Here is a 114,750-nt window from a genome sequence, read left to right as displayed (position 1 = left end):
CAGATGGCGCGCGAGCCGCACCCGGTGCCGCGCTGGATTGTCGTGGGCGCGGGCACGGGCGGCACCAGCGCCACCATTGGCCGCTATGTGCGCTACCAGCGGCACGCCACGCAGGTGTGCGTGGCCGACCCGGCGGGCTCGGTGTTCAGCGCCTACCACCGCACGGGCGATGCCAGCCTGACGGCCCCGGGCTCGCGCATCGAGGGCATTGGCCGCCCACGGGTGGAGCCCAGCTTTGTCCGCACGCTGGTAGACCGCATGGTGGATGTGGCGGATGTGGATTCGGTCGCGGCCATGCGGGTGCTGTCGCAACTGCTGGGGCGGCGCGTGGGGCCATCGACCGGCACCAACTTTGTGGCCATGCTCACGCTGGCGCATGAGATGCGCGAGCGGGGCGAGAGCGGCTCCATCTTGTCGCTGCTGTGCGATGCGGGCGAGCGCTATTTGCCCACGTACTACAACTGCGACTGGGTGTCGGGCACGATGGGTGACTGCACCGAGGCGCAGGCGCGCATTGCGGCGTTGCTGGATTGATCGGCACAACGGCGGACGAACCTGATGCCAATGCGTGCACCGCCACCCATGCCAGCACCTGCAATGGTGCGGGCCCTTTCGCGCCGCAGGTGGCTGGCGTGGGCGCTGGGTGCGATGGGTGCGGGAGCTAGCCCCATCGCCCAGGCACTGCCTGCACGCGCGCTGCAGTTTCCGCGTGACCACGGCAGCCACCCCGAGCTGCGCACCGAGTGGTGGTACATCACCGGGTACGCCACGGCCGGGGGGCGTCCGTTTGGGTTTCAGGTGACGTTTTTCCGATCGCGCATGGATGCCACGCAGGCCATGCAGTCGGCCTTTGCTGCCAAGCAGCTGGTGTTTGCGCACGCTGCCGTGACCGATGTGCAGGGCCGCCGCTTGTTGCACGACCAGCGCATGGCGCGGGCCGGGTTTGGCGTGGCAGAGGCCAGCGAGGCCGATACCGCCGTGCGGCTGCGGGACTGGAGCCTGCAGCGGCAGGACACGGCGCGGGGGAAGCCCGACACAGCCACCAGCCGCTACACCACCCAGGTGGTGGGCGAGCACTTTGGCCTGCAGCTGCAGTTTGACGCCACCCAGCCCTTGCTGCTGCAGGGCCAACAAGGGCTGTCGCGCAAAGGGCCGCAGGCGGCGCAGGCCAGCTACTACTACAGCCAGCCCCAACTGGCGGTAAGCGGCCGCCTGGTTCTGGACGGGCGCACCCTGCCCATCGACACCCAGCAGCCAGCCCGTGCCTGGATGGACCATGAGTGGAGCGAGGCCCTGCTGGCCAACGATGCCGTGGGCTGGGACTGGATGGGCATGAACCTGCTGGACGGCAGCGCGCTCACGGCCTTCAGGCTGCGGCGGGCCGATGGCACGGCGCTGTGGGCGGGCGGGTCGTTCAGGGCCGTGGGCCAGGCCCCCGCGTGTTCACCGCCACCGAGGTGGCCTGGCGCCCGCTGCGCTGGTGGACCAGCCCCGAGAGCGGCGCCCGCTACGCCGTGCAGTGGGAGGTGCAAACCCCCGTGGGCACATACACCGTCACAGCCGTGCTGGACGCGCAGGAGCTGGACAGCAGTGCATCGACCGGGGCGGTGTATTGGGAGGGTTTGTCAGACCTGGTCCATGCCGATGGCAACGTGGCGGGGCGTGGGTATCTGGAGATGACGGGGTACACCCGGGCCATGCGGCTTTGAGCGCAGGGCTGGGGTGCGGTGGAGCGCTATGGCCCCCGCCCCAACGAGCCACTGACCAATTTCAATGAAAAAGAGCCTGCGGCGTGTGGCCGTAGGCTCTTTGGGATGGCATTTAGCCGAATGAATCAGGCTGCGACTCAGTCCCTGGACAGCGCCAAGGCCTGACCCCGCTGGGGCGATGCACTGCCACCCCAAGCGGCCGCGCCACCGTGGTCAAGCTTGAAGCCTGCCACAGCATCGGCCAGCGCCACCGCTTGGTGCTGCAGTGACTGGGCGGCGGCCGTGGCCTCTTCGACCAAAGCAGCGTTTTGCTGGGTGGACTGGTCCATCAGCGTGACGGCGCTGCCGATTTCGGCAATGCCGGTGCTTTGCTCCTGGCTGGCCAGGCTGATGTCGGCCACGATGGTGGTGACCTTGCGCACGCTTTCCACCACCTTGTCCATGGTGGCGCCGGCCTCTTGCACCAGCTTGCTGCCCGCATCCACTTGCGAGGCCGATTCGCTGATCAGCTCCTTGATCTCTTTGGCGGCCGTGGCGCTGCGCTGGGCCAGCGTGCGCACTTCAGAGGCCACCACCGCGAAGCCGCGCCCTTGCTCACCAGCGCGTGCGGCCTCGACGGCGGCGTTCAGGGCCAGGATGTTGGTCTGGAAGGCAATGCCATCAATGACGCCAATGATGTCCACGATCTTGCGGGCCGAGGCATCGATGCCGCCCATGGTCTGCACCACCTGCCCCACCACGGTGCTGGCGTGCGATGCGACCTGCGATGCGCCGGTAGCTAGGTCGTTGGCTTGGCGAGCATTGGCAGCGTTTTGCTGCACGGTGGCGGTCAGCTGCTCCATGGCGGCGGCGGTTTCTTCGAGGGAGCCCGCCTGTTGTTCGGTGCGCGCTGACAGGTCGTGGTTGCCGCTGGCGATCTCGGTGGAAGCCAGTCGCACGGACTCAGACGATTCGCGGATGCTCACCAGCACCTTGGCGATCTTGTCCACAAACTGGTTGAACGAGGCGGCGATGGTGGCCAGCTCGTCATTGCCCTCGGTAGCCAAGCGGCGGGTCAGATCACCCTCGCCCGAGGCAATGTCGCGCAAGGCATCGCTCACCAGCCCCAGGCGGCGCAGTTGGCGGCTGACCGCCACCGTTAGCAAGGCCACGGCCACCAGCACACTCAGCACGGTGATGACGGCGGCAATCTGCAGCATGACGGTGACGCCATGCGTGGCCTCTGCGCGGTCAATCGCAATCGCCAGCGTCCAGGGCGTGCCCTCGACCTTGGCGGCATACAGCATCTGGTCGGCGCCATCGATCAGCACATCGGCGCGGGCACTGTCAGCGGCCAGCTTGGCCAGCAATGCGGCGTCCACGCCTTTGGCAATGTCGGATGCGGGCTTGAGCGAGAGGTCGGCCTTGGGGTGCGCCAGCAGCTTGCCTTCGCCGTCAATCAGGAACGCAAAGCTTTTGGAGATAGGACGGATGGCGGCGACCTTCTTGGTCACAGTGTCCAGGTGCATGTCGGTACCGACCACGGCGGTGGGCTGCCCGGTGGGCCCCACGGGCTCGACAAAGCTGATGGTGAGCTTGCCCGTGCTCGCATCCACGTAAGCCGGGGTCAAGGCCGACCCCCCGGTTTGCACAGCCTGCTTGTACCAAGGGCGGGCCGTTCCGTCGTAGCCATCGGGCATGGGGTGGGCAAAGATGTTGCGCTTGTCGGCGTAGACAAAATACGTGTCGTCAAACGCCCCAGCCTGCTTGGCGGCCAACAAAAATGGCACCGGCTCTGCCTGGCCCACGGCCAGTTTCAATGAGCTGGTGATGCGCTGCTTCTCTCGCACCCACTCCGCCAGTTCGTTGGCATGGGATCGGGTGAGCTGGCCCACACGGTCGTCAATGCCGTTCAAGGTGTCTTTGCGAACCACCACAAAAGTGGCCAGCGCCAGCGTAAGGAGTGAGAACACCGTGATCGCAACGCAAATGGCAATCAGCCGTGCACGCAGTGTTTGAAACATGTGGGGCGCCTTGAATGTAAGTATTTGAAAATTATCTGCCAGCCGTTTCACAGGTGGCGCAAATTTTCGGTAACGGCCCACATGGTGGCTAGTTCGCAACAAAGTATGCACTAGCTACGGGAAAGTACTGGCCCGTAAAAACAGGCGAGTTCCTGCAGATTGCAGGGCCAGCAAGCGCGGTTTTGCCTATGCAATGCACTGCATAGCCCTCTTTTGCTTTGGGGTATTGGAGATGGAACGGCGATGGAGAAAAGTGGGCCGCCTGAGGGCGCCGTACATGAAGCCGCCAGCATCGTTACCCACCAAGGCTGGCCACCACAGCATCGGTTTATCCGGCATGGATCGATGCAACTCGCCACTGCAAATTGACCAGCGCCTTGGTCCGTGCGAGCCATGGCTGCTGCGCCCGACCCGAAAGAGGCGACTACTGCAAGGGCTCTTTCAAGACAGGTGGAAGGGGAAGCACGGCAATGCCTTCGTCCAGCAATTGCACGGTTTCCTGCAGCGTGGCTTGCCCGCGAATGGCACGCTCATCGGCATCACCCGCATGGATTTTGCGAGCCTCTTCAGCGAAGCGAGAGCCCACATCTTCAGACTCTGCCACCATGCGCCGGGCTTGCTGCAGCCAGGTGGCGAGTTGTTGCGGGGGGTGTGCTGGGGATTCAGGCGGGGGCGCTGATTGGCTGAGGGCCGAAGGCCCGGGCGGCGTTGCGCCCAGGTTCAAACGCGGGGCACTCAGGCGCTTGTGTACTTGGCCATCACCACACAGAGGGCACTGCACCAACCCCCTCTGGAGCTGAGACTGAAAGTCTTCTTCCGATGCAAACCAGCCTTCAAAGACATGTTCGCTACGGCACTGCAGATCAAGCACCTTCATGGCGGCAAGCTTGCGCGAGGGTCAGGCAATCAACCGCGACGGCGCACAAGGTAGCGGTAGATGAACCCAGGGAATGCCAACGTGACGAACAACGTACCCGTGATGGCGTAGAACTCCCAACCCTGCGGCGCATTCTGGCCCGCACGGCGCTCCAGCAGCATGGCGCAGCCACCCACGATGAAATACAGCGCCACCAGCTCCAGCAGTCGAACGAACAGGGCTTTGTGAGGCTTTGCCACGGGCCCCACCAGCGCCAGCCGCTGGCTCAGAAACGGCAGGTTGGCCGCAACCAACGCCGCGAAAATCACCAACCAGATGGCGCCTGTTTGAGACACGGGTCAAAAATTCCGGATCAAGTCGCGAGCGCACGCACGATGGCGTTGGCGCACAGCGTCATCAGCCCGCCGGGCAACAGACCCAACACCAGCACCAAGGCGCCATTGATCGTCAGCACCACACGGACATCTACTGGAGCGGACACATGGGTCGCGGTGAGAGGCGCGTCAAAGTACATCACCTTGACCACGCGCAGGTAATAGAAGGCACCAATCAACGACATCATCACGGCAAACACGGCCAAGGCGATGTACAGATTTTGGCCCGATGCCAGCAGAGATTGCAGCACAGAGAGCTTGGCGTAGAAGCCCACCATGGGAGGGATACCCGCCATGGAGAACAGGCACACGGCCATCACGCCGGCATACAAGGGGCTGCGTTGGTTCAATCCAGCCAGATCGGAAATCTCTTCGCTTTCAAAGCCTTCGCGGGCCAAGAGCAGGATGACACCGAAGGTGGCCAGGGTGGTCAGCACATAGGTGATGACGTAGAACATCGAGGCGCTGTAAGCGTTCTCAGCCACTGCCGAGTTCACCTGGCCATTGATCACGCCCGACAACAGACCCAGCAGCACAAAGCCCATTTGTGAAATGGTGGAGTAAGCCAGCATGCGCTTGAGGTTGGTTTGCGCAATCGCCGCGAGGTTACCGACCAGCAAGGAGCCAATCGCCAACACAGCGAGCATTTGCTGCCAATCGATCGCCAGGGGCAGCAGACCATCCACCAACAGACGCATGGTGATGGCGAAAGCAGCCAACTTGGGCGCGCCACCAATCATGAGAGTGACGGCGGTAGGAGCACCTTGGTAAACGTCAGGGATCCACATGTGGAAAGGCACAACACCCAGCTTGAAAGCAAGGCCAGCCACCACGAACACCAGACCGAAGACCAGCACCTGGTGCTTGATTTGACCCGAAAGCACCGCCTTGAACACTTGGCCGATGTCCAAAGAACCGGTAGCACCGTAAAGCATGGACAGGCCGTACAGCAAGAAACCACTGGCCATCGCACCCAAAACGAAGTACTTCATGGCTGCTTCTGTGGCCGTCGCGTTGTCGCGACGCAAAGCCACCAGGGCGTAGCTGGACAGGGTCAACAACTCCAAGCCCAGATAGATCACCAGGAAGTTGTTGCCGGAGATCATGATGAACATGCCCAGCAAGGCAAACATGGAGAGCGTGAACATCTCACCACCACGCAGCATGTCGCGGTCCGCGGCGTAAGGGCGGCCATACACCAGCGTCACCATGACTGCAATGGTGGCAAAGCACTTGAGCCAATTGCCCATGGCATCGCTGACCACCATGTTGCCAAAGCCGTAGAAGGTGTTGCCACTGCTGGCGTAAACACCTTCCAGGGCAGCCACCACGGCCAAAGTGAGCATGGTCAGCACGTAGGTCGCAGTGCGCCGTGGGCTGTTGACCCCCAGATCGACCAGCGCAATCACGCAGGCCATCACAAGAAGCACGATCTCTGGGTAGACCGCAAGCCAGCTGATGTTGTCAATCATCTCAAATCTCTCAGTTCTGTCGGTCAGTTCAGCTTTTGCAAGGCCACGTGCTTGAGCAGTTCAGCCACCGAAGCGTCCATCACATCCGTGAACGGACGGGGGTACAGGCCCATCGCCAGCACGGCAATGGCCAAAAGCGCCAGCACCAAGAACTCACGGCTACCGATGTCCGTCAACTCCTTCACATGGCTGTTGCCCACAGGGCCCAGGTAGACGCGCTTGAACATCCACAGTGTGTAGGCAGCACCAAAGATCAACGCCGTGGCAGCGGCCAGACCCACCCAGAAGTTGGCCTTCACGGCGCCCAGAATGACCATCCATTCGCCCACGAAACCAGCAGTTCCGGGCAGGCCGCAATTGGCCATCGCAAACAGCAGTGCAAATGCGGTGAAGTTGGGCATGGTGTTGACCACACCGCCGTAGGCAGCGATCTCACGGGAATGCACGCGGTCGTACAACACGCCGATCGACAGGAACATCGCGCCCGACACAAACCCGTGGGCAATCATCTGTACCAAACCGCCGGACACGCCCAGGTCATTGAAGATGAAGAAGCCCAGTGTGACAAACCCCATGTGGGCAACGGACGAGTAAGCCACCAGCTTCTTCATGTCCTTTTGCACCATGGCCACCAGACCCACGTAGATCACGGCCACCAGAGACAAACCGATCATCAGCCAAGCCCACTCGCGCGAGGCATCAGGGGCGATAGGCAGAGAAAAACGCAAGAAACCGTAGGCCCCCAGTTTGAGCATGATGGCAGCCAGCACAGCAGAGCCGCCCGTTGGCGCTTCCACGTGAACATCAGGCAGCCAAGTGTGCACAGGCCACATGGGCACCTTCACGGCAAATGCAGCGAAGAAGGCAAAGAAAAGCAAGGTCTGTGCGGTGCTGCCCAGAGGCAGCTTGTGCCACGAAGCGATGTCAAAGCTGCCACCCGACTGGTTGTACAGGTAGATCAGCGCAATCAACATGAGCAAAGAGCCCATCAGCGTGTAAAGGAAAAACTTGAACGCTGCGTAGATCTTGTTGGGGCCGCCCCAGATACCGATGATCAGGTACATGGGGATCAGCGTGGCCTCGAAGAACACGTAGAACAGCATGCCATCGAGTGCCGTGAACACGCCAATCATCAGGCCCGACAAAATCAGGAAGGCGCCCATGTACTGGTTCACGCGCTCTGTGATCGACTCCCACGACGCCAGAACCACGATCACTGTGATGAAGGCCGTCAGTGGAACAAACCAGAAAGAGATGCCGTCCACACCCAGGTGGTAGTGGATATTGAAACGCTCAATCCAGGCAGCCTTCTCGACGAACTGCATGGCTGCAGTGCCCGTCTCAAATCCGCCATACAGGGGCAGCGTGACCAAAAAGCCAACCACGGCACCCACCAGTGCAATCCAGCGCACCGCGCGGGCATGCTCATCTCGCCCCAGGGCGAGCAACACGACCCCAAAGACAACAGGGGTCCAGATTGCGAGACTCAACAACGAACTCATTTTGTTTTTTTCCTTACTTGATGAGCTGCATGAAGAAGTCGCCCCAGACAAACCAGGTCATCAGCGCGAAGACACCCAAAATCATCACCAAGGCGTAATGGAAGATGAAACCGGATTGCATCCAGCGGATCACGCCGGACACAGCACCGACGAGTTTCCAGGAGCCGTTGACCAGACCGCCGTCGATGATGGCTTGGTCGCCCACCTTCCAGAGCCCTGTGCCCAACGCACGGGCGCCACGGGCCAGGATGTTTTCGTTGATCCAGTCCAGGTAGTACTTGTTTTCCAGCAAACGGTACAGCGGCTGAACACGTGCCTTGATGCCTGCAGGAAGCGCTGGGTTGACCATGTACATGTAGTAAGACAAGGCGACGCCCGCAAATGCCAGCCAGAAAGGCGCCGTTTGCAGACCATGCACAGCCATGGCTACAGGCCCGTGGAATATCTCACCCAGTTTGGCCATCGCAGGATGCTTTGCAGCGTCCACAAAAATCACGTTCTTGAAGAAGTCGCCAAACAGCATCGGCTGAATGAACAGGAAACCGACAATCACCGAAGGAATGGCCAACAGCACCAGAGGCACAGTCACCACCCAAGGCGATTCGTGAGGTTCATGGTGGTCGTCGTGACCATGCCCATGGTGATCGCCGTGGTGCGCGTCGGGGTTCTGGTCAAAACGTTCCTTGCCATGGAAAACCAGGAAGTACATACGGAACGAATAGAACGCCGTCACAAACACACCGGCCAGCACAGCAAAGTGTGCGAAGTGCGCTGCAGGCAGATGGCTGAAGTGCACCGCCTCAATGATGCTGTCCTTGGAATAGAAGCCCGCGAACAGAGGGGTACCGATCAACGCCAACGAACCCAGCAACGAAGTAATCCAGGTGATCGGCATGTACTTGCGCACGCCACCCATCCAGCGGATGTCCTGGTTGTGGTGCATGCCCATGATGACCGAGCCAGCGCCAAGGAACAGCAGCGCCTTGAAGAACGCATGGGTCATCAGGTGGAACACGGCCACCGAATAGGCCGAGGCGCCCAGAGCTACCGTCATGTAGCCCAGCTGCGACAGCGTGGAGTACGCCACCACGCGCTTGATATCGTTCTGGATGATGCCCAGGAAGCCCATGAACAGGGCGGTGATGGAGCCGATGATCAGAATGAAGTTGAGTGCCGTGTCCGACAGCTCGAACAGGGGCGACATGCGCGACACCATGAAGATGCCTGCGGTCACCATGGTCGCTGCGTGGATCAGCGCAGAGATGGGGGTCGGGCCTTCCATCGAATCAGGCAGCCACACGTGCAGTGGGAATTGTGCGGACTTGCCCATCGCGCCGATGAAAAGGCAAATGCAGATCACGGTGATCAGCATCCAGTCGGTACCGGGAAATGCCAGGCCACCGAGTTCGCCCGATTTGGCAAAAATCTCGCCGTAATTCAGCGTGCCGGTGTAGGCCGCGATCAGGCCGATACCCAAAATAAAGCCGAAGTCACCCACGCGGTTGACCAGGAAAGCCTTCATGTTGGCGAAGATCGCCGTGGGCTTGTTGAACCAGAAACCGATCAGCAGATAAGAGACCAGGCCCACCGCTTCCCAGCCGAAGAACAGCTGCAGCAGGTTGTTGCTCATGACCAGCATGAGCATCGAGAAGGTGAAAAGCGAAATGTAGGAGAAGAAGCGGTTGTAGCCTTCGTCTTCTTCCATATAGCCGATGGTGTAGATGTGCACCATCAGCGAAACAAACGTCACGACCACCATCATCATGGCCGTGAGGCTGTCAATGAGGAAGCCTACCTCCATCTTCAAGCCGCCGACCACCATCCAGGTGTAGAGGGTTTCATTGAAGCGGGCACCATCCAGAGCAACGCTCTTGAGCGTCATGGCGGACAGAACAAAAGCCACCAGCACACCCAGAATCGTCAAGGTGTGGCTAAGGCGACGGCCAATCCAGTTACCACCAAAGGTGGTGCCGAAAACGCCTGCCAGCAAAGCACCCGCCAGCGGGGCCAGCGGGACGGCCAGGAGCGTTGAAGCAGAGAGGGTTTGACTCATTATTGAGAACCTTGGGAATACGGGTAACTCATCAACCCTTGAGGGTGTTGAGGTCTTCTGCGTTGATGCTGGACTTGTTGCGGAACAGCAGCACCAGAATGGCCAGCCCAATGGCGGATTCAGCAGCTGCCACTGTCAGGATAAAAAACACGAACACTTGCCCGTGCATGTCATCCAGATAGTGGGAAAACGCTACGAAATTCATGTTGACCGCCAACAGCATCAGCTCAATGGCCATCAGCAAAACGATCAAATTCTTGCGGTTCAAAAAGATACCAATGACGGCCAGCGCGAAAAGCATCGCCCCGAGCGATAGAAAGTGCCCCAATGTCAACGTCATACTTTTTTCTCCTGAGCCTGGGCTTCTTCCAGCGAAGGTTCTGCAGGCTTCTGTGTGGCGGCAACCTTCACCACCTCAAGTCGGTCACGGGCACGAACACGCACCTGAACGGAGGGATTGATCGCCTTGCTGTCCTTGCGCTGACGCAGCGTCAAGGCAATGGCGGCAATCATGGCCACCAGCAAAATCACGGCCGCAATTTCTACGGGGTACAAGTACTCGGTGTAGAGCAACTTGCCCAGTGTCTTGGTATTGGAATACTGAACCACCTGGCCTGCGGCATCCAGCAATGGAGCAGCCACCTTGGGCTCATCCAGCCCCCGGAACCCACCCATCAACACCGCAGCCATTTCCAGTGCGATCAACGCACCGACCGTGGCGGCCAAAGGAAAGTGTTTCCAAAAGCCTTTTCGCACGGTGTCGATGTGGATGTCCAACATCATCACGACGAACAAGAACAGCACCATCACAGCGCCGAGATAGACCAGCACCAAGGCAATGGCCAAAAACTCCGCCTTGAGCAGCAACCAAACTGCCGCAGCTTGGGAGAAAGCCAGGATGAGATAGAGCACCGCGTGCACAGGGTTGCGCGCGGTAATCACCCGGAAGGCGGCAAAAAGCAGCACAACCGAGAAGAGGTAGAAGAAACCAGTCTTGGCGTCCATGGATCGGGTCTTTATAGAAAGTCAGGCAAACAGGCTGAGTTCAACACCGATCAACGGTATTTGGCATCTGCTGCCTTGGCAGCAGCGATTTCGCCTTCGTACCGGTCGCCCACAGCCAGGAGCATGTCCTTCGTGAAATACAGGTCACCACGCTTCTCACCGTGGTATTCAAAGATATGGGTTTCCACAATCGAATCGACCGGGCAGCTCTCTTCGCAAAAACCGCAGAAGATGCACTTGGTCAAATCGATGTCGTAACGGGTGGTGCGACGCGAGCCGTCGTCACGCACATCGGATTCGATGGTGATCGCCATCGCGGGGCACACGGCCTCGCAAAGCTTGCAGGCAATGCAACGCTCCTCGCCGTTGTCATAACGGCGCAGGGCATGCAAGCCCCGAAAGCGAGGAGACAGCGGAGTTTTCTCTTCTGGGAACTGCACAGTCACCTTGCGGCGAAAGGCATAGCGCCCAGTCAGGGCCATGCCCTTGAGCAACTCCACGAGCATGAAGCTCTTGAAAAAATCTTTGAACGAAAAAGGCGCAGCAGCAGCAACAGCAGTCATTCGTGTCCCCGCTTATTTCCAGATATTCCAAGGCGAGAGCAACCACCCGCCGACGATCACCAGACACACCAAAGTGACTGGGATAAAAATCTTCCAGCCCAAACGCATGATCTGGTCATAACGGAAGCGCGGGAACGTTGCACGAATCCAGATGAACATGGACACCACCAAGAATGTCTTGGCTGCCAACCAGATCCAACCGGGAACGAAGGACAAGATATCCAGAGGCGGCAACCAGCCCCCCAGGAACATCAGTACAGCAAGGATCGATACCAACCACATGCTGGCGTACTCGGCCAGAAAGAAGATCGCGAAGCCCATGCCCGAATACTCGACCATGTGACCGGCCACGATTTCAGCTTCGCCTTCCACCACGTCAAAAGGGTGACGGTTGGTTTCAGCAACGCCAGAGATCAGGTACACCAAGAAAATTGGCAACAGGGACAACCAGTTCCATGACAGGAAGGTCAGGCCTTTGTCTGCAGCCATGCCCTTGGCTTGCGACATGACGATCTCGGTAAGGTTCATGCTGCCGGACACCATGATGACCACGAGGAAACAGAACCCCATCGCGATTTCATAACTCACCATTTGGGCCGAAGCACGCAGAGCACCCAGGAAGGCGTACTTGGAGTTCGATGCCCAGCCTGCAATGATCACGCCATACACCTCAATGGAGGTGATGGCCATCACCAACAGCAAGCCTGCATTGACATTGGCCAGGGCAACATCGGGGCCAAAGGGGATCGCGACCCACGCAGCCAGAGCAGGCATGATCGCCATGATCGGCCCGAGCACAAACAGCCCCTTGCTTGCAGCGGTGGGCTGGATGATTTCTTTGGTGAGCAACTTCAAGGCATCTGCAATAGGCTGCAGCAACCCCAAAGGGCCCACGCGATTGGGGCCGTGGCGCACCTGCATGAAGCCCAGCAGCTTACGCTCCCACAAAGTCAGGTACGCCACAGCGCCCATCAATGGGGCCAAGATGCAAACGATCTTGAGCAGAATCCAGAGTACCGGCCAGACCATGCCAGTCCACCAGCCAAAGGAAAGCAGGTTCAGGCCCGCGTTGTAGATCGCGTCGATCATGCGGCCACTCCTTCACGAGCCATGCGTGCGTCGGCAGTGAGCTGCAGCGACGTGGAACGGCGCACCAAGCCGTCCAGTTGATAAATGGAAGCAACCACTGGCTCGCCAACAACAGCCGCGGCAGCGGACACCGTTTTCACAGCGTTCGACAGTTGTGCTGCAGGCAGTTGCGTGACCGAACCCGCTGGTGCGTTCGTAGCGCGGGCCACCACGTCCTGGGAGGTTTCGAAATCGAAACCGGGCAAGCCCAGCAGGTTGGCCAGAACACGCAGAACCTTCCATGCAGGACGGGTGTCTCCCAATGGGCGCACCACCGCGTGGAAACTTTGCAAGCGACCTTCGGCATTGACGAAGCTGCCAGACGTTTCTGTGAACGGGGCAATTGGCAACAGAACGTCACTGAACTCCATATTGGCCTTGAAGGGGCTCAACGTGACCACCATCTCAGCACCAGCCAGAGCGGTTGCAGCTTGTGCACCCGCAGCGGAGTCATAGACCGGCTCGGTGTTGAGCAACACTGCAGCCTTCAAACCACCGGAGAGCATTTGGGCTGCATTCAGACCACCATTGACAGGGTGAGCACCCGCAAACTGTGCGCCCACAGTGTTGGCCGCCTCAGTCAGATAACCCACCGTTGCGCCAGTGTTGTCGGCAATCCAGTTGGCGAGTGCCAACAACTGCGTGGCTTGCGCATGGTGTGCAGCGCCGTTGCCCAGCAGCACCGCCTTGCGTTCACCGCCCAGCAGGGAACGGGCGATGGCTTGCGCGGCGTCGCTGGCTGCAGCCGCGCCTTGAGGGGCAGCAACGCCCTTCTCTTGGGCTACTGCAAAAGCGATACCACCCAGCGTGGTCACCCACTCAGAAGCATTTTGTGCAACGAATGGCTGCACAGGCATGGCCCAATCCTGGACCGCAGAGCCGACGGCGCTGACTTGGCAACCATGGCGTGCAGCCTGGCGAATACGCTGGGCAAACAGTGGGTGGTCCTTGCGCAGGTTCGAGCCAACCACCAACACACGTTGCAGTGTAGACAACGAAGCAATAGAAGTACCCAGCCAACGAATGCCTTCGGGTGCAGCAAATTCAGCGTTGCGCAGACGGTAATCGATGTTGTCACTGCCCAAACCACGCACCAGAGCACCAGCCAGATACAACTCTTCCAGCGTGCTATGCGGGCTGACCAAGGCACCAATGCTCTCGGCACCGTGATCGTTCTTGATGTTCTTGAGACCGTTGGCAACGTACTCGAGCGCAGTTTGCCAGTCGACTTCTTTCCACACCCCACCCTGCTTGAGCATGGGCTGGGTCAAGCGATCTTCGCCATTCAGCGCTTCATAGGAGAAACGGTCACGGTCGGCAATCCAACACTCGTTAACGGCTTCGTTCTCCAGGGGCACAACACGCATGACCTTGTGGTTCTTGACCTGGACAATCAGGTTGGAACCAGTCGAGTCGTGCGGGCTCACCGAACGGCGACGGGACAGCTCCCATGTACGGGCGCTGTAACGGAAAGGCTTGCTGGTCAAGGCGCCGACAGGGCAGATGTCGATCATGTTGCCCGACAGCTCGGAGTCCACCGTATCACCCGTGACCGTGGTGATCTCGGAATGCTCACCGCGGTGGATCATGCCCAGCTCCATCACGCCGGCCACTTCTTGACCAAAGCGCACGCAGCGGGTGCAATGGATACAACGGCTCATTTCCTGCATGGAAATCAGCGGGCCAACGTCCTTGACCGGTACCACGCGCTTTTCTTCTTCATAGCGCGAGGAAGAGCCGCCGTAACCCACAGCCAAATCCTGCAACTGACATTCACCGCCTTGGTCACAGATAGGGCAATCCAGAGGGTGATTGATCAGCAAAAACTCCATGACCGACTGCTGTGCCTTGATGGCCTTGTCGCTCTTGGTGCGCACGATCATGCCTTGTGTCACCGGTGTGGCACAGGCGGGCATGGGCTTGGGCGCTTTTTCCACATCCACCAGGCACATGCGGCAGTTGGCGGCGATGGAAAGCTTCTTGTGGTAGCAGAAATGGGGAATGTAGGTACCCGCCTTCTCGGCAGCATGCATCACCATGCAGCCTTCGGCGACTTCTACTTTCTGACCGTCCAGTTCAATTTCAACCATATGTTCTCTCGCGATCAGACGGACGTCGCAGCCTGTGGGGCGTTGTTCCGGATCAGTGCCTCAAACTCGGGACGGAAGTGTTTGATCATGGCGCGCACGGGCATGGCGGCAGCATCGCCCAAAGCGCAAATCGTGCGGCCCTGGATGTTGTCAGCCACAGAATTGAGCAGGTTCAGATCACCTTCGCGCCCCTGACCGTGCTGAATGCGATCAATGACACGCCACATCCAGCCCGTGCCTTCGCGGCATGGAGTGCATTGGCCGCAAGACTCGTGCGAATAGAAATAGGACAAACGCAACAGGCTTTCAACCATGTTTCGGGAGTCGTCCATCACAATCACAGCGCCAGAGCCTAGCATGGAGCCCGCCTTGGCGATGGAGTCATAGTCCATCGTGCATTCCATAATGATGGATGCAGGCAGAACCGGGGATGACGACCCCCCTGGAATCACAGCCTTGAGCTGACGCCCCTTGCGCACGCCCCCCGCCAACTCCAACAGCTTGGAGAACGGAGTACCCAAAGGAATCTCATAGTTCCCGGGTTTTTCCACGTCGCCGGAGACCGAGAAGATCTTGGTACCACCATTGTTGGGCTTGCCGCATTCGAGATAGGCAGCACCGCCGTTGCGGATGATCCACGGCACGGCCGCGAAGGTCTCGGTGTTGTTGATGGTGGTGGGCTTGCCGTACAGACCAAAGCTGGCCGGAAACGGCGGCTTGAAGCGCGGCTGGCCTTTTTTGCCTTCCAGCGATTCGAGCAACGCGGTCTCTTCGCCGCAGATGTAGGCGCCAAAGCCGTGCGCCGCATGCAACTGAAAGCTGAAGTTACTGCCCAGGATCTTGTCGCCCAGGTAGCCCGCTGCGCGCGCTTCTTCGAGCGCTTCTTCGAAGCGGTCGTAGGTCTGGAAGATTTCGCCGTGGATGTAGTTGTAGCCCACGGAGATGCCCATCGCGTAGGCAGCGATGATCATGCCTTCGATGACGATGTGCGGGTTGAACTGCAGGATGTCGCGATCCTTGCAGGTACCCGGCTCGCCTTCGTCGGAGTTGCACACCAGGTACTTCTGGCCGGGGAATGAGCGGGGCATAAAGCTCCACTTGAGCCCAGTCGGAAAGCCCGCACCACCGCGACCACGCAAACCGGATTCCTTGACCGTTGCAATCACTTGGTCCTGACTCAAGCCCTCAGAGCCATCCTTGCCCAGAATACGGCGGAGTGCCTGGTAGCCACCACGCGCCTCGTAGTCCTTGATGCTCCAGTTCTTACCATCCAAGTCCGCATAAATCTGCGGATTGATATGGCGATCATGGAAGCACGTCTGGACACCCGTGGATTGAAACTGGGAAAGAATTTGTGCAGCTGTCGTCATCACTTGCCCTCCGCAGCACGAAGGCCATCGACCAGCTGGTCGAGCTTGTCGTTGTCCATGAAGCTGCACATCGTCCGGTCATTGACAAGCATGACTGGTGAGTCAGCGCACGCACCCAGGCATTCACATTGCTGCAGAGTGAACAACCCATCAGCAGTTGTCTCCCCCATGGAAACACCCAGCTTTTTTTCCAGATGGTGCAAGGCCTTCTGACCGTCACGCAACTGGCAAGGAAGGTTGGTACAAACATTCAGCTTGTACTTGCCCACGGGCTGCTGGTTGTACATGTTGTAGAAGGTGGTGACTTCATGCACTGCGATCTGAGCCATGCCCAGATACTCTGCGATCACAGCTTCACTGTCAGGACTGACAAAGCCCTGCTCTTGCTGCACGATGGACAAACAAGCCATCACGGCAGACTGCTTTTGGTCTGCAGGGTACTTAGCCACTTCACGCGCAAACCGCGCCAGCGTCGCTTCGGTAATCATCGGTCAATCTCTCCGAACACGATATCCATGGTGCCAATAATGGCCACGGCGTCAGCAATCATGTGTCCGCGCGCCATCTCATCCAAGGTCGCCAAGTGCGCAAACCCAGGAGCGCGAATTTTCAAGCGATAAGGCTTGTTGGCACCGTCACTTACCAAGTAAATGCCAAATTCCCCCTTGGGGTGCTCCACCGCTGCATAAGCTTCACCTTCAGGAACGTGAAATCCTTCAGTGAACAGCTTGAAATGGTGGATCAGCTCCTCCATGTTCGACTTCATGGACTCACGCGCAGGCGCAGCAACCTTGTGATTGTCAGTAATCACTGGACCTGGATTGGCTTTGAGCCAGTCCACGCACTGCTTGATGATGCGGTTGGATTCACGCATCTCCTGCATACGAACCAAATAACGGTCGTAGCAATCACCCGTCTTACCCAGCGGAATATCGAAATCCACCCGGTCATAGGCATCGTAGGGTTGGCTCTTGCGCAAATCCCAAGCGATGCCAGAGCCGCGCAACATCGGGCCAGTCATGCCCAGATTCAAGGCACGCTCTGGGGTCACGACACCAATCCCCACAGTCCGCTGCTTCCAGATCCGGTTGTCGGTCAAAAGTGTTTCGTACTCATCCACACAAGCCGGGAAGCGCTGCGTGAAATCGTCGATGAAATCCAACAAAGAACCCTTACGGTTCTGATTCATTGCCTCCAGCGCCTTGGCGTTCTTGATCTTGCTGACCTTGTACTGGGGCATGCTGTCAGGCAGATCACGGTAAACACCGCCGGGGCGGAAGTACGCTGCATGCATACGGGCGCCGGAGACAGCCTCGTACATGTCAAACAGGTCTTCCCGCTCACGGAAAGCATAGATCAGGATGGTGGAACTACCGCAGTCGTTGCCGTGCGACCCAAGCCACATCAAGTGGTTCAGCAGGCGCGTGATTTCCGAGAACATGACCCGGATGTACTGCGCACGCAAAGGCACTTCAAGACCCAACAGCTTCTCAATGGCCAGGCAGTAAGCGTGCTCGTTGCACATCATCGACACATAGTCGAGCCGGTCCATGTAAGGCAAGGACTGGATGTAGGTTTTGTGCTCGGCCAGCTTTTCGGTGGCACGGTGCAGCAGACCAATGTGCGGATCCGCACGTTGCACCACTTCGCCATCCAACTCCAGCACCAGACGCAACACACCGTGCGCGGCCGGATGTTGCGGGCCAAAGTTCAGAGAGTAATTTTTGATTTCTGCCATGATGGATCACATGAGCGCAAAGCGACTCAGTGCAAACCTCCGTACTTGTCTTCGCGAACGATGCGAGGCGTGATTTCACGGGGCTCAATAGACACAGGCTCATACACCACACGACGCTGCTCAGCGTCGTAGCGCATTTCCACATGGCCAGACAGAGGGAAGTCTTTACGGAACGGATGGCCGATAAAACCGTAGTCCGTCAGAATACGCCGCAAATCGTTGTGACCGTCAAACACGATGCCAAACAAATCGAAGGCTTCGCGCTCATACCAGTTGGCCGAATTCCAGAGGTCTGCCACAGAGGCGACCACGGGAAAGTCGTCATCCTGGCAAAACACCTTCACGCGCACGCGCTGGTTCAGGCTGACAGACAACAGATGGGAAACGACGCAATAACGCGCACCTTCATTGACCACACCTGCATACTCAGAATAGTCCACACCGCACAAGTCCACCAATTGCTCAAAGCGACAGGCTTGGGCATCACGGAGCGTGCGCATGGCATCCAGATAGTCTGCCGCGGCAACGACGACAGTCACTTCACCCAAAGCTACAGTGATCTCGCGAACCTTGGCTCCCAAGGCTGCAGCGATATTGTCTTTGAGTTTCTCGGGCCGAATGGCAACAGCAGTCATCATCAACCCTTCAGACGCGAGCAATGGTATTGGTGCGGCGGATTTTTTGTTGCAGCTGGATGATGCCGTAAATCAACGCTTCAGCCGTTGGGGGGCAACCAGGCACATACACATCCACAGGAACGATGCGGTCACAACCGCGCACCACAGAGTAGCTGTAGTGGTAGTAACCACCGCCATTGGCGCAAGACCCCATCGACAGCACCCAACGTGGCTCCGACATCTGGTCATACACCTTGCGCAAGGCTGGAGCCATCTTGTTGCACAGCGTACCGGCCACGATCATCAAATCGGATTGACGCGGACTGGCGCGAAACACCTCCGCGCCAAAACGACCAATGTCATAGCGAGCAGCCGCCGCATGCATCATCTCTACCGCGCAGCACGCCAGACCGAAGGTCATGGGCCACAAAGAACCGGTTTTAGCCCAATTCACCACCGAGTCATAGCTGGTGGTGATGAAGCCTTCCTTCATCACGCCTTCAATCATCGCATTCGTCCTCTTATTGAAGCTCGATCATTCCCAATCCAACGCGCCCTTTTTCCACTCGTAGGCAAAACCCACGACCAGAATGGCCAAGAAGATCGACACCGCCACGAAGCCTGTCATCCCCACCTCATGCAGCGTCACCGCCCAAGGAAAGAGAAACGCAATTTCAAGATCGAACAGGATGAACAAAATGGCCACGAGGTAGTAGCGCACATCGAACTTCATGCGCGCATCTTCAAAGGCCTCAAAGCCGCATTCATAAGGGGAGTTTTTGGCTGCATCTGGACGATTGGGGCCCAGCACATAACCAAGAATCAAGGGGACAACGCCGACGGCGATGCCAACCAAGATGAACAAAAGGACGGGGAGGTACTGATCGAGGTTCATCTTGAGGATGCTCACCGCTGTAGCCCGATCCGTCAAAATTTTACAAATTTTGCGGACAGGCTTTTGTTTTGGTGCCGTCGGCGAGACTCGAACTCGCACAGCTTTCGCCACTACCCCCTCAAGATAGCGTGTCTACCAATTTCACCACGACGGCTGTTGTTGCATGTCTGGATGGCATGAGGAACCATGAAGGTTTTGGCTTTCCAGACAATCCAGAATTCTACTCCGGAAAAACCCTGCACAAAGAACAGGGCGTCAAATTAGTGCGGATTATTTTGTTGGGATCTGGGCCGCACCAGATGCGGGCACGACAGGGGCCGCAGGCACAGCATCCACACCACCCGAAGCTGGCACACCAGAAGGCGCAACCGCAGCAGGCGTCTCCAGCACGCTACCAGAACTGGCTGGGCGGGCATTGCCAAAATAAGCCAACGCCAACGTGGAGACAAAGAACACAGCCGCCAAGACCGCCGTGCTGCGCGACAAAAAGTTGGCACTGCCGCTGGCACCGAAAAGACTACCGGAAGAGCCACTGCCAAATGCGGCCCCCATGTCAGCACCCTTGCCGTGCTGAACCAGGATCAACCCAATCATTCCCAATGCCGCCAGCATCTGCACGGCCAAAATCACATTCACCAAAACACTCATTTTCACTCCTAATTGAATAGCTTATTGCGCACAGCTCATTGGGCCGCAGCGACGATCTTTAAAAAATCTTCCGGCTTGAGCGAGGCTCCACCCACCAACCCACCATCAATGTCTGGCTGTGCCAACAACTCCGCGGCATTGACGGCATTCATGCTGCCACCATAAAGAAGACGAACCCGGTCCGCATGCGCACTGGCAGCCGCCAATTGCGCACGCAGCACAGCATGCACTTGCTGCGCCTGCTCAGGAGACGCCGTACGTCCCGTGCCAATCGCCCACACAGGCTCGTAGGCAACCACGATTTCACTGATGCAATGGCCATTGACATGGATGACGGCGGCCAACTGGCGCTTGACGACAGCCTCCGTCTGACCCGATTCGCGCTCTTGCAGAGTCTCCCCCACGCAAACAATCGGGGTAATGCCCACAGCCAGGGCTTGACGGGCTTTTTCAGCCACCACGGCGTCTGATTCGCCATGGTATTGCCGGCGCTCGGAATGCCCCACCAGCGCATAGCACACATCGAACTCCTTGAGCATGCCTGCAGCCGACTCACCGGTGTACGCACCCGATGCATGCGCAGACACATCCTGTGAGGCCAAGGCAATTGGAGAGCCCGCAGTCAAAGCCTGCACCTGCGCCAGATAAGGAGCAGGCACGGCCACCGCGATATCACAAGACGGCGCCGAAGCCAGCCCCGCCAGAAGCCCCCGAACGAGCCCCTCGTTGGCAGCCAAGCCGCCATTCATCTTCCAGTTGCCTGCAATGAGTTTCTTTTTCATGATTACCAGGTCAAAACAATCTTGCCCGTGTGCTGATTGGACTCCATGAGCGCATGGGCATCGGCCGCCTCACTTGCATCAAACGTGCGATAGATCACCGGACGCACCCGCCCCGATGCAATCAGAGGCCACACATGCTGGCGCAGGGCTTGGGCGATGGCTGCCTTGAATTCCACCGATCGGGGCCGCAACGTAGAACCCGTGACAGTCAGCCTGCGGCGCAGCACCAACCCTGCGTTGAAGGCACTTTTGGTGCCGCCTTGCACCGCAATGACGACCAACCGGCCATCCTCCGCCAGACACTCCACCTCGCGGGCCACGTAATCGCCGGCAACCATGTCCAACACCACATCAACGCCGCGCTGCCCAGTGATGCGACGCACTTCTTCCACAAAATCCTGGGTGCGGTAGTTAATCGCATAGGAAGCGCCCAGCGCCACGCAAGCGGCACATTTCTCATCACTGCCTGCTGTGGCAATCACCTGGGCACCCCAGGCCTTGGCCAATTGGATGGCCGTGACGCCAATGCCACTTGTGCCGCCTTGCACCAGAAGCCACTCACCCGGTTGCAAACGCCCCCGGTCAAACACATTGCTCCACACCGTGAAGAAGGTCTCAGGCAACGACGCCGCCTCGATGTCCGTAAGCCCCTCAGGCACCGGCAGGCACTGCCCCACAGGCGCTACGCACCACTGGGCATAACCACCACCCGCCACCAAAGCACAGACCCGATCACCAAGCTGCAAGCCCGCCAAAGCCAAAGCCTGCGCATCGCCAGACTCGATGACACCCGCGACTTCCAACCCCGGAAGATCAGAAGCACCGGGCGGCGGAGCGTAATGCCCCGCGCGCTGCAAGACATCAGGACGATTGATGCCGCTGGCACTCACCCGAATCAGCACCTCACCCGCACCAGGCGCCGGCACAGGGCGATCCCCCAGACGAAGCACACCAGGCGCTCCGAACGAGGATATCTCTACAGCACGCATGAGGCGCTCAGTCATAAGTCGGTACGTTTAGGCAATTTAAGCCTCTAACGCCTATCAAATAAGCGGTAGAAGCTATAAATTTAATAGCAAACTACTTCAATTTACGGACCCGAAGGTCCGATGAATCACTGCTGTTGCTGTTCTTGCTGTTGTTGCTGCTCGGAGGGCTGGCGACCACCATCACGACCGTGGTCACGGCGTGGCTCACGGTCACCGCGCTCGGCGGGCGCAGGGCGGTCACTGCCACCGGCAGGGCGGTCTGCCAACACCTTCATCGACAGCTTGATGCGACCCTTCTCATCAGTCTCCATGACCTTGACCTTGACGATCTGGCCTTCGGTCAGGTAGTCACCCACGCGCTCAACGCGCTCGTGGGCGATTTGGCTGATGTGCAACAGACCGTCCTTGCCAGGCAGCAGATTGATCAACGCACCGAAGTCCAGAATCTTGGTCACTGGGCCTTCGTAGATCTTGCCGATTTCAACTTCAGCCGTGATCTGCTCAATGCGCTTCTTGGCCTCATCCGCCTTGGCAGCATCCGTGGCGGCAATGGTGATGGTGCCGTCTTCGTCGATGTTGATCTGGCAGCCGGTTTCTTCGGTCAGCGCACGGATCACCGAACCACCCTTGCCGATCACGTCGCGGATCTTCTCGGGGTTGATCTTCATCGTGTAGAGCTTGGGCGCAAAGTTCGACACTTCGGTCTTGGCTTCGCCCATGGCCTCTTGCATCTTACCCAGGATGTGAATGCGCGCTTCCTTGGCCTGGGCCAGGGCGACTTGCATGATTTCCTTGGTGATGCCTTGGATCTTGATGTCCATCTGCAGCGCAGTGATACCGGCTGTGGTACCTGCCACCTTGAAGTCCATATCGCCCAAGTGATCTTCATCGCCCAGGATGTCGGTCAGCACGGCAAAGCGGTTGGCATCCTTGATCAAGCCCATGGCGATACCCGCCACGTGCGCCTTCATGGGCACGCCAGCATCCATCAGCGACAGGCAGCCACCGCAGACCGAAGCCATCGACGAAGAGCCATTGGACTCGGTGATTTCCGACACCACACGCATGGTGTAGGGAAACTCTTCCTTGGTCGGCAGCACAGCCACCAGAGCACGCTTTGCCAGACGGCCGTGGCCGATTTCGCGGCGCTTGGTCGAGCCCATGCGACCCACTTCGCCAGTGGCGAAGGGAGGCATGTTGTAGTGCATCATGAAGCGATCTTCGTACTCGCCAGCCAGTGCATCGATGCGCTGTGCATCGCGCTCGGTACCCAGCGTGGTCACAACCAGCGCCTGGGTTTCGCCACGCGTGAACAGCGACGAGCCGTGGGCGCGGGGCAGCACGCTGCCGCGGATTTCGATGGGGCGCACGGTGCGCGTATCACGGCCATCAATACGGGGTTCGCCCGCCAGAATCTGGCTGCGCACGATACCGGCTTCAATATCGAACAGCATGCCTTCGACCTTGACCGCGTCGAATTCAACGCCATCGGCCTTCAGCGCAGCCATCACGGCGGCATAGGCTTCACGGCAGGCTTGGGTACGGGCTTGCTTGTTGCGGATCTGGTAGGCGGCGCGCAGCTTATCGTCGGCCAGAGCCACCACCTTGGCGATCAGGGCCTCGTCCTTGGCAGGCGCTTCCCACTGCCACACGGGCTTGCCCGCATCACGCACCAGTTCGTGGATGGCGTTGATGGCCACATTGCCTTGCTCGTGACCGAACACCACAGCACCCAGCATGATTTCTTCAGACAGTTGCTGGGCTTCGGATTCGACCATCAGCACTGCGGCTTCGGTGCCCGCCACCACCAGATCCATCTGCGAGTTCTTGCGCGCAGTCTGGCCGGGGTTGAGCACGTATTCGCCATTGATATAGCCCACGCGCGCGGCACCGATAGGGCCGTTGAACGGGATGCCAGAGATGGCCAGGGCCGCGCTGGTAGCAATCAGGGCTGCGATGTCAGCATCCACTTCAGGGTTCAGCGACACCGTGTGGATCACCACATGCACTTCGTTGAAGAAACCTTCAGGGAACAGCGGACGAATCGGACGGTCGATCAGGCGGCTGGTCAGGGTTTCGTGCTCGCTGGGCTTGGCTTCGCGCTTGAAGAAGCTGCCTGGGATCTTGCCGGCCGCGTACGTCTTCTCGATGTAGTCCACCGTCAGGGGGAAGAAGTCCTGGCCAGGCTTAGCCCCCTTGGAAGCCACCACGGTGGCCAGCACCACGGTGTCGTCAATGTTCACCAGCACCGCACCGGAGGCTTGGCGGGCGATCTCGCCCGTTTCCATGATGACGGTCTTGTCACCCCATTGGAAGGTTTTGGTGATTTTGTTGAAAATGCTCATGTTCAGCTCCTATTTTGATAGCTGGTAGCGCTCTACCAGATTGTCTTGGAGGGCAATTCAGAACACGATGCCATTCCAGGGAACCTGCACACCAACCCATGGCAGCAACTTCATTGGAATGACACAGCTTCGCTCCGTTTTGCGACTCCGAAGTAAAAAACGCCTGAGCTAGCGGACTAACCCAGGCGTTTTCGCATGCAATGAAAATTACTTGCGCAGACCCAACTTGGCGATCAGCGCGGTGTAACGGTCAGCGTCCTTGGCCTTCAGATAGTCCAGCAGCTTGCGACGACGGCTCACCATGCGCAGCAGGCCACGGCGACCATGGTGGTCCTTGGCGTGTGTCTTGAAGTGAGGAGTCAGTTCGTTGATGCGGGCGGTCAGCAGGGCCACTTGCACTTCTGGGCTACCAGTGTCATTGGCAGCACGGGCGTTCGCCTTGACGACTTCGGCCTTGATGGAGGATGCGATCATGTTTTTTCCTTGAATGTGACCCGCCGCAAGCGGAAGATCATGGTTTTTACTTGCGCCAGCAGCTGGAACGGCCACGGGCGTGCGTCTTGCACCATGCAAAACCCCACAATTATAGCCCGGCTCCGAATTTGGCTTGCCAAGCACCCAGCGATCCAGAACACTGCGCCCAATCAGCTGCAACAGCTCAGCCTCGAAAGCACCCAGCCATGCAACATCCCTTTTCCCCCGCACGCACAGCAACTCACTCCAGGCCCTGGAACAAACGCCTGCGGCTCGCAATAACCACTGGCGCCATTGGCATGTGCATCCTTGTCGCCCCTTCTTACGCGCTGGCCAAAGGCTCCGCTGGCGACAAAACTAAAGCAAATAACACGACGACCAACAAGAAAAACACAGGCAAAGTCACCCACCAACGCAGCCCATCGGAAGAGTCGCGCGCCGAGCGAGATCGTCGCCTTTACCGAGAATGCAAAGGAATGTCCAACGCCGGGGCCTGCTTGGGGTACACACGCAGGTAGTCGCCGCTCATCCCCACGCTAGCGCCACTGGTCACACAGGCTGTCACAGCCCAACCACGAACTCCTTAGGATCGCCCTCATGCATGCACTGCCCCCATCTCTGGGAATTCCACACCCTAAAAACCACCGCGGCTTTACAGCCATTGAATTGATGGTTGTTGTGGCCATTGTTGCGATTTTGGCAACATTGGCAGCCCCCAGCTTTACTCCATTGATTGAACGTTGGCGCGTGCGCAGTGCCACCGAAGGCCTCACATCGACCCTCTACTACGCCCGTTCGGAGGCTATCAAGCGCGGCGGCGGCATCGCCATTGACGCCACCGGCGGGTGGAGCCTCGGCTGGAAAGTCACGTCCACCCAAAACGGAGTCTCAACAGACCTGCAAGTGAGCCCAGCCCCCAACAAAGTCAGCATGACCCAAAGCAACAACAAAGACATGCTGTATGTGGACCGCTGGGGAATGCTTTCGGAGACCAGTGGCGGCGCTCCAATGGCTGTCGACATCGCGATCTTCCCTGATGGGAAAAGCGCGACAGACAGCAGCGCCATCAGGCTGTGCGCCAAAGGCGGACGCGTCGCACAGATGCAACATGGCGCTGCCTGCCCTTGAGTCGCCAGACCCCACAAAGCCATGCACACCCACCGCCCACTGCAACCAAAATTTCGGCACGTTGTGACTGGCTTCACTGCCATTGAGTTGATGGTGGTGGTGTCCATAGTCGCAATTCTCATCTCCTTGGCAGCCCCCAGCTTCACCCCCCTGATAGAAGGATGGCGTGTGCGAGAACCTGCAGAGCAGCTACAAACAAGTCTGCAGTACGCACGTTCTGAAGCCATCAAACGCAGCGGGCAAGTGGTGATACAAAAAATACCCAACAACACCAATGGTTGCACCACTGCCAGCGGGACTCGTGACTGGGACTGCGGCTGGATTGTCTGCCATGACATCAATAACAACGGCACATGCAATGCAGCCGAGCCCGTACTGCAGCGTGTTGAATTCACGGGCAAAGTGCACGTCAACCGTACTGGTGGCGGCGCCAGCATCCAATTCAATCGCTGGGGCCTTGTTGATGGCGCTTGGCTAGGGTTCACCTTGGTCCCCCTGAACAAAAGCTCCGCACATGCGGGCTCACGTGGCGTCTGCATGAGCTCTGGCGGCCGCATCCGTGTCATCCCTCAAGAAGCTATTCCATGCACCGGCTGATACCCATGACTACCCCATTGCACCATTTTCCAAACCAGCATCAGCGCGGCATCACGCTGATTGAATCCCTCGTTGCGATCGTCATTGCAGCCCTGGGTATTTTGGGTATCTTGGGAGTGCAGATGCGCACGCTGACCGATACCCAAACTACGGTGCGCCGTGCACAGGCTATTCGTCTCATCGAAGACCTCAGTGAACGCATCAAGGCCCATCCCAATGCACTACTGACCTTGAGTAGCTACCAAAGTGCATGGACAGACCCCTCCACTGCTGTGCCTGCCCCTGCAGTTGACTGCGCTACAACAGCGTGCTCCAGCGATCTGCTCACCACATACGACGTAGCCGTTTGGAGGCGAACCGTTCAGCAAATGCTTCCAGTCGGAGATGCCACTATTTTCTTGGCCCCTGGAGATAATGCAACCAACCGCCGGCAATTGGGTGTCATGGTTCGATGGAGAGAGAACGAAATCGACATTAGCGACGCAACCGATAAAACGACCCACAGAGACAATATTGATGCGTCGAAGACCCGCGATACGGATGGCACATTCAAAAACGGCGGAGGCACAGGGGTTGGCGCAACGTCTTGCACTGCAAATTACACCTGTCACCTGCAATACATCCCCGTCTCTGCACGCTGCGCACCCTACGACGCCGGTGGAGGTTTTATGCAGATCTACTGCGCCGGAGAATAAATATGAAAACCCACTTCTCACGTTTTTCCGGTAAACGCAAACCATTTCGCAGCCAATATCAACTGGGTGTCACGCTGATTGAGTTGATGGTCGGCCTCTCCATCGGCCTGCTCGTCATCGCTGTTGCAATGGGAGCCCTCATGGTCTCGCGTGGCGTCTCCGGAACCGTCAGCGACGCCAGCAATATTCAGCAACAGTCTGCTTACCTGATGCGCGTCATTGGCTTGCAATTGCGCCAAGCCGGCTCGCTGTACCTCAACCCCAACCCCAGCGGAGGGTCAACGGGTTTCCCCGCAATGGTTCCCGTGGCATTCGAAACCGCGGCGCCTGCAATTAGCGGAGGAAGTAACTACGACCCCATAATGCACAATTTGGGTGCCCCTAGCGGCGGGCTCAGTACAGGCTTCCGTCGCTACAAGGAATCTGTGTACACCGCAGCCACAGACCAAACCATCGGGCGCAACTGCTTGGGTGGACCGACTGACGCCAATGCAGACCAACGGGTAGAGAGCGTTTTTCAGCTCAGTGGTAGCGAATTGCAATGCCAAGGCAATGGAGGTATCGCGCAACCCATTGCACAGAATGTGGCTAATTTTCAGGTTCGTTATCTGGTTCAGAACAATACAAACCCCACCAATCTGACTGTCCAATACGTGGCAGGAGCTGACGTAACTGACTGGCTCACAGTACAAGCCGTGGAGGTTTGCCTTGTGTTGTACGGCACGGAAGCCATCAACATGCCCACAGGCGGCACAAGCACCTACCGTGACTGCGATGGAACAGCCATTGACATGACCACGCTCGCAGGAGCTCGCAACCAACGCATGCACGTGACCTACCGCAATGTCTTTCAGGTGCGTAGTCAAGGCCTCACAAAAGCACAGTTGCTTCCGCTCTAACCACCTTGAAGAACTGATCATGCACCGTGCAATTCACAACCCCTCCCACCGCAAGCACCAGCGTGGCGTGGCGCTGTTCGTCGTCATCATATTCGTCATGCTGTCCATGCTTTTGGCATTGTGGGCATCGCGGACTTCGCTTTTCAATGAATTGGTGGTTGGCAACGATGCCGACTACCAACGCACCTTTGAAGCAGTTCAATCCCTGCTTCAGGATGCGGAACTGGACATTCGCAACCAGAAAGCTGACGGCACTGAGTGTGTAGGCCTGGGCGATATTTGTCGCACAAGCACTGCAGAAAAAATTCCACTGGACATTACAGAGCGCGACCTCTTGCTTGCAGAACTAAGTCAAAAACCCACAGGATGCGGAAGTGGCCTTTGTACCAAACGCGCAGGCAAATTGGATTTTTGGAACGATACAGCCGCCCTTAATGCAATGGTACCCACAGGAGCGCGGTACGGGCAGTTCACTGGCGCAGGCAAGGGCAGTATCAGCACCCCCATCAATCCTCTCTTGCAGTGGGACATTGCAACCCCCGCCAACCAAGGTGGCTGGTATTGGATTGAAGTATTACGTTACGACGAAAGCACCCAGAATTCAGGCCTCATTGTGGGATCGGGAGCCCAAAATCTACTGCGCATGAATTTGGGTGGCAACACCAGTCCTAATTTGATTTATCGCATTACAGCCCTCGCTTATGGCCGAAAGCCAGGCACACAAGTGGTTTTGCAGCAAACCTATGCACCACAAAAGACAATGGATTAATTTCTCAAATAATTAAGAGAGCAATCCGCACGCATTCAAAGCGCATTAGCAGCTAATTTAATCAAAACACTGTTTTTCTGAGGAGTACGCTATGTACCGCCACACGCCCCCTCGCTTTCGCAAAAATCTGCTCGCACTCGCTGCCAGCGCAGCATTACTTCCCAGCGGCGTTTGGGCCGTAGATTTGGTGCAGGCCCCCCCCGGCACCGTGCAACCCAGAGTGACGCCTAACGTCATCATTTCCATCGATGACTCGGGCAGTATGGATTTTCGGGTTGATGCAGAAAGCGCCACAGGAGCGACCAACAATACAACGCCCAATGCCGATGGAACTTGGCCCAGCACCAGCCGGCGGATGAATGTACTGAGGTATTCGTTACAGTCGATTTTTGATACAACCCATCCCAAATACGACAGTGCGTTAATGTCAGACAAGAAAATTCGTCTGGCTTGGCAGTCGATGAACGGGAACAACGGCACACCCAAAACACTGCCTGGAACCACGGGAAGCGCCCCCACACTTGCGACAAACTCCATGAAGATCCTCGAAGGAACTCATCGGACCAACTTTCTTGCATTCCTTACCAACCTCAAGCCGAGCGGCTCAACACCATCCCATGGCGTGCTCAAACAAGCAGATGAGTACATGCGAGCCAACTTGGATAAAAATGGGCCTTGGGCATCCATTCCTGGTACTACCGCCGCACCTTACCTTGGATGTCGGCGCAACTATCATATTTTCATGACCGACGGTCGTTGGAATGGAGCTGTCTCCGGGGGATCGCAAGACGACAACACCAAGAATATATCGCTACCCGACACCACCGTATTTGGCAGCACCAATGCAGCCACAAGGCCCAAAAACGCCTTGTATGCCGATACTTACAGCGATAACTTAGCTGACTGGTCTTTTGCCAGTTGGTCTAAGAAGTTACAAACAGCTGTAGACGATGTCAATGGTGCCACCGGCTTGAAAGGCCTACCCCAGCCCACAGCAGAGTACAACCAAGCACCTGCGACAGAAAATTTTGGCAAAGACAAAGCTGGCAATGATGCGATTCTGGATCGATTCTGGAACCCACGCTATAACCCAGCCAACTGGCCTCACATGGTGACCCACACCATTGGTCTGAGCAAAATGGCTTACACGTGGCCGGGAACAGACGGGGGTGGTAATGCCTATTCACCGAACCGCTGCAATACCACTAACAAAATTCTCGCTCCAGGCCAAACGTGTGACGCCAGCAACAATGCCACCTTCAACTCCACGCTGATGGTGCCTTTCAACTATGACAAGGGATCCAACGGCAGTCTGCCCGACTTCATCACTGGCAATATCAAATGGCCCAACCTTAGTACGGGTGGAGAGCCCGTTCGCTCGCTCGACTTGTGGCACGCAGCGCTCAATGGTCGAGGCCGTTTTTACGCGGTCGAGAAAGGCGAAGATCTGGCCAAGGCATTCCGCGACATCTTCCAGCAAATCAACACCACGGTGGACCCAGAGATGACTTCCACCGCCACCAGCGGTTCAAACATCTCTCGCAACTCGGTAGGCAAATTCACAGGGAATTACGAACCCAAAAATGCCTGGAAAGGCTTTGTCACGGCCGAGACTGTCCAAAAAGATGGCACCACCGTCCCAACTCCATCATGGGGTGGCAAAAATACAGCCGACAAATTGGATGATGCAACGTTCAGCCTCACTGGTCGATTGATTTTGAGCTGGAGTGACCAATGGGTCACCACCAAAGACAAAGGTGGTGTAGCCTTCCAATGGGCCACTGACGAAAGCAACCTGAGCACGGCTCAAAAAGCATTGCTGGGAAAAAATCCTAGCGATGCGACGGTGACTGTTGCAACCAACGGTCAAAACCGCCTCAACTTCATTCGAGGCGATAAGACGCTGCAAGGCAGCGACACCACCGGCTACACCGTAGCCAAGCCATTCCGTGAGCGCAAGAGCCGCCAAGGGGATATTGTCAATTCGGTGGTCTGGTACACCGGTACCCCTTCCAGCAGTTATGCAATGAAAGGCTATGACACTTTTACGCTTGCCAACAAGAACCGTACCCCGATGATTTACGTGGGTGGCAATGATGGCTTGTTGCACGGCTTCTCTGCCATTGACGGTACAGAGAAGATTGCCTATGCACCACGCGGAGTGATTGCAAGCCTGCCACAGCTGGTTGACCCCGCATACAACAACAAGCACCGATTCTTTGTGGATGGATCACCCATGACCGGCGATGTAGACCAAGGGACAGTGGATCCAGGCAACCCTACAGTCCATGTGCCTGACTGGAGAACATTCTTGGTAGGCACCATGGGCGCTGGTGGCAAAGGATACTTTGTGCTGGACGTCACCAACCCCAATGCAGCAGATACCGCCTCGGGCGTGCCCGGATTTTCAGTAGGTAACGCGCAGAAGTTGGTCGTGCTTGATCGCACCAAAGATACCACTCGGGTAGCGGAAACCACTCCCAATTGCGCAACCATGACGGGGGCTCAGAAAACGGCTTGCGACACAGCTGAAGCGGAGGACAAGGATATTGGCAACATCACTGCACGCCCCGTGCTGGATGGAACCAACTCGCTGCGCGCCTCGCAAATCGCACGCATGAACAATGATCGCTGGGCAGTGGTTATGGGCAATGGCTACAACAGCGCCAACCAACGGCCTGTATTGTTGATTCAGTATCTGGATGGAAATAAAGAGCTCAAGCGGATCCCCGCTGCTGCCAGCGATGCTGTCGGCAGCGGCAAAGCCAAGGACAACGGCTTGGCAGCACCTCGCCTGGTAGACCTCAATGGCGATGGACGTCCAGATGTGGTCTACGCAGGCGACAACCTGGGCAATATGTGGAAGTTCGACGTCACGAACATAAGCGACGCCGACTGGAAAGTGGCATTCAACGGGAGCCCCTTGTACACGGCCACAGGGCCCGCAACACTGGGCAGCAGTTCGCGCACCCTCTACCAATCCATTTCTACAGCTCCCACGGTACGGGCCAGCGACCGCGTCATGAAAGTAGGCAGTGGCGCCAGTGCCAAGACGGTGGCAGTAGGCGGCATGATGGTGGGTTTTGGCACAGGCCGTAATGTGACCAAAGCAGATGAGAATGACTCCTCCGTACAAACCTTGTACTCCGTGCTTGACAATACACGTTACAGCGTTGTGACCACCACGCTGGGCGATCGCTTGGAGGTAAACCCGGGAGTTGCAGGTTGCGCAAAAGGCTCCAACTGCGTTCCTGTGCCTGCAGCTTTGGGTGAAGGGATTGCCACAGCCAAGCTCGCTCAACAAAAAATTTCAGCTGTGACCTCCACCTATGCCACCGTGGATGTGACCGACGAGTTGAAGGAGGACACTTGGTACAACTACAACGGGTGGTACATGGATCTGCCTGCAGTGGGTGAGCGACTGCTCAAACCCATGGAGTTCTATGATGGAAGCAACATTTTGGCGGTCTACACACAAGTGCCGGCCAAGGGCTCAGACGTGGACCCCAATATTGAGACCTGTGAATCCAATACGGTGGACGAAGAGCGCCAGTACCTGACCCTGCTCAACCTCATGGACGGCAAGCGGCCCACCGTGCAACTGATGGACTTTGATGGAAATGGCAAGTTCTACACTCCCCCCCCATCGGCCCAGGTTACTGCCCTAGCGGCAACTGCGGAGACGACAAAAATGTATCCCGCTCCCAGGTCACCAAAGGCTCCCACACCATGGTCCGCAAGGATACTGGCAGCTGCCTTAACCAAGATATCGATATCAAAAACAACCGAAAAGACTTCGCTTGCCTGCCAGAACAATCGCTGCGCCCAAGCTGGCGCCAACTGAAATAAGAGAAGCACCATGATTCGACATATGAGAAAAGCACAACAGGGCTTCACCCTCATCGAAGTGATGATTGTGGTGGCCATTGTGGGCATCCTCTCTGCTATTGCCCTCCCCAGCTACAGCGAATACATCCGACGGGGTCACCGGGCGGACGCCCGTGCGGGATTGCTGCAGGCACAGCAGTGGCTGGAGCGCGCCTCTACAGCGACAGGGGTTTATCCAACCGCGTTACCCGCCTCACTGACATGGGCTACCGATACAACAAAGCGCTACACGATCTCTATCGGGGGTCCGGCGTCGCAATCCGCATTCACCTTGACAGCAACCCCCAAAGGCGCGCAAGTTGGTGATAAATGCGGCAACTTTACAGTTACCAATACAGGCTTACGCGGGGCCGACGGGGCTACCAGTGGCTCTATCGTGACCGAGTGCTGGAACAAGTAGCCACTAAGCTACCATCACGGGCGCAATGAACACTTCTGCGCCCTCCCCTATCTACCAAGCGCTTGGGCTAGCCACCCAGGCGCTTTTTCTTTCCAACCCCAATCCTCGCGTCGGCTGCGTGATTGCCTCGGCCAGTGGTGTCGTTCTGGGTCAAGGGTTCACCCAGAAGGCCGGAGGCCCGCATGCCGAGGTGATGGCGTTGCGTGATGCCCAGGCGCAAGGGCACGATGTGCGCGGGGCTACCGCCTATGTGACGCTGGAGCCCTGTTCGCACCATGGGCGCACGGGGCCTTGTTGTGATGCGTTGATTCAGGCAGGCATTGCCAAGGTGGTTGCCTCTATAGCGGACCCTAACCCCCAAGTGGCAGGAAATGGTTTTGCCCGCTTGCGGGCCGCTGGCGTTCAAGTAGAGGTGGGTGACGGCGCGGAGGCTGCGCGCGAGCTGAACATTGGCTTCTTCAGCCGCATGGTGCGTAAGACGCCTTGGGTGCGGATGAAGGTCGCCGCGTCGTTGGATGGTGCCACGGCCCTGCCGAATGGGGCGAGCCAATGGATCACGTCTGCCGCAGCCCGTGCGGATGGCCATGCCTGGCGTGCACGCGCCTGTGCAGTGCTGACAGGGATTGGCACCGTGCTGGATGACAACCCCAGATTGGATGTGCGCGAGGTACCCACGCCGCGCCAGCCCCACGTGGTGGTGGTGGACAGCCAGTTGCAGACCCCCCCCAGCGCTCATTTATTTATAGCTGGCCGCGCTTGCTATATCTATTGCGCCGCCCCCCAAGACGTGCAATTTGAAGAACGCAAACGGGCTCTCGAGGCCCAAGGGGCGGAGGTGATTCACCTGCCCAACCCACAGAGCAAGGTGGATTTGGCGGCGATGCTGCGCGACTTGGCGCACAAAGGGGTGAACGAGTTGCATGTGGAGGCAGGCAACAAGCTCAATGGCTCATTCGTGCGCGAAGGGCTGGTGGATGAGATGCTGGTGTACCTGGCCCCCAAGATGCTGGGCCTGGGGTTGTCGATGGCGCAGTTCGGCCCGTTGACAGCGCTGGACCAGGCCCTGGCGCTGGAATTCAAAAGCGTGGAGCCGGTGGGGGAAGATGTGCGCATTGTGGCCCGCGTGCGCGGGCGCGATGGCTTTGGCATCACACCGACAAGCAGTCACGCAGTTGACGCATAGGCCCTCAAAAGTACCGTGCGCAACATCCACAGAAGCACCACAAAAACACCCCCCAGCCTCACGACCATCACGGCCAAGAGGATGCGCTGTGCAAGGCTTCGACAAGCTCAGCCCGAACGGATGTTTCCAGTGCAAAGAGGTTGACGCGATCACCTGAAAGAGAGGCCAGAGGCCTGGTTCCCGCACTGGTCCCTAAAAGCAGCTTGGCCACCATGGATTCGCCCATGCTCGATACTGTTAAGCGTTTGAGCCTTGGGCGCCGAGCCACATAGGCTGGCACGGCTGGCAGCTATCCATCGTTCATGACCCCACCATTGACACCCTGACACTTTCAAAACCATGTTCACAGGAATCATCACCGGCCAAGGCCGCATTGCAGAAGTCGCCCCTCTGGGCGCCACAGAAGCCCACGGCAAACGCTTGGTCATTCAAGCCCCAAAGGGGTATCTGGACGACGTAGGTCTGGGCGACAGCATTGCCCTGAACGGCGCCTGCATGACGGTGACCACGCTGGAGCCCCAAGCGCTGCAGTTCACCGTCGATATCTCGGCCGAATCGCTGCTCAAGACCACGGGACTGGACACACCCGGCCCCATCAACCTCGAAAAAGCGCTGCGCGCCCACGACCGGCTGGGGGGACACCTGGTGTCGGGCCATGTCGATGGACTGGGGCAAGTGACACACTTTGCCCAGGTGGGCGAGAGCTGGGAGTTGCGGGTCTTGGCACCGCGCGATCTGGGCAAGTACCTGGCCTACAAGGGCTCGATCACCATCAACGGGGTGAGTCTGACAGTCAATCGCATCACCGATACCGAAGCGGGATGCGAGGCCAGCATCAACCTGATTCCACACACGGTCGAAAACACGGCGCTGGGAAGTTTGAAGGCGGGATCGCGCGTGAACCTGGAGATTGATTTGATTGCACGGTATGTGGAGCGCATGCTGGCAGCACCAGCCGCCGCACAGTGACGGCAGTGCGCTGACCAGCGCACCCAGGCGAGTCAACGCGGCATCCCTCAGCCCTACCCTGCCTTAGCCGGGGCTTGCACAGGGCACTCCCGCATTGCCGACTGTACCAACGGCGCCATTCATTTACTACCAAATTAATAGCTGCTAGCGCTTACTGAATAAGCGCTAGCAGCTATTTTTACTTAGATCACAGCCTAATGCAGTGCGGACTGTCTCACCGACAAGGGCATCCAAGAGAAGATCCCCTGACGACCGAAGCCGAGCCCATCCGTCGCAAAAACCTGATCGGCACGATCTTGCGACAACGCACGCCCCGTGCGGCATGGCGCTGATCGCTGCAGTCCATGGGGCGCACCACATTGCACCCAACACCTCGCCATGGCGCACATTTCAGGCGCATTTCTTGCTTTATCGTGGTGCAAATTTGGTCTGCGGCACCCACGCACGCACCAAAACCACCCAATCAAACGCAAGAGGACGATATGGAAGCACTCAAACAGGGCACGGACGCTCTGTTCATTTTGCTGGGCGCCATCATGGTGCTGGCCATGCACGCAGGCTTTGCCTTTCTGGAGCTGGGCACTGTGCGCAAAAAGAACCAGGTGAATGCGCTGGTCAAGATTCTGGTGGACTTCTCGGTGTCCACCGTCGTGTACTTCATGGTGGGCTACGGGGTCGCCTACGGCACACATTTCTTTGTGGGGGCCGAGACGCTGGTGCTGCAAAGTGGCTATGGGCTGGTGAAGTTCTTCTTCCTGCTCACTTTTGCAGCAGCCATCCCGGCCATCATTTCGGGGGGCATTGCAGAGCGGGCGCGCTTTTGGCCGCAGCTGCTGGCCACGGCGGTCATAGTGGGGTTTGTGTACCCGTTCTTTGAAGGCATCGCCTGGAACCAGCACTTTGGCGTTCAGGCCTGGATCAAGTCGCTGACGGGCGAAGAGTTCCATGACTTCGCAGGCTCGGTGGTGGTGCATGCCATGGGCGGCTGGATTGCCTTGCCCGCCGTGGTGCTGCTGGGCTCCCGGGCCAACCGCTACCGCAAGGATGGCGCGATCTCGGCCCACCCGCCATCGAACATTCCATTCCTGGCCCTGGGCGCCTGGATTTTGATTGTGGGCTGGTTTGGCTTCAATGTGATGAGCGCCCAGAGCGTGGACAAACTCTCGGGGCTGGTGGCGGTCAACTCGCTGATGGCCATGGTGGGCGGCACGCTGACGGCCCTGGTGATGGGCAAGAACGACCCGGGCTTTGTGCACAACGGCCCCCTGGCAGGCCTGGTGGCGGTGTGCGCGGGATCTGATCTGATGCACCCGCTGGGCGCCCTGGTGGTGGGCGCAGTGGCAGGCGCCATTTTTGTGGTGATGTTCACCCTCACTCAGAACAAATGGAAGATCGACGACGTGCTGGGCGTGTGGCCACTGCACGGGCTGTGCGGCACCTGGGGCGGCTTGGCGGCGGGCATTTTTGGCAGCAAGGCGCTGGGTGGGCTCGGCGGCATCAGCTTTGCCGGGCAGCTCATGGGCACGCTGATGGGCGTGGCATGGGCACTCATCGGCGGTGTGGTGGTCTACGGCGTGCTCAAAGCCACCGTGGGCCTGCGACTGAGCCAGGAAGAAGAGTTTGATGGCGCCGACCTGTCCATCCACAAGATCAGCGCCACCCCCGACCGCGAGGTGAGCTGGTAAGCCACTGGCGCACACGGCGGCCCTGCACAACGCAGCCACGGGTAGGCGCGTTGTCTGACACCCAGGGCCCGCATGGGTGGGTATACATTGGGGCGCAGCCAGAACTGCGCCACCCACCCCACCTCTGCATGCGCCTCGCCCACCCACCCCTGCCCAGCCTTCGCCCCACGCACCGCAGGCCCTTGTCCGGCTCGGCTGGCTGGACTGGTGTGGGTTGGGTACTGACGGTTGCGGCACTGGGCGCCGCGCTCACAGGCTGCGCGGGTTTGCCTGAGCAGGTGGACCGCCCCGTCTCCACAGCGCTGGCAGACCCCAGCCTAACCCCTTTGGCGCAGTGGGCGCAGACACAACGCAGCGCTGACAAGGCACGCCACCCCTCGGGCTTTGTGCTGCTGAGCGGCCCCCAGGCGGCCTACGGCAGCCGCCTGGCGCTGGTGGATGCCGCACAACAAACGCTGGACTTGCAGTACTACGCCATCCATGCAGACGCCAGCACCGAGCGGCTGATGCTGGCCGTGGTGGCCGCGGCCCAGCGGGGCGTGAGGGTGCGGGTGCTGCTGGACGACTTTCACAGCACCGGGCGCGATGCCCAGGTGATGCGGCTGGCGTTTGTGCCCAACATCGAAATGCGCATGTTCAACCCCCTGACGGGCGCCCGCAACTCCCAGCTGGGGCGCATGTTCAGCCTGCTGGGCGATTTTTCTCGCGTACAGCAGCGCATGCACAACAAGCTGTTCATCGCCGACAACGCCATGGGCATCGCCGGTGGGCGCAACCTGGGCAATGCCTACTTTGGCAATGACGAGTCAGGTAACTTTGTCGACCTGGATGTGCTGGCCACCGGCCCTGTGGTGCAGGCGCTGTCGCGCAGCTTTGATGCGTATTGGAACAACCCGCGCTCCTACCCTGTGCAGTCACTGATCTCGCGCCCCGAGCTGCTGCGCATGCGCGAGAGCCTGAACATGCCAAGCCGCCCCGCCACGCCCAATGGACCGCGCCCACAACCCCTGGGTGAACCCGGCAGTGGCAACCCCACTACCGCAGCCACCGCCGATGGGCAACAGCCCGCCAGCGCCCAACGCACGCGCATCTGGAACCAGCAACCCCTGGACCTGCGCCAGATACGCTGGACCTGGGCCCCTGCCGCCGTGCTGGTAGACCAGCCCACCAAAATTCCTGCAGACAGCACCGAGCCAAGTCCCCCGGCGCCGCCGCAAACCGCCGTGCCCTCGCCAACACCCTCCCCAGGCGCGACCCCAGCCACGGCAACGGCGAGCAAAGCAGCCACCCCACCCGCCGATACGGTGGTAGACGGCTTGCTCCAGCTCATGGGGCAAGCCACCCAAGAGCTGCTCATCGTCTCGCCCTACTTCGTGCCTGGGGCCGACATGAAACAGGCATTTGCCAGCGCCATCGCCCGGGGTGTGCGGGTGCGGGTGCTGACCAATTCGCTGGCGTCTAACGATGCGCCCCTGGCCCATGCCGGTTACGCCCGGCACCGGGCAGACTTGCTGCAAGCGGGCGTGCAACTGTATGAAATGCGCAGCGAACTGTCGGGGCTGCGCAGCGTGTTCCTGGGTACGGGCAGCAGTGGCGCAGCGGGGGGAAATTCAGGGTCAGCGGGCGTGGGCAACTCGCGGGCCATGCTGCACTCCAAACTGCTGGTGCTGGACGGGCGGCTGCTGGCGGTAGGGTCGATGAACCTGGACCTGCGCTCACAGCTGCAGAACACCGAGATTGCCCTGCTGATCCAAAGCCGCACGCTGGCCGCCCAGGCCACACGCCAGATCGAAGCCGCACTGAGCGATGCCGCCTGGCGCGTGGAGCTGGATGCGCAGGGCCAACTGGCGTGGCGAGCCCCTGCCCACAGCGGCCTGCAAGACACCACCACCGAGCCTGACGCCAGTGCCCCGCTGCGCTGGCTGCTGCACCTGATCGGGCCACTGGCGCCCGACCACCTGCTGTAGCCGCTTGGCTCACACGGCCTAGCGCGCGCCTACTTGCGCCTGCATGGACGCAATCCACAGCGTGATCGCGCGCTGGTCCGTCAGCGTGCGCACATGCTCAAAGGCCAGCTCAGCCTCGGGAAAGCGCCTGCGCAGCAGATTCAGCCACTGCTTGAGGCGGCCCGCGCGCTGGCGCGGCTCCAGCCCATCGCACACCAGTTGCCAAAAGGCCGCCAGATGCGGAACCAGATCGGCCCACACCACCGTGTCCGTGCCTGCACGCCCGGCATCGGCCGCCCGGATGGCGCGGGCCAGCCCTGGATCGGCCACCGCGCCGCGCCCCAGCATCAGCGCCTCGCAGCCTGACACGGCACGGCAGCGCTGGGCATCCTCCACGGTCCAGATTTCGCCATTGGCCACCACCGGGATGCGCACGGCCGCACGCACTTCGGGGATCAGCTCCCAATACGCGGGCGGGCGGTAGCCGTCGGACTTGGTGCGGGCGTGCACCACCAGCTCCACCGCCCCGCCGTCTTGCATGGCCTGCGCGCACTCGCGCATCAACAGCGTGTCGTTGAAGCCCAGGCGCATCTTGGCCGACACCGGCAAATGCGCAGGCACGGCGCGGCGCACAGCCGACACCACGGCAGCAATGCGCTCAGGCTCTTGCAGCAGGGCCGCGCCCCCCCGTGGCGGTTGACCACCTTGGCCGGGCAACCAAAGTTCAGGTCAATCCCCTCGGGCTGCAAGGCCGCCAGCCGCGCCGCATTCTCGGCCATGCACACCGGGTCTGAGCCCAGCAACTGCGCCCGCACCGGCACGCCCGCCAGGGTGCGGCTGCCGTGCAACAACTCGGGCACGTAGCGCAAAAAGACCTTGTCGGGCAGCAAAGTGCCCGTGATGCGAATGAACTCGGACACGCAGCGGTCCACGCCCCCCACCCGGGTGAGCACGTCACGCAACACAAAATCCAGAAGCCCCTCCATCGGGGCCAGCAACAACGTCATGCCAACTCACCCAGTCCCATGCGTTTGCGCGCGGCACTCGCAAAATCAAAGACAAAAATGCCTCTAGCGCCCTTTGATAAAGCGCTAGCAGCTATCAAATATATAGCATCGCCGGTGCACCGGTGCACAGGGCGGATTACACAACTCAGCGAAGCGGCCCTGGCCAGGCGTTCCGTCGCAGGCAGTGCAAGCATTACGACACCACGGAACAACGACGCCAGGGGTTAGCCCCAGGCCTCACCCCGTCATCACCATGTCACGGCCCGCTGTTGCAATACCGGCCACTGCCTTCTGCGCCCCCGCCTTTGCCAACGCCCGCCATGCTGCTTCTCAAAACCGACAAAGCCCGACAAGAACTGGCACCCGGCATGCGCACCCTGAGCCTGCGCGAGCGCTCGCTGCTGCTGTTGGCAGAAGGCAAGCCCCAGGCCGAGCTGCAAGCCATGTACAACGGCGGCGGCGCCCAGATCGTGGAGCACCTGTTGAACCAGGGCTACCTGGCGCCAATGGCGTCCACCGCACCCGCAGCAACCTCCACAACCCACCCCAACACATCGCCAAGCCCTGCCAGCGCCCCCAAGGCGACACCGGCGGCCGCAACGGCAAGCCAACCTACCGACAAACCCACCGAGCCCAGTGACGCCCTGCGCTCACTGGCCGGTGCCCGGATGTACCTGTTCGACATTTGCGAGCGGCTGTTTGCCCGGCGCGACCCGGCCATGGCCCAGCATTTTCACAGCGCCCTGCGCTCAGCGCGCGACCGCGACAGCATGCTGGACGTGGGCGAAGCCCTGCTGGAAGAAGTGGCCCAACTCGCGGGCACCGAGCGCGCTCAGACCATTCGCGAGCGCATGGCCCAACTGCTGCCGCGCGAAGCCAGTGCAGCACCAGCCTGAAAACGCAGCCGCAGCAACAGGCCCAGCAGAGCCGCCAGGCGGCAACGTGGCGTGTCTCAGGCCACGCCCAGGCGCCACAACGAGGTCACCTCGGCCGCCCGCGCAGCGTGCAGGGCATCGGTGGCGTCCGTGGCCTTGGCGTGGTGCGGCTTCACATCATGGCGGCCCAGCACCTGCAGCCCGGCCTGCGTGATCCACTCCAGCAGTTGGGCACGGGGGCGCAGCTCCAGATGCTCAGCCAGGTCCGACAAAATCAGCCAGCCCTCGCCCCCAGGCTCCAGGTGCGCTGCCAAGCCTGCCAAAAACCCGCGCAGCATGCCACTGCCCTCGTCGTACACCGCACGCTCGATGGGCGAGCTGGCACGCGCTGGCAACCAGGGCGGATTGCACACCACCAAGGGCGCACGCCCTTCGGGGAACAGGTCGGTCTGCAGCAATTCCACGCGGCCTGCGACGCCCAGGCGTTGCAGGTTCTCGCGGGCACAAGCGATGGCGCGCGGGTCCTGGTCGGTGGCCACCACGCGCTGCACACCTCGGCGTGCCAGCACGGCGGACAACACGCCAGAGCCCACCCCCACATCAAAGGCCAGCGCTTTGGACGGCAGCGGCGTTTGCGCCACCAAATCCACATACTCGCCCCGCACGGGCGAGAACACGCCGTAGTGCGGGTGAATGCGATTGCCCGGCGCGGCGCCCAAGGCGGGCACTTCCACGCCCTTTTTGCGCCACTCGTGCGCGCCCACCAAGCCCAGCAGTTCGCGCAGCGATGCCACCACGCGCTGGCCGCTGGCAGGGCCCCAGGCCTCGGCGCATGCCTGGCGCAAATCGGGCGCGCGGCGCAGCCCAATGGCGTAATCGCCTTCGAGCACGATCAACACCGACGACAGCACCCGCGCCCGCTGCGCCTGGGCCTGCCGGTGCAGGTGAAACGCCTGGGCCGGTGTGGCATAGGCCGCCTTTTTGGCGGCTTTGGCTGCGGCCTTGGCGGGCTTGCGGTCGGTGCGGCGCATCAGCGCCTGCAGCAGCATGCGCGCGTTTTGAAAGTCGCCCGTCCACAGCAGGCCTGTGCCTTCGCAGGCGAGGCGGTATGCAGTGTCTGCGGGCAGGGTGTCGTCTGCGGCCACTACCCGGCGAGGGGCCGGGGCGCCGCTCTCAGAGCGCCAGTGGGCGGTGTGGGCCTGGCCCTGGCTGCTCCATTCGATCATGGGAGGATCAGCCGTTGATAGGGCGCTTCAGGCGCACTTCTTCGATCTTCACGCCGCCGATCACAGCCGTTTTGGCCGTGGACAGCTCGCGCTTGAAACCTGCCATCTCGTGAAAGCGCAGCGCGCGCTCATTGCGCAGCGGCACCCAGGCGGTGACATTGGTGCAGCCCTCTTCTTGCAGGCCATCACGGGCGGCATCCCACAAGGCCAGGCCCACGCCTTGGTTCCAATGCGTGGGGGCGGCGTAGATGGCCCAGATTTCACCGGTGGTGGGGCGGGATTTTTCATCGCGCGAGCGGTCGTAACCGACGAAGCCGACGATCTTCTCGCCGTCCACGGCCACTTGCACTTGTGGCTCGCAATATTCAATGGCCTCGCGCCAGTAGGCCTGGCGCTTTTCGACCGACATGGATTTCAATTGCTCGTCTGGCACCAGTCCTTTGTAGGCCTCTTGAGCAGAGACAGTGTGGATCTGGGCAATGGCTTTTGCATCGCGAAGCGTGGCGGGACGAACCTGGATACTGGACATGGAAAAACCGAACGAAAACAGGGTGTAAAAAAACGAAAGGACCGGCATTGTCGCCGCAAACGGTTTTCCACCCCTTTGCGCTCGGTTACAGCGCGGGTTCAAAGCGCCTTTTTCAGGCGCTTTTTGCCTCCCTCAAAGACCACGAAAACGCCGCGCAAAGCCGCTCAGGCAATGGCCATGGCATTGCCCATGGCGCCCGCGGCCATGGCCTGCGCCGCACGCTGCACCAGGGCACGCTTGTTGCGCGGACGGGGTGCATGCACAGCGGGCGGCTGGCCATTGATGGCCCCCAGGCTCAGCACCAGTGTCACGGTGCGCGAGTCGTCCTCACGGTCATCGATGGCATAGGCGCGGTAGCTGCCATTGCCCTGCCCATGGCTGCGGCGCACTGCATGAAAAACCACCCGTGCGCTCGCCACCCGGTTACCCCCAAAAGGCAGTACCCGCACGCAGGCGTCGCGGTCCAGGGCCAGGCCCAGGCTTCCGGCGCGGTTGATCAAATCGGTGCGCACCGTGCGCCAGGTTTGCCCGGCATCGGTAGAGAATTGCCAGGTGCCCACCTGGGCATCCAGCTGCTCGATCACCATGCCCGCGTGCAGCGCCAGCTCAGGGCAGTTGTCCTGCAGGATCTGGATCACGCTGTTCCCCCCCACCCCGCCTGCCGCAGGCGAGGCGGCGGCACCTGAGCGGCGCTCTGCAGCAGCGCGCTGCGCAGTGGAAGACGCGGCGGAAGAACGGTTGGCAAATGCGGTCATGTTGGGCCCCTCTGTGGATGTTGAATGCAATGGATGCGATGGTTCTGAGCAAGGTCGGTACGCATTGACATTTGCACTCCAAGGCACCGTTCAATGCATGGGAGAAAGTCTAGAAAACGGACTGCAGCGCGTCCATCGCACAAATGGACTAACAAAAATGGACTAGTCCAAACGGGTGGTTTGTGGGCAATACTTGGTGGATGTCTGCCCGCCTACTGCTTGTTGATGACCACACCCTGTTTCGCACAGGCTTGCGCCTGATCGTTCAGGACCACCCATCGGTAGGCTCCATCGCAGAAGCGGGCTCTGTGGCTGAAGCCTGCGCACTGCAGCTGGCCGATACAGACCTGGTGCTGCTGGACATCCAGTTGCCCGGCATGAGTGGCCTGGACGGCCTGCGCCTCATCCGTCAGGCTTGCCCCAAGGCACGCATCGTGCTGGTGTCTGCCAGCGTGGCGCCAGATGCGGTGAACGAGGCCCGGGTGCGCGGAGCCGACGGTTTTCTACCCAAATCGGCCAGCGGTGAAGACATCCTGGACGCCATCACCTGCGCATTGGCAGGGCTGCCCTGCTTTCCGGCAGGCAGCGGCCAGGCCCCACCCGCTGCGCGCGGGGCCAGTGCGTCGGCCCTCACGGCGCGGCAGCTGGATGTGCTGGCGCTGCTGTGCGCAGGCAAGCCCAACAAGGTGATTGCACGCGACCTGGGGCTGAGCGAGAACACCGTGCGGGTGCATGTGGCCGCCATCTTTGGGCAACTGGGGGTCAACAGCCGCAGTGCGGCGCTGCTCACAGCGCAGCGCATGGGCCTGGTCGCCACCCCCAGCCATGACACCCTCTGAGCCCACCCACCCAGAACCTGCCGCTGCGCCACCAGCGGTACCGTCGCCATTGCACACGTCCACCCCGTCCCTGATGGGACGCCTGGGCTGGGCCTGGCCACGGTGGGAGCGCGAGGAAATCCTTCGCGAGCAGGTCTCGCTGCTGCGCCACAACTTCCCGATGACTTTGCTGGCCTCGCTGGCCACGGCCTTTGGCACACTGTGGGTGATGCGCCCGGTGGCCGACCCGCAGGCCATGCTGGCCTGGCTGATCTCGCACATCCTGGTGGTGAGCTGTGTGTACGCCGTGCTGCTGGGCATTGACCGCCAGGGCACCGCACACCACCCCAGGCGCGCCGTGTGGCGGCTGATGGTGTGCATGAGCGCCATGGGCATCAGCTGGGGCAGCCTGGCCCACGTGGTGCTGTACTGGGGCAGTGGCGAGAGCGTGATTTACGCCATCGGCATCATCAGCACCGTGTCATCGGGCGCACTGGGGCTGGGGGCACCGCTGCTGTGGGGCTACATCATCTACCTCACGTTTGCCATTGGCGGGGTGCTGCTGGCACTGGCCATGGCGGGCGGCGTGGTGATGTGGCCCGCCCTGCTGATGGTGTGCGTGTACTACGCACTGACCTCCATGCACGCGCGCACCGGCGAGCAGGCCACGCTGCGCTCCATCGTCCTCAAGCTGGAAAACGAGCGACTGGTGACCGAGCTGCGTGCCGAGTCACGCCGCGCCCTGGCCGCCCAAGAAGCCGCAGAGCAGGCCGACCGCGACAAGTCCCGCTTTTTGGCCGCGGCCAGCCACGACCTGCGCCAGCCCCTGCACGCCATGGGCCTGTTTCTGGAAACCCTGCAGCGCAGCCCGCTCAACGCCCACCAGCAAACCGTGCTGGAGCACGCACACGCGGCCTCTGGCGCGGCGGCCGAGATGCTCACCACCTTGCTCGACTATTCGCGCCTGGAGGCCGGGGTCGTCAAGGTGCGCCCTGCGGCTTTCTCGGTGCAATCGCTGCTCACTTCGCTGGAGCAAGAGTTCGGTGTGCAGGCCGATGCTGCAGGCCTCATCTACCGCACGCGCGAGACCTCTGCAGCGGCCTTTGCAGACCGCTCACTGGTCGATCTGGTCATGCACAACTTCATCTCCAACGCCCTGCGCTACACCAGCCGGGGCGGTGTGCTGATTGCCTGCCGCCAGCGCGGCGCCCGGCTGGCGCTGGAGGTGTGGGACACGGGCCACGGCATTCCCGAGCACCAGTGGGAGGACATCTTCAAAGAGTTCCACCAACTGGGCAACCCCGAACGCGACCGGCGCAAGGGCCTGGGCCTGGGCCTGGCCATCGTGCAACGGCTGGCGTGCGAGATGCGCACCACCGTCCAAGTGCGCTCGCGCCTGGGCAAGGGCTCGGTCTTCAGGCTTTGGCTGGACAACTGGCAAGGCGCCCTGGAGGACGAAGCCCAGCCCGTGCTGGACCCGCAAAGCCTGGCAGGCCTGAGGGTGCTGGCCATCGACGACGACGAGGCCGTGCGCATGGGCATGCAATCGCTGCTGCAAAGCTGGGGGTGCGAATGCCTGACGGCCGAATCCGGCGCCGACGCCATGCAAAGCCTGGAGCGCATGACCCCCGAGTTGATCATCACCGACTTCCGCTTGCGGCATGAGGAAACGGGCAAGCAGGTGCTGCAAGCGCTGCGCTCCCAGCTGGGCGCCATGGTGCCCGCCATCATCATGACGGGCGACACCTCGCCCCAGCGCCTGCGCGATGCGCAGTCCACCTCGGCCCTGCTGCTGCACAAGCCCGTGTCCACCGGCCAGCTGCGCGACGCCATTTCGCTATTGCTGCAGCAACCCCAGCCTGCTGCCTAGCAGGCCGAAGAAACGCCTGCGGACCCGACCTGAGCCTGCGCAGGCTCGGCGTCCGCGCCAACTCAAAACCAGCGGCGCATCAAATCCATCAAACGCTGAAACCGGGCGCCATACGGTGGGTAAAGCAACGCGCCCAAGGACCAGCGCGACTGCACCAGCACCGACTTCTGGTGGCAAAACCGCAGAAAGCCCTGCTCGCCATGGTAGGCCCCCCAGCCACTGTCGCCCACGCCGCCAAACGGCAGGTTGTCGTGGGCCACATGCATCAGCGTGTCGTTCACCGTCACGCCCCCGCTGACCGTGCGGGCCAGCACATCGTCACGCACCGCCTCGCTTTGCCCAAACCAGTACAGCGCCAGCGGGCGCGGCCCGGCGTTGATGTGCGCAATGGCATCGTCCAAGCGCTCGTAGGAAATGACGGGCAGGATGGGGCCAAAAATTTCTTCCTGCATGAGCTGCATGGCTGAGGTGGCGCCAAACACCAGCGTGGGCAGCATCTGGCGGCTGGCGCCATCGCCCAGCGTGCCCACGGTGGGCTTGCCTGAAGCGGGCTTGCCCACAGACGGGTCAATGGTCTGCACCTCAGCGCCCAGGGTTTGCGCCTGCTGCAGCATGGTGCGCAGCCGTGCGTAGTGGCGCGCAGTGATGATGGAGGCATAGTCGCCATTGCCCTCAACGCTCGGGAACAGGCGCAGCACGGCCGCACCGTAGGCCTGGGCAAACTCGGCCTCGCGCCCCCGGGGCAGCAGCACGTAGTCAGGCGCCACGCAGGTTTGCCCGGCATTGAACAGCTTGCCGTGGGCGATCTTCAGGGCAGCCTCCTGCAGGTCGCAGTGGCCGTCGATGATGCAAGGCGATTTGCCCCCCAGCTCCAGCGTGGTGGGGGTGAGGTTGTGCGCCGCCGCCTGCGCCACCTTGCGCCCCACGGCGGTAGAGCCGGTGAACACCAGGTGATCGAACGGCAGCGAGGCAAACAAGGCCGACAAATTGGCATCGCCCTGCACCACACAAAACTCGTCGGCGGAGAAGAACTGCGCTACCAACGCCGCCAGTTGCGCCGAGGTGTGCGGCGTGAGCTCGCTGGGCTTGAGCATGACGCGGTTGCCCGCCGCCAGTGCGGTAATAGCGGGGGCCAGCGCCAGTTGGATGGGGTAATTCCACGGCGCAATCACCCCTACCACCCCCAGCGGCTGGCGGGCAATCCAGGCACTGGCGGGCTGCAAAAACAGGGGGGTGAACACCCGCTGGGGCTTCATCCAGCGGCCCAGGTGGCGCAGGGTGTGCGACAGCAAACTGCGCAGCACAAACAGGTCAGCCACCTCCGTCAGGCGCGGCGAGCGCATGCCGAAATCGGCCTGCACGGCGGCGGCCAGCACGGGGGCGTGCTCGTCCAGCATTTTTTGCAAGCGCAGCAAACGCTCGCGGCGCACCAGCAGGGGCACATCCACTTGCGCGCGGCTGGCCTGGTGCTGGAGTTGGAACTGGGCGTGTATTTCGGCAGGGGTCATGCAAAGATCATAGGAGACCCTACCAGCGGGTGCGTCACGAAAGGGCACATGCGGCGCCTGGGCACCGCACCCCTGGCGCCCCTGCGTCAGGCACCCGACACAGGGAATGCAATGCCATCAGCGCAACCCGGCAAGCGCCAGAGGCCCCTCTGCACGAATCGAGCGGAAAGTGTGCACTGCGAGGATCTGGATGGACTGCAAGACGCACGCAATGCACTGCGCAGCAATAGCCGTCGTGCAGATGGGTCCCTAACCTTCAGCGGACGTCGCGCGCTTCCACGTCCGTCACCTGGGCAGCCCCAGGCAGGATGCCGCCACGGTGCTGTGCGGCGGGCTCATCCACCACGCCATCACCCGATGCGGGTGCCCCAGGCGCACCACGGTGGCCACCCGTTGACCAACGCTGCGTGGAACGAAAGGCGGTGCTGAAGCCCGAGCGCGGGTCCATGCGCATGACCCAGGGCGTCACGGGCTTGCCCGTCAGCCGCGCCCAGGCGGCGCGCAAGGCCCACACCAGGGCCAGCACCAGCACGGCGGCCAGCAGGCTCAAGAAAAGCACCACGCCCATGGCCAACACCACCACACGCAACACCAGGCGCAGCAGGCCCGCAACAATTTCGTTCAACTCACACCTCTCATTCACAACATGGGCGGGGCGCGACACCGGTGTGTCCACCAGCCTGCGCACCCGCCACCGCCGCTTGGCAGGTCAACCCTGCGGCGCGGCGCTGAACTGGAACACCCCCGGCTCCAGCACCGGGTTCACGTTCACAGCAATGACGCTCTTGGGAGGGAACTGCCCCTCCAGCAAGAGCTTGGACAGCGGGTTCTCAATCCGCTGCTGGATCGCCCGCTTGAGCGGCCGCGCACCAAACACCGGGTCGAACCCCACCTTGGCCAATTCTGCCAAGGCGGCATCGGACACCTGCAACTCCAAATCCATCTTGGCCAACCGGGTTTGCAGCAGCTGCAGCTGGATCTTGGCGATCGAGGCGATGTGCTGCGCGTCGAGCGCGTGGAACACCACGGTCTCATCGATGCGGTTCAGGAACTCAGGGCGGAAGTGGTTCTTCAGCTCGCCCCACACGGCGTCCTTGATGTCCTGCGAATCCTGCCCCACCATGGCCTGGATCAGGTGCGAGCCGATGTTGCTGGTCATCACGATCACCGTGTTCTTGAAGTCCACGGTGCGGCCCTGGCCATCGGTCAGGCGGCCATCGTCCAGCACTTGCAGCAGCACGTTGAACACGTCGGGATGGGCTTTTTCCACCTCGTCGAGCAGCAGCACGCTGTAGGGTTTGCGGCGCACAGCCTCGGTCAGGTAGCCACCCTCTTCATAGCCCACGTAGCCGGGGGGCGCGCCGATCAGGCGGGCCACCGAGTGCTTCTCCATGAACTCGCTCATATCGATGCGCACCAGGTGGTCTTCGCTGTCGAACAAGAAGCCCGCCAGCGCCTTGCACAGCTCGGTCTTGCCCACGCCCGTGGGGCCAAGGAACAGGAACGAGCCCGTGGGCCGGTTGGGGTCGCTCAGGCCCGAGCGCGAGCGGCGGATGGCATTGGCCACCGCAGCAATCGCCTCTTGCTGGCCCACCACACGCTCGTGCAGCTTGGTCTCCATCTGCAGCAGCTTGTCTTTCTCACCCTGCATCATCTTGGACACCGGGATGCCCGTGGCGCGGCTCACCACCTCGGCAATTTCTTCCGCGCCCACCTGGGTGCGCAGCAAGCGGTTGGGCGTGGAGGCGCCGTCCTTGCCTTCTTCCTTGGCCTGGGCTTCCTTGAGCTTGCGTTCCAGATCGGGCAGGCGGCCGTATTGCAGCTCAGACACCTTGGTCAGGTCGCCCTTGCGGGTGAATTCGACAATCTGCAGCTTGATGCGCTCGATCTCTTCGCGCACCTGGGCCGAGCCCTGGGCCTGCGCTTTTTCGCTGGTCCAGATCTCTTCCAGATCGGCAATTTCTTTTTGCAGGCGCTCGATCTCTTCCTCAATCAGGCCAAAGCGCTTCTGCGAGGCCTCGTCCTTTTCGCGGCGCACGGCTTCGCGCTCGATTTGCAGCTGGATCAGGCGGCGGTCGAGCTTGTCGATGGCTTCGGGCTTGGAGTCGATTTCGATCTTGATCTTGGCCGCCGCCTCGTCGATCAGGTCAATCGCCTTGTCGGGCAAAAAGCGGTCGGTGATGTAGCGGTGGGACAGCTCGGCCGCCGCTACGATGGCGGGGTCGGTGATCTCCACGCCGTGGTGCGCCTCGTATTTTTCCTGCAGGCCGCGCAGGATGGCGATAGTGGCCTCCACCGTGGGCTCGCCCACCAGAATTTTCTGGAAGCGGCGCTCCAGCGCAGCGTCCTTTTCGATGTACTTGCGGTATTCGTCGAGCGTAGTGGCGCCCACGCAGTGCAGCTCGCCGCGCGCGAGAGCCGGCTTGAGCATGTTGCCCGCGTCCATCGCGCCTTCGCCCTTACCTGCACCCACCATGGTGTGCAACTCGTCGATGAAGACAATGGTCTGGCCTTCGTCCTTGGCCAGCTCGCTCAGCACAGTCTTCAGGCGCTCTTCAAACTCGCCCCGGTATTTGGCACCGGCCAGCAGGGCGGCCATGTCCAGTGAGAGGACTCGCTTGCCTTTGAGGCTTTCAGGCACCTCGCCTGCGACGATGCGCTGGGCCAGGCCTTCGACAATCGCAGTCTTGCCCACGCCGGGCTCACCAATGAGCACGGGGTTGTTCTTGCTGCGGCGCTGCAGCACCTGGATGGCGCGGCGGATCTCGTCGTCGCGGCCAATCACCGGATCGAGCTTGCCTGCTCGGGCGCGCTCGGTCAGGTCCAGGCAGTACTTTTGCAGCGCGCCGCGCTGGCCCTCGGCCTCGGCGCTGTCCATCTTCTGACCGCCGCGCACGGCTTCGATCGCAGCCTCCAAGCTCTTGCGGGTGAGGCCGTTGTCCTTGGCTATTTTTGCGGCTTCGCCCTTGCTGTCGATCACGGCCAGCAAGAACAGCTCGCTGGCAATGAACTGGTCGCCGCGCTTGATGGCTTCTTTCTCAGTGGCCTGCAGCACGCGGCCCAGCTCGGGGCCGCCCTGCACCTGGTCGTTGCCTTGCACCTGGGGCAGGCGCTTGACGGCAGCTTCGGCCGCCGCCAGCAGGCCGGGCACATTGGCGCCCGCACGCTGCAGCAGCGCCTTGGGGCCGTCGTCTTGCTTGAGCATGGCCACGAGCATGTGCACGGGCTCGATGTAGGCGTGGTCGTTGCCCAGCGCAATGCTCTGTGCATCGCCCAGGGCCTCTTGGAACTTGGTGGTGAATTTGTCGAGACGCATGGTCCATATCCTCCGAATTGCCCTGCAGTTGGGGTGGGCACTGCCTCATTTCAAGGCAGCGGGCACAGGAAGAGATTGACCTGGATCAGTGGGGTGCAGCGGCGACGGAGCACGCAGTTACTATCAAATCAATAGCTGCCAGCGCTTATTTAATGAGCGCTGGCAGCTATTTTTATTGAAAAGAACAGCCCCCAACCTGGGCTCAGGCGTTGCGTGCCGTGATGCCCCAGCGCGCCAGCGCGGCGTCGTCGCTCACCCGGGCATCCACCCAGCGGGCGCCTTGGGCGGTTTCTTCCTTCTTCCAGAACGGCGCCTGGGTCTTGAGGTAGTCCATCAAAAATTCGCAGGCCTGAAAGCTCTGGCCCCGGTGGGCACTGGTCACCGCCACCAGCACGATCTGGTCGAGCGGCTGCAGCAGCCCCACGCGGTGGATCACCCGGGCACCCAAAATGTCGAAGCGCCGGAAAGCTTCTTGCACCATGGCCTCGATGGACTTTTCGGTCATGCCGGGGTAGTGCTCCAGCTCCATCGAGGCGACCGTGTCGCCCTCATTGCGGTCACGCACCGTGCCCACAAAGCTGCACACCGCCCCCACGCCCTTGTCTTCACGGCGCAGCGCGGCAATTTCGGCAGACAGGTCAAAGTCTGCGGTCTGGATGGAAACTTGTGCGCGGGTCATAGGCCGTAGCTCATGGCGCACGGTGCAGGCGGGGCGCGGCCAGCAAGGCCCGCTCCTCTTCCACAAAGTTCTGCAGCTGCTGCAGCGCGGGCGATGGCGGCAGTTTGGCCAGCTGGGTTTGCAGCCGCGTGATGTCGCCCACCGTGGGGGCCACCTTGATTTGCGCCACTGCGGCGGCGTGGTTGCCGGACTGGATCAAGGCCAGCACCTTGTTCGGCCATTCACTTTTGGATCGTGCCATGGGGATGTTTTCGGTAGTTCAACAGGGTTTCTACAGGACATGGCTTACGCAAACAGGGGTCAGCCAAGCGGCGTGCCCGAAAGCCAAGGCGGTGGTTGCATCCCGCTTTGCATAAGCCCTACAGGAATGTCTGTAGCATTCGCCCGCACTGTACCCCCACCACGCTGGCCCGCCACGCGCCCTGCCCTTACTTTTTTGAGCCCATGGCCACACAAACCATCACCACCGACCAGTACAAGCTCTACCCTTCGCCCCGCAACCAATACCGCGAGATTTTTGAGCACCAGGTCTTTGTGCCCCACCCCTACGCCATCATTGACCTGGATGCCATGGAGCTGGCCGGCAAAACCACGCTGTATGCCGCCTGCCGCCTGTCGGACATGAAGATGGGCCAGGTGGTGACCTTTGAGCTGGCGGCAGACCAAGCCAAGTTCGAGCGCCTGTTCACTCCCGACTGACCCACCACGCGGTCCCACCAGCCCGCTATGGGGTGCCCGCCCCCAAAAACACCCGAAGAATCGCGAACAAATACACAGGAGCCACCGGTCATTTCGCCCAACGGCGCGCGGCGGGCAGTTTGCGGGCCCGGTCTCTGGGACACTTCGCGCTTTTTGGGAGAGCCCTGTGAAAAAGCACCTGTTTCTGGCCTTGTGCCTGGCCGCCAGCACCGCTGTGTGGGCCCAAAACACCCCGACCACCCCAGCTGCAACGGCCGCAAAAACCAGCGCTGCAGCCATCCCCCAGGCCCGCCTGGTGGGCAAATGGGAGCACACCCTGCAAACGTCCGAATGGCTGCTGCAGCAAACCACGGAACTCAAGGACAACCGCAAGTTCACGCAGCACGCGGTGTACAAGGGCCCGGACGGGGCCGTGCTGGCAGACAACACCTCCAGCGGCGACTGGTCTTTTGACGGCACCCACTTCAAGCGGGTCTTCACCCACATCAACAACCAAAAGCTCAAGCCCAACCGACAGGTGCGGATGGAGCAAAAGATCCTCTCGCTGAGCGATTCGAGCTTTGACTTCTTTGACCCGGAAACCCAGAAGAAGCTGGTGTTCAACCGCGTGCAGTGAGTGGGCCACAATCTGGCCATGCTCGAAGACGACAACCAGATCCACGTTCCGCCCTCGTTCATGGCGGTGTACGCCGACCACCGCCAGCGCCTGCGCGAACCCGTTTCCATCGTTCGCGCCCGCTACGAGCTGTGTGAAGACCTGTCGGGGCATCTGGTGGAGCACGCGCAAACGCTGTACCACGTGCAGGCCCCGTCCGAAACAGAGATCCTGCTGCGCATCCATGCGGGGCTGTGCACGGCCGAGTCGGGCGTGTCGGTGGCCGAGGCCACCTGGATCACGACCCGCCTGGCAGAACTGCTGAACTGGCCCTGCCCCGAACTGCCATTGCCCAGCAGCGGCGATACCAATCCCTCATCCCACTGACAACCGCGTCAAAGGGCCTTGCCAAAAAAAAACGCGGCCCTTTTGCAAGAGTCGCGTTCCTTTTGGCGCCTAACGCTTTATGCATAAGCGTCAGCAGCTATCAATTAAATAGCACCCAACACCTCAGGAGCCACCAAACGGCATCTTGGGCATGCCGCCCAGGCCTTTCATGCCGCCCATGCGCTTCATCATCTTCATCAGGCCGCCGCCTTTCATCTTCTTCATCATGTCCTGCATCTGCTCAAACTCCTTGAGCAGGCGGTTGACCTCTTGCACATGCACACCGGCGCCGTTGGCAATGCGCTTTTTGCGGGTGGCCTTGATGAGATCGGGCTTGCGGCGCTCCAGCGGGGTCATGCTCTGGATGATGCCTTCCTTGCGCTTGATGTCTTTCTCGGCTTTGTCCATATCGATGGAGCCGGCCTTGGCGGTGAGCTGAGACGGCAGCTTGTCCATCAGGCTGGAGAGCCCGCCCATCTGCTTCATCTGCTGGATTTGCGAGAGGAAGTCGTTGAGGTCAAAGCCGTCACCGCTCTTGACCTTGGCGGCCAGCTTTTGGGCGGCCTCGATGTCCACCCCGGCCGTGACCTGCTCCACCAGCGCCACGATGTCGCCCATGCCCAGGATGCGGCCCGCATGGCGCTCGGCGTCAAACACCTCCAGGCCGTCGATCTTTTCAGAGACACCTGCAAACTTGATAGGCGCCCCCGTGATCTGGCGCACCGACAGCGCGGCACCACCGCGCGAGTCGCCATCAAGCTTGGTCAGCACAATGCCGGTGAGCGGCAGGGCTTCCTTGAAGGCCTTGGCGGTGTTGATCGCATCCTGGCCCTGCATGGCGTCCACCACAAACAGTGTTTCCACCGGGTTGAGGGCGGCATGCAGGTCCTTGATTTCTTTCATCAAGGCTTCGTCAATGGCCAAGCGCCCGGCCGTGTCCACCAGCAGCACGTCAAAGTAGTGCTTCTTGGCATAGTCCAGCGCCGCGCGGGCGATGTCCAGCGGCTTTTGGTCCGGGGTGCTGGGGAACCACTCGGCACCGGCTTGCGCAGTCACGGTCTTGAGCTGCTCGATGGCGGCGGGGCGGTACACGTCGCCCGACACCGTCAGCACCTTCTTCTTGCGCCGCTCGATCAGGTGCTTGGCCAGCTTGGCGGTGGTGGTCGTTTTACCCGCACCTTGCAGGCCCGCCATCAGGATGATGGCCGGGGGCTGCGCGGCCAGGTTGATGTCGGCCACGCCCTCGCCCATGGTGGCGGCCAGCTCCTGGTTGACGATGCTCACCAGCGTCTGTCCGGGCTTGAGCGAGCCCAGCACCTCCTGGCCCAGGGCTTTTTCCTTGACGCGGGCGATGAAGTCGCGCACCACCGGCAAGGCCACATCGGCCTCCAGCAGCGCCATGCGCACTTCGCGCAGCATGTCCTGCACGTTGGATTCGGTGATGCGGGCCTGGCCACGCATCTCCTTGACGAGTCGCGTGAGTTTGTCGGTAAGTGCGGAGGCCATAGGAGATTTTGGAAAGGTTCCAGGGTTACCCGTTACCCGCACACAGGTCAAATGTGGGCAGGTTTGCCAAAGCGCTGGCAGCGGGCGAAAGGCTAAACTGTGACCCATGATTTTACCCAGTGCTTCCCCCGTCAGCTGGTTGCTGGCCCTTGCCGCAGCCTTGGCATACGCCGCACCTGCCGCAGCCGCCGCCCGGTTGGGCGCCACCGCCACACGCAACGCTCTGCTGGTGGCATGGGTGTTGCACGGTGCCCTGCTGGTCTGGGGGCTGTGGGGTGATGCGCCCCGCTTCGGTTTTGCCCCGGCCTTGTCGATGACGGCCTGGCTGGTATTGACGGTGTATGCCGTCGAGCGGCAGCTCTTTCCCCAGATGCAGGCACGCTGGGTGCTGGCCGCCCTGGGCGCCGCCACCATCGTGCTGGCTCTGGCGTTTCCTGGGCAGCCGCTGCATGTGGCGGCATCTGCCTGGCTGCCGCTGCACCTGGCCTTGGGCATTGCCTGCTATGGCCTGTTTGCCGCTGCCGTGGTGCACGCCTGGCTCATGACCCGTGCAGAACGCCACATCCGCCAGGCCGAAGACCCGCACAGTGGCATTCCTCTGTTGACGCTGGAGCGGCTGACCTTTCGCTTTGTGACGGCCGGTTTTGTGCTGCTCAGCGCCACCTTGCTGGCGGGCTGGCTGTTCAGCGAAACCCTGTACGGCCGCGCTTGGCGCTGGGACCACAAGGCCGTTTTCTCGATGCTCTCGTGGCTCACATTTGCCACCTTGCTGCTGGGCCGCGCACGCTTTGGCTGGCGCGGGCGCAATGCCGTGCGGGTGCTGTACGCAGGCGCTGCATTGCTGATGCTGGCGTACGTGGGCTCGCGTTTCGTGATGGAAGTCGTGCTGGGCCGCAGCGTATGAAATACCTGGTCCTGCTCATCGTGCTGGTGATTGCCGTGGGCGTATGGCGCAGCAAGCGTGAGCCCGCCCAGCCAGCACGCACCCCACCCGCAGCCCCCCCCAAACCCCAGGACATGGTGGCCTGCGCCCATTGCGGCCTGCACCTGCCCTACAGCGATGCGGTTGTGCAACGTGGCGTGGCCTATTGCAGCGCTGAGCACCTGCGCGCTGGCCCAGCGCTGCGCCCATGAAAGAAGCGCTGTTGGCCGACGCCCGGCTGAACACTGCGGACGCGCCCTTTGTGCGCCTGTGGCGCGGCTTTCTCACAGGACGGGTGATGATTGCCGTGGCACTGCTGGTGCTGCAGATCCTGGGGCAGTGGTTCAACCAAGTCAGCGACCCCGTCTTGATGACCGTATGCGGGGCCTACCTGTGCGCCGCCGTGCTGCTACGCATTCTGGGGCGCCATGCCCCCCCTGCTGCGGGCACCGGCGTGCAGTGGCTTCCCTCCATCGGCGTGGACATTGCCGTGGTCAGCGCCCTGCAGCTCTTGCACACGGGCGCCATGAATTTCACCCCCTTGTTCGGCCTGCCCATCCTGATGGCCGCCGTACTGGGCACCCTGACCCTGGCGCTGGGCACCACCGCCGCCGTGACGCTGCTGCTGTTGCTGTGGGCCTGGTGGAGCAGCACCCAATCGCTGAGCGACGACACCCAGCGCTACCTGCAAAGCGCGCTGACGGGCACCGGGTATTTTGTGGTGACTTACTTGGTGCACCAACTGGCCACCCGGCTGGTGGGCGAGCAGGAAGTCGCCCAGCGCAACAGGATGGCAGCGCAGGTGCAGACGCAGGTGAGTGCCCTGGTGATCGAACATTTGAGCGACGGCGTGCTGGTGGTGGACGAAAGCGACGTGGTCCGCATGGCCAACCCGGCCGCTCAGGGCCTGCTGGGGGAGAGCCAGCACACCCAGCTGCCTTTTTCCCTGGGCCGGTGCGAAGGCTGGCAGCCCCTGGTGGACCTGGCACACCGCACGTTTGACCAGGAAGCCCCCCAAACGGCCGACGTCGCATTGCTGCACCCTGGCGAAAGTCCCACCGGGCTGCATGCACGCACCTGGATGACATCCACCCACGCCGACCCGCAAAGCCGTGGAGAGCGCCTGTGCGTGATGTTCTTGCATGACCTGCGGGAACTGGAGGCGCGCCTGCGCACCGAAAAGTTGGCCGCCATGGGCCGCATGTCTGCTGCCGTGGCGCATGAAATCCGCAATCCGCTGGCCGCCATCGTCCAAGCCAACGCGCTGCTGGAAGAAGACCTGCAAGACCCTGGTCAAAAACGACTGGCACAAATGGTGCAGCAAAACGCCGACCGACTGGCACGCATTGCCGAGGAGGTGCTGGACATTGCCCGCGTGCAACACCAGATCAGCCATGCGCCGGCCTCCACGCTGGCACTGGATGCCAGCGTGGCCCAGGTGTGGAGTGACTGGTGCGCCCAGGACCCCGCCAAGCGCCAAGGGCAAATCCTGCTGAATGCGCCGATGCTGCACGTAGAGTTTGATACCGAGCACCTGCGCCGGGTACTGGTCAACCTGCTGGACAACGCCTTGCGCTACATGGGGCCCCATGAAGACTCGTTGCAAGTGCAAACCCGCACCAGCGTCACAGGCCAGATCACGCTGCAGGTCTGGAGCGACGGTGCCCCCATGGACAAATCTGTGGAGCGCCACCTGTTCGAGCCCTTTTTCTCCTCAGAGAGCCGCTCCAGCGGCCTGGGCCTCTATATATGCCGCGAACTGTGCCAAAGGCACGGCGCCTCCATCAGCTACCAGCGCACCCACCGTACCACCGCGCGTGGCAACACCGGCGGCAATGCCTTCACCGTGGCGTTCAGGCGCACCACACGCCCCCAAGAAGCCGCCACGCTATTCGACTCCATCGTGATCTGAGAACCATGAACGCCACCGCTGCCTCCATTTTGGTCATTGATGACGAGCCCGACCTGCGCACCCTGTACGAGTTGACCTTGCTGCGCGAGGGCTACCGCGTCGAGACCGCCTCGACCGTGCAAGAAGCCCGTGAACAGCTCAAGGGCCGCCCCTTTGATGTGGTGATCACCGACATGCGCCTGCCTGACGGCTTTGGCATGGAGATCCTGCAAGACCTGCGCGACCAGCAACGCCGCGAACGCTGTGTGGTCATGACCGCCTATGGGTCGGCAGAGAACGCGGTGGAGGCCCTGCGGTCGGGCGCGTTTGACTACCTGACCAAGCCGGTCGATCTCAAGCAGTTCCGCTCGGTCGTGGCCTCTGCCGTGCAGGGCACCGGCGCGACACCCGCCCCCCGAGCGCCCCGTGCGGGCACCACCCAGCGCTCATCGGCCTCTGGTGGCGAACAGGCTGCCACTGCGCCAGGGATCGTGCCCGCAGCGCTGGCACGTATGGTGGGTGACTCCGAAGCCATGCGCAACGTCAAGCAGCGCATCGCCAAGGTAGCGCGCGGCATGGCCCCCGTGTTGGTGCACGGCGAATCAGGCACCGGCAAGGAGCTGGTGGCCCAGGCCTTGCACGCCTGCAGCCAACGCTCGGACGGTCCCTGCATCGCTGTGAATTGCGGCGCCATCCCGGAAAACCTGCTCGAAGCAGAGTTCTTTGGCGCGCGCAAAGGGTCGTACACCGGCGCCAACCAGGACCGCGACGGCTACTTCCAGGCGGCACGGGGCGGCACACTGTTTCTGGATGAGATCGGCGACCTGCCTCTGGCCATGCAGTCGAAACTGCTGCGCGCGATCCAGGAGCGCAGCGTGCGCCCCCTGGGTTCGACCCAGGAGGAAACAGTGGATGTGCGCATCGTCAGTGCCACCCACCGCGATTTGGCCGCCGATGTCCAAACCGGGCGCTTTCGCCAGGACTTGTACTACCGCCTGAATGTGATCGAAATCGTGATACCGCCACTGCGTGAGCGCCGGGAGGACTTGCCCGCCCTGTGCACCACCTTGCTGGCGCGCATCAGCCAAGAGTCCGGCATGCCCGTGCCCCGACTGAACGAAGCGGCCTTGCAGGCCATCGCATCGCACCCCCTGACAGGCAATGTGCGTGAGCTGGAAAACCTGTTGCACCGCGCCGTGGCGCTGAGCGAAGGGGACGAATTGCAAGTGGAGTGGCAAGGCGACGCCACACCGCCGCAACCCTCAGCCCGCCCCGAGCCCACGCCCGACCAACACACCCACGGCACGCCGCATTCGGCGGCAGATTGCCCCGCCTTGCCCAACGACTTGCAGGCCTGGCTCGACCAGCAGGAGCGGGACATTCTGGTTCGGGCACTGAAAGAATCCGGGTTCAACCGCACCGCTACGGCCGCGCGGCTCGGCATCAGCCTGCGCCAGATTCGCTACCGCATCGCCCGACTGAACATTGCGGTGCCCAACGACCAGGACTTTCTGGACGAGATCGGCTGACATGGCCGCAGCCCCATCGGCAGACCTGTGGGACGGTGGCTGGCACCGCGATGCCATGCGACTACCTTCCCCCAACCACGGCCCCCGCCCTGCGGACGCCAGGCAGTCAGTGGACTTGGTCGTGGTGCATTCCATCAGCCTCCCGCCCGGGCACTACGGCACCGGGGCCGTGCAACAGTTGTTCACCAACACCCTGGACTGGGAGGCCCATCCCTATTTCCAGCAGATCCGTGGATTGCAGGTGTCGGCCCACTTCTTTATTGAGCGCAGCGGGCGCCTGTGGCAATTTGTGGACTGCGACCAACGGGCGTGGCATGCAGGCCAGTCGGCCTATCGCGGCAGAACCAACTGCAACGATGACTCGATTGGCATTGAACTGGAGGGACTGGAGGGGCATCGCTTTGAATCCGCACAGTACCTCACCCTGGCAGCGCTTTGCCATGCCTTGGCCGAACGTTACCCTCTGCGATATCTGGCAGGGCATGAGCATGTAGCCCCCGGGCGCAAGCAAGACCCAGGGCCTGGATTCAATTGGCACAAACTGGCAGAGCTGCTGACCCAAAGCACCCTGGAACTCCCCAGTCAAGTGACCCCTCGCTAAACCCGACCTGTTTTCAGGTTTAAAAATCGGGGCAGATTCAGGGTAGGATCGCCCCCCTTCCAAAAAGACAAACCAAGCACTGAGCGCCGCAGCGGGCCAAATACCGCGACAGCCCGCACCACCACAAGGTCTGCTCTTCCAAACCGTGTGGCACAGCGGGTTTTCACGCTCTGCACCCACCCCTGAAGGGGTGCAAAACAGCTGGTTTCCAGAAACCCAACACCCAAGGCATTACACTACCGGTAGTGTCTTGAACACAATCGACACACCATATATAGTGTGCGACAGCCGAAAGGCTGGCGCACCACTCTCGCCTTTGCAGCAGCCCCAGCGGCTGCCCACACACCCCAGTCAGCCCACAGAAGAGGACACCCATGCAAGCTGCTTTGAACACGCCCGCCACCACGCACGCCACCCCTGAAGAAGCCGCAGGCGACGCCGCCAACACGGCAGCCAACGCCCAAGGCCACTACCAGATCATTCGGCGCAACGGCGCGGTCGTGCCCTTCGAAGCACCCAAGATTGCCATCGCTCTGATGAAAGCCTTTTTGGCGGTGCATGGCACCCAGGGCGCAGCATCGGCCAGCGTGCGCGAGGTGGTAGACGCCTTGACGCAGGGCGTCAGCCGCGCGCTGATGCGCTCACGCCCCGGTGGCGGCACATTCCACATTGAAGACGTGCAAGACCAAGTCGAGTTGGGCCTGATGCGCGGCGGCCACCACGAAGTGGCCCGCGCCTATGTGCTGTACCGCGAGCGCCGCACACAAGAGCGCGCCAATCTGGTCAAGCAACATGCCCCCGCCGTGCCTGTACTCCATGTGCTGGACAACGGCCAGCGCGTCACGCTGGACCTGCACCGCCTGCAGTCCCTGATCGAATCGGCCTGCGTTGGGCTGGGCAAAGACATCAAGGCAGACCCCATCGTGGCAGAAACCATGCGCAACCTCTATGACGGAGTGCCCATGGACGAGGTGTACAAGGCGTCTATTTTGGCGGCCCGCACCCTGATCGAGAAAGACCCCGACTACACCTACGCCACCGCACGCCTGCTGCTGCACACCATCGTGCGCGAAGTGCTGGGCCGGGACGTCACGCAAGACCACATGGGCGCAGCCTACGCCGAGTATTTCCCCCAATTCATCCAAAAGGGCGTGGACAACGAACTGCTGGATGCACGCCTGCTGAAATTCGACCTGGCCCGTCTGGCGACAGCCCTGAAGCCCCAGCGCGACCTGCAATTCGACTACCTGGGCCTGCAAACACTGTACGACCGCTACTTCCTGCACGTGCGCAAGAGCCGCATCGAGTTGCCCCAAGCCTTCTTCATGCGTGTGGCCATGGGCCTCTCGCTCAATGAGAAAGACCCGGAAGCCCGTGCCATCGAGTTCTACGAAGTGCTCTCCAGCTTCGACTTCATGTCCAGCACGCCCACACTGTTCAACAGCGGCACGCTGCGCTCGCAGCTGTCGAGTTGCTACCTGACCACGGTGCCCGACGACCTGGACGGCATCTACGAATCCATCAAGGAAAACGCCCTGCTGTCCAAGTTTGCTGGCGGCCTGGGCAACGACTGGACCCGCGTGCGCGCCCTGGGCTCGCACATCAAGGGCACCAACGGCGAGTCCCAAGGCGTGGTGCCGTTCCTCAAGGTGGTCAACGATACGGCCGTGGCCGTGAACCAGGGCGGCAAGCGCAAGGGCGCCGTCTGCACCTATCTGGAAACTTGGCATCTGGACATCGAAGAGTTCCTGGAGCTGCGCAAGAACACCGGCGACGACCGCCGCCGCACGCACGACATGAACACGGCCAACTGGATCCCCGACCTGTTCATGCGCCGCGTGATGGAAAAGGGCACCTGGACCCTGTTCTCGCCATCCAACGTGCCCGATCTGCACGATCTATTTGGCGCAGACTTCGAGAAGGCCTACGTGGCCTATGAAGCCAAGGCCGCCAGCGGCGAACTCAAGCCCAGCAAGACCTTGCAGGCGACCGACCTGTGGCGCAAGATTTTGACCATGCTGTTTGAAACAGGCCACCCCTGGATCACTTTCAAGGACGCCTGCAATGTGCGTTCGCCCCAGCAGCACGCTGGCGTGGTGCACTCGTCCAACCTGTGCACGGAAATCACGCTCAACACGAGCGACACCGAAACGGCCGTGTGCAACCTCGGTTCGGTCAACCTGCGCCAGCACTTGAAGGATGGCCAGATCGATCACGACAAGCTGAAGAAGACCATCACGGTGGCCATGCGCATGCTGGACAACGTCATCGACATCAACTACTACGCCGTGACGAAAGCCCGCGACTCCAACCTGCGCCACCGTCCGGTGGGTTTGGGGCTCATGGCCTTCCAGGACAGCTTGTATGAGTTGCGCATTCCCTACGCGTCGCAAGAAGCCGTCGAGTTTGCCGACAAGTCGATGGAGGCCATCTGCTACTACGCCTACTGGGCATCGACCGAACTGGCCAAGGAACGCGGCCAATACTCCAGCTACAAAGGCTCGCTGTGGGACCGCGGTATCTTGCCCTTCGACACCCTGGACATGCTGGCGCAAGCCCGTGGCGGCTACGTGGAAGTGGACCGCTCCGCCACGCTGGACTGGGATGCCCTGCGCAAGAAGATCGCGCAGGACGGCATGCGCAACTCCAATTGCGTGGCCATTGCCCCCACAGCCACCATCTCCAACATCATCGGCGTAGATGCCTCGATCGAACCATCGTTTGGCAATCTGTCGGTCAAGTCCAATCTGTCGGGTGAGTTCACCGTGATCAACGGCGGCCTGGTGCGCGACCTCAAGCGCCTGGGCCTGTGGGACGACGTGATGATCATGGATCTCAAGCACTTCAAGGGATCGCTGCACCCCATCGACCGCGTGCCCGCCGACATCAAAGCGCTGTACTCCACCGCTTTCGAAGTGGAACCGAAGTGGCTGGTGGAGGCGGCCTCGCGCCGCCAAAAGTGGATCGACCAGGCCCAGAGCCTGAACATCTACATGGCCGGTGCATCGGGCAAAAAGCTGGACGACACCTACAAGCTCGCATGGGTGCGTGGCCTCAAGACCACCTACTACCTGCGCACGCAAAGCGCGACACACGTGGAAATGAGCACCGTGAATACGCGCCAGCTCAACGCTGTCTCGTCCGGTACCGAAGGCACTTCGGCCCAAGGCGCGCAAGCCCACAGCAACGCGCCCGAAGCCTCTGCCGCAACCACATCAGCAGTGCCAGCCACCGACGTTCAATTCACGGCGATTGACGATGTGGCTTGCGAGGCGTGCCAGTAACCACAACCACGCGGCACACCGACCCCAATTGGTGTGCTGCGCATGTGCTGTGAAGCAACAAATCGTTGCTGCATAACGCTTCAGTGCTTTCCTTTTTGCAGCACTGCTTTCATAATCCGAACACTGGAAAATCTATGCTGACCTGGGACGAAGAAGTCAAGCCCTCATCGCAAAATCAAACGGACGGCGGTCTGCAAAACAACCGCCAAGCAGAGCAGTCTCCGCTGTCTTTTGAGTCCACGGCATCGCAGCCTGCAACCAGTGCACAGCAGGCCCCAGCAGCCACACACCGCCGTGTCAATGCAGCAGACAAGCGCATCATCAACGGCCAGACGGACGTCAACCAGCTCGTCCCGTTCAAGTACAAGTGGGCCTGGGAAAAATACCTCGCCACCTGCGCCAACCACTGGATGCCGCAAGAGGTGAACATGACGCGCGACATCGCGTTGTGGAAAGATCCGAATGGGCTGACCGATGACGAGCGCCGCATCATCAAGCGCAACCTCGGCTTCTTTGTGACCGCCGACTCGCTGGCCGCCAACAACATCGTGCTGGGCACCTACCGCCACATCACTGCCCCCGAGTGCCGCCAGTTCCTGCTGCGCCAGGCGTTTGAAGAAGCCATCCACACCCATGCCTACCAGTACATCGTGGAGTCGCTGGGCCTGGATGAAAGCGAAATCTTCAACGCGTACAACGAAGTCCAGTCCATCCGGGACAAAGACGAGTTCCTGATTCCCTTCATCGAAGCGATCATGGATCCGAACTTCCACACCGGCACGCTCGAAACCGATCAGACACTGCTCAAGTCACTGATCGTTTTTGCCTGCCTGATGGAAGGGCTGTTCTTCTACGTCGGCTTCACACAGATCCTGGCGCTGGGTCGGCAGAACAAGATGACCGGCGCGGCCGAGCAATACCAGTACATCCTGCGCGACGAGTCGATGCACTGCAACTTCGGCATCGACTTGATCAACCAGCTGAAGCTGGAAAACCCACACCTCTGGACCCCAGAGTTCAAGGCCGAGATCAATGCCCTGTTCATGAAGGCCGTGGAGCTGGAATACCGCTACGCCGAAGACACCATGCCGCGTGGCGTGCTGGGCATGAATGCGTCGATGTTCAAAGGCTACCTGCGCTACATCGCCAATCGCCGCGCCACCCAGATCGGCCTGGAGACCCTCTTCCCGAACGAAGAGAACCCATTCCCATGGATGAGCGAGATGATCGATCTGAAGAAGGAACGCAACTTCTTTGAAACCCGGGTCATCGAGTACCAGTCGGGCGGCGCCCTGTCTTGGGACTGATCAGATCGCGCACTTTCGGCCATGGACGCTTACACCACACCCCGCTCACAAGTACCCTCACAGAAGGGGCTCGGCGGTGGTGTTTCCGTATTCATGGTGATGGAGCTCAAGAAGCGTCCATCACCATGGATCGCTTCTTGTCCACTGCAGACAGGAAGTGCTCTTTGCTAATTGACCCAAGGAGAACATGATGGCAACTGCGAAAAAACCGGCCGTAAAGAAAGCCGCCCCTGTGAAGAAGGCTGCTGCTCCAGCGAAGAAGGCTGCTGCTCCAGCGAAGAAGGCTGCTGCTCCAGCGAAGAAGGCTGCTGCTCCAGCGAAGAAGGCTGCTGCTCCAGCAAAGAAGGCTGCTGCTCCAGCGAAGAAGGCTGCTGCTCCAGCAAAGAAGGCTGCTGCTCCAGCAAAGAAGGCTGCTGCTCCAGCAAAGAAGGCTGCTGCTCCAGCGAAGAAGGCTGCTGCTCCAGCAAAGAAGGCTGCTGCTCCAGCAAAGAAGGCTGCTGCTCCAGCAAAGAAGGCTGCTGCTCCAGCAAAGAAGGCTGCTGCTCCAGCAAAGAAGGCTGCTGCTCCAGCGAAGAAGGCTGCTGCCCCAGCGAAGAAGGCTGCTGCTCCAGCGAAGAAGGCTGCTGCCCCAGCGAAGAAGGCTGCTGCTCCAGCGAAGAAGGCTGCTGCCCCAGCGAAGAAGGCTGCTGCTCCAGCGAAGAAGGCTGCTGCTCCAGCAAAGAAGGCTGCTGCTCCAGCAAAGAAGGCTGCTGCTGCAAAGAAAGTGGTGAAGGCTCCTGCCGTGACTGCAGCCCCTGCTGCCCAAACCACACTGAACCCCCAAGCTGCTTGGCCATTTCCTACAGGCTCCAAGCCCTAAGGAATTCGCGCTTTACCAAGCCCAACCCGGTGCCCTGCACCGGGTTTTTTTATGCCCAAACACTACTGAGAACCTGTTCTAAAAACGAGGCCGTGCCTGCCAACGCCCTCTCTCAAAGTAGTAGGGCGCGCCACATCAACAGCGCGCCATGGCACCACACCTCAGGCGTATTCTGTCGGAGAGAAATCCAGGGTGTAGTTCTGCGGGCCGCGCTGCGCGATCTTGAGCGCCCCCACCCGGTTGCCCAACTCGGCACAGCGCACGAGCGGCCAACCCTGCTCCAAGCCGAACAGCAACGCACCGCGCCACGCATCGCCACAACCCGTGGGGTCCACCACCGCCGCAGGCTGAGCAGGTGCCACACGGGTGCATTCGCCGGCCACCCACACATCCACACCCTCGGCACCCAGCGTGACGACCAAGCCCTGTACCTTGCGCGAAAGGTCCGACAGACTCAGGCCCGTGCGGTCGCACAGCATCTTGCCTTCATAGTCATTCACCGTGACCCAAGTCGCCTGCTCGATGAACTGAGACAGCTCGGCACCATTGAACATGGGCAAGCCTTGGCCTGGATCGAAAACGAAGGGGATACCCGCCGCCACAAACTGTGCTGCGTGCTCAAGCATGGCATTGCGACCGTCCGGCGAAATGATGCCAAGCCGGATCCGAGGGTCTGCAGTGATGCGGGTCACATGCGCCTGCATCATGGCCCCTGGGTGGAATGCCGTGATCTGGTTGTTGTCACGGTCGGTCATGATCATGGCCTGCGCTGTGTAGGTGCCATCCACCTGCTTCACAAACTGGTCGCTGATGCCCAAAGCCGAGAGGCGCTGCAGGTACTCCGCACCGTCCGTTCCCAAGGTGGCCATCGGCAAGGCCTCGCCACCCAGCAGCTTCAGGCTGTAGGCGATGTTGCCCGCACACCCCCCAAAGTCACGGCGCAAAGACGGCACCAGGAAGGAGACGTTCAAGATGTGCAACTGGTCCGGAAGGATCTGCTCCGCAAAGCGCCCCTCGAAGGTCATGATGGTGTCGAACGCCAGAGAACCACAAATGAGAGCAGCCATAGGAAACAATCAAAAAAAGAAAAATCAAGGATAGAAAGCCAGCAGGCGGTAGCCCGCCACCCGCGCGCCCCCCGTGGTGACCAGCACAGACACGGCGGCATTCCACTCGCCACCTGCAGGCAGCTCTTGGGGCGCCGACATCTCCGAGGGCAGCAGCACCCGCCGCAGCACCGGTTGGTCTTGCGCATCGGTCAGCGTCAGTTCCACGGCCGGCATTTCCAGTGGAAGGGTGGCACGGCTCTTCATGGTGATGGCCAGCACATAGCTGTCACCGCGCGCTTTGTTGAAGGACGAGCTGTCGATCACTACATCGCTGATCTGCCGCTGGGGCGCCAGTGCGCACTGCAAGGGCTCGCACAGCGCCAACAAGGCTGGGCGCAGCCGCGGCTCCATGGCCGCCAGGCGATTGCGCTCGTGTACCGCCACCTGCCCTGCCAGCACGGCCAGCAAGCCAAGAGACACGACCACCAAGGCCACTCGTACCAAGGGTTTTCGCCAAAACGCACGGCGGCGTGCGGCCTTCACAAAACTCACATCTTCAGTGGGCGTGGCATCTGCGGTGGCGTCGTCGCCATCATCGCCCGCCGCATCCGTCAGCAGCTCCACCGGGGCGCTGAAGGAAGCTGGCGGCTCCTTGCGCTCCGAATCGATGGGCGCCGACGGAAACGCCACAGAAGGCAACGCCAGAGCAGGGGCGACCTCGCCGTCGACACCATCTACGACGTCCTGGCCCTCACCCAACACCGAGGTCTCCAGGGGCTGCTTTTTCGCACGCCCCGCATTGCCTGCATCACCCTCCAACCGCTCAAGCCGCTCCGCAGGCTGGCCCTGTGCAGCCTCCTCCAAGGCCGACACCTGCACCGCTTGCTGGGCAGGCGGGTCTTGGGGCTTGGTGGGCAAGTCCAACGGAGGATACGGTGCATGGACCTGGGAGTCGGACTCGGGCATGGCCTGCGGTGCTGCCGCAGCAGCCCCATCGGCTGGCGCAGGCACAGCAAGGCCCTGCGGCAACTCCAGGTCCTCTGCCAAACCCTCTGGGAGCAGGGCAGTGTCTGCAAAATCTTCCGCGTAGGGCAGCTCGTAGCCGCCAGGCAGCGGCACAGGTGCCTGGGCTACCTGTGCAGCAGGAGCCTCAGGGGCGGCCACGGGCACGGGGGCACGCGTGCCCTGAAGCACCAGCTCCAACATATCGGCCGACAGGATGCGGCTTTCCTGCCGCTCCACGATCACAGGCCGAACTGGCACAGGCGGTGGAACAGGGGTCGAAACCTGGGGCGGATTCCGGGGAGTGGGAGCAGCAGGTGCGCCACCCCACGCAAACGGCGCCAACGGCTCCAAACCCAGCTCCGTGCCTTGCGGATGCCCATCGCGGTCACCCGCTGAGGCTGCGGCGAGAAAGGCTGGCAGCACAGGGTCGGGAACCGCCAGCACCTCTGGCAAAGGGGCCTGCGCCCGGGCTGGGCTGCTGGCCGGAGCAGAAGGGGCTACAGCCGCAGGGGCCTGCGGCTTGGCCACGGCAGCCCCTCTGGCAGCGACTGGTGCCGATGCGGGGGGAGCCCCCAGGCCCTGGTCGATTCATCCGCACGCGCCACGGGCTGGGGCGGTGGGCGCACATCGGTCAGAGAGACATCGGGCAGCAACGCTGGCGGCGGTGCGGGCATCAGAAACTCGGAGGCGTCAAACACCTCAGCGCAATTGCCGCAACGCACCCAGCCTTCAGAAATGCGCAGCTGATCCGCGACCACTTTGAACTGGGTCGAGCAGGCTGGGCAGCGTGTAATCTGGCTCATCTGCAATGGATTGTAGAGCGCACACCCCGCAGCCTGCGGGGCCTGCAGGCACAGATCAACGGCTGGCCGTCATCAAGATCCAGCCGTCTTCCTTGTCGGCCACCTGCAACTGAAGCCAAGGCGCGTACGCCTCTTGCAGCTCCTGGGCCTGGCGCTCCAAAATGCCGGCCAGCACCAGGTGTCCCCCGGCCGCCACATGGCTGCACAGCAAAGGCGCCAACACCCGCAACGGCGTCGCCAGGATATTGGCCAGCACCGTGCGGTACTCGCCCTGGGCCTTGTCAGGCAAACCCGCCTTCAGTTGCACGCCATTGGCCTGCGCGTTTTGCAAGGTGGATTCGACCGCTGCCGGGTCAATGTCCACCGCATCAATGTCCACGGCGCCAAACTTGGCAGCGCCGATGGCCAGGATGCCGGAGCCACAGCCATAGTCCAGCACACGCCCCAGGGTGCTTGTGCCATCGGCCGCCACAGCCCCATTGCGCGCAATCCAGCGCAGGCACATGCGGGTGGTGGGGTGTGTGCCCGTGCCAAAGGCCAGGCCCGGGTCCAGGCGAATGCTGCGCACCGCCTGCGCTGGCAACTCATGCCAGGTCGGCACGATCCAGAAGTCTGGGGTGATGTCCACCGGGGCAAACTGCGATTGGGTCAGGCGCACCCAGTCTTGCTCGGGCACATTGGCAATGCCCAGCACCTGGCAACCCTCAAAAAAATCCTGCACTGCCAGCAACTGCTGCGCTTCTTCGGCGGCCGCCTGGGTGGGGAACAACGCCACGACCCGGCTGCGCTGCCAGCCATCCTTGGGCGGAGGCATGCCCGGCTCGCCAAACAGCGCCTGCTCGGCATCGGTCTGCGCGTCCGCGTCTTCCACCGAAACGCTCAAGGCGTCCAGCGCATCCAGCGCATCGCTCACCGCTTCGATGCGGTCTTCAGGGCACATCAGGCTCAGCTCAAACATGAAAAACGCCTCTTTGCAAAAATGAAATGCTGGCACCCGTTTCCAGGTGCCAGCATGCGGGGTTGCTCAGCGCTTTATCAGCGCTTGTGTTGCGACAGCCACTCTTCCAGATAGTGGATGTTGGTGCCGCCAGCCATGAACTTGGCGTCCACCATCAACTCGCGGTGCAGCGGCACGTTGGTGTTGATGCCTTCGATCACCGTCTCGGACAGCGCCGTGCGCATGCGGGCCAGGGCCTGCTCGCGCGTGTCACCATGCACGATGATCTTGCCGATCATCGAGTCGTAGTTGGGTGGCACGAAGTAGTTGGTGTACGCATGCGAATCCACGCGCACGCCAGGGCCGCCCGGGGGATGCCAGGTGGTGATGCGCCCGGGGGACGGGATGAACTTGTACGGGTCCTCGGCATTGATCCGGCACTCGATGGCATGGCCTCGGATCTCGATCTGGCGCTGGGTGAACGGCAGCTTTTCGCCAGCCGCGACCATGATCTGCGTCTTCACGATGTCCACGCCGGTGATCCACTCGGTGACGGGATGCTCCACCTGCACGCGGGTGTTCATCTCGATGAAGTAGAACTCGCCGTTCTCGTACAGAAACTCGAACGTGCCCGCACCGCGGTAGCCGATCTTCTTGCAGGCTGCCACGCAGCGCTCACCGATCTTCTCGATCAGCTTGCGGGGGATGCCAGGGGCCGGAGCCTCTTCGATCACCTTCTGGTGGCGGCGCTGCATGGAGCAATCGCGCTCGCCCAGATACACCGCGTTGCGGTGTTTGTCGGCCAGCACCTGGATTTCGATGTGGCGAGGGTTCTGGAGGAACTTCTCCATGTACACCGCAGGATTGCCGAACGCAGCGCCCGCTTCGGCCTTGGTCATCTGCACGGCATTGACCAGCGCGGCCTCGGTGTGCACCACACGCATGCCGCGACCACCACCGCCGCCCGCGGCCTTGATGATCACGGGGTAGCCCACGGCCTTGGCGATGCGGCGGATCTGGACCGGGTCATCAGGCAGTTCACCCTCAGAGCCCGGCACGCAAGGCACGCCCGCCTTGATCATGGCCTGCTTGGCCGACACCTTGTCACCCATGGTGCGGATGTTGTCGGGTGTAGGGCCGATGAACTGGAAGCCGCTCTTTTCAACGCGCTCGGCAAAATCGGCGTTCTCCGACAGGAAACCGTAGCCAGGGTGGATGGCCTCGGCGTCAGTCACTTCGGCGGCCGAGATGATGGCGGGCATGTTGAGGTAGGACAGCGGCGAGGGCGCAGGGCCGATGCACACGGCCTCTTCAGCCAGCTTGACGTACTTGGCGTCGCGGTCGGCTTCGGAGTAGACCATCACGGCCTTCACACCCAACTCATGGCACGCGCGCTGGATACGGAGAGCAATCTCCCCGCGATTCGCAACGAGAATCTTTTTGAACATGGGCGCCTTATTCGATGACGAACAGCGGCTGTCCGTATTCCACGGCTTGGCCGTTCTCACCCAGGATGCGGGTCACGGTGCCCGACTTGTCGGCTTCGATTTCGTTGAGGATCTTCATCGCTTCAATGATGCAGATGGTCTCGCCTTCCTTGACCTGGCTGCCCACTTCCACAAACGCCTTGGCGCCTGGGCTGGACGAGCGGTAGAAGGTGCCCACCATGGGCGACTTGACCACATGGCCTGTGGGCGCCGCAGCCGCAGGGCTGGGCAACTCAGCCACAGGGGCGGCCACCGGGGCAGCAGCCGCCACGGGGGCTTGCATGGGGGCGGCTACATATTGCTGAACCACGGCGCCGCCGCTCTTGACGATACGGACTTTGCCTTCGGCCTCGGTGATTTCGAGTTCGGAAACGTTTGACTCGGAAACGAGGTCGATCAAGGTTTTGAGTTTTCGCAGATCCATGGAAGCTCCAACGGCTATAAAACTAAATAGGGCGCGAATTTACTCTAATTTCGTACTACCTCAGCGATTGGGAGGTAATTTTCACCAACATCAAAGCCAAAAAGGCGGGTGAAACAGCGCCAAAGGCCAAGCAGGCGCCCTGCGAAAGCGCTACAGCGCCTATCGCAAACTGGCCCACTGCTGCAAATCCTGGGCCGTGACCTGCCCCATTTTACGATGCAGCACACGCCCCCCTGCCCCAAAACCACGGTGAACGGCAGGCCACCGGTGAGGTTGCCCAGCGAGCGCCCCAGCTCCGTGCCCCCCATGCCCGCCAGCCCCACGGGGAAATCCAGCGGCAAGCGGCCCAGGAACTTGCGCACAGCCGAGGGCTGGTCGATGGCCAAGCCCACCACCTGCCAGCCCTTGGGGGCGTTTTCGCGGTAGAAGGCGTTGAGCATGGGCAGCTCGTCCACACAGGGTGGGCACCAGGTGGCCCAGAAGTTGAGCAACACCGGCTGGCCCTGCAAAGCCTTCATCACCAAGGGCGCGCCACCCGCGGGGGTGTCGAACTCCATGCCCCACAGCGCAGCTTCAGCCCCCTCTTGCTGCGCATGGGGCTGCAAGCGCCACCACGCCAGCCCGGCGCCGCCCAGCGCCGCAGCCCCGGCCACGGCGCCATAGAGCCAGCGCCTGCGCGCGGCCTGGGCCGTGTTGTCAACGGATGGGGCGGTAGATGAGGTATCAGGCGGCACGCTCATGGGGCGGTCTCTTCCAGCAGGCGGCGCACGGCCGTCACATCGCCACGGGGGGTGCGCCCCTTGGCGTCTGGCTTCAGAGCCCCCCGCAAATCGTCCAGGTCATAAATCATCAGGTGCACACCAATCATTTCATTGAGTTCTGCGCATTTGCTGCCCAGGCTGAGCGCTTCGACCGATTCGCCATGGAATCCGGTCACCGTGCGCGGCTCGTAGTCCACATGGTGGTCGATCAGCGCAATCTCGGCCGACTTGGAATCATCGCAAAACAACTGGATGTAAATGTCCGACAGGCGCGTGGCCGTGCCATGCCACACCGCCCCGGCCAGGTGCGGGCGAAACTCGGCCATGCGCACCATCCACACCAGGGCCAGTTGGCGCAGGGCGCGCAGCTCGCGGGGCTGGGTGTCGGCACAAAAAATATCCAGGTATTCGCGCACAGCGGCCTCCACCTGGTCGTTGTCGGGCAGCGGGGTGCGGGCGGGCAAGCCCATCTCACGCACCGCGCGGCGCTTGGCGGGGCCCCATTCCAGCCCCTCTTCCACGACGATGCGGGCCGTGGTGGCGGCGATTTCGGCACTCAATGGGGTGGGATTAGGCATAGGAAAACCCTGAGGGATTCAGCAGCCGCCATTGTGGCGCGAATGGGCGACGCAGCGGGCAGCACCGCCCGCACGGGTTCGAGGGTTTCTCAGCCAATGCCTGTTAACGGTCTTGTCGAGCAAAATTACTATCAAAACAATAGCTTCCAGCGCTTTATCCACCTGCCGCATCTCGGTTTTTTATTGTGAATGCGCGCGCATCTGCGGCTTGCACCGGCCCCACAGCAACAGCGCATGCCCTCGGAGGGCGCCACAGCGCGCTGCGGCGGAGAAATTCACTATAAAAATGGCCGATAACGCTTTATTTATAAGCGCTAGCAGCTATCATTTTTTACAAAACCGCCACCTCCCAGGGGGCAGCAGGCACGCGCCCCCCCTCAATCCAGGCTAGCGCCCGACTCCTTGACCACCTTGCCCCACTTTGCACTTTCGGCCTGGATGAAAGCAGCGAACTGTTCAGGGGTCTCGCTGTAGGTTTCTGCGCCCTGCTCGTTGATCTTCTTCGCCACGTCGGCCTGATTCAGCACCTTCACGAGCGCCTTGTTGAGCTGGGCCAGCACCGGCGCGGGTGTACCGGCGGGCGCAAACATGCCAAACCACGAGGTGGCTTCGTAGCCTGGCACGCCCGCTTCGGCGATGGTGGGCACGTTGGGCAGCTCGGGCGAGCGCTTGGCCGTGGTCACGGCGATGGGCACCAGCTTGCCGCTGCGCACATGCTGGATGGCCGAGGGCATGTTGTCGAACATGATGGCGATCTGGTTGCCCAGCAAATCCGTCACTGCTGGGGCGCTGCCCTTGTAGGGCACGTGCACCATGTCCACCTTGGCGAGGCTCTTGAACAGCTCGCCCGACAGGTGGATGGAGCTGCCATTGCCCGACGAGCCAAAGTTCACCTTGCCGGGGTTGGCCTTGGCGTAGGCGATCAGGTCCTTCACCGTCTTGAACGGCTGGTTGGGGTTGGCCACCAGCAGGTTGGGCACATTGGCCACGCGGGTCAGCGGTGCAAAGTCCTTGATCGGATCGAACGGCATCTTCTTGTACAGGCTGGCGTTGATGGCGTGCGTACCCACTGTGCCCATGAACAGCGTGTAGCCATCGGCCGGTGCCTTGGCCGCCATGGCGCCGCCGATGTTGCCACCCGCACCTGCGCGGTTGTCCACGATGACGGACTGGCCCAGCTCAGCAGTCAGCGCCTGGCCGATGATGCGCGCCAGGATGTCGGTGGTGCCGCCCGCAGCAAAGGGCACGACGATGGTGACGGGCTTGGTGGGATAGCTCTGGGCCAGCGTGGCCGAACTGCCCAGCAGGCCTGCACCAGCCAGGGCTGCGGCAGCCACGGCAGAAAGGGCCTGGCGGCGGGTGGTTGGAATGCGGTTCATGGTTTGTCTCCTTCAAAAGGTGGATGGAATCGGTGCCATGGCTGCGGCAATTGACCGCGCCATGGCCTCAACCAGGGCTCTGCGGCCCCGGGCGAGAAGGTGTTGCGCCCCTTTGGGGGCGGGGAAATCAGGACAGGGTGTGAGCTGCTCTAAACCGGGGCCACCCCCAGCGTGGTGCCGCCACACACATACAAAACCTGGCCCGTCACGAAGCCGTTGTCGGGCGACAGGAAGAACAACGCCGCGCGGGCGACGTCATCAGGCGTGCCCATGCGGCCCACGGCAATGCTGTTCAGGATGCGCTGCGTTTGCGGCGCGCCCTCAGGGTTGCTCTGGCGGAACAGCTCGGTCGCAATCGGCCCGGGGCCAATCGCATTGACGGTGATGCCGTCACGCCCCAGCTCCATGGCCAGCGTGCGGGTCATGCCGATCATTCCGGCCTTGGTGGCCGAATACACGATGCGGTCGGCCTTGCCCAGGGCAGCACGTGACGACATGTTGACGATGCGGCCCTGGCCGCTGGCACGCAGCGTGGGCAAAAACGCCTGCACCAGCAGCATGGGTGCGCGCAGGTGCAGGCCCACCACATCGTCCAGCTGCGCGGTGGTGGCGGTGTCGATGGTGCCGGGGCGCGTGGCGCCGGCGTTGTTCACCAGCGCGGTCACGTTGTGCTTTTCAGCGATCTCGGCGGCGCGTTCGCGGGTCGGTGCCTCGTCGGTCAGGTCGCCCTGGTAGGACGTGAGCAGCGGGTGGCTCCAGGTGGGCAGCACGTAGTCCAGGTTGACCACGGCGCGGCCCTGGGCCAGCAAGGCTTCGGCAATCGCGCGACCAATGCCATTGCTGGCACCGGTGACGACGGTGACGGGTGTGCGTTGTTCGGTCATGCTCACACGCGCTCCAGGATGATGGCAATGCCCTGCCCCACGCCGATGCACATGGTGCACAGCGCGTACTGGCCAGCGTGCTCGTGCAGGCGGTTGACGGCGGTGGTGACCAAACGTGCGCCGCTGGCACCCAGCGGGTGGCCCAGCGCAATGGCGCCGCCCCAGGCGTTCACGCGGGCGTCGTCATCCTTGATGCCCAGCGCGCGCAGCACGGCCAGGCCTTGCGCGGCAAAGGCTTCGTTCAGTTCGATCACATCCAGGTGGTCGATGGTCAGACCCGTCTGCGCCAGCACCTTGAGCGTGGCGGGCGTGGGGCCAAAGCCCATGATGCGCGGCGCCACACCGGCCACGGCCATGCCCACCACGCGGGCGCGGGGCTTGAGGCCGTACTTGGCAGCATGGGCCTCATCGGCCAACAGCAACGCGCAAGCGCCGTCGTTCACGCCCGACGCATTGCCCGCAGTCACCGTGCCATCGGGCCGCACCACGCCCTTGAGCTTGGCCAGCGCTTCCAGGCTGGTCTCGCGGGGGTGTTCGTCCTGGCTCACGATGATGGCGTCGCCCTTCTTTTGGGGGATGTGCACCGGCACGATCTCGCGCGCCAGGTGGCCGGCCTTGATGGCTGCCACGGCATTGAGCTGGCTGGCCAGGGCCATGCGGTCCTGCGCCTCGCGCTCGATGCCGAAGTCGGTGGCCACGTTCTCGGCGGTTTCGGGCATGGAGTCGACGCCGTACTTTTCCTTCATCAGCTTGTTGATGAAGCGCCAGCCAATCGTCGTGTCGTACACCGCGTTGTTGCGGCTGAAGGCGCTTTCGGCTTTGGGCATGACAAAGGGCGCGCGGCTCATGCTCTCCACGCCGCCCGCGATCATCAGGCCCGCCTCGCCCGACTTGATGGCGCGCGCTGCGGTGCCCACGGCATCGAGCCCCGAGCCGCACAGGCGGTTGATGGTGGCGCCGGCCACGTCAATCGGCAGGCCCGCCAGCAGGCTGCTCATGTGGGCCACGTTGCGGTTGTCTTCACCGGCCTGGTTGGCGCAGCCGTAGAGCACGTCGGTCACTGCCGCCCAGTCCACGTCGGGGTTGCGGTCCATCAGCGCCTTGATGGGGATGGCACCCAGGTCGTCGGTGCGCAAGCTGCTGAGCGCACCGCCGTAGCGGCCAAAGGGCGTGCGGATGGCATCGCAGATAAAGGCTTGTCGTTGGCTCATGGGTTTGTCTCCTGGAATCTAAAAACGGAATCAGGCTGCAGGGCGGATGGGCAGGCCCACCAGTTGCTCCAGCTCGGCCAGTGACAGGCCGGGCACGGTGTCGATGAGTTGCAGGCCCGTGGGCGTGCAGGCCAGTGTGCACAGATCGGTGTAGATGCGCTTCACGCAGGCGACACCGGTGAGGGGGTAGGTGCACTGCGTCACCACCTTGCTGGCGCCCTGCTTGGTGAGCAAATCCATCATCACCCAGGTCTGCTTGGCGCCAATGGCCAGGTCCATCGCCCCGCCCACGGCGGGGATGGCGCCGGGCTCGCCCGTGCTCCAGTTGGCCAGGTCGCCTGTGGCGCTGACTTGAAACGCGCCCAGCACGCAGATATCGAGGTGGCCGCCGCGCATCATCCCGAAGCTGTCGGCATGGTGAAAGTACGCCCCACCAGGCAGCAGCGTCACGGGCTGCTTGCCTGCGTTGATGAGGTCATAGTCCTCCAGCCCCGCAGCCGGCGCCGGGCCCATGCCCAGGATGCCGTTCTCGCTTTGCAGGATGACCTCGCGGCCTGCCGGGATGTGGTTGGCCACCAGGGTCGGCTGGCCGATGCCCAGGTTGACGTAGGCGCCGTCGTGGATGTCCTGCGCCACGCGGCGGGCGAGTTCGTCTTTACTCCGTTTTTGATAGCTGCTCACGCTTTCTCCTTGTGCGCCAGAGGCTCTTTTTATATGCAATCAGGCGGTTTTCTTGAAGCCACCTGCCTGCGTGGCCGTGCGCGCAATCTTCACAACGTGGCTCACGTAGATACCCGGCGTGACGATGGCTTCGGGGTCCAGTGCACCCAGTTCGACCACTTCGTGCACGGTGGCGATGGTGGTCTTGGCCGCCGTGGCCATCACCGGCCCAAAGTTGCGGGCCGACATGCGATAGGTCAGGTTGCCCCAGCGGTCGCCCTGCTCGGCCTTGATCAGGGCGACATCGCCGTGGATGGGGTACTCCAGCACGTAGTGCTTGCCGTTGATCTCGCGCGTTTCCTTGCCAGCGGCCAGCTCGGTGCCATAAGCCGTGGGGCAGAAAAAGGCGCCGATGCCCGCCCCCGCAGCGCGCAGGCGCTCGGCCAGATTGCCCTGGGGCACGAGTTCGAGTTCGAGCTTGCCGCTGCGGTACAGCTCGTCGAACACATAGCTGTCCACCTGGCGCGGAAAGCTGCAGATGATCTTGCGCACCCGGCCGGTCTTGAGCAGCGCCGCCAGGCCCTGGTCGGCGTTGCCCGCGTTGTTGTTCACCACCGTCAGGTCGCGCGCGCCGTGTTCCATCAGGGCGTCAATCAGCTCGCCGGGAATTCCGGCCGTGCCAAAACCGCCAATCAGCACCGTGGCACCATCGCGCACCCCGGCCAGCGCCTGTGCGGCCGAGTCGGCTATCTTGTTGATCATGAATCCTTGTCTCCTGCAAAACGGATGGATGGGACCACCACCCCGGCGCCCCAACCTTGGCTTGAACCGACAGCACGCCCATCAGCACATCGATTCAAAACACCGATCCCAATTGTTCGCATATAGAACATTTGTTCGTATAATGAATTATAGAGACTGAGCCCACCATGCCTACCCCTGAAAACCCCGAGACCACCTCGGGCTCGCCTGCGGCCAAGCCGCCCAGCGCCCCCAAGCCGGGCGACAGCTATGTGCAATCGTTCGCGCGGGGGCTGGAGGTCATCCGCTCGTTCAGCGCAAGCGCACCCCAGCAAACCTTGAGCGAGGTGGCCGCCCAGACAGGCCTGACCCGCGCCGGGGCACGCCGCATCCTGCTTACGCTGCATACGCTGGGCTATGTGGAGACCGACGGCAAGCTGTTTCGCCTGTCGCCGCGCATCCTGGACCTGGGCTTTGCCTACCTGTCGTCCCTGCCGATGTGGAACCTGGCCGAGCCGGTAATGGAAGACCTGGTGGAGCAGGTGCGCGAGTCGTCCTCTGCCGCCGTGCTCGATGGGCTGGACATCGTCTACGTGCTGCGCGTGCCCACCCACAAAATCATGCGCACCAACCTGGGCGTGGGCTCGCGCCTGCCCGCGCCCTGGACATCGATGGGCCGCGTGCTGCTGGCCGGGCTGAGCGACGACGCCCTGCAAGCCCGCCTGTCCACTCTGGAGCTGCAACCCTTCACCGCCCACACCGCCGCCGACCTGCCCACGCTGTTGGGCCGCATCCTCCAGGCCCGCGCCCAGGGCTGGTGCCTGGTGAACCAGGAGCTGGAAGAAGGCCTGATCTCGATCGCCGCGCCCCTCACCAACCGCGCCGGACAAACCGTGGCCGCCCTCAACATCAGCGGCCAGGCCAACCGCACCAGCGCCGAGCTGATGCAGCAAACCCTGCTGCCGCCACTGCTGCGTGCCGCGCAGACCATCTCTCGCATGATGGGGGCGGCACGGCGCTGACGCGCTGACGCGCTGACGCACTGCCCACCAAGCCCCGCTGAGCACAAGGCAAGAAGGGGCGTGCTACGCTCGCGCCCCATGTTCAGCCCCTCCCAAGCCGATGTGCGCCGCTTCCTGTGCGGCGTGCACGCCAAAGCCCAAAGCGGCGCGCCCATGGAAGCCATCGAAACGCTGGCCAGCCTGTGGATTGCCGAGCACCCCGAGTACCACGCAGACCTGTCGGATGTGGACGCGGCCATCGCGCGCAACTACGACGAGACACCGCAGCAAACCAACCCGTTTCTGCACCTGTCCATGCACCTGTCGATCAGCGAGCAGTGCAGCATTGACCAGCCGCGCGGCATTCGCCAGGCGGTGGAACTGCTGGCCAAGCGGCTCGACTCGCTGCACGACGCGCACCACGCCGCTATGGAGTGCCTGGGCGAGATGCTGTGGGAGAGCCAGCGCTCGGGCCGCCCGCCCGATGGCAATGCCTACATCGCTGCCGTGCAGCGGCGCGCCACCCGCGACTGAGGACCTGGGTTCTGGGCGGTACTGGCAACGCAGCCAAGCCGCCTATCAAACGCTATTATTTTGATAGCTTCTAGCGCCTATTCAATCAGCGCCAGAAGCTATTTTCATTTCGAAGGCAACCTGCAGCCGGGCCCGGCGGCACACTCTGCGCGCAGGCTGCCCGCTACACTTTGGCCACTTTGATTTCACACCCTGTTGTGCTGTACGCCATGCCTTCTTCACGCACCCACACCTTGCTCGCTGCCGCCGTGCTCCTGGGCGCCGGATGGCCCACGGCCTGGGCCAACACCTTGTACAAGTGCACGGACCCGCGCGGCCAGGTGGTCTACTCTGACAAGGACTGCCGCAGCAGCGAGCCCCCGGCAGCCGCCCCCACCAAAAGCACGGCGGGTTTCAACAATGCCGCCGTGAAGGGCAAGCTCAGCGAGGCCGCCATCAGCGGCATCCTGCGCCATGCCGTGGACCTGGGCGTGCGTGGCGACTACAAGGCGCAATGCGCGCTGGCTGCGCCAGACATCACCTTCTCCATCACCGACAACTCCACCCAGCCCGCCACCACGATCTCTGGCAAACGCAGAGAACTGTGCGATGCCCAGCAGCGCACCTCGGCGCAAACGCTGGAGTTCAACAGCCTGCGGCCCAGCGTGCAGCAAACCGGCGTCCAGATCAAGGTGAGTGCCGACGGCACCCAAGCCACCGCCAAGCACACGCACACCACCACCTTCAAGCAGCACGGGCAGGTGGTGCTGGTGCAAACCTGCCAGCAAGAAGACGCCTTCGGTATCTACGACGGCAAGATCCTCTACAACAGCGTTAAATCGGTGTGCAAGCAAACGTCTTGAGAAGACGTTGAAAGAGGCAACTCCCGATGGCCGATCAGGCCACCTCCAGACCTTGAACACCAAAAGCAAGAAAGCCCGCAATTGCGGGCTTTCTTGCATGGGACTGAACGGATCAGCGGATCAGCGAAAGCGTGACTGAGGCACCACCTGCAAATCACCTTCGACACTGCCCAGGTAGTTGGCCAAGGCCTTGAGCTCGGCGTTGGAGAACTGCTTGGCAACACCGCCCATGATGGCGTTGCTGCGGCCTACGTTGGCGTTGCGCGCATCGGCCTTGTACGACTTCAGGGCCACGAACAGGTAGTCGGCGTGCTGGCCTGCCACCTTGGGGTAAGACGGGTCGATGGGCTTGGCGAAGTTGTCGCCGTGGCATGAGACGCAAGCGCCTTTCTTCAGCAGCTCGGCCACTTGCACGCTGGGTTCGCGGGCGGGCTTGGCGGGCAGCTCGGTGGCCTTCTTGCCGTGTTGTTCGTAGTAGGCCGCCACGTCCGCAATGTCTTGCTCAGACAGCGAATCGGCAATGCCGCGCATGGTGGGGTGCTTGCGGTCGCCCTTCTTGTAGGCGTCCAGGGCAGAGGCAATGTACTTGCCGCTTTGGCCCGAGATCATGGGCACTTTGTGCACTTCAGGAAAGCTGGCCTGGTAGCCCGGAATGCCGTGGCAGCCAATGCACATGGCGATTTTTTTCTCGCCTGCCTTGATGTCACCCTTGACTTCCTGTGCATGAGAAACAGCGGTCACGGAAGCGACAGCCAAGGCAAATATCGTGGTCAGCGTTTTGTTCATTTTGCGCGCACAATCTCGTGGAAGTTCGGTTCTGGGCCCCGCTCAGCGTTTGATTATACCGAGCACCTGTCAAGCCCATTCATCAACGTTTCGGTGATTTCCCTTATGAAATTTCACGGTTCCCAGAATTACGTTGCCACCCAGGATTTGATGTTGGCAGTGAATGCCGCCATCACCCTGCAACGCCCTTTGCTCATCAAGGGCGAGCCCGGCACAGGCAAGACCATGCTGGCCGAAGAAGTGGCACAGGCCCTGGGCATGCCACTGTTGCAATGGCACATCAAATCGACCACCAAAGCGCAACAGGGCCTGTATGAATACGACGCTGTGAGCCGCCTGCGCGACAGCCAGCTCAATGACGGCGACAGCGCCGAGCGCGTGAAGAACATCCGCAACTACATCATCCAGGGCGTGCTGTGGCAGGCCTTCACAGCCGATGAGCCCGTAGCCCTTTTGATCGACGAGATCGACAAGGCCGACATTGAATTTCCGAACGACCTGCTGCGCGAAATCGACCGCATGGAGTTCTACTGCTATGAGACGCGCGAACTCATCAAGGCCAAGCACCGGCCGCTGGTGTTCATCACCTCGAACAACGAAAAAGAGCTGCCCGACGCCTTCTTGCGCCGCTGCTTCTTTCACTTCATCAAGTTCCCCGAAGCCGACACGATGCGCCAGATCGTGAACGTGCATTTCCCCACGCTCAAGAGCGAGCTGCTCACAGTGGCGATGAAAACGTTCTACGACGTGCGCAACCTGCCGGGCCTGAAGAAGAAGCCATCGACCAGCGAGCTGATCGACTGGCTCAAGCTGCTGGTGGCCGAGGACATCCCGCTCGAAGCCCTGCAAAGCGCCGACAACAAGGTGGCCGTGCCCCCGCTGGTGGGCGCGCTGCTCAAGAACGAACAGGACGTGAGCCTGTTTGAAAAGCTGGTGTTCATGAACCAGCGCAACCGCTGAGGCCGGGCATGAGCGAGTCCAAGCGCCTGCTGACCGAGGGCCTGTCTGACGCCGTGGGGTTTGTGGGCGGGGCCCTGCTGGGCTTTGGTGCAGGCCTGGTGTTGGGCCTGGACATCTTTGCACCGGGCTACGGCACCCGCAGCCTGATCGGCATTGCGCTGGTGGGGCTGGGCGGCGGGCTGGGGCTGCACGGCGCCCGGGGCTGGCGGGCTGCGCAGGCCAAGCCGCGCGATTGAGCCTTGCCGCATTGCTATCAACTTAAGAGCAGCCACCGCTCTCCTAATCAGCGCTAGAGGCCAAAACCATGCTGATCGACTTCTTCTACACCCTGCGCGCAGCCAAGTTACCCGTGTCCGTGAAGGAATACCTCACACTGCTCGAAGCCCTGCAGGCGGGCGTGGTGGGCCCCAAGTCCGATGACGCATGGGCGCTGGACGACTTCTACAACCTCTCGCGCCTCACGCTGGTCAAGGACGAGAAGCACTACGACAAGTTCGACCGGGCCTTCGGCGCCTACTTCAAGGGCGTGGAGATGGTGGCCGACTTCACCAAGGAGATTCCGGCCGACTGGCTGCGCAAGATCCTGGAGAACGAGCTGACGCCCGAGCAAAAAGCCGCCATCGAGAAGATGGGCTGGGACGAGCTGATGGAGACGCTGAAGAAGCGCCTCGAGGAACAGAAGGAACGCCACGAGGGCGGCAGCAAGTGGATAGGCACGGGCGGCACCAGCCCGTTTGGCCACGGCGGCTACAACCCGCAGGGCGTGCGCATTGGCGGCGCGGGCAAGAACAAGAGCGCCGTGAAGGTGTGGGAGCAGCGCGCCTACAAGGACTACGACGACCAGCAGGAGCTGGGCACTCGCAACATCAAGGTGGCACTGCGCCGCCTGCGCAAGTTTGCGCGCGAGGGGCATGAGCTCGAACTCGATCTGCCCGACACCATCCGCAGCACCGCAGCCAATGCGGGCTACCTGGACATCAAGATGGTGCCCGAGCGGCACAACAACGTGAAGGTGCTGCTGCTGATGGACGTGGGCGGCACGATGGACGAGCACATCCAGCGCGTGGAAGAACTGTTCAGCGCCGTCAAGAGCGAGTTCAAGCACCTGGAGTTTTATTACTTCCACAACTGCGTGTACGACTTCATGTGGAAGAACAACCGCCGCCGCTTTGCCGAGAAGTTCCCGACCTGGGACATCATCCGCAAGTACAACAAGGACTACAAGCTGATCTTTGTGGGCGACGCGACCATGAGCCCGTATGAAATCCTGCAGCCCGGCGGCAGCGTGGAATACAACAACGAGGAGCCCGGTGCCGAGTGGCTGCAGCGCCTCACCCACGCGTTTCCCAAGTTTGCATGGATCAACCCTGAGCCGCAGGGCGTATGGCAGTACCGCCAGAGCATCAGCATCATCCAGCAGCTCATCGGCAACCGCATGTTTCCGCTGTCGCTCAAGGGGCTGGAAGAGACCATGCGGCTGCTGTCCAAGTAGCCGCATAGCCCCGCCATGCGGCGCAACGCCGCTGGTGCCCACAGTCCCTGTCCTACAGAACTGCCGGGGTTTTCAGGGCATAGTGCCAGGCAGTTGCCTCCATACTCAGGCACTACTGCAACACGATTGCGGCATTGCACCCCTGACATGATTTTTTTCACGCCCGTTTCTGCTGCCAGCGCGCGCACCGTGCGCAAGGCACTGCCCCATTCAACGCCGGCCCCATGGTCGGCGTTGCTGCTTTGCGGCACGCTGGCGCTGCAAGGCTGCAGCCTGTGGCCACGCCAAGCCCCCACAGACGACGAGACCCACGCCACCACCGACGCAGCCACGGCGGCAGCGCAAGCAACGTTCAGCCTGGACATCAAAGCCCCTGACACGGTGCGCGAAACGCTGGAGCGCCACCTGGAACTGCAACGCTTTCGCCAGTTGCCCGACCTGCAGGCCGAAGAGCTGCGCCGCCTGCTGCACGCCGCCGACGCCAATGTGCGCGAGCTGCTGGGCACCCTGGGTTACTTTGCCCCGGATATCACCATCAGCCTGCGCGAAGCCCCCGCCGATGCGGCCGCTCCCACACCGCCCTATGCCGTCACCATCACCGTGGAGCCTGGACCCCAAACGCGCATTGCCAGTGCTGACATCCGCTTCACCGAAGGTGCAGAGGCGGAGCCCGATGCCCGGGTGCGCCAGCTGGAGCGCGTGCAACGCAACTGGGCCCTGCCCGAGGGCAGCGCCTTCACGCAATCGGGCTGGTCCAGTGCCAAAAGCGCGGGCCTGCGCCAGCTGCAGGCGCGCCGCTACCCCAGCGCCAGCATCACCAACAGCCGCGCCGAGGTGGATGCGGACACGCAGCAGGCAGCCCTGTCCGTCACATACGACCCAGGCCCGGCCTACCGCTTCGGGCCGCTGAAAGTGCAGGGCAACGAACGCTATGACCCCGACGGCGCGCGCCGCCTGGCGCGGCTGCCCACCGGCACCGTGTATGACGAGGCCGAAATGCTGGACGCCCAGCAGCGCTTGGCCAGCAGCGGCTACTACGACGCGGTGTTCCTGACGCTGGACACCGACAGCCCCACCCCGCAGGCCGCCCCGGTGATCGCCCAGGTGCGCGAGGCCAAGCTGCAAAAGCTGGTGTTTGGTGTGGGCGTGTCCACCGACAGCGGGCCGCGCCTGTCCATCGACCACACCCACAACCAATGGCCCACTGAGGGCTGGCGTGCCATCAACAAGCTCTCGCTCGACAAGAAGGCCCAGCAAATCGGCACCGGCTGGACCGCTCTGCCCGGCGAAAACGGCTGGCGCTGGTTCACCTCGGGCCTGGCCCAGCGCCAGCAAACGGGCGACTACGACGTCAACAGCGTGGAAGTGCTGGGCGGGCGCAGCCAAAGCACCAAGAACATCGACCGCACCTACTACCTACGCTACGACACTTCGCGCGCCCAGGGCCTCAATGCTCCGGCGGACAGCGCTGCCCTGAGCGTGAACTACGGCTGGACGGGCCGCTACTTCAACAGCAACACGGCCCCCACGCGCGGCTACGGCATTGCGGTGGAGCTGGGCGCAGGCGTCACGCTGCGGCCTGAGCGCAACCCCTTCACCCGCACGCTGGTGCGCTGGCAATCGTTCTTTCCCGCAGGGCGGGTCGAGGCGGGCGACGGCGTGGCCCGCAGCGCCCGCATTGCCGTGCGCACCGAAGTGGGCGCCGTGCTGGCACGCGACAGCGCCGAGATCCCCATCGCCCAGCTCTTCCTGACCGGGGGCGACACCACCGTGCGAGGCTACGGCTACCGTGCCATCGGTGCACGCACCGACAACAACCTGCTGTACGGCGGTCGCTACATGGGCGTGGCCAGCGTGGAGTGGCAACGCCCCATCGTCTATGGCGGCAACATGACCGACTGGGAAAGCACCCTGTTTGTGGACGCCGGTGCCGTGGCCGACCGCGTGGGCGACTTGGACCCGCGTGTGGGCGTAGGCACAGGCGTGCGCTGGCGCAGCCCCGTGGGGCCGCTGCAGGCCGACCTGGCCTGGGGCGTTCAATCGAGAAAGCTGCGGCTGCACTTGCGACTGGGATTCACCTTCTGATGCAGACACCACAAGACACGTCCTCGCCCACACCGCACACCCCACCAACGCCAGCCGCAGGCCCAGCCCCAACGGACCATCCGGCCCGCAAGGTGCTGCGCTGGCTGCTGTGGGCGCTGGCAGCCCTGTGCATCACCCTGGCCTGCGTGGCCGGGGCCGCCTGGTGGTGGGCCGGGCAGTCCACATCACTGGCCACCGCCCTGACGCAAGTGGCCCAGTGGCTGCCCGCAGGCCAAAGCCTGCAAAGCCGCGACGTCACAGGCTCGCTGCGCAGCGGCGGCCGCGTGGGTTGGCTGCGCTGGAGCAGCCCCACCCTGGCGGTGGAAGTGAGCGATGCCCAACTGGGCTGGCAACTGCCGCCCCTGCTGCAGCGCCAGTTGCAGCTGAGCACCGTGAGCGCGGCGCAGGTGCACATCACGCCCCTGCCACACCCGGCCAACGAGCCACCGCCCGCCACCGCCCCCCTGGAGCAACTGCTGCTTCCCCTGGCGATGGAGGTGCCGTTTGAGATCGCACAACTGCAATGGGGCCAGGCCGAACAAGGCACGGAGGAACAAGCAAGTACCGCAACCGCCGCCGACAAGCCCAGTGCCTCCCCACTGCAGGTGCACGGGCTGGCAGGCCAGTACCGTTTTGACGGACAGGCGCACCACCTGCGCATCGACCACCTGGCGCTGGCGCAGGGCCAGTACACCGCGCAGGCCACCCTGCAAGGCGCAGCGCCCATGGCACTGCAAGCCACGGTGGATGGCACCCTCACCACCGCCCTGCCCGGCCGCACCGAAGCATTCGCAGCCACCGCCCACGCCAGCCTGCAAGGCACGCTGGCCACAACAGCCGCCCAATTGCAGTTGCAGGCGAATGTGCAGCCTGGCACCTCACTGGCAGGCACCAAGGCCCAAGCAGCCGCCATGCGCGCCAGCGTGCAAGCCACGGTGCAACCCTGGGCGGCCCAGCCCGTGCAGCAAGCCCAGGCCACCCTGCAAGCCGTGAACCTGGCCGCCCTGTGGCCCCAGGCCCCCACCACCGATCTGCAGGGCACCCTGAGCCTGGGCACCACGGCGGGCAATGCCCCGCAACCCGCCACCTGGCAACTGGCGGCCGATGTGACCAACCGCCAGCCCGGCCCGTGGGATGCACAGCGCCTGCCCCTGGCCCAACTGCAAGCTCAGGCCACCTACAACGGCACGCAGTGGGCAGTGCCCAACGCCACCGCCACCGTGGGCGCTGGCCCCAACGCGGGCAGCCTCCGTGTGCAAGGCCGCTTCACGCCCGCCAGCGGCGTGCTGGAGGGAGAAGCCCGTCTGAGCAACCTGTCGCCCGCGGCGCTGCACACCGCACTCGCAGCGGCACCGCTGTCAGGCAGCCTGCAGGCCAGCGTGCCATCGCAGGCCACGCAGACCGTGCGCTTTGTGGCCGATGTGCGCGCCGCCCGCCCAGGCACCACAGCAGGCAATGCTGCAGCGCTGCGCATCGATGCGTTCTCGGCCCAAGGCCAGTGGAATCCCCTGGACAACGGGGGCACTGCGCGCATCGAGAAGCTGAACCTGCAAGCCCTGCAACTGCAGGCCCAAGCCACCGACCTACGCGTCAGCCGGGGTCCAGCCGCAGAGGCGGCTGCGCAGACGACCACACCCAAACCCGTCCCCACGCTGGCAGCGCAAGGGCTGTTGAACGTGACCGTGCCTGGGACCGAACTGCGCCTGCAAGGGCAAATGGCCCCGGGCACAGGCCAGGGCAACGGCCTGCTGCGCGTGAACGATGCGGAGCAAACCCTGCGCTGGCTGGGCCGCCTGCCCTGGGTGGGCGCAGCCCTGCAAAGCGCGCTGGGTGCGGCATCGGCCAAAGGCCAGGCGCAGCTGCAATGGCAGTGGAATGGCGGCTGGCACACGCTGCAGCAACAACTGCAAGCCGCCGCGCAGGGCACTGCCTGGCCCGCAGGCCAGCCTGCCTTTAGCGTGCAAGCCACGCTGAGCACCCCCCAGCTGGAGACGGTGCTGCCAGCGGGCGCGTCCAGCAACGTCGCCACATCCATCCAATGGCGGGCGGTGAAGGCTGAGCTGCAGGGGCAAATGACCCAAGCCAACCTGACAGTGGAAGGCGAGGCGCGCACCGGCACACAGCGCTGGTCGCTGCAAACCCGCCTGAGCGGCGGCCTCAGCGCCCCGGCAGCAGGCACTGGGGCGGGCGCTGCAGCAGGCTCCAGCACATGGCAAGCCCAGTGGAGCCAACTGCGCGCCCAGTGGCAAGACACGCGCCAGAGCGGCACCTGGACGGCCCAGCTCACCGAGCCGTGGAGCGTGTCGTTGCACAGCGGTGCCCCAGCGGCCAAACTGCTTGCCAAAGAACAGCCCCGCAAAGCCGCTGCCCACAAACCTCTGGGCTGGGCCGTGCAAGCCACCGCAGGCCAAGCCCAGATCACAGGCCCCCTGCCCGGCACTGTGCAACTGCGCTGGCAGCCCCTGCGCCTGACCACGGTGGCAGGCACCCTGCCCCGCGTGCAAACCCAGGGCACGCTACAGGGCCTGCCACTGGCCTGGGTGGATGCGCTGGGCACCGAGCAGGCCACCTCCCCGGCAACCGGCACCACACCCTCGCCCACAGCCCCCACCCTGGCCCCGCAACCTTTGCTGGCCCGACTGGGCCTGGCCACGGACATCTTGCTGGAGGGCCAATGGAACGTAGACACCACCGACACCCCACGCGCGAGCGCCAGCCTGCGGCGCACGCAGGGCGATGTGCGCATTCTGGGCGGCGATGCATCCACCGGCGTGGTCAGCCACAGCAGCGGCCAGGGACTGGGGGCTGGCAGCGTGCAAGCGGCCACCGCCGCAGCCGCCGTCAGCACGGCGGGCGTACGCCAGGCAGAGCTGTCGGTGCAACTGCAGGCCGACACCCTCAGCGCCCGCCTGCAATGGGCCAGTGCTCGCGCGGGCGAGATCGATGCCAGTGCCAACACCCGCATCCAATGGGATCAGGGTGAGCCCCCCTGGCCCGCCGACGCACCGCTGGCGGGCACCCTGCGCGCACGGCTGCCCGACGTGGGCGTGTGGTCGGCCCTGGCCCCCCCGGCTGGCGCGTGCGCGGCACGCTGGACGCCAACGCCACCCTGTCCGGCACCCGCAATGCCCCCCGCTGGGCAGGCACGCTGGCCGCAGATGACCTGGCTGTGCGCTCCCTGCTGGACGGAGTAGACCTGCAAGGCGGCCGCCTGCGCGCCAACCTGCGCGGCAACCAGGTGGAATTGACCGAGTTCCAGCTGCAAGGCGGGCGCGGCAGCAAAGCCCGCATCACGGGCCAAAGCGGCAACCGCACAGCAGCCCCTGACGAGCGAGGCACGCTCTCGGCCACCGGCCGCCTGGCCTGGACCGATGCCGACCCGGCCACCAACGCAGCGCCCCGCATCAGCCTGAACCTGCAAGCCCAGGCCAAAGCGCTGCAGGTGCTCGTGCGTGCCGATCGGCAAGTCAGCGTCTCGGGCAACCTGCAAGCCACGCTGGAGCAAGGCCAGTTCAGCCTGATCGGCCAGCTCACCACCGACCGCGCCACCATCTTGCTGCCCGACGAATCCGCCCCCACGCTGGGCTCTGACGTGGTGGTGCGCTCTGCCGCGCGCGACAAGCAGGCCCAGGCCAGCGCACAAGCCGCCGCCAAGGCCCAGCAAAAGGCCGAGCAACCCATACTAGAGCCTACCGGGCGCATCACCACCGCCAAGCCCCCGGTGATGGCCGTGACGCTGAACCTGGGCCGCGACTTTGCCCTGCAAGGTCACGGCATCACCACCCGGCTGACTGGCGAGGTGGAACTGCGCAGCAGCCCCACCCCCGGCGCGCCCCCGCGCGTGACGGGCGAGGTGCGCACCGAAGAGGGCCGCTACCGCGCCTGGGGCCAGGTTCTGGACGTGGAGACCGGCCTCATCCGCTTCAACGGCCCGTACAACAACCCCTCGCTCGACATCCTGGCGCTGCGCCCCAACATCAGCGTGCGCGCAGGCGTGCAGGTCACTGGCTCGGCCCTGGCGCCCCGGGTGCGCCTGTACTCAGACCCCGAACTGCCCGACGCCGAAAAGCTCGCCTGGGTGGTGCTGGGCCGCGACGCCACTGCAGGCGGTGCCGAAGCCGCTGTGCTGCAGCAAGCCGCGCTGACCCTGCTGGGCAACCGGGGCCAGTCGGTCACCGCCAACCTGGCCAGCCGCGTGGGCCTGGACGAGATCGGCTTCAAAAGCGCCGCAGCCGGCGAAGACGCCAGCGCCGCCGCCCTCACCTTCGGCAAACGCCTGTCCAAAGACCTGTACGTGACCTACGAACGCACCCTGTCGGGCACCATGGGCGCGCTGTACATCTTCTACGACCTCTCGCGCCGCCTCACCCTGCGCGGGCAAGCGGGCAGCAACAGTGCGGTGGATCTGATCTACACGATGAAGTACGACTGAGTATCTCAACCCGCCCAAAACCCACGGCCGCAGCCCCTACAATCGCGCCCAGTCTCCTCGTAGTTCAATGGATAGAACGAGTGCCTCCTAAGCGCTAGATACAGGTTCGATTCCTGTCGAGGGGACCAGAAAGCCGTTGATTTAAAAGGCTTTTTCAAAAAAACGGGACAAAGCCGGGACAAAACCCTACCCGTGCCCTGCCGGCATAACCCACCAGCTCAACGGTGCATAGCCACCAAAAGCGGGATGCACGCTGCCACTGAGGAGAAACCCGCCATGTGCGGTGCGTTCAATCCTCGGATGCGCCATTACAGCAATCAATTCATCCAAGCCCTGTCGCTGAGGACCAGTCGGCGCAAACAGTCGCGCGTATAGGTCTGGAGTAGATCGCACGCCCCGGTTGCTGATCGTCAGCCACCCAAACACCCGGCCGGCCCGGACATCGGCCGGCGACAGTTTGACGCCATTGAGGTGGAGTGGATAGACAGTGCAAAACACTGTATAAATATACAGCATCACAAGAAAAAGCGCACGGCCATGGAAAGCGACAAAACCCGACAAATCCCGTCATGTGGAAGGCTCACAAAACGGGCCGCGAGGCCGCGCCAGGCCTAGAGCGGCCGGGGGTCGGCAGGGTCGGCAAAACCGGCCTATCAAGAGGGCGGGCGCGGCGGGGTCTCGACTGCGCGCCGCCGGGCTGAATGGGGGTGGGTGCGGGTCTGGCCGGGGATGGGGGCGCCCTCCCCCTCTGGTCCCCCCCGCATGGGGCCAGCGAGGGGCACAACGGGGCGCGGGCATGGCCTGGGGTGGGTCAAGCGGTACGCGTGCTGTAGGGGCCAAAAAAAAGCCACCTCGCGGGTGGCTTTTGGAGATACGAAAAACGGCGCGAGTTACATGAATTCTTTTGTATTAAGCGTTTCACTTTCACGGCAGGCTGGACAAGTGACTACGACACGGCCAATAGCCCTTCCCAGCGTTGATGAATCTGAATCCCAGTGACGATTACAACTCCTGCAATAGATGTACGCCGACTCGATACCCGCTGGGACAGGTGCAGTGGCGTGCATGGTCTGTTCATTGGACTGCTCTTGCTTCCAACGGATGTGTAACAAGACAAACTTGTCTGTCTTCATTTCCTGCGGATTGGTCATTTATTGGTCCATAGCTAATTTCGTCCACAGAGCATAAATCGAACAAAGCACGTAAGAACATCACAGATTCAAATGCAGTTCTCTTCTAAAAATCATTCCAAACGCCTTACCAACAGGCGCTAGTAGCTATCTATTTAGTAGCACCTCCCGGCTTCACGCCCACCGTGTAGGGAACGAAACGAACCACTTCTTCACCGAGCCAGTCGTTCAGTTCAAGAAACCTCGTCTGTAGAGGGCCGATTTCATTGCGCGCAAAGACCTGAGCGGCAGGCTCCACCGCGCCAAAGCCGCCGGTGTTGCCAGGCACCACGCCCATCAGCTGGGGCGGGATGCGGTGGGCCGCCAGCAAGTCGTCGCGGCTCACGTTTTTGATGTTGAAAAACTCGTCCTTTGCGGCCACCTCGGACAAGGGAATCACTTGAATCCCGTCCTTCTTGCCGTTGGGTGCGTGCATGAAAAGGTTCTTGAAGTTGCCCGCGTGCTACCCCGGCGTGATGGGCGTGAAGGAATGGAGCGAGCCATCCGGCACCGTGACAGGCAAGAGCCGGCCGACGAACGGTGATTTTTCGGTGGCTGATCCGCGCTTTGCACCTTCGGCCGCCTGGAAAGATGGCCAGGCGCTGGGCGTGCGCAGTTGGGGCGAGCCCACCGGCACGGTGGCCGGGCAGCAGGGACCGCTGCAGGGCGCGTACAGCGTGGCCGACCCACGGCACGGCGGCCCCGACAAGCACTCGAACGAATACCGCATCGTGGCCTGGGACCGGACGGCGCGGGCGGTGACAAGCGCGCACGGTTCTGGCCAGGCTGTGGCTGATCCGCGTGCGGGCGATGACCCCGCGCAGCTGCATGGTAAGTGGCACGTCACACCATGGGCCGATGCCACGCGCGCCGTGATCGCGGGCAGCACTTCCGGCGAAGGCGCGGTGGCGGTGGCCGACCCGCGCCCGAACATCAAGCGCGTCAAGGGCGACCACTACCTGACCGGCGGGCACTATGGCGTGGTGCACTACTCGGACCCGGCCGGCGCGGTCAGTGCTTCGGCCTGCCACGACAACGGGCCGTGGAGCGTGGCCGACCCGAGGCCGGCCGGCGGTGCCACCGCGCTGGCCGCATCGCCCGCAATGCCATCGGCCAACGACAAGCTGGTGGCGCGCATCAGGTCACTGGATGGCACCTGGCACCGGCCATTCACCACCCTGGAGCTGGCAGCGCTGCAGAGCTTCATCGACCCCGAGGAATGGTTCGCAGCTGGCGGGCCTGCTGATCGAGGCGAGCGCTTTGTACTGGATGGACCGAGCGACCAGCGCTGGCGCGAGGCCATCGGCAACGCGGTGCCGCGCAAGTCGGCCAAGGCCATCGGCACAGTGATGGGCCAGACCATCCTGCTGGCCAAGAACGGCGAAACGTTCGTGCTGGGCAGCACGCCCATTTGGGTGCGGCCGATGGTGGCGGCGCTGGCGGTGGCGCGGGAAGGTGGCACGGCATGAACATAGAAGCGGTTTCCGTCTACGTAAAGATTGACGGGCGCGTGGTGCTGGCGCCTATTGCTCAAGAAAAAGCACAGCTATTCATGGGCATGCTGCCGGCCTTCCAAGAGGGGCAACCACCGAAGGCCAGTGTTTACGTTATGCCGAAAGAAGTCGCGGACCATGTGGAGGCTGCGGGCCGTGCGCTAAACGCAATGCTGACAAAGAAGAAAGGGGGCGCGCAATGAGCTTGCGCTGGGTGACAGTGGAAAAGGCATCTGAGGAAACCGGCCTGCCTTGTTCATTTTTTCACGAACGCACGGGGTTGTCGGGGGAGTGGCCAGAGCGCACCGTCTGGAAGTGGTTTGAGGGCCGTAAGATGATCGACCTTCAAGAGCTATACAACTTCATCGACAAGCGCCCGAGCATCCAAAGCAAGCGAGGCCGGCGCAAGACACCGCAATGCCAAGGGCTACAAGCAAACCTTCTGCCGGCGTAGTTATTCGAGACCAGCACCTGCAGATTGATTTGCGAACGGTGGGGTTCGGGAAAGAACGCCTGGACCTTCCACCGACGCCGGCGAACATCAAGTACGCCGAACGGCTGCGCGCCGAGATCCTGGGCAAGATCGAGCGCGGCACGTTCTCGCTGGCGGACTACTTCCCCGACAGCCCACGCGTGAAGCGCGACGCGCCGAGCCTCACGTTCAAGCAGCTCGCAAAAGAGTGGCTAAAAATCAAAACGCCTGAGCTGCAGCACAGCACCGCCGACCATTACGCGCAGGTGCTTTCAAGCTATCACTTTGACGACTGGCGCGAGAAGCGCATCGTGGAGTTGGACTACCGCGCCACCATGGCGCTGCTGGCCAAGATGCCGGCGAACCCAAAGACATTCAACAACAGCGCCACCGTGCTGCGCCAGGTGCTGGAGTACGGCTACAAGGCCAAGCTGCTGCGCGAACCGCTTTTCGAGGCGGTGGAAATGCGCAAGCACCAGAGCCCAGGCCCTGACCCTTTCACCATAGACGAGGTGGAGGCCATCCTGGCCGCCCTGCCCGCCGGGCCACCGCGCAACTACTTCGAGGTGGCGTTCTTCACCGGGCTGCGGCCTTCCGAGCTGATCGCCCTGCGCTGGTCCAAGGTGGACCGGAAAACCGGCTACATGAAGGTGGACGTGGCCCTTACCCGCTTTCAGGAAAAGGGCACCAAGACATGGAGCGCCAGAAACGTGGAGCTGTCGGCCAGGGCATTGGAGGCCCTGGAGCGACAGCGCACCGCCATGGGGAAACGGGCGGTACCGGCGGGGCACGTTTTCACGTCTGACGAGGGCGCGCCGTTCACTACAACCGACGAGCCATTGCGCAGCTGGTGGAAGCCGGCGGTGAAGGCCTCGAAGGTGCGGACGCGCGACGCGCGGCAGACCCGGCACACATTCGCCACCACGTGCCTGATGGCCGGCCTTACCCCTGGATGGGTGGCCATGCAGATGGGCCACTCGCCCGAGATGTTCTTCCGCGTCTACAGCCGGTGGATTCAGGGCGCCGATCAAGGGGCAGAACGCCGTAAGCTGGACGCGTTTCTAGGGCAAAAACACAGCTGCTAACATCCAGTTGCACCTGATGAGATCGGCCCCACAGTCAAATTGTGCTCGTCGGCTTCATCACAACGCCTTCGGATTGACGTCTAAAGGCAATCCTTCTCGGGACAGAAAACGAGCACCGATATGAACCTAAGAGCAACGTTTATCACTGCAGCTGCTGTGCTCTCCAGCAGTGCCTCAATTGCTGCAGCGCCTGCAGAGACAAAGGCTATTGATGATCTGGTAACTAAGCTCGCAGGAACAATTCTTGTCACTCCGCTAACTGAATCTGTCGAAGGCAAAACCACTGCGTGTGGGTTTGAATTTGCGGGTCTTACCCGTGACTTCAGCACTAAACAAGGGGCGCCCGTTAAGGTCATAGGCTCTTACTACTTGCGTGCAAACGGCTCTGATGGCTTGGGGTATTCACTAAAACTGGGGCTGATCGACGGCATGGGCGCGGAGAGCCGCCCCACTGCCCCAGCCAACGCCTTTGTGCGGTCGTCGAAGGGCCGGGCCCCATCAGCTAAGCCTGTTCGACTAGATTCAGACACACCTGGGTATGCCCTATTCCTGGGCTTAGTCGACGTGGACACAACGCCCACAGTCGAGGCAATACTCGATCAAAAAAAGATTGTGCTCGGCTACAACCGCAAGCCTGGCCAAACTGACGTTCTGACGACGGTGGATCTTCGCGTAGCTGAAACAAAAATGGTCGAGGGCGAAGTGAAACGGACCTATTCCGATGACACGGTAGCTGAGTTCAATCAGTGCCTCGGTGCGCTGATTGAAAGACTCAAAAGCAAGTAAGGAAAACGACAGGGCGGGAGTTTTTTCTCAGGCTTCGCATTGCTGCCAACATACCGGGACAAAAAGCGGGACAGGGACACCGAATTAAGCCGAAATTGGCAGTACGGTTTTCCGGCCACCATACGCAAAGATTCGGCCGAATTCAGCCTCTTTCTGGCTTATTTAGGTTCGATTCCTGTCGAGGGGACCAATCACCAGTCCGCCAGAGCCTATGCCCTTGCGGACTTTTTTATGGCGGCTGAACACTTCATCCGCTCTCAGGTGCTCGGCAACTCGACCAGCATCCACTCGGTTTCTTGGCGCCAGGCAATCTCCGCGCAGTTTTGAATTTGGGCAGCGGGCAATGCGCTGTCCAATGTGCACACAGACAGCACGACATCTTCACCAGCGGGTGTGCTGCCAACCCAGGATTGCGCCCGCGCCAGCAGCTGCCCAGATCCCGGCACCGCATTCGCAGGACGGCACTCAATGCGGCGTATGCGTGAAAAGTCTACCCCCGTTTCAGTGCATTTGAAGTACGACTCCTTGAGCGTCCACCACTGCAGAAACAACAGGCGCTGCTGCGGCCCCATCGCCATGGCGCTCAATTGGCGCATCTCTTCATCGGTACAGGCCAAGCCAGCCAATGCCAGCACGTCGCGCTTGCCCGCGCGTGCATCCACCACTTCCACATCCACCCCCACAGGCTGGCGAAAGGCCGCACAAGCCAGCAGGGAAGCGCTATGTGACAAAGACAAGTGGGTGTTTGCAGCCAGCACGGCCCCATGCACCGCAGTGTTGAGCCGGGGCGGTTTTCCCTCAGGAGCATCGAGCCGCCAAGTGCTGCTTGCATGGCCATAGACCAGAGCGAGCAGGTGGCGCAGGGCATAGCGACACGCCATGAATTCGTGGTGACGGCCAGGCTGGCGCATGGCCGCGGCGCGAGCCAACTCGCTTGCAGTCAGCCACCCAGGCTCTAGCTGCTGCGCCGCGCCCCCCATCAAGGCCTGCGGGGCCAGCAGCAGCCGAAGACCGGGCTCCAACTCCATCGCCGTCCTCAGCGCCGGGTTATTTCGCGATGTTTGCGTAGGTTCCCTTGAGGGCCACGCCAGTCACGATGTTGCCATCGTGGCACTGGAAGGTCACCGGGTCCTTCACCGCATTGCGCTTGTAGAAGCTGTGCATGTCCACCACAGCGTTGGCACCCTTTTCCTTGGCCGATTGCTGGAACGCCATCAAGGCAGACAGTGCAGCCCATTTGCAAGCGGTGGCAGTGTCCTTGCCCACACTATTGGTCTTCTTGTTGGAGACATCCTCACCCAGACGGGCGACCACCTTGGGGGTGTTCGCACCGGACAGGTGGAACGCCACGCTACCGTCCAACTTGCCTTGTTCAACCCCCAATCGCACCACTTCATCCAGGGGCAATGTGATCACTTCGTCACGGGCATGGACCAAGCCCATGGCCGTGAGGGTCGCCAGCAAAACAATCGCTTTTTTCATTTTTCTCTCCCGGCCTTTCACAGAAGACCTGTTGCGTTTTTAGGGACGATTCCCGGTCTGCAAAGCAGCTCAGCCAATGGGTGCTTTACTGCCCACCAATTTGTTTGATCAAGTTCCGAACCCAACGGTTGTAGTTGGGGTGAATTTTGCGCTGCCCATCCACTTCGGCGTAATTGAGGTTGGTGCTCGTGACATACCGAACCAGGTAGCCCGAAGTGTCATAGGTGACGGAGACAGTGACCTGGTGCTTGCCCTGCTTGTCGTATTGCAACTCCAGCAGTTCGGGGGTCTCTCGCACCACGGCCCACCCAAGGGATTGGCCCGCAGCAATGATGCGATCACGGCTGTGTTGCAAATCTGTAGCCTGGCTACCCACCGTCAAAACTCTGGGGGGTTCGTAGAGGTCTGCCGTGCGCGCCACTGCGGCGCCGCTGGACATCGCAAGCGCCAGGAGCAAGGCACCCGTCCATCCCACTTTGCGCATAGATTTCATTTACTGATGGCTCCATCGTTTGAAGATTAAAGAGGTATTGATACCGCCAAAGGCGAAGTTGTTGCTCATCACCACTTCGGTATGCAACGGACGCGCTTTACCCATGATGAAGTCCACAGCGCCGCAGCGCGGGTCTGGCTCGACCAGGTTCGCGTTGTGTGCGAACCAGCCTTCACGCATCATCTCCAGCGTCATCCAGGCCTCCAGCGCGCCGCAGGCCCCCAGGGTGTGGCCCATGTAGCCCTTGAGCGTGCTCACAGGCACCGCATCGCCAAACACGGCATGGGTGGCATGGGTCTCCGCAATGTCGCCCTGGTCCGTGGCAGTGCCGTGGGCGTTGATGTAGCCAATGGCCTCAGGGGGCAAGCCCGCATCGTCCAAAGCCATGCGCATGGCCTGGGCCATGGTGATGGGGTTGGGGTGGGTGACGTGGGTGCCATCGGAGTTGGAGGCGAAACCAATGATCTCGGCCAGAATGTTCGCGCCACGCGCCTGGGCGTGCGAGAGTTCTTCCAGGACAAAGGTGCATGCGCCCTCCCCCAGCACCAGGCCATCACGGCCCACATCGAAGGGGCGTGGGGTCAGCTCGGGCGTGCCGTTCTTGGTGCTGGTGGCAAACAGGGTGTCGAACACGGCAGCCTGCGTCGCATCCAATTCTTCGGCACCGCCTGCCAGCATCGCGAGTTGTTTGCCGCTTTGAATGGCCTCGTAGGCGTAACCCAAGCCCTGGCTGCCCGACGTACAGGCGCTGGACGTGGTGATGATGCGGCCCGTGGTGCCAAAGAACACGCCGATGTTCACTGGCGCCGTGTGAGACATCATCTTGATGTAGGTGTTGGCGTTGATGCCTTCGGTGCTTTTCTCGGCCATCATGCGCCCGAAGTCGCCAATGGCAGCGGGCGTGCCGGCGGAGGAACCGTAGGAAACCCCCATCTGCCCGCTCTTGACGAAGGGGTCCCCCAACAAACCCGCGCTCTCCAGGGCCAGCTCTGTGGCACGCGTGGCCATCAACGCCACACGCCCCATGCTGCGCATGGTCTTGCGGTTGTAGTGCGCGGGCAGCTCAAAGGGAGCCACCGTGCTGCCCAGCTGGGTGCTCAGGCCTTCATAGTCAGCCCATTCATGCATCACGCGGATGGCATTGCGACCGCTCAGCAGGTGGCTGCGTACCGTGGCCCAATCGTTGCCCAACGGGCTCAACGCACCGATGCCGGTGACGACCACACGGCGCTTGGTAGTTCCAGGGGAAGCGTTCATCCGACCATACCTCCGTTCACCGAAATCACCTGGCGCGTCACGTACGAAGCCTCTGCACCCATGAGGAAGGCGACCACGCCAGCGACCTCATCCACGGTGCCCATGCGGCGCATGGGAATCAACTCCAGCGCATGCTCCAGCACCTCTTCGCTGACCATTTCGGTGTCAATCAAGCCAGGGGCCACGCAGTTGACGGTGATATTGCGCTTGGCCAGCTCGATGGCCAACGACTTGGTCGCACCAATCACACCCGCCTTGGCAGCGCTGTAGTTGGCCTGCCCACGGTTGCCCATGAGCGCCGAGACCGAGGCCAAGGTAACGATGCGCCCCGGCCTGCGTCGGCGCACCATGGGCATGACCACGGGATGCAGCACGTTGTAGAAGGCGTCGAGGTTGGTGTGCACCACGCGGTCCCATTCCTCGCCGGTCATGGCGGGGAAGGCGTTGTCCATAGCAATGCCGGCGTTGCAGACCACGCCGTAGTAGGCCCCATGGGCCTGCATGTCGGCCTCCAGTGCGGCCGCGCAGGCGGCGCGATCGGCCACATCAAACTGCAGCACGCGTGCGCTGCGGCCCAGGGCCTCAATTTCGGCCACGGCGCTCTGGGCCAAATCCATGCCACTGCGGCAATGCACCACGATGTTGTGGCCCGCCCGCGCCAGACGCAGCGCAATCGCGCGCCCAATGCCTCGGCTGGACCCCGTCACCAGCACGGTGGTGTCCGAAGCCGACGTAGGTGTCGTTGTGTGTGTCAGATCATTCATTCTTTGGTCCATCTACCGTCCATCTACTGCCCATCTCCTGGATGGCGATTTTTAGTGTGTTGCTGGATGCCCGATGTGTGCAGCTGGGCATTGGCGTAACCCTTGCACAATGAGCGGCCCAATCTCCAGGCAAAGTCTTCGCCCACTGGATCTCTCAGGAACTTGCCGCTGGCGCAGCGGCAATGTAGGCGCCACCGTCTTCGGGCTCAAAGACCGAAACGCGCGCACTGGCCAGCTCCACGTCACCGTCTGCATGAATGCGGCAATCGAACATGCCCAGGCCGTTGTCGCCCAGCAACTCGCAGCGCACACTGACCCTAAGGCGCTGACCCGGTGCAAAAAAGGGCTGCACTGCCTCGTACCGGCGCGAGCCCAGCAAAAAGCCAATCTTGACCGCTTGCCCTTTTTGCCGCGCGCGCCAGCCCGCCCAGGCGGCCACTGTCTGTGCCATGTATTCCATGCCGACCCAAGAGGGCATGCCTGCGTCCTGCAAAAACAAACCGTCGCGTGGCACGGTCACCTCGGCCACAGCCGTGTCCTCGTCTGCGGCAACCAGGCGGTCCAGCAGCAGCATGACGCCGCGGTGGGGTACGTAGTTTTCGATGGGAAGAAATTCGCTGCTCATCACGTTGTCATCACTCATCAGGCGGCTGTGAACAACAGAGCGCTGTTGCTGCCGCCAAAGGCAAAAGAATTGCTCATCACGGCACGAACGGGGCGCCCTAACCGCAGACCGGGTACAACAGGCGCCAGAGAGGGTACGTCCGGGTCGGCCATGCCATCCCACCAATGCACGGGCAGCACGCCCTGCGGGTTGTTGTGCAGCACATGCCAAGCCACGGCCGCCTCCAGCGCGCCGGCTGCCGCCAAAGCGTGCCCCGTGAGCGGTTTGGTGGAACTGACCGCCACGCCATTGCCCAACACTGCGTGCACGGCATGGCTTTCCATGGCGTCGTTGTGCGGCGTGGCCGTACCGTGCAGATTGACGTAGTCCACGTCAGCGGGCTCCAGACCCGCGCGTGCGAGTGCCTGCCGCATGGCAGCCGCAGCCCCTTGGCCCGTGGGATCAGGGGCGGACATATGGTGCGCGTCTTGCGACTCGCCCCAGCCTGCCAAACGGACAGGCCCGGCCTCACGGCTCAGGACAAAGAAGGCCGCTGCCTCACCCAGATTGATGCCATTGCGGTGCACGGACAGAGGGTTACAGCGCTTGACCGAAACAGCCTCCAGCGCACTGAAACCCGCCAGGGTAAAGCGGCCCAACGCGTCCACGCCACCAGCTACCACGGCATCAGCCATGCCCGCCCGCAGCAACCGCGCGGCAGACGCCAGCGCCTTGGCCCCAGAAGAACAGGCGGTAGAAATGGTATGGGCTGGCCCACGCACACCCAGGTGCTGCGCCAAAAATTCAGCCACGTTCCCCATCTCTTGCAAAGGGTAGGAAAAACCAGGAGGGAACCGCCCTTCATTGAACAAGCAGCGGGCGGCGGCTTCACCCTCTTCAATGCCGGCCGCACTGGTGCCCACGACGAGCGCTACGCGTGTGGGACCAAAACGTGCAATGGCCTGCGCGACCGCACCTTGCAAAGCGTGCAGAGCCCCCCAGGCCAACGCGTTGTTGCGAGAGCGCTGATGCGCCGGTGCAAAGTCCAGTGCAGGCAGCTCAACACCCTCAGGCAAGCACCCCAAGGGCAATACACGGCCCGGCGAGTATTGGTCTGTCCACCGCAAGGTCTGGGGATCGGCGTCCGCAAACAGGTGGGCACGCATGGATTCGGCATCGACCCCCAATGCGCTGTAAGCCGATGCTGCGTTCAGATAGACGGGCGTGGTGGCGGACATCAAACCGGCTCCTGCGCAGTAGCGCACAGTTGGGGGCCCCCAGGAGACTCCACCCGCAAAGTGAAAGGGCCCTGGGGGTAAACGATCTCCACCGCCGAACTCTCCACAAATTGCACGCGCACATACTCCTTGCCATCACGCAGCAGGCGACGGCCAGTGGCAGAGCTTTCCAATTGCCATGGTGCCCCCATTGCCGCCACAGCCTGCTGTACCACCGGCGTGGGCCAGAAAGCCAGTTGCAGATCACTGAGCACTTGCTCAGGCGTCAACTGCGCAGGCCAGTGGCGCGAAAGCTGTGTATCCCACTGCAGGCCGTCCCAGGCCATGGTGCCCATGCCCTGCCCCATCACGAAGAAGGCCAGGCGCACAGCCTGCCCATCCACCTCCAACAAGGCTTCCAATTGCTGCGCAGGCTGGCCTGGGCGCTGGACTGTCAACCGCTGCTGTACGCCCACGGTGCAGCCCAGGGCAGCGGGTGCCAGCGCCAGCAACGGTGGGTGGGTTGCGCCAGCCGATGGGCCACCCGGCAAGGCACAGCCCGCCAGCAATGCCATCGCAAAGGCCAGCAACGGCACGCATGCCCTCGCCACCAATCGGTCGGGGCTGTCAACTCGTTCTCGCTGGCGCATCATTTCGCCCCCACTTTCTTGTCGTTCGTATCGCCCATGCCCGCCCGAAACAAGGGCGCTAGCACCAACACCAGCGGCAAGCCCAACATCAACGTCAGGCCGAAGGCCCTGAGTGCGGGGGTTTGTGACAGACCGAGCAGACCAAAAGACAACCAGGTGCTGCCCGCGCCAATCACCACAGCAAGCCAGGCATGGGGGTCGTCTTCATGCTCCTGCAGGAAGATGCCGTAGTCGATGCCCACGCCCAGCAGCAACATGAGCGCCAGCACGTTGAACAGCTGCCAGGGCGCACCCGTGGCCGTCAGTGCACCCACCACCACCAAGCTGGCGAGCACCGTGGGCATCCAGGCGCGCCAGGCCTTGCGGCCAAAGCGCAGCCACAGAGCTGCCAGCACCAGTGCGTGTCCCAACAGCAGCAACTCGGTCATGGAGATACGGTAGCGCTGCAGCAGGCCCGATATCTCGGCCGGCTTGTCCACCCAAGCCACGCCTTCCAGGCCCTGCACGGCGCCTTCCAAAACGGGCAGCGCCTCGACACCCTTCACACCTCGCAGCATGAGCAGGCTGCGGTAGCTGCCATCACGCTCGCCCAGCCACAACGGCCGCGCGGCTGCCGAAATGGGCTGCGCCAGCCAGGCCTGCACCGTGAGTGGTGCAGATGCAGGGCGGCCAACCAGCGCGAAGTCTTCGCCCAACGCCGTGCTCACCCCCTTGAACACGGCGGTCTGGGCACGGGCCACCAACTGTGCATCGCCGTCCTGGCGCCGGGCCGATGGAACCCAATCTGACACGGCGCTGTAACCCGCCAGCACCTGGCGCGCCACCAGCGCGTCGAGCCGATCTTTGAGTTCCTCTTCTCGCTGCAGCACCTGTTCCGGCGTCTTGCCCTGCACCAGATAGAACTGCGCAGGGCTGGGCAGGCCCAGGATCTCGCTCACTTGGCGCTGCTGCGCCACCAGAGGGGTGGAGGCGTTCTGCAACTGGCGCACGTCATCCTGCACGCGCAGGCCACCCAGCAACCAAAGGAGCAGCACCAGTACCGAGCAGGCAGCCACAGAGCCAGGCAGCGCATGGCGCCAGCGCGGCCAAGCCATCAGCGTCTGGCCAATGCGCTGGGCCACAGGGCTGTGCGGCATGCTGCCCCGGTCCAGCCAAGGGAACCAGCAGACCACGGTGAGCATGGCCGCAGTGAGCCCCACCACCGAGAAAACCGCCATCTGCCGCAAGCCCGGAAAGGCTGCAGCGCCCAATGCCAGATAGGCGATGGCGCTGGTGCCCAAAGCCAGCCACAGCGCTGGCATCAGCCCCCGCATGAGCCCATGCGGGCTGCGTCCGGGCGCCCCCTGGCGGCTGGCAAAGTAGTGGATGCCATAGTCTTCCGCCACACCCACCAGGCTGGCACCAAATACCAAGGTCAACAGGTGCACCTGCGCGAAGAACAGCGCCGTGACCGACAGCGCCACCGCGCAGCCCACCAGCAGCGAAACACCGACCAGCGCCACCGGCCGCAGCGAACGGAAGGCCAGCCAAGCCAGCAGCAGCACGCCAGCAAGAGAGCCCCAGCCGATGGTGTTGATCTCGCGGTTGGCCTGCACAGCCGCTGCTTCAGCGTGCAGGGGCACGCCGGCCACGACCATGCGGGCGCCAGGCCACTTCGCCTGCACATTGGCCAGCGCCTGTTGCAGCGCATTGCCCAGTACCGGCTCGCCCGAAAGGCGAAAGGCCGAGCCCTCCAGCGTGTACTGCAGGACCGACCACTGCAATCCGCCAGCCGCCACCCACAGCTCGCCGTCGCGTGGCCGCGCTTGGCTTTGCGCGCCGCGCGCAGTCCACCACTGTGTCCACAAGCCCAGGGGGTCGCTCACCCAATCGGACAGGCGGGCCTGCACAGCAGGCTGGTACAAGTCCTGCAGCGCTTTTTGCACCAGTGCGGCATCGGACGTACCCGCCAGCATGGCGCGCTGCTCGGGCGTGAGCAGGCGATCGCGCCAGGGCTGGTAGAAGCCGAGCGCGGCATCTATGGAGGTCTTCTGCGCCATGGCGTCTTCCCGCAGGAGCGCGCCAGCCCCCGCACCCAGCGACTGGCGGAACACTTGCGCAGCCGAGCGCGTCTCGTTCCACTCGCCTGTGCCCAGCAACACCACCACCTGGCGGGACATCTGCCCCACCAGTTGCTCGGTGGCCAGGGCCACGTCGGGTGCCTGCTCGTTCACAGGCAAGAGGGCCATCACGTCGGTGTCAATGCCGTCATGCTTCCAGAACTGCCATTGGTGCACGCCCACGGCGATGGTCACCAACAGCCAGGCCAGTGCCGCCGTGCGCCACAGCCAGCCTGGCTGGGCGTCTTGGGGGGACATGGAATTCACAAGCATTGCGCTACGCCACCCTCAGTCAAACTGCGCCGCATCCTGCGGGCGCAAGGCGTTTTCTGCCACGGGGGCCGTGATGCGAATCACGCTGCTGTCGCCACGCGCCTCCTGCAGCTTGACCTCTTGCACGAACTGGTTGCCTTGCAGATCTACGGCAGCAAGCCACTGGGCCAGTGTGGGATCGCGGGGTACGAGGTGCAGCGACCACCCCTTGGCCGCCACCTGCCCCGTCACCTCAAAGTGCTGGGTGAGTTCTGCCAGGTTGGCCGACATCACGGCGAACAGCATGGCATTGACGGTGCGCAGCACCGGCTCATCCTGCGCCCGCATCTGCATGGTCACCTTGCCGTCGCTGCCGCGCGACTGCAGGCTGTCAGGTTTGACGACCAGCAGCGATTCATACGGCCGCAGCACATGCCAGACGATGCCTCTGCCACGCGCCACAACAAAATCGCCGCTGGACCGAAGTGGCTGCTTGAAGCCCTTGACGGTCTTGAGCTGCTCGAAGGTGCCACGCACGACAGGGGCGTCCTGCACACGCTGGCGCACCTGGGCAAGCAGCTCCTGCGCGGCAGGCTCTGCCGCATGCACCGGAGCAAGCGCCAACGCACACAGTGCCATAGCCCACCACCATGCAGAGAACCTCATGGTGCCACCCCCAACCGTTCCCACAACACAGGCGGGCAGACGAAGCACATGGCACGTGTCTGCATATCCACCGCCACCTGGATGGTGTGTGCACTGTTGACCTTGTGGCCCGTTGCAGCGTCACGCAGCAGATAGTCGATGCGCAGGCGGTTCTCCCACTCGGTGATGGTGGCACGCACCTTGAGCGTCTGGCCAAAGGTGGCCGGGCGCACATACTTGAGGCGCATGTCCACGACAGGCCATGCGTAGCCCGAATCGCGCATGCGCGGGTAGTCGTAGTTGAACTGCGCCAGCAACGCGCTGCGCGCCAGCTCCAGGTAACGCACGTAGTGGCCGTGGTACACGATCTCCATCACGTCGATGTCGTAAAACGCCGGTGTGATGTCGATCTCGCAAGTCAGCCGATCGCGCGATGCCAGCTCTTTGTCAGTCGGCATAAAAGAGCCCCCTGGAAAAATAGGACACGGGGGTGCAGCTCATGGGGGAGAGTCCATTGATCATGGGATCAAGCAGTGGAAGCAGGACGCGCAGCCACGCCTTGCTCCCAGAAGGGGAAAAAGTTAAACCAGTCGTAGGGCGCCTTGCACAGCATGCGCTCGAGCTGCTGGGCGTAGAGGGATGCGTACTCGGCAATGGCCTGCTCGCGCCGGGCCCGCGGTAGCTGCACGCGGTCGGCCAGCGGCACAAACTCCACGGCATAGCCCTCGCCTTCGTGCACGCAGCCCATGAAGTAGAGCGGACATTCAAGCACCGCCGCCAGGATGTAAGGACCACAAGGGAAAGGGGCCTCATGCCCCAGGAACGGGGCGTGCGTGACACGGCTCTCGTGCACAGGAACACGGTCGCCCGCAATGGCAATGAGCTCGCCACGCGCCACGCGCTCGGCCAGCATGATGGCGGTGGCCGCGTTGAATTCAGTGACCTGCAACAATTGCACTCCGCTGTCCGGCGCCAGGCGCTGCATCAGCCGATTGAAGCGCTGGGCATGGGCCGTGTGCACCAGAACGTTGAGCCGCAGCCCCTCACGCCGTTCAGCCATGGCGCGGCACAGCTCGATGCAGCCCATGTGCGCGGTAACCACCACCGCCCCTCGCCCCTGCGCCAGCAGAGCATCGAGCGACTCACCCCCAACGAAAGCCACGCGCTCGAACCGGTAACGCCCGGTGAGCGCCAACAGCTTGTCCAAAATCACCTGCGCAAACACCCGAAAGTGCTGCAGACTCTGCCGCCAGCCCGGCACCGCAGGCCACAAGCCATGGGCCGCCTGCATGCGCTGCAGATACTGCAAGGAGGCGCGGCGTGCTACCGGCTTGGCCAGCCAGTAGTACGCCACAACAGGGTACAAACACGCCAGGAACGGCCAGCGACCCAGAAACCGGTGCACCTGGTACAGCAGCCACATGCCAGCCACAAAGGTGCTTTCCCCCAAATGCGCCCAGTGCGGCACCTCTTGCGAGGTGACATCCTGCGTCGTGGCTTGGGCCCGAGGTGCGCGTGCCGTCATGCCACCGACCTGCGACGGGAACGCCCCAACAGCTTGCGTGCGAGCAAAACAGGGCTGCGCAGCAGCATCCCGCCAAACAGGCGGGTGTGCATGCCCGAGATGAGCACGTTGTCGCGCCACACGCGAAAGTGCGACAAACCATCCTGCGGGTAGGTCACAGCCGTGCGCTGCGTGATGAAAGGCACGCCCTTCCAGTGCATGCGGACAAGGATCTCCGTATCGAACTCCATGTGCTTGCCAATGCGGGCGCCGTCCATCACGCCAATCGCGTCGCGCAGCGGGTAGACACGAAAGCCGCACATCGAATCTTCGATGTCCAGCGACAAGGTGTTGATCCACACCCACACATGGGTGGCATAGCGGCCATACAGGCGTGCTTTGGGCACGCTGGCGTCATAGCGTGGCGCACCACACACCATGGCGTCAGGCTGGGCTCGGGCCAACGCAATGAATTCGGGGATGTCGGCTACGGCGTGCTGCCCATCAGCGTCGATCTGCAGCACATGGCTGTAGCCAGCTGCCAGCGCATGGCGCATCCCCGTCATCACGGCGCCCCCTTTGCCCTGGTTGTGCACCAGTCGCAGCACCGTGACCAAGGCCCCATGCTGCACACCCAGCGCGTCCAATACCGCAGCACAGCCGGGCTCGGAGCCGTCGTCCACAAGGATGCAGTGCAGGCCAGCGTCCAGCACGCCCTGCACCATGCGGCCAATGGTGGTGGGGTGGTTGTAGACCGGGATGATGGCCACCGGGTTGAACCTGGGCACGGTCATGCCTGCACCCCGTGTACCAGTCGCCCGCTGGCATGCGATCCGCGCTCAGAGGTCAAGGCAAACTGCAAGCTCCCTTTGTCAGCCACCCATTGCAATTGGACCTGCACGGTGTCACCGGGCAGGATGGGTTGCTGGAACTTGACCACCTCGGCCCGCAAAAAAGCCGAAGGGATGCCAAAAGCCTGCATGCCCAGCGCCACAACCCAGTGCAGTTGCGCCACGCCTGGCACGATGGGGGCGCCAGGAAAATGTCCATCCAGCACGCGCAGTTGCGCATCCACCCGCAAACTGGCCGTCGCCTGGTGCGCACTGCGCTGCAGCCATTGGGGCGGCGGCATCAGCGGGCGAAACAGCTCCAGCAGGTCATGCTGCGTGGTCTTGCCTTGCGCGTTTTGCGGTAGACGTGCCACGTAGCGCCAGCTGCGCGGCAGCGCCACGCGGTCCACACAGGGCTCGAGCAAGCTGCGCAGCGCAGCGCCCATCTGCCTGCGCCCCTGCTGCTGCAGGACCAGCCAGCCCGCGTCATTGAGCTCCAGCACCATACCCACACGGGCCGCAGAGTGAGGCAACTCAAGCACCACCGCTTTGACTGCGGTCGCCCATCCACTGGCCAACAGAGCGTTTTCCATGGCCGTCAGGGAAATGCGTTTCTCCGCGATCTTCACGATCCGGTCAGCCCGGCCCTGCAGCACAAAGCCTGTACCACCGTCCTGCGGCAGAGCACGGTCGGCAGTCTCCCACCACACCGCTGCATCGGGTAAGTGGCCCGAGCGCACGAAGAGGCAGCCACTGTCGGCCAGGCGCACCTGGACGCCCGGCAGGGGCTGCCAGGCATCGCCCTGCTCAGCCCTGCGCCGCCAGGCAATGCCGCCGGTCTCAGAGCTACCAAACACCTCGGTGGGCGAGTGCCCGAACAAGGCCAGGCTCTGCGCTGACGCATCGGGAGGCAAAGGGCCGCCCGACGAAAAAATGCCGCGCAGCCCTTGCGACGCGGCCGCCCAGTCCAGATGGTCCGGCAGGCGACTGAGCATGGCCGGGCTCGAAATCAGCAACGCAGGCCCAGGCACGGACAGCTGCGCCACCAGTTCTTCGGGGTAGCGCAAGAAGTCAGTGCCCAGCAGACGGCCTGCGGCCAGCGGCCACAGCACACGGAACAACAAGCCATAGATGTGCTGGTGCGACACCGTGGCCAGCGTGCGCAGGCCAGGCGCATCGGCCAGGGCGCCGAACACGGCCTGCAGGGCATGCACTTCGGCATCCAGCTGAGAGAGGTGCTTTGCAATGCGCTCAGGGGCGCCTGTAGAGCCAGAAGTGAACATCACCACCCGCGCATCACGCAACGACAGAGGCTGCAGCACCACGGCTGCGGCGCCAGCGCCGTCCGGCAGCACAGCGTCCGGCAGCAGGCCCGCACACGCCTGCACCTGGGGCAGCAGGTGTGCCAAGGTGTGTGGTTGCAGGTCGCTGGCGAGCACTGGCGTCTTGCCCGCGTGCCAGGCGCCCCACAGCGCTGCCGCAAAGGACAGTGGGTCGTCAAAATACAGGCCCACCTCGGTGCCCGGCACCTTCTGGAAGGCTGCGCACCAGGCCTGCACGCTGTGCAGCCAGTCTGCATGCGATACCGTGCGCCCGCCCACGGCCGCCACCGCATGCGTGGCCGCACGCGACTGCGGCAGTGCCACTTCGGACAATGCTGAGAAAGTATTCACCTTTGCTCGATTCCTGGATTCTTGGAGTTGTTGGAACAGGGAAAGCAGTTTTTCTGGATCAGGCCATGGCTTCGCGGCGCCTCACCCATTGCCGTATGCACCACTCAGTGCCCATCAGGCAGCCCATCAATATGTAGGCGATGAGACCGTTGTACAGGGCCCAGGTGGCGTCGCTGCTGAAGGTGGCGGTATAGGCAGCGGCGGCGCCGTTAAGCACAAAGAACACACACCACACCACCGTCACCTTGCGCGTGTAGCGCACGCCCGAGGTCGAAAGGCCAGGTTCGGTGAGCCGGGCCAGTCGCTCCACCACGGAGGGCGGGTGGCGCAGGCTGAACGTGAAAACCACCAGCAGCACGGCGTTGACCAGCACCGGGTAGAGCTTGACGGCCAGCGCATCGCCCTGCCACCAGGCAGCCAGGGCCAGCACCGCAGCCCCCAAGGCTACTGCCCACCAAAAGCGCTGGCGCGTGACCACCGCGCGCAGCACGGCCAGCAGCACCAGCAGCACGGCCAGCCACTGCGGAGCCACACGGCCCATGGCCAGGTATACGCCCAGTGGGTACAACACCGTCAACACCACCAGCATGGCGGTCACCAGCTTGTGCATGGCGCGCAGGTCGTAGTCGCGTTCAGGCTGCGGGCGCGGGCTCGTTCACCAATTGGTGCAAAGCGTCCACCACGTCCTGCACCGTGCGCACAGCCTTGAAGGCATCGGCATTCAAGCGCTTGCCCACCCAGGGCTTGAGTTGGACGATCAAATCCACAGCGTCGATGCTGTCGATGTCCAGATCGTCGTACAGGCGGGCGTCCGGGGTGATGCGGCTGGCGTCTATCTCGAAAGTCTCTTGCAAGATAGAGGCGATGCGCTCATAAATGGCTTCTTTGTTCATATGCAGTAACCGTGAAAACTGTGGTGCTTGTCTCGCGCAGACTGGGACTGGGCTACTGCGCGCGATGGGCTGCCACGAAGGCAGCCAGGGAACGGACGCTGCCAAAGTGCTGGCGTGTCTGCTCCGAATCGGCGGACAGGCTCAGCCCGTAGCGCTTTTGCAATGCCAGACCCAACTCCAGGGCATCGATGGAATCCAGCCCCAGGCCCTCCACAAACAGAGGTGCCACAGGGTCAATGTCGTCTGGGGTGATGTCTTCCAGCGCCAGGGACGAAATGATGATCTCTTTGATCTCTTGCTCAAGTTGAGGCACAGGCTGATCTCTTAAAAAGTTGTTCTGACAAATGCTCAGTCACATGGCGTGCCGCCAATGCTTCGCTGGCAGACGATGCACAAAAATCGTGAATCTCAATATCTTCACGGACCTCGATCGTGAAATGGGGTTTGCGTGCGGGCACTTTCCACCATGGCGTTCCTTTGGTCAGCATCGGCAAGCTGCTGTGGATGTGCACAGGCGTGATGTCCACACGCCCCTTCACAGCCACATGGGCTGCGCCACGCTGCAGCTTGACGGGGCCACTCAGCGGCGTGCGCGTGCCCTCCGGAAATACGATGAGGTTGTTGCCCGCCTTGAGTGACCGTACGCAGTCTTCCAGCAAACCCGCACCATCGCCATTGGTGATGAAACCAGCCGCACGGATGGGGCCGCGCGTGAAGGGGTTGCGCGACAACTGCGCTTTGACGATGCAATCGGCATGGCGCACAAAGGAAATCAGAAACACCACGTCAATCAGCGATGGGTGATTGGCGAGGATCAACAGTCCGCGCCGCTTCAAGCGATCCAGGCCATGCACCTCATAGGAGATGACACCGACCCCATTCATCAAGGCCACAAACCAGCGAAAGCAGTAATGGATGATGGTTTGCGACCACTGCTGCTGGCGCGCTGGCGCGCGTACCACCACGGTGAGCAGCGGGCACACCACGCAGCGCAAAACCAGCCCGCCCAATCCAAAAACAGAAAAGCAAAACCCCGTGGCCACAATGCGCCACACCCTATTGATCGATTCAAGCATGCACACGCTCCCAAAGCCACTGACCCGCTGCATGAGAGCAGACCATGTTTTTGCGATGGGCTTGCAACAAAAAATGAAGGACATCTAACCCGTGCGGTAGCGCAGCAGCAGAACTATCGCGCTCAAAACTGCTATCAGCGTCCAAAGCCTGGAGCGCAAACCCTTCGCAGCCCGAGCGCAAGGGCTCCAGCAGCAACGACCACGCATAGTCAGCCACGGGCTCATCATGAAAAGCTGCGTATTCGCTGGCGAGAGGCTGGTCATAACAGACCAACATCACCTCGCGCCCCTCTTCTTGCAGCAGGCTCACCGCCTCCACCACCCCGGCCTCAGGGGCGCAATACGATGAAGCCACGCACACGGCGTTGGCACGCACACCCCGCAGAATGGAATACTGCGCCCCCACGCCGTTGTGCACAGACAGCCCAAAGGCGGTCGGAGACAAAGGCTCTTGCTGGGCCTGGCTCTTGAGCAGGGCGATCATTTTTTCAGCATCACCGTAACGCGAAGCCCAGACCATGGGGACATCCACCCCTTGGCCTGAAGGCAATACCGCATCGGCGACAGAAACCGCCATCTTGGCCAACAGGCCCAGACGGCGGCGCGACATAGGCGGGACATGGGCCAAATCGACCTCGGCCACACCCACCGGGCAGGCAGGGGCCTGTGCCCACTGCAACCATTGCGCTTGATTTTGCAGGCCAGGTGCTACGGCAGCCCACGCCTTGATGGCGAACACTGCTCGCACGGCTTTCCCTCAATCCACTCACTTGTTATCCAGGGATTGTCGCAGAAAGCCCCTTCGGCCTCTGGGTAAAACCCGACACTTGGGCTGGCCGACCACACAAGAGGCACTGCAGCCTCCTGCCACGCTCCGGGTTATCCGGAGACCGTGACAGGCTCACTGCGGGCAAGGTGCGCCGCCTTGGATCGCCCCGCCGTCATGGCACTGCCCATCGACGCCGCCACGATGCACCCGATGGCCAGCCACTGGATGGCGCTCAACTGCTCCCCCAGCAGCGGCAGTGCCAGCAGCGCAGCCACTGCTGGCTCCATGCTGATCATGATGCCGAAGGCCTCTTTGGGCAGGCGCTTCAAAGCCATCATTTCCAGCGAGATGGGGATGGCGCTGGAAATGGCCGCCACGCACAGGCCCACCAGCAGCACCGAGGGGGACAGCAGCGCAGCGCCTGCGTGCGCCACGCCCACGGGCACCACCACCATCGCGGCCACCAGCAGGCCCAGCGATACCGACTGCCCCGCGTGCAAATGCCCGGCCCGCTTGCCATAGATGATGTACAGCGCCCAGAACACGGCGGCACCCACCGAATACATCACCCCCACCGGGTCCAGCGTGCTGCCGCTCAGCCCCAAAGGCAGGAGCAAGCCCAGGCCCACCATGGCCAGTGCCACCCACAAAAAGTCCATAGCGCGGCGCGATGACCAGATGGCCACGGCCAGCGGCCCGGCAAACTCGATGGCCACGGCCAGGCCAAATGGCAGGGTCTGGATGGACATGTAGAACATGAGGTTCATGGCGCCCAGCGCAGCGCCATACAGGGCCACGGCCTTTGCATCGGCCCGCGACAGGCGCCAGCGCCAGGGGCGCCACAGCAGCAGCATCAACACCGCCGACAGGCCCACCCGCACTGCCGTGGTGCCCTGCGCGCCCACGGCCGGAAACAACACCTGCTTGGCCCACGAAGTGCCAAGCCCCAAGGCAGTGACGGAGCCCAGCACCGCAAGGAAGGGAAAGAAACGTTGAAGACGGGATGCAGTCATGCGCAAAAATGTAGTGCGTCTGGTGCGTGCTTTTGGCTCTGTTTTGGGGCCTTGAACGCAACTTTCGCTCACTCCAGGGGCCTTGCATGACCACCACCGCTGCACTTGACCGCTTTGACCTTGCCATCCTCAACATCCTGCAGTCCGACAACACCACGCCCCAGCGCGTGATTGCGCAGGCCGTGAACCTGTCGGCGCCGGCCGTGCAGCGGCGCATCCAGCGCCTGAAAGACAGCGGCGTGATCCGCGCCAACGTGGCGGTGCTGGACCCGGTGAAGGTCGGCAAGCCACTGACCATCGTGCTGGAAGTGCACCTGGAAAACGAGCGCCCCGACCGCACCGCCCCGCTGCGCGAGCGCATTGCCGCCGAAGAGGCCGTGCAGCAGTGCTACAGCGTAACGGGCGAAGCAGACTACCTGCTGGTGGTGAACGTGGCCTCGATGGCCGACTACGAAGCGCTGACGCAGCGCCTGTTTGAGGGCGACGACAACGTGCGGCGGTTTCGGACTTCGGTGGCGCTGGGGTGCCTGAAAGCGGGGCTGCATGTGGCGCTGGAGACAACGCCCGCTACGCCCGTAGGTCGGGTTAGCGCAGCGTAACCCGACCCCCTCCTTACGCCCCCACACCACCCCATGCAATACCGCCGCGCCTTCAACCCGGGCGCCACCTATTTCTTCTCCGTCGTCACCCACCAGCGCCGCCCCCTGCTGCAATCCGAAGCCGCCGTCGAAGCCCTGCGCGCCGCCTTCCGCGCGGTGCGCGCATCGCGCCCTTTCTCCATCGATGCCATGGTGGTGCTGCCTGACCATGTGCATTGCCTCTGGACGCTGCCGCCAGACGATGCAGACTTTGCCACCCGCTGGCGGCTCATCAAGACTTGGTTCACCAAACATGGCCCTGTGCATCAACGCGGCGCAAAGGATGCAGCCCGCGCCGCCAAGCAGGAGCAGGCCGTGTGGCAACACCGCTATTGGGAGCACCGGGTTCGCGACGAAGACGACTACGCCCGCCATGTGGATTACATCCACTACAACCCGGTGAAGCACGGCTGGGCTAAGTCAGCATCGGAGTGGCCGTATTCGAGTTTTCGGCGCTATGTGGCGGCGGAGATTTACCCAGCCGACTGGGGGCAAGTGGCGCCGGACCTGGAGGGAGTCGGGCGGGAGTGAAGGGCGTGCGTCGGGTTACGCCTTGCAGGCTAACCCGACCTACGGGTAACTACAGTGCCTCATCGTAGGTCGGGTTAGCGCAGTGTAACCCGACAAAGCACCGCACCTACACCCCCAACATCATCCGCATCTCCGCACCAGACAGGCGCAACCTCGGCCCGCTCAGCAACGCGCACATCCGCACACTCAACGGCGCCGCCATGCCCTGCTGGGCAGCCAAGTGCACCACGGCGCCGCACAGGGCGTCGATTTCTGTCACCCGCCCGGCCTCCAGGTCGTCCCACATGGATGAGCGGGCGGTGGCGTCGATCTGCAGCATGCGCCGGGCCACCCGGGTGAACAGCCAATTGGGCAGGCGCAGCACGTGGGGCAACAGGGTGGGCGACACGGCCGTGAGCTGGGCGGGGGCGATGCCCGCCTGGGCCATCACGTGCAAGGCCTCGTTTTGCAGCGCGGCCAAGACACGGCGGCAGTGGCGGTCCAGCAGCTCCTCTCGCAGGGGCAGGTCGGACAGCGCATTGACCGGGTTGTTCAGATTGAGCAGCAGCTTGCCCCACTGCACGGCGCAGATGTCGGGCGGCAGCACGGTGGCCAAGCCTGCGGCGTTGAAGACCGGGGCAATGCGCTCGGTGATGGCGTCGCGCTGCCACTGCATGGGGCCTGCGGTGGCGCGGTGCACATGGGCGCCGCGCAGCACCACGTTGTAGGGCACCATGCCTGCCAGTACCGTCAAGCACGGCGCCAGGGCGGCAATGCTGGCGACGTTGTCCACGCCGTTTTGCAGCGAGAGGACGGGGGTGCCTGGTGCGCAAGCCACCGCCAGTTCGCGCGCGGCCGATGCCGTGGCGCCGCTTTTGACGCACAGCAGGATGACACTGTCGGCCCCGGGCGAGGCATCGGCCAGCGTGTGCACCCGCGCCAAAGCGGCTGCGGGCACCTGGCGGTCAAAGCCGTCGAGGTCGCTCACCCGCAGGCCGTGCGCCTGCAGCGGCGCCAGCGCGTGGGGGCGCCCCACCAGGCAAACAGATTGGCCGTGGGCCGCTAGGCGCCCGCCCACATAACAACCAATGGCGCCTGCGCCCAGAACGATGAAGTGCATGGTGTGAGACTTACCTGAAATACCGCAGGGCCTGCGTGCCGTGCAAGGCCCTGGTGAACGCGGTGTGGGCATTGTGCGGGCCCAGCCAGGCGCCGTCTGGCGCCCAGGCGACGCTGGGTCATCGCGCAGGCCCATTTCAGGTTTCTAAGTTTTTTGGCACCCAGCGCTTATCCATCCAGCGCAAGCAGCTATCTATTTGATAGCAAATTGCACCACCACCATCAGCCCACCCAAACGCTCGGACGCACCCAGCGCCACCGTGGCGCCGTGCCTTTGGGCGATGGCCTGCACGATGGCCAGGCCCAGGCCGCTGCCGGGGGCGCTGTCCGGGTTGCTGTCGGCGGTTACGCGCACAAAGCGCTGCATGGCGCGCTCGCGGTGCTCGGGCGCAATGCCGGGGCCGCTGTCTTCCACCGTCAGCACGGTATGGCCGCCCTGTGCACGCACCTGCACATCCACCTGGCCGCCCGGCGGCGTGTATTTGATGGCGTTGTCGAGCAGGTTGCGCACCAGCATGCGCAGCGCCTCGGCGTTGCCGGGCAGCGTGGCGGCATCAGACTCGAGCAGGCCCACGTCCATAACGCGCGCCTGCGCGGCAGGGGCCACGTCGGCCAGAGCCAGTTGGGCTAGGGCGCGCAGGTCCACGGGTTCGGCGGGTGCGCTGCCAGATTCCTGGCGGGCCAGGGTCAGCAGTTGCTCCACCAGCCGGGTGGCCCGGTCAATGCCTGCGGACAAGCGCTCGGCGGCAGCGGAGCGGGCAGCGTCGTCACCTGCACGCTGCAGGCCTTGCAGTTGCAGGCGCAGCGCGGCCAGGGGCGATCGCAGCTCGTGCGCGGCATCGGCCACAAAGTGCTGCTGGGCCTCAAAGGCGCGCTGCACGCGCTCGAACAGCAAATTCAGCTCGCCCACCAGCGGCTGCACTTCATCGGGCAGGGCAGCGTCGTTCACGGGCGAGAGGTCGTCGGCCTGCCGCCGAGCGAGCTGGCGGCGCACACGCTCCACCGGGGCCAGAGACCGGCTCACGCCCCACCACACGGCCAGCACCAGCAGCGGCGCCATGAGGGCCAGGGGCGCCAGCGTGCGCAGCGCCAGGCTGCGGGCCATGCCCTGGCGCGCGGCCATGTTCTGCGCCACCTGAATGACCTGCGAGCGCGTCTGCATCGAAAACACGCGGTAGGTGCCGCCCCGCGCCTTCACATCGGTAAAGCCCAGCACCGCGATTTGCGGCAACGCTGCGCCCACGGCCGAT

The 114,750-nt window shown here is 62.4% G+C and carries 109 protein-coding genes, 2 tRNA genes and 4 pseudogenes (2 of these 115 running past the window's edge); 45 read left to right on the top strand and 70 right to left on the bottom strand.

Annotation, left to right across the window (positions count from 1 at the left end; all coding sequences use genetic code 11):
• On the top strand, positions 1–534 hold the 3' portion of the coding sequence (locus EAG14_RS05060; RefSeq protein WP_121728250.1) for a PLP-dependent cysteine synthase family protein. The gene continues 522 nt to the left of window position 1, outside the view; only the last 534 of its 1,056 coding nucleotides appear in the window; the start codon falls outside the window, past its left edge; its stop codon occupies positions 532–534.
• A 63-nt stretch (positions 535–597) separates the two neighbouring features.
• Positions 598–1,709, top strand: a pseudogene (locus EAG14_RS05055) (lipocalin-like domain-containing protein).
• 137 nt (positions 1,710–1,846) lie between these two features.
• Here EAG14_RS05055 and EAG14_RS05050 read toward each other — a convergent pair.
• The 23 genes from EAG14_RS05050 to rpsO all read right to left on the bottom strand — a co-directional run bounded on the left by EAG14_RS05050 (position 1,847) and on the right by rpsO (position 24,634).
• A complete protein-coding gene (locus EAG14_RS05050; RefSeq protein ID WP_121728249.1) occupies positions 1,847–3,712 on the bottom strand; it encodes a methyl-accepting chemotaxis protein in 1,866 nt (621 codons plus the stop codon).
• Positions 3,713–4,136: 424 nt separating this feature from the next.
• Positions 4,137–4,589 (bottom strand): DUF1178 family protein, encoded by a 453-nt coding sequence (locus EAG14_RS05045; RefSeq protein WP_099741834.1) that lies wholly within the window; start codon positions 4,587–4,589, stop codon positions 4,137–4,139.
• Between the two features lie 29 nt (positions 4,590–4,618).
• Entirely contained in the window at positions 4,619–4,924 is a 306-nt protein-coding gene (locus tag EAG14_RS05040; protein ID WP_099656370.1) for a DUF2818 family protein, read from the bottom strand.
• Positions 4,925–4,941: 17 nt separating this feature from the next.
• Positions 4,942–6,435, bottom strand: coding sequence for an NADH-quinone oxidoreductase subunit NuoN (gene nuoN, locus EAG14_RS05035; protein ID WP_099656371.1), 1,494 nt, complete (start codon positions 6,433–6,435; stop codon positions 4,942–4,944).
• A gap of 23 nt (positions 6,436–6,458) precedes the next feature.
• Positions 6,459–7,937, bottom strand: a complete 1,479-nt coding sequence (locus tag EAG14_RS05030) for an NADH-quinone oxidoreductase subunit M (protein ID WP_099656372.1) — start codon at positions 7,935–7,937, stop codon at positions 6,459–6,461.
• A gap of 13 nt (positions 7,938–7,950) precedes the next feature.
• Entirely contained in the window at positions 7,951–9,990 is a 2,040-nt protein-coding gene (gene nuoL / locus EAG14_RS05025; RefSeq protein WP_099741836.1) for an NADH-quinone oxidoreductase subunit L, read from the bottom strand.
• A 31-nt stretch (positions 9,991–10,021) separates the two neighbouring features.
• Entirely contained in the window at positions 10,022–10,330 is a 309-nt protein-coding gene (nuoK, locus tag EAG14_RS05020; protein ID WP_099656374.1) for an NADH-quinone oxidoreductase subunit NuoK, read from the bottom strand.
• A complete protein-coding gene (locus EAG14_RS05015; protein WP_121728248.1) occupies positions 10,327–10,995 on the bottom strand; it encodes an NADH-quinone oxidoreductase subunit J in 669 nt (222 codons plus the stop codon). Before EAG14_RS05015 ends, nuoK begins: the two co-directional genes overlap by 4 nt.
• Positions 10,996–11,045: 50 nt before the next feature.
• A complete protein-coding gene (gene nuoI / locus EAG14_RS05010; protein ID WP_121453038.1) occupies positions 11,046–11,558 on the bottom strand; it encodes an NADH-quinone oxidoreductase subunit NuoI in 513 nt (170 codons plus the stop codon).
• A 12-nt stretch (positions 11,559–11,570) separates the two neighbouring features.
• Complete coding sequence (gene nuoH, locus EAG14_RS05005; protein WP_121728247.1) at positions 11,571–12,647, bottom strand: NADH-quinone oxidoreductase subunit NuoH; 1,077 nt, start codon at positions 12,645–12,647, stop codon at positions 11,571–11,573.
• A complete protein-coding gene (gene nuoG / locus EAG14_RS05000) occupies positions 12,644–14,776 on the bottom strand; it encodes an NADH-quinone oxidoreductase subunit NuoG (protein WP_121728246.1) in 2,133 nt (710 codons plus the stop codon). Before nuoG ends, nuoH begins: the two co-directional genes overlap by 4 nt.
• A gap of 14 nt (positions 14,777–14,790) precedes the next feature.
• Positions 14,791–16,146, bottom strand: a complete 1,356-nt coding sequence (gene nuoF / locus EAG14_RS04995; RefSeq protein ID WP_099656379.1) for an NADH-quinone oxidoreductase subunit NuoF — start codon at positions 16,144–16,146, stop codon at positions 14,791–14,793.
• Positions 16,146–16,634 carry an NADH-quinone oxidoreductase subunit NuoE gene (gene nuoE, locus EAG14_RS04990; RefSeq protein ID WP_099656380.1) on the bottom strand — a complete coding sequence of 163 codons (489 nt, stop codon included), beginning with the start codon at positions 16,632–16,634 and terminating at the stop codon, positions 16,146–16,148. The genes nuoF and nuoE overlap by 1 nt, the downstream gene beginning before the upstream one ends.
• On the bottom strand, positions 16,631–17,884 hold the full coding sequence (locus EAG14_RS04985; protein WP_099656381.1) for an NADH-quinone oxidoreductase subunit D: 1,254 nt from the start codon (positions 17,882–17,884) through the stop codon (positions 16,631–16,633). Before EAG14_RS04985 ends, nuoE begins: the two co-directional genes overlap by 4 nt.
• Before the next feature lie 26 nt (positions 17,885–17,910).
• Positions 17,911–18,519: an NADH-quinone oxidoreductase subunit C gene (locus EAG14_RS04980; protein ID WP_121730303.1), complete on the bottom strand. Its 609-nt coding sequence runs from the start codon at positions 18,517–18,519 to the stop codon at positions 17,911–17,913.
• Between the two features lie 10 nt (positions 18,520–18,529).
• On the bottom strand, positions 18,530–19,009 hold the full coding sequence (locus EAG14_RS04975) for an NADH-quinone oxidoreductase subunit B family protein (protein ID WP_007849129.1): 480 nt from the start codon (positions 19,007–19,009) through the stop codon (positions 18,530–18,532).
• Between the two features lie 27 nt (positions 19,010–19,036).
• Positions 19,037–19,396 (bottom strand): NADH-quinone oxidoreductase subunit A, encoded by a 360-nt coding sequence (locus EAG14_RS04970; protein ID WP_121453043.1) that lies wholly within the window; start codon positions 19,394–19,396, stop codon positions 19,037–19,039.
• 69 nt (positions 19,397–19,465) lie between these two features.
• Positions 19,466–19,550, bottom strand: a tRNA-Leu gene (locus tag EAG14_RS04965).
• A gap of 116 nt (positions 19,551–19,666) precedes the next feature.
• Complete coding sequence (secG, locus tag EAG14_RS04960; protein ID WP_121728245.1) at positions 19,667–20,044, bottom strand: preprotein translocase subunit SecG; 378 nt, start codon at positions 20,042–20,044, stop codon at positions 19,667–19,669.
• A gap of 35 nt (positions 20,045–20,079) precedes the next feature.
• Positions 20,080–20,826, bottom strand: a complete 747-nt coding sequence (gene tpiA / locus EAG14_RS04955) for a triose-phosphate isomerase (RefSeq protein WP_121728244.1) — start codon at positions 20,824–20,826, stop codon at positions 20,080–20,082.
• A 2-nt stretch (positions 20,827–20,828) separates the two neighbouring features.
• The gene (locus tag EAG14_RS04950; RefSeq protein WP_121730302.1) at positions 20,829–21,815 is read right to left on the bottom strand and encodes an NAD(P)H-quinone oxidoreductase; all 987 of its coding nucleotides are present in this window, start codon (positions 21,813–21,815) and stop codon (positions 20,829–20,831) included.
• A gap of 125 nt (positions 21,816–21,940) precedes the next feature.
• Complete coding sequence (gene pnp / locus EAG14_RS04945) at positions 21,941–24,160, bottom strand: polyribonucleotide nucleotidyltransferase (RefSeq protein ID WP_099656385.1); 2,220 nt, start codon at positions 24,158–24,160, stop codon at positions 21,941–21,943.
• Positions 24,161–24,367: 207 nt separating this feature from the next.
• Positions 24,368–24,634, bottom strand: a complete 267-nt coding sequence (rpsO, locus tag EAG14_RS04940) for a 30S ribosomal protein S15 (protein ID WP_005793232.1) — start codon at positions 24,632–24,634, stop codon at positions 24,368–24,370.
• A gap of 597 nt (positions 24,635–25,231) precedes the next feature.
• On the opposite strand from rpsO, the gene EAG14_RS04930 reads away from it, so the two are divergent.
• The 11 genes from EAG14_RS04930 (at position 25,232) to EAG14_RS04880 (ending at position 38,814) form a co-directional block, all read left to right on the top strand.
• Entirely contained in the window at positions 25,232–25,762 is a 531-nt protein-coding gene (locus EAG14_RS04930; RefSeq protein WP_121728242.1) for a GspH/FimT family pseudopilin, read from the top strand.
• A gap of 21 nt (positions 25,763–25,783) precedes the next feature.
• Positions 25,784–26,359 (top strand): GspH/FimT family pseudopilin, encoded by a 576-nt coding sequence (locus EAG14_RS04925; RefSeq protein WP_121728241.1) that lies wholly within the window; start codon positions 25,784–25,786, stop codon positions 26,357–26,359.
• A gap of 5 nt (positions 26,360–26,364) precedes the next feature.
• The gene (gene pilV / locus EAG14_RS04920) at positions 26,365–27,054 is read left to right on the top strand and encodes a type IV pilus modification protein PilV (RefSeq protein WP_121730301.1); all 690 of its coding nucleotides are present in this window, start codon (positions 26,365–26,367) and stop codon (positions 27,052–27,054) included.
• 2 nt (positions 27,055–27,056) lie between these two features.
• The gene (locus EAG14_RS04915) at positions 27,057–27,953 is read left to right on the top strand and encodes a PilW family protein (protein ID WP_121728240.1); all 897 of its coding nucleotides are present in this window, start codon (positions 27,057–27,059) and stop codon (positions 27,951–27,953) included.
• Between the two features lie 19 nt (positions 27,954–27,972).
• Entirely contained in the window at positions 27,973–28,722 is a 750-nt protein-coding gene (locus tag EAG14_RS04910) for a PilX N-terminal domain-containing pilus assembly protein (RefSeq protein ID WP_121728239.1), read from the top strand.
• 91 nt (positions 28,723–28,813) lie between these two features.
• Positions 28,814–32,566, top strand: coding sequence for a pilus assembly protein (locus EAG14_RS04905; RefSeq protein WP_240456943.1), 3,753 nt, complete (start codon positions 28,814–28,816; stop codon positions 32,564–32,566).
• A 15-nt stretch (positions 32,567–32,581) separates the two neighbouring features.
• The gene (locus tag EAG14_RS04900) at positions 32,582–33,010 is read left to right on the top strand and encodes a type IV pilin protein (protein ID WP_121728238.1); all 429 of its coding nucleotides are present in this window, start codon (positions 32,582–32,584) and stop codon (positions 33,008–33,010) included.
• Between the two features lie 25 nt (positions 33,011–33,035).
• Positions 33,036–34,193, top strand: coding sequence for a bifunctional diaminohydroxyphosphoribosylaminopyrimidine deaminase/5-amino-6-(5-phosphoribosylamino)uracil reductase RibD (gene ribD / locus EAG14_RS04895; protein WP_121728237.1), 1,158 nt, complete (start codon positions 33,036–33,038; stop codon positions 34,191–34,193).
• Positions 34,194–34,532: 339 nt separating this feature from the next.
• Positions 34,533–35,162 (top strand): riboflavin synthase, encoded by a 630-nt coding sequence (locus EAG14_RS04890; protein ID WP_099656393.1) that lies wholly within the window; start codon positions 34,533–34,535, stop codon positions 35,160–35,162.
• 482 nt (positions 35,163–35,644) lie between these two features.
• A complete protein-coding gene (locus EAG14_RS04885) occupies positions 35,645–36,847 on the top strand; it encodes an ammonium transporter (protein WP_099656394.1) in 1,203 nt (400 codons plus the stop codon).
• Between the two features lie 128 nt (positions 36,848–36,975).
• Positions 36,976–38,814, top strand: coding sequence for a phospholipase D family protein (locus tag EAG14_RS04880; RefSeq protein WP_121730300.1), 1,839 nt, complete (start codon positions 36,976–36,978; stop codon positions 38,812–38,814).
• Between the two features lie 18 nt (positions 38,815–38,832).
• On the opposite strand, the pseudogene EAG14_RS04875 reads toward EAG14_RS04880, so the two are convergent.
• Positions 38,833–39,800 (bottom strand): annotated as a pseudogene (locus EAG14_RS04875) (tRNA dihydrouridine synthase).
• 320 nt (positions 39,801–40,120) lie between these two features.
• Between EAG14_RS04875 and EAG14_RS04870 the strand changes: the two are divergent.
• Positions 40,121–40,696: a hypothetical protein gene (locus EAG14_RS04870; RefSeq protein WP_121728236.1), complete on the top strand. Its 576-nt coding sequence runs from the start codon at positions 40,121–40,123 to the stop codon at positions 40,694–40,696.
• A 56-nt stretch (positions 40,697–40,752) separates the two neighbouring features.
• Here the strand turns inward: EAG14_RS04870 and EAG14_RS04865 are convergent, their stop codons facing one another.
• The 3 genes from EAG14_RS04865 to EAG14_RS04855 form a co-directional block, all read right to left on the bottom strand.
• The gene (locus EAG14_RS04865; protein ID WP_121728235.1) at positions 40,753–41,901 is read right to left on the bottom strand and encodes a class I SAM-dependent methyltransferase; all 1,149 of its coding nucleotides are present in this window, start codon (positions 41,899–41,901) and stop codon (positions 40,753–40,755) included.
• A 7-nt stretch (positions 41,902–41,908) separates the two neighbouring features.
• Positions 41,909–42,430: a GNAT family N-acetyltransferase gene (locus tag EAG14_RS04860; RefSeq protein WP_099658765.1), complete on the bottom strand. Its 522-nt coding sequence runs from the start codon at positions 42,428–42,430 to the stop codon at positions 41,909–41,911.
• Positions 42,431–42,594: 164 nt separating this feature from the next.
• A complete protein-coding gene (locus EAG14_RS04855; RefSeq protein ID WP_121728234.1) occupies positions 42,595–43,185 on the bottom strand; it encodes a hypothetical protein in 591 nt (196 codons plus the stop codon).
• Between the two features lie 200 nt (positions 43,186–43,385).
• On the opposite strand from EAG14_RS04855, the gene EAG14_RS04850 reads away from it, so the two are divergent.
• Positions 43,386–44,024, top strand: coding sequence for a response regulator transcription factor (locus EAG14_RS04850; protein WP_121728233.1), 639 nt, complete (start codon positions 43,386–43,388; stop codon positions 44,022–44,024).
• On the top strand, positions 44,011–45,873 hold the full coding sequence (locus tag EAG14_RS04845) for a hybrid sensor histidine kinase/response regulator (protein WP_240456942.1): 1,863 nt from the start codon (positions 44,011–44,013) through the stop codon (positions 45,871–45,873). The genes EAG14_RS04850 and EAG14_RS04845 overlap by 14 nt, the downstream gene beginning before the upstream one ends.
• Positions 45,874–45,935: 62 nt before the next feature.
• On the opposite strand, the gene EAG14_RS04840 is transcribed toward EAG14_RS04845, so the two are convergent.
• The 5 genes from EAG14_RS04840 to EAG14_RS04820 form a co-directional block, all read right to left on the bottom strand.
• A complete protein-coding gene (locus EAG14_RS04840; RefSeq protein ID WP_121728231.1) occupies positions 45,936–47,381 on the bottom strand; it encodes a coniferyl aldehyde dehydrogenase in 1,446 nt (481 codons plus the stop codon).
• Between the two features lie 256 nt (positions 47,382–47,637).
• A complete protein-coding gene (locus EAG14_RS04835; protein ID WP_121728230.1) occupies positions 47,638–48,006 on the bottom strand; it encodes a hypothetical protein in 369 nt (122 codons plus the stop codon).
• 84 nt (positions 48,007–48,090) lie between these two features.
• Positions 48,091–50,697: an ATP-dependent chaperone ClpB gene (clpB, locus tag EAG14_RS04830; protein WP_099741861.1), complete on the bottom strand. Its 2,607-nt coding sequence runs from the start codon at positions 50,695–50,697 to the stop codon at positions 48,091–48,093.
• 202 nt (positions 50,698–50,899) lie between these two features.
• On the bottom strand, positions 50,900–51,376 hold the full coding sequence (locus tag EAG14_RS04825) for a molybdenum cofactor biosynthesis protein MoaE (RefSeq protein ID WP_121728229.1): 477 nt from the start codon (positions 51,374–51,376) through the stop codon (positions 50,900–50,902).
• Positions 51,377–51,386: 10 nt separating this feature from the next.
• Positions 51,387–51,617 (bottom strand): hypothetical protein, encoded by a 231-nt coding sequence (locus EAG14_RS04820; RefSeq protein WP_099656406.1) that lies wholly within the window; start codon positions 51,615–51,617, stop codon positions 51,387–51,389.
• A 203-nt stretch (positions 51,618–51,820) separates the two neighbouring features.
• Between EAG14_RS04820 and EAG14_RS04815 the strand changes: the two genes are divergently transcribed.
• The 3 genes from EAG14_RS04815 (at position 51,821) to EAG14_RS04805 (ending at position 53,057) form a co-directional block, all read left to right on the top strand.
• Positions 51,821–52,075 carry a hypothetical protein gene (locus EAG14_RS04815; RefSeq protein ID WP_099656407.1) on the top strand — a complete coding sequence of 85 codons (255 nt, stop codon included), beginning with the start codon at positions 51,821–51,823 and terminating at the stop codon, positions 52,073–52,075.
• 166 nt (positions 52,076–52,241) lie between these two features.
• Positions 52,242–52,691: a hypothetical protein gene (locus EAG14_RS04810; protein ID WP_121728228.1), complete on the top strand. Its 450-nt coding sequence runs from the start codon at positions 52,242–52,244 to the stop codon at positions 52,689–52,691.
• 18 nt (positions 52,692–52,709) lie between these two features.
• Positions 52,710–53,057 carry a hypothetical protein gene (locus tag EAG14_RS04805; protein ID WP_099658766.1) on the top strand — a complete coding sequence of 116 codons (348 nt, stop codon included), beginning with the start codon at positions 52,710–52,712 and terminating at the stop codon, positions 53,055–53,057.
• Between the two features lie 123 nt (positions 53,058–53,180).
• Here the strand turns inward: EAG14_RS04805 and ffh are convergent, their stop codons facing one another.
• On the bottom strand, positions 53,181–54,563 hold the full coding sequence (gene ffh / locus EAG14_RS04800) for a signal recognition particle protein (RefSeq protein WP_099656409.1): 1,383 nt from the start codon (positions 54,561–54,563) through the stop codon (positions 53,181–53,183).
• Between the two features lie 106 nt (positions 54,564–54,669).
• Between ffh and EAG14_RS04795 the strand changes: the two genes are divergently transcribed.
• From EAG14_RS04795 to EAG14_RS23210, 8 genes are all read left to right on the top strand, one after another.
• On the top strand, positions 54,670–55,467 hold the full coding sequence (locus tag EAG14_RS04795; protein WP_121728227.1) for an inner membrane protein YpjD: 798 nt from the start codon (positions 54,670–54,672) through the stop codon (positions 55,465–55,467).
• Positions 55,464–55,697, top strand: a complete 234-nt coding sequence (locus EAG14_RS04790; protein WP_121728226.1) for a PP0621 family protein — start codon at positions 55,464–55,466, stop codon at positions 55,695–55,697. The genes EAG14_RS04795 and EAG14_RS04790 overlap by 4 nt, the downstream gene beginning before the upstream one ends.
• Positions 55,694–57,397 (top strand): PAS domain-containing sensor histidine kinase, encoded by a 1,704-nt coding sequence (locus EAG14_RS04785; RefSeq protein ID WP_121728225.1) that lies wholly within the window; start codon positions 55,694–55,696, stop codon positions 57,395–57,397. Before EAG14_RS04790 ends, EAG14_RS04785 begins: the two co-directional genes overlap by 4 nt.
• Positions 57,398–57,402: 5 nt before the next feature.
• A complete protein-coding gene (locus EAG14_RS04780; RefSeq protein ID WP_121728224.1) occupies positions 57,403–58,905 on the top strand; it encodes a sigma-54 dependent transcriptional regulator in 1,503 nt (500 codons plus the stop codon).
• Position 58,906: 1 nt separating this feature from the next.
• Positions 58,907–59,506: a 1,6-anhydro-N-acetylmuramyl-L-alanine amidase AmpD gene (gene ampD / locus EAG14_RS04775; protein ID WP_121728223.1), complete on the top strand. Its 600-nt coding sequence runs from the start codon at positions 58,907–58,909 to the stop codon at positions 59,504–59,506.
• A 374-nt stretch (positions 59,507–59,880) separates the two neighbouring features.
• Positions 59,881–62,790, top strand: a complete 2,910-nt coding sequence (locus EAG14_RS04770) for a ribonucleoside-diphosphate reductase subunit alpha (protein WP_121728222.1) — start codon at positions 59,881–59,883, stop codon at positions 62,788–62,790.
• Between the two features lie 134 nt (positions 62,791–62,924).
• Entirely contained in the window at positions 62,925–64,097 is a 1,173-nt protein-coding gene (locus tag EAG14_RS04765) for a ribonucleotide-diphosphate reductase subunit beta (protein WP_099741871.1), read from the top strand.
• 190 nt (positions 64,098–64,287) lie between these two features.
• Complete coding sequence (locus EAG14_RS23210; protein ID WP_121455986.1) at positions 64,288–64,956, top strand: histone; 669 nt, start codon at positions 64,288–64,290, stop codon at positions 64,954–64,956.
• Positions 64,957–65,117: 161 nt separating this feature from the next.
• Here the strand turns inward: EAG14_RS23210 and EAG14_RS04755 are convergent, their stop codons facing one another.
• The 8 genes and pseudogenes from EAG14_RS04755 to EAG14_RS04720 all read right to left on the bottom strand — a co-directional run bounded on the left by EAG14_RS04755 (position 65,118) and on the right by EAG14_RS04720 (position 72,000).
• The gene (locus EAG14_RS04755) at positions 65,118–66,023 is read right to left on the bottom strand and encodes a carbohydrate kinase family protein (RefSeq protein ID WP_121728221.1); all 906 of its coding nucleotides are present in this window, start codon (positions 66,021–66,023) and stop codon (positions 65,118–65,120) included.
• 24 nt (positions 66,024–66,047) lie between these two features.
• The gene (locus EAG14_RS04750; RefSeq protein WP_240456941.1) at positions 66,048–67,268 is read right to left on the bottom strand and encodes a DUF3426 domain-containing protein; all 1,221 of its coding nucleotides are present in this window, start codon (positions 67,266–67,268) and stop codon (positions 66,048–66,050) included.
• 239 nt (positions 67,269–67,507) lie between these two features.
• Positions 67,508–67,813 carry a zinc-ribbon domain-containing protein gene (locus EAG14_RS23715; protein ID WP_371414399.1) on the bottom strand — a complete coding sequence of 102 codons (306 nt, stop codon included), beginning with the start codon at positions 67,811–67,813 and terminating at the stop codon, positions 67,508–67,510.
• 55 nt (positions 67,814–67,868) lie between these two features.
• Positions 67,869–68,771 carry a 50S ribosomal protein L11 methyltransferase gene (gene prmA / locus EAG14_RS04740; protein ID WP_121728220.1) on the bottom strand — a complete coding sequence of 301 codons (903 nt, stop codon included), beginning with the start codon at positions 68,769–68,771 and terminating at the stop codon, positions 67,869–67,871.
• Between the two features lie 77 nt (positions 68,772–68,848).
• Positions 68,849–70,198 (bottom strand): acetyl-CoA carboxylase biotin carboxylase subunit, encoded by a 1,350-nt coding sequence (accC, locus tag EAG14_RS04735; protein WP_099656420.1) that lies wholly within the window; start codon positions 70,196–70,198, stop codon positions 68,849–68,851.
• Positions 70,199–70,205: 7 nt separating this feature from the next.
• On the bottom strand, positions 70,206–70,661 hold the full coding sequence (accB, locus tag EAG14_RS04730) for an acetyl-CoA carboxylase biotin carboxyl carrier protein (protein WP_099656421.1): 456 nt from the start codon (positions 70,659–70,661) through the stop codon (positions 70,206–70,208).
• Between the two features lie 159 nt (positions 70,662–70,820).
• A pseudogene (locus EAG14_RS04725) lies at positions 70,821–71,401 on the bottom strand (TlpA family protein disulfide reductase).
• Entirely contained in the window at positions 71,398–72,000 is a 603-nt protein-coding gene (locus EAG14_RS04720) for a hypothetical protein (protein ID WP_099656423.1), read from the bottom strand. The pseudogene EAG14_RS04725 and the gene EAG14_RS04720 overlap by 4 nt, the downstream one beginning before the upstream one ends.
• A 42-nt stretch (positions 72,001–72,042) precedes the next feature.
• Between EAG14_RS04720 and EAG14_RS22660 the strand changes: the two genes are divergently transcribed.
• A complete protein-coding gene (locus EAG14_RS22660) occupies positions 72,043–72,189 on the top strand; it encodes a hypothetical protein (RefSeq protein ID WP_162995915.1) in 147 nt (48 codons plus the stop codon).
• Positions 72,190–72,377: 188 nt separating this feature from the next.
• Here the strand turns inward: EAG14_RS22660 and EAG14_RS04715 are convergent, their stop codons facing one another.
• The 5 genes from EAG14_RS04715 to EAG14_RS04695 form a co-directional block, all read right to left on the bottom strand.
• Positions 72,378–73,379, bottom strand: coding sequence for a tripartite tricarboxylate transporter substrate binding protein (locus EAG14_RS04715; protein WP_099741876.1), 1,002 nt, complete (start codon positions 73,377–73,379; stop codon positions 72,378–72,380).
• Positions 73,380–73,528: 149 nt separating this feature from the next.
• Positions 73,529–74,263, bottom strand: coding sequence for an SDR family NAD(P)-dependent oxidoreductase (locus EAG14_RS04710; protein WP_162995914.1), 735 nt, complete (start codon positions 74,261–74,263; stop codon positions 73,529–73,531).
• Positions 74,264–74,265: 2 nt separating this feature from the next.
• Positions 74,266–75,474, bottom strand: a complete 1,209-nt coding sequence (gene pcaF, locus EAG14_RS04705) for a 3-oxoadipyl-CoA thiolase (RefSeq protein ID WP_121728218.1) — start codon at positions 75,472–75,474, stop codon at positions 74,266–74,268.
• 30 nt (positions 75,475–75,504) lie between these two features.
• Entirely contained in the window at positions 75,505–76,155 is a 651-nt protein-coding gene (locus EAG14_RS04700; RefSeq protein ID WP_121728217.1) for a 3-oxoacid CoA-transferase subunit B, read from the bottom strand.
• Positions 76,156–76,194: 39 nt separating this feature from the next.
• Positions 76,195–76,896 carry a 3-oxoacid CoA-transferase subunit A gene (locus EAG14_RS04695; RefSeq protein ID WP_099656427.1) on the bottom strand — a complete coding sequence of 234 codons (702 nt, stop codon included), beginning with the start codon at positions 76,894–76,896 and terminating at the stop codon, positions 76,195–76,197.
• A gap of 167 nt (positions 76,897–77,063) precedes the next feature.
• Between EAG14_RS04695 and EAG14_RS04690 the strand changes: the two genes are divergently transcribed.
• From EAG14_RS04690 to EAG14_RS04680, 3 genes are all read left to right on the top strand, one after another.
• A complete protein-coding gene (locus EAG14_RS04690) occupies positions 77,064–77,897 on the top strand; it encodes an IclR family transcriptional regulator C-terminal domain-containing protein (RefSeq protein ID WP_121728216.1) in 834 nt (277 codons plus the stop codon).
• A gap of 78 nt (positions 77,898–77,975) precedes the next feature.
• Entirely contained in the window at positions 77,976–78,410 is a 435-nt protein-coding gene (locus EAG14_RS04685) for a DUF1841 family protein (protein ID WP_099656429.1), read from the top strand.
• Positions 78,411–78,619: 209 nt separating this feature from the next.
• Positions 78,620–79,252: a hypothetical protein gene (locus EAG14_RS04680; RefSeq protein WP_162995913.1), complete on the top strand. Its 633-nt coding sequence runs from the start codon at positions 78,620–78,622 to the stop codon at positions 79,250–79,252.
• A gap of 120 nt (positions 79,253–79,372) precedes the next feature.
• Here the strand turns inward: EAG14_RS04680 and EAG14_RS04675 are convergent, their stop codons facing one another.
• Complete coding sequence (locus EAG14_RS04675; RefSeq protein WP_121728214.1) at positions 79,373–80,038, bottom strand: cytochrome c; 666 nt, start codon at positions 80,036–80,038, stop codon at positions 79,373–79,375.
• Positions 80,039–80,143: 105 nt separating this feature from the next.
• On the opposite strand from EAG14_RS04675, the gene EAG14_RS04670 reads away from it, so the two are divergent.
• The 7 genes from EAG14_RS04670 (at position 80,144) to EAG14_RS04645 (ending at position 89,135) form a co-directional block, all read left to right on the top strand.
• The gene (locus tag EAG14_RS04670; protein WP_099656433.1) at positions 80,144–80,998 is read left to right on the top strand and encodes a MoxR family ATPase; all 855 of its coding nucleotides are present in this window, start codon (positions 80,144–80,146) and stop codon (positions 80,996–80,998) included.
• An 8-nt stretch (positions 80,999–81,006) separates the two neighbouring features.
• Complete coding sequence (locus tag EAG14_RS04665; RefSeq protein ID WP_121728213.1) at positions 81,007–81,234, top strand: hypothetical protein; 228 nt, start codon at positions 81,007–81,009, stop codon at positions 81,232–81,234.
• A gap of 68 nt (positions 81,235–81,302) precedes the next feature.
• Positions 81,303–82,490 carry a VWA domain-containing protein gene (locus EAG14_RS04660; protein ID WP_099656435.1) on the top strand — a complete coding sequence of 396 codons (1,188 nt, stop codon included), beginning with the start codon at positions 81,303–81,305 and terminating at the stop codon, positions 82,488–82,490.
• Positions 82,491–82,637: 147 nt separating this feature from the next.
• Positions 82,638–84,575 carry an autotransporter assembly complex family protein gene (locus EAG14_RS04655; protein ID WP_121728212.1) on the top strand — a complete coding sequence of 646 codons (1,938 nt, stop codon included), beginning with the start codon at positions 82,638–82,640 and terminating at the stop codon, positions 84,573–84,575.
• On the top strand, positions 84,575–87,769 hold the full coding sequence (locus tag EAG14_RS04650; RefSeq protein WP_240456940.1) for a hypothetical protein: 3,195 nt from the start codon (positions 84,575–84,577) through the stop codon (positions 87,767–87,769). The genes EAG14_RS04655 and EAG14_RS04650 overlap by 1 nt, the downstream gene beginning before the upstream one ends.
• Positions 87,655–89,007, top strand: a complete 1,353-nt coding sequence (locus tag EAG14_RS23205; RefSeq protein ID WP_240456939.1) for a translocation/assembly module TamB domain-containing protein — start codon at positions 87,655–87,657, stop codon at positions 89,005–89,007. The genes EAG14_RS04650 and EAG14_RS23205 overlap by 115 nt, the downstream gene beginning before the upstream one ends.
• Positions 89,008–89,060: 53 nt before the next feature.
• Positions 89,061–89,135, top strand: a tRNA-Arg gene (locus tag EAG14_RS04645).
• Between the two features lie 1,153 nt (positions 89,136–90,288).
• On the opposite strand, the pseudogene EAG14_RS04640 reads toward EAG14_RS04645, so the two are convergent.
• A pseudogene (locus EAG14_RS04640) lies at positions 90,289–90,633 on the bottom strand (capsid portal protein); the annotation flags it as partial.
• Here EAG14_RS04640 and EAG14_RS04635 point away from each other — a divergent pair.
• The 5 genes from EAG14_RS04635 to EAG14_RS22655 all read left to right on the top strand — a co-directional run bounded on the left by EAG14_RS04635 (position 90,623) and on the right by EAG14_RS22655 (position 94,012).
• Positions 90,623–91,645: a DNA cytosine methyltransferase gene (locus EAG14_RS04635; protein ID WP_162995912.1), complete on the top strand. Its 1,023-nt coding sequence runs from the start codon at positions 90,623–90,625 to the stop codon at positions 91,643–91,645. The pseudogene EAG14_RS04640 and the gene EAG14_RS04635 overlap by 11 nt on opposite strands.
• Positions 91,642–91,872, top strand: coding sequence for a hypothetical protein (locus tag EAG14_RS04630; RefSeq protein ID WP_121728210.1), 231 nt, complete (start codon positions 91,642–91,644; stop codon positions 91,870–91,872). Before EAG14_RS04635 ends, EAG14_RS04630 begins: the two co-directional genes overlap by 4 nt.
• Positions 91,869–92,123 (top strand): hypothetical protein, encoded by a 255-nt coding sequence (locus tag EAG14_RS04625; RefSeq protein ID WP_121728209.1) that lies wholly within the window; start codon positions 91,869–91,871, stop codon positions 92,121–92,123. The genes EAG14_RS04630 and EAG14_RS04625 overlap by 4 nt, the downstream gene beginning before the upstream one ends.
• A gap of 38 nt (positions 92,124–92,161) precedes the next feature.
• Complete coding sequence (locus EAG14_RS04620; RefSeq protein ID WP_240456938.1) at positions 92,162–93,226, top strand: site-specific integrase; 1,065 nt, start codon at positions 92,162–92,164, stop codon at positions 93,224–93,226.
• 120 nt (positions 93,227–93,346) lie between these two features.
• Positions 93,347–94,012 (top strand): hypothetical protein, encoded by a 666-nt coding sequence (locus EAG14_RS22655; protein ID WP_162995911.1) that lies wholly within the window; start codon positions 93,347–93,349, stop codon positions 94,010–94,012.
• Positions 94,013–94,269: 257 nt separating this feature from the next.
• On the opposite strand, the gene EAG14_RS04610 is transcribed toward EAG14_RS22655, so the two are convergent.
• The 20 genes from EAG14_RS04610 to EAG14_RS04515 all read right to left on the bottom strand — a co-directional run bounded on the left by EAG14_RS04610 (position 94,270) and on the right by EAG14_RS04515 (position 111,233).
• The gene (locus tag EAG14_RS04610; protein ID WP_121728206.1) at positions 94,270–95,040 is read right to left on the bottom strand and encodes a 4'-phosphopantetheinyl transferase superfamily protein; all 771 of its coding nucleotides are present in this window, start codon (positions 95,038–95,040) and stop codon (positions 94,270–94,272) included.
• Positions 95,041–95,059: 19 nt separating this feature from the next.
• Positions 95,060–95,494, bottom strand: a complete 435-nt coding sequence (locus EAG14_RS04605) for an excinuclease ATPase subunit (RefSeq protein ID WP_121728205.1) — start codon at positions 95,492–95,494, stop codon at positions 95,060–95,062.
• Positions 95,495–95,579: 85 nt separating this feature from the next.
• A complete protein-coding gene (locus EAG14_RS04600) occupies positions 95,580–95,987 on the bottom strand; it encodes a hypothetical protein (RefSeq protein WP_121728204.1) in 408 nt (135 codons plus the stop codon).
• Positions 95,988–97,244 carry a beta-ketoacyl-ACP synthase gene (locus EAG14_RS04595; RefSeq protein ID WP_121728203.1) on the bottom strand — a complete coding sequence of 419 codons (1,257 nt, stop codon included), beginning with the start codon at positions 97,242–97,244 and terminating at the stop codon, positions 95,988–95,990.
• Positions 97,241–98,008: a 3-ketoacyl-ACP reductase FabG2 gene (locus EAG14_RS04590; protein ID WP_121728202.1), complete on the bottom strand. Its 768-nt coding sequence runs from the start codon at positions 98,006–98,008 to the stop codon at positions 97,241–97,243. Before EAG14_RS04590 ends, EAG14_RS04595 begins: the two co-directional genes overlap by 4 nt.
• Before the next feature lie 154 nt (positions 98,009–98,162).
• Positions 98,163–98,651 (bottom strand): hotdog family protein, encoded by a 489-nt coding sequence (locus EAG14_RS04585; protein ID WP_240456937.1) that lies wholly within the window; start codon positions 98,649–98,651, stop codon positions 98,163–98,165.
• Positions 98,651–99,850, bottom strand: a complete 1,200-nt coding sequence (locus tag EAG14_RS04580; protein ID WP_121728201.1) for a beta-ketoacyl-ACP synthase — start codon at positions 99,848–99,850, stop codon at positions 98,651–98,653. Before EAG14_RS04580 ends, EAG14_RS04585 begins: the two co-directional genes overlap by 1 nt.
• The gene (locus EAG14_RS04575; RefSeq protein ID WP_162995910.1) at positions 99,850–100,404 is read right to left on the bottom strand and encodes a DUF3261 domain-containing protein; all 555 of its coding nucleotides are present in this window, start codon (positions 100,402–100,404) and stop codon (positions 99,850–99,852) included. Before EAG14_RS04575 ends, EAG14_RS04580 begins: the two co-directional genes overlap by 1 nt.
• Positions 100,405–100,478: 74 nt before the next feature.
• Positions 100,479–102,836 carry an MMPL family transporter gene (locus tag EAG14_RS04570; RefSeq protein WP_121730297.1) on the bottom strand — a complete coding sequence of 786 codons (2,358 nt, stop codon included), beginning with the start codon at positions 102,834–102,836 and terminating at the stop codon, positions 100,479–100,481.
• A 30-nt stretch (positions 102,837–102,866) separates the two neighbouring features.
• Positions 102,867–103,496 (bottom strand): outer membrane lipoprotein carrier protein LolA, encoded by a 630-nt coding sequence (locus tag EAG14_RS04565; RefSeq protein ID WP_121728199.1) that lies wholly within the window; start codon positions 103,494–103,496, stop codon positions 102,867–102,869.
• Positions 103,493–103,933 carry a thioesterase family protein gene (locus EAG14_RS04560; RefSeq protein ID WP_121728198.1) on the bottom strand — a complete coding sequence of 147 codons (441 nt, stop codon included), beginning with the start codon at positions 103,931–103,933 and terminating at the stop codon, positions 103,493–103,495. Before EAG14_RS04560 ends, EAG14_RS04565 begins: the two co-directional genes overlap by 4 nt.
• A gap of 68 nt (positions 103,934–104,001) precedes the next feature.
• Positions 104,002–105,000, bottom strand: coding sequence for an acyltransferase (locus tag EAG14_RS04555; RefSeq protein ID WP_121728197.1), 999 nt, complete (start codon positions 104,998–105,000; stop codon positions 104,002–104,004).
• On the bottom strand, positions 104,997–105,773 hold the full coding sequence (locus EAG14_RS04550) for a glycosyltransferase family 2 protein (RefSeq protein ID WP_121728196.1): 777 nt from the start codon (positions 105,771–105,773) through the stop codon (positions 104,997–104,999). Before EAG14_RS04550 ends, EAG14_RS04555 begins: the two co-directional genes overlap by 4 nt.
• On the bottom strand, positions 105,770–107,482 hold the full coding sequence (locus tag EAG14_RS04545; RefSeq protein ID WP_121728195.1) for an AMP-binding protein: 1,713 nt from the start codon (positions 107,480–107,482) through the stop codon (positions 105,770–105,772). Before EAG14_RS04545 ends, EAG14_RS04550 begins: the two co-directional genes overlap by 4 nt.
• Before the next feature lie 58 nt (positions 107,483–107,540).
• Complete coding sequence (locus EAG14_RS04540; RefSeq protein ID WP_121728194.1) at positions 107,541–108,092, bottom strand: hypothetical protein; 552 nt, start codon at positions 108,090–108,092, stop codon at positions 107,541–107,543.
• Positions 108,093–108,114: 22 nt separating this feature from the next.
• The gene (locus EAG14_RS04535) at positions 108,115–108,375 is read right to left on the bottom strand and encodes an acyl carrier protein (protein WP_099656451.1); all 261 of its coding nucleotides are present in this window, start codon (positions 108,373–108,375) and stop codon (positions 108,115–108,117) included.
• A 52-nt stretch (positions 108,376–108,427) separates the two neighbouring features.
• Positions 108,428–108,688, bottom strand: coding sequence for a phosphopantetheine-binding protein (locus EAG14_RS04530; RefSeq protein ID WP_099656452.1), 261 nt, complete (start codon positions 108,686–108,688; stop codon positions 108,428–108,430).
• Positions 108,675–109,451, bottom strand: a complete 777-nt coding sequence (locus EAG14_RS04525; RefSeq protein ID WP_121728193.1) for a 1-acyl-sn-glycerol-3-phosphate acyltransferase — start codon at positions 109,449–109,451, stop codon at positions 108,675–108,677. The genes EAG14_RS04530 and EAG14_RS04525 overlap by 14 nt, the downstream gene beginning before the upstream one ends.
• Positions 109,444–110,199, bottom strand: a complete 756-nt coding sequence (locus EAG14_RS04520; RefSeq protein ID WP_121728192.1) for a beta-ketoacyl synthase chain length factor — start codon at positions 110,197–110,199, stop codon at positions 109,444–109,446. The genes EAG14_RS04525 and EAG14_RS04520 overlap by 8 nt, the downstream gene beginning before the upstream one ends.
• Positions 110,200–110,330: 131 nt before the next feature.
• A complete protein-coding gene (locus tag EAG14_RS04515; protein ID WP_121728191.1) occupies positions 110,331–111,233 on the bottom strand; it encodes an EamA family transporter in 903 nt (300 codons plus the stop codon).
• A gap of 86 nt (positions 111,234–111,319) precedes the next feature.
• On the opposite strand from EAG14_RS04515, the gene EAG14_RS04510 reads away from it, so the two are divergent.
• Both EAG14_RS04510 and EAG14_RS04505 read left to right on the top strand, forming a co-directional pair.
• Positions 111,320–111,832, top strand: coding sequence for an Lrp/AsnC family transcriptional regulator (locus EAG14_RS04510; protein ID WP_121728190.1), 513 nt, complete (start codon positions 111,320–111,322; stop codon positions 111,830–111,832).
• A gap of 33 nt (positions 111,833–111,865) precedes the next feature.
• A complete protein-coding gene (locus EAG14_RS04505) occupies positions 111,866–112,402 on the top strand; it encodes a transposase (protein WP_121728189.1) in 537 nt (178 codons plus the stop codon).
• A 106-nt stretch (positions 112,403–112,508) separates the two neighbouring features.
• On the opposite strand, the gene EAG14_RS04500 is transcribed toward EAG14_RS04505, so the two are convergent.
• Entirely contained in the window at positions 112,509–113,501 is a 993-nt protein-coding gene (locus EAG14_RS04500) for a 2-dehydropantoate 2-reductase (RefSeq protein WP_121728188.1), read from the bottom strand.
• 192 nt (positions 113,502–113,693) lie between these two features.
• Positions 113,694–114,750: the 3' portion of an ATP-binding protein gene (locus tag EAG14_RS04495; RefSeq protein ID WP_121728187.1), read on the bottom strand. The gene runs 299 nt beyond the window's last position; only the last 1,057 of its 1,356 coding nucleotides appear in the window; the start codon falls outside the window, past its right edge; its stop codon occupies positions 113,694–113,696.

Source organism: Acidovorax sp. 1608163, from assembly GCF_003669015.1.
In the GTDB taxonomy this organism is placed as follows: domain Bacteria; phylum Pseudomonadota; class Gammaproteobacteria; order Burkholderiales; family Burkholderiaceae_C; genus Acidovorax.
Note: the sequence above shows the minus strand (reverse complement) of the source record. Positions and strands in the feature narration are given on the sequence as shown.

Coding starts and splice junctions, on each gene's coding strand:
- tpiA (WP_121728244.1), bottom strand. CDS start 20,826: ATGAAAAAGAAACTCATTGCAGGCAACTGGAAGATGAATGGCGGCTTG.
- EAG14_RS04600 (WP_121728204.1), bottom strand. CDS start 95,987: ATGAAATCTATGCGCAAAGTGGGATGGACGGGTGCCTTGCTCCTGGCG.
- EAG14_RS22655 (WP_162995911.1), top strand. CDS start 93,347: ATGAACCTAAGAGCAACGTTTATCACTGCAGCTGCTGTGCTCTCCAGC.
- EAG14_RS04790 (WP_121728226.1), top strand. CDS start 55,464: ATGAAATACCTGGTCCTGCTCATCGTGCTGGTGATTGCCGTGGGCGTA.
- EAG14_RS04715 (WP_099741876.1), bottom strand. CDS start 73,379: ATGAACCGCATTCCAACCACCCGCCGCCAGGCCCTTTCTGCCGTGGCT.
- EAG14_RS04510 (WP_121728190.1), top strand. CDS start 111,320: ATGACCACCACCGCTGCACTTGACCGCTTTGACCTTGCCATCCTCAAC.
- EAG14_RS04890 (WP_099656393.1), top strand. CDS start 34,533: ATGTTCACAGGAATCATCACCGGCCAAGGCCGCATTGCAGAAGTCGCC.
- EAG14_RS04515 (WP_121728191.1), bottom strand. CDS start 111,233: ATGACTGCATCCCGTCTTCAACGTTTCTTTCCCTTCCTTGCGGTGCTG.
- EAG14_RS04690 (WP_121728216.1), top strand. CDS start 77,064: ATGCCTACCCCTGAAAACCCCGAGACCACCTCGGGCTCGCCTGCGGCC.
- EAG14_RS04710 (WP_162995914.1), bottom strand. CDS start 74,263: ATGACCGAACAACGCACACCCGTCACCGTCGTCACCGGTGCCAGCAAT.
- EAG14_RS04540 (WP_121728194.1), bottom strand. CDS start 108,092: ATGCACAAGCTGGTGACCGCCATGCTGGTGGTGTTGACGGTGTTGTAC.
- EAG14_RS04535 (WP_099656451.1), bottom strand. CDS start 108,375: ATGAACAAAGAAGCCATTTATGAGCGCATCGCCTCTATCTTGCAAGAG.
- EAG14_RS04785 (WP_121728225.1), top strand. CDS start 55,694: ATGAAAGAAGCGCTGTTGGCCGACGCCCGGCTGAACACTGCGGACGCG.
- EAG14_RS04825 (WP_121728229.1), bottom strand. CDS start 51,376: ATGACCCGCGCACAAGTTTCCATCCAGACCGCAGACTTTGACCTGTCT.
- EAG14_RS04975 (WP_007849129.1), bottom strand. CDS start 19,009: ATGATTGAAGGCGTGATGAAGGAAGGCTTCATCACCACCAGCTATGAC.
- EAG14_RS04865 (WP_121728235.1), bottom strand. CDS start 41,901: ATGATCGAATGGAGCAGCCAGGGCCAGGCCCACACCGCCCACTGGCGC.
- EAG14_RS04595 (WP_121728203.1), bottom strand. CDS start 97,244: ATGAACGCTTCCCCTGGAACTACCAAGCGCCGTGTGGTCGTCACCGGC.
- EAG14_RS04685 (WP_099656429.1), top strand. CDS start 77,976: ATGTTCAGCCCCTCCCAAGCCGATGTGCGCCGCTTCCTGTGCGGCGTG.
- EAG14_RS04755 (WP_121728221.1), bottom strand. CDS start 66,023: ATGGCTGCTCTCATTTGTGGTTCTCTGGCGTTCGACACCATCATGACC.
- nuoG (WP_121728246.1), bottom strand. CDS start 14,776: ATGGTTGAAATTGAACTGGACGGTCAGAAAGTAGAAGTCGCCGAAGGC.
- EAG14_RS04675 (WP_121728214.1), bottom strand. CDS start 80,038: ATGAACAAAACGCTGACCACGATATTTGCCTTGGCTGTCGCTTCCGTG.
- EAG14_RS04605 (WP_121728205.1), bottom strand. CDS start 95,494: ATGAAAAAAGCGATTGTTTTGCTGGCGACCCTCACGGCCATGGGCTTG.
- EAG14_RS04610 (WP_121728206.1), bottom strand. CDS start 95,040: ATGGAGTTGGAGCCCGGTCTTCGGCTGCTGCTGGCCCCGCAGGCCTTG.
- ffh (WP_099656409.1), bottom strand. CDS start 54,563: ATGGCCTCCGCACTTACCGACAAACTCACGCGACTCGTCAAGGAGATG.
- EAG14_RS04505 (WP_121728189.1), top strand. CDS start 111,866: ATGCAATACCGCCGCGCCTTCAACCCGGGCGCCACCTATTTCTTCTCC.
- EAG14_RS04765 (WP_099741871.1), top strand. CDS start 62,925: ATGCTGACCTGGGACGAAGAAGTCAAGCCCTCATCGCAAAATCAAACG.
- nuoH (WP_121728247.1), bottom strand. CDS start 12,647: ATGATCGACGCGATCTACAACGCGGGCCTGAACCTGCTTTCCTTTGGC.
- rpsO (WP_005793232.1), bottom strand. CDS start 24,634: ATGATCGCATCCTCCATCAAGGCCGAAGTCGTCAAGGCGAACGCCCGT.
- nuoK (WP_099656374.1), bottom strand. CDS start 10,330: ATGACGTTGACATTGGGGCACTTTCTATCGCTCGGGGCGATGCTTTTC.
- pcaF (WP_121728218.1), bottom strand. CDS start 75,474: ATGAGCCAACGACAAGCCTTTATCTGCGATGCCATCCGCACGCCCTTT.
- EAG14_RS04565 (WP_121728199.1), bottom strand. CDS start 103,496: ATGAGGTTCTCTGCATGGTGGTGGGCTATGGCACTGTGTGCGTTGGCG.
- EAG14_RS04585 (WP_240456937.1), bottom strand. CDS start 98,651: ATGAGTGATGACAACGTGATGAGCAGCGAATTTCTTCCCATCGAAAAC.
- EAG14_RS04625 (WP_121728209.1), top strand. CDS start 91,869: ATGAGCTTGCGCTGGGTGACAGTGGAAAAGGCATCTGAGGAAACCGGC.
- EAG14_RS04855 (WP_121728234.1), bottom strand. CDS start 43,185: ATGACCGCATTTGCCAACCGTTCTTCCGCCGCGTCTTCCACTGCGCAG.
- EAG14_RS04925 (WP_121728241.1), top strand. CDS start 25,784: ATGCACACCCACCGCCCACTGCAACCAAAATTTCGGCACGTTGTGACT.
- EAG14_RS04910 (WP_121728239.1), top strand. CDS start 27,973: ATGCACCGTGCAATTCACAACCCCTCCCACCGCAAGCACCAGCGTGGC.
- EAG14_RS04680 (WP_162995913.1), top strand. CDS start 78,620: ATGCCTTCTTCACGCACCCACACCTTGCTCGCTGCCGCCGTGCTCCTG.
- EAG14_RS04885 (WP_099656394.1), top strand. CDS start 35,645: ATGGAAGCACTCAAACAGGGCACGGACGCTCTGTTCATTTTGCTGGGC.
- EAG14_RS04525 (WP_121728193.1), bottom strand. CDS start 109,451: ATGCTTGAATCGATCAATAGGGTGTGGCGCATTGTGGCCACGGGGTTT.
- EAG14_RS04555 (WP_121728197.1), bottom strand. CDS start 105,000: ATGACGGCACGCGCACCTCGGGCCCAAGCCACGACGCAGGATGTCACC.
- EAG14_RS04950 (WP_121730302.1), bottom strand. CDS start 21,815: ATGCGTGCTGTAGAGATATCCTCGTTCGGAGCGCCTGGTGTGCTTCGT.
- EAG14_RS04805 (WP_099658766.1), top strand. CDS start 52,710: ATGCTCGAAGACGACAACCAGATCCACGTTCCGCCCTCGTTCATGGCG.
- EAG14_RS04970 (WP_121453043.1), bottom strand. CDS start 19,396: ATGAACCTCGATCAGTACCTCCCCGTCCTTTTGTTCATCTTGGTTGGC.
- EAG14_RS04630 (WP_121728210.1), top strand. CDS start 91,642: ATGAACATAGAAGCGGTTTCCGTCTACGTAAAGATTGACGGGCGCGTG.
- EAG14_RS04655 (WP_121728212.1), top strand. CDS start 82,638: ATGATTTTTTTCACGCCCGTTTCTGCTGCCAGCGCGCGCACCGTGCGC.
- EAG14_RS04845 (WP_240456942.1), top strand. CDS start 44,011: ATGACACCCTCTGAGCCCACCCACCCAGAACCTGCCGCTGCGCCACCA.
- EAG14_RS04720 (WP_099656423.1), bottom strand. CDS start 72,000: ATGCCTAATCCCACCCCATTGAGTGCCGAAATCGCCGCCACCACGGCC.
- EAG14_RS04665 (WP_121728213.1), top strand. CDS start 81,007: ATGAGCGAGTCCAAGCGCCTGCTGACCGAGGGCCTGTCTGACGCCGTG.
- accB (WP_099656421.1), bottom strand. CDS start 70,661: ATGGATCTGCGAAAACTCAAAACCTTGATCGACCTCGTTTCCGAGTCA.
- EAG14_RS23715 (WP_371414399.1), bottom strand. CDS start 67,813: ATGAGCCAGATTACACGCTGCCCAGCCTGCTCGACCCAGTTCAAAGTG.
- pnp (WP_099656385.1), bottom strand. CDS start 24,160: ATGAGCATTTTCAACAAAATCACCAAAACCTTCCAATGGGGTGACAAG.
- EAG14_RS04840 (WP_121728231.1), bottom strand. CDS start 47,381: ATGACCCCTGCCGAAATACACGCCCAGTTCCAACTCCAGCACCAGGCC.
- nuoE (WP_099656380.1), bottom strand. CDS start 16,634: ATGATTACCGAAGCGACGCTGGCGCGGTTTGCGCGTGAAGTGGCTAAG.
- EAG14_RS04670 (WP_099656433.1), top strand. CDS start 80,144: ATGAAATTTCACGGTTCCCAGAATTACGTTGCCACCCAGGATTTGATG.
- EAG14_RS04870 (WP_121728236.1), top strand. CDS start 40,121: ATGCTGCTTCTCAAAACCGACAAAGCCCGACAAGAACTGGCACCCGGC.
- nuoI (WP_121453038.1), bottom strand. CDS start 11,558: ATGACTGCTGTTGCTGCTGCTGCGCCTTTTTCGTTCAAAGATTTTTTC.
- EAG14_RS04695 (WP_099656427.1), bottom strand. CDS start 76,896: ATGATCAACAAGATAGCCGACTCGGCCGCACAGGCGCTGGCCGGGGTG.
- EAG14_RS05045 (WP_099741834.1), bottom strand. CDS start 4,589: ATGAAGGTGCTTGATCTGCAGTGCCGTAGCGAACATGTCTTTGAAGGC.
- EAG14_RS04650 (WP_240456940.1), top strand. CDS start 84,575: ATGCAGACACCACAAGACACGTCCTCGCCCACACCGCACACCCCACCA.
- EAG14_RS04815 (WP_099656407.1), top strand. CDS start 51,821: ATGGCCACACAAACCATCACCACCGACCAGTACAAGCTCTACCCTTCG.
- EAG14_RS04905 (WP_240456943.1), top strand. CDS start 28,814: ATGTACCGCCACACGCCCCCTCGCTTTCGCAAAAATCTGCTCGCACTC.
- clpB (WP_099741861.1), bottom strand. CDS start 50,697: ATGCGTCTCGACAAATTCACCACCAAGTTCCAAGAGGCCCTGGGCGAT.
- ampD (WP_121728223.1), top strand. CDS start 58,907: ATGGCCGCAGCCCCATCGGCAGACCTGTGGGACGGTGGCTGGCACCGC.
- EAG14_RS05015 (WP_121728248.1), bottom strand. CDS start 10,995: ATGGACGCCAAGACTGGTTTCTTCTACCTCTTCTCGGTTGTGCTGCTT.
- pilV (WP_121730301.1), top strand. CDS start 26,365: ATGACTACCCCATTGCACCATTTTCCAAACCAGCATCAGCGCGGCATC.
- EAG14_RS04880 (WP_121730300.1), top strand. CDS start 36,976: ATGCGCCTCGCCCACCCACCCCTGCCCAGCCTTCGCCCCACGCACCGC.
- nuoN (WP_099656371.1), bottom strand. CDS start 6,435: ATGATTGACAACATCAGCTGGCTTGCGGTCTACCCAGAGATCGTGCTT.
- EAG14_RS04850 (WP_121728233.1), top strand. CDS start 43,386: ATGTCTGCCCGCCTACTGCTTGTTGATGACCACACCCTGTTTCGCACA.
- EAG14_RS04795 (WP_121728227.1), top strand. CDS start 54,670: ATGATTTTACCCAGTGCTTCCCCCGTCAGCTGGTTGCTGGCCCTTGCC.
- EAG14_RS04590 (WP_121728202.1), bottom strand. CDS start 98,008: ATGAATGATCTGACACACACAACGACACCTACGTCGGCTTCGGACACC.
- EAG14_RS04550 (WP_121728196.1), bottom strand. CDS start 105,773: ATGACCGTGCCCAGGTTCAACCCGGTGGCCATCATCCCGGTCTACAAC.
- EAG14_RS04780 (WP_121728224.1), top strand. CDS start 57,403: ATGAACGCCACCGCTGCCTCCATTTTGGTCATTGATGACGAGCCCGAC.
- secG (WP_121728245.1), bottom strand. CDS start 20,044: ATGAGTGTTTTGGTGAATGTGATTTTGGCCGTGCAGATGCTGGCGGCA.
- EAG14_RS05030 (WP_099656372.1), bottom strand. CDS start 7,937: ATGAGTTCGTTGTTGAGTCTCGCAATCTGGACCCCTGTTGTCTTTGGG.
- EAG14_RS22660 (WP_162995915.1), top strand. CDS start 72,043: ATGGGCGACGCAGCGGGCAGCACCGCCCGCACGGGTTCGAGGGTTTCT.
- prmA (WP_121728220.1), bottom strand. CDS start 68,771: ATGTTTGAGCTGAGCCTGATGTGCCCTGAAGACCGCATCGAAGCGGTG.
- EAG14_RS04985 (WP_099656381.1), bottom strand. CDS start 17,884: ATGGCAGAAATCAAAAATTACTCTCTGAACTTTGGCCCGCAACATCCG.
- EAG14_RS23210 (WP_121455986.1), top strand. CDS start 64,288: ATGGCAACTGCGAAAAAACCGGCCGTAAAGAAAGCCGCCCCTGTGAAG.
- EAG14_RS04900 (WP_121728238.1), top strand. CDS start 32,582: ATGATTCGACATATGAGAAAAGCACAACAGGGCTTCACCCTCATCGAA.
- EAG14_RS05050 (WP_121728249.1), bottom strand. CDS start 3,712: ATGTTTCAAACACTGCGTGCACGGCTGATTGCCATTTGCGTTGCGATC.
- EAG14_RS04570 (WP_121730297.1), bottom strand. CDS start 102,836: ATGTCCCCCCAAGACGCCCAGCCAGGCTGGCTGTGGCGCACGGCGGCA.
- EAG14_RS04660 (WP_099656435.1), top strand. CDS start 81,303: ATGCTGATCGACTTCTTCTACACCCTGCGCGCAGCCAAGTTACCCGTG.
- EAG14_RS04820 (WP_099656406.1), bottom strand. CDS start 51,617: ATGGCACGATCCAAAAGTGAATGGCCGAACAAGGTGCTGGCCTTGATC.
- EAG14_RS04500 (WP_121728188.1), bottom strand. CDS start 113,501: ATGCACTTCATCGTTCTGGGCGCAGGCGCCATTGGTTGTTATGTGGGC.
- EAG14_RS04915 (WP_121728240.1), top strand. CDS start 27,057: ATGAAAACCCACTTCTCACGTTTTTCCGGTAAACGCAAACCATTTCGC.
- ribD (WP_121728237.1), top strand. CDS start 33,036: ATGAACACTTCTGCGCCCTCCCCTATCTACCAAGCGCTTGGGCTAGCC.
- accC (WP_099656420.1), bottom strand. CDS start 70,198: ATGTTCAAAAAGATTCTCGTTGCGAATCGCGGGGAGATTGCTCTCCGT.
- EAG14_RS04980 (WP_121730303.1), bottom strand. CDS start 18,519: ATGACTGCTGTTGCCATTCGGCCCGAGAAACTCAAAGACAATATCGCT.
- EAG14_RS04930 (WP_121728242.1), top strand. CDS start 25,232: ATGCATGCACTGCCCCCATCTCTGGGAATTCCACACCCTAAAAACCAC.
- nuoF (WP_099656379.1), bottom strand. CDS start 16,146: ATGACGACAGCTGCACAAATTCTTTCCCAGTTTCAATCCACGGGTGTC.
- EAG14_RS04575 (WP_162995910.1), bottom strand. CDS start 100,404: ATGGCATTGCTGGCGGGCTGTGCCTTGCCGGGTGGCCCATCGGCTGGC.
- EAG14_RS04560 (WP_121728198.1), bottom strand. CDS start 103,933: ATGCCGACTGACAAAGAGCTGGCATCGCGCGATCGGCTGACTTGCGAG.
- EAG14_RS04770 (WP_121728222.1), top strand. CDS start 59,881: ATGCAAGCTGCTTTGAACACGCCCGCCACCACGCACGCCACCCCTGAA.
- EAG14_RS04860 (WP_099658765.1), bottom strand. CDS start 42,430: ATGTCCAGTATCCAGGTTCGTCCCGCCACGCTTCGCGATGCAAAAGCC.
- EAG14_RS04580 (WP_121728201.1), bottom strand. CDS start 99,850: ATGTCCGCCACCACGCCCGTCTATCTGAACGCAGCATCGGCTTACAGC.
- nuoL (WP_099741836.1), bottom strand. CDS start 9,990: ATGAGTCAAACCCTCTCTGCTTCAACGCTCCTGGCCGTCCCGCTGGCC.